103 protein-coding genes (1 of these 103 only partly in view) are annotated in these 114171 nt (G+C 64.4%); 59 read left to right on the top strand and 44 right to left on the bottom strand.

What is annotated here, in order from left to right:
- The 5 genes from OX459_RS13895 to bla all read left to right on the top strand — a co-directional run.
- Positions 1 to 391, top strand: partial view of a DUF3422 domain-containing protein gene (locus OX459_RS13895; RefSeq protein ID WP_289905460.1) — the 3' end only. Its footprint begins 956 nt before the window's first position; only the last 391 of its 1347 coding nucleotides appear in the window; the start codon falls outside the window, past its left edge; it ends in the stop codon at positions 389 to 391.
- Positions 392 to 495: 104 nt separating this feature from the next.
- The gene (locus OX459_RS13890) at positions 496 to 1995 is read left to right on the top strand and encodes a hypothetical protein (RefSeq protein WP_289905459.1); all 1500 of its coding nucleotides are present in this window, start codon (positions 496 to 498) and stop codon (positions 1993 to 1995) included.
- A gap of 63 nt (positions 1996 to 2058) precedes the next feature.
- On the top strand, positions 2059 to 2451 hold the full coding sequence (locus OX459_RS13885; RefSeq protein ID WP_099664459.1) for a BlaI/MecI/CopY family transcriptional regulator: 393 nt from the start codon (positions 2059 to 2061) through the stop codon (positions 2449 to 2451).
- Entirely contained in the window at positions 2448 to 4211 is a 1764-nt protein-coding gene (locus tag OX459_RS13880; protein ID WP_289905458.1) for a M56 family metallopeptidase, read from the top strand. Before OX459_RS13885 ends, OX459_RS13880 begins: the two co-directional genes overlap by 4 nt.
- Before the next feature lie 57 nt (positions 4212 to 4268).
- Positions 4269 to 5231 (top strand): subclass B3 metallo-beta-lactamase, encoded by a 963-nt coding sequence (gene bla / locus OX459_RS13875; RefSeq protein WP_289905457.1) that lies wholly within the window; start codon positions 4269 to 4271, stop codon positions 5229 to 5231.
- Positions 5232 to 5238: 7 nt separating this feature from the next.
- Here the strand turns inward: bla and OX459_RS13870 are convergent, their stop codons facing one another.
- Positions 5239 to 5559: a hypothetical protein gene (locus OX459_RS13870; protein WP_289905456.1), complete on the bottom strand. Its 321-nt coding sequence runs from the start codon at positions 5557 to 5559 to the stop codon at positions 5239 to 5241.
- Between the two features lie 185 nt (positions 5560 to 5744).
- Between OX459_RS13870 and OX459_RS13865 the strand changes: the two genes are divergently transcribed.
- From OX459_RS13865 to OX459_RS13825, 9 genes are all read left to right on the top strand, one after another.
- The gene (locus tag OX459_RS13865) at positions 5745 to 6605 is read left to right on the top strand and encodes an AraC family transcriptional regulator (RefSeq protein ID WP_289905455.1); all 861 of its coding nucleotides are present in this window, start codon (positions 5745 to 5747) and stop codon (positions 6603 to 6605) included.
- Positions 6606 to 6724: 119 nt separating this feature from the next.
- Positions 6725 to 8884, top strand: a complete 2160-nt coding sequence (locus OX459_RS13860; protein WP_289905454.1) for a TonB-dependent siderophore receptor — start codon at positions 6725 to 6727, stop codon at positions 8882 to 8884.
- Positions 8885 to 8888: 4 nt separating this feature from the next.
- Complete coding sequence (locus OX459_RS13855; RefSeq protein WP_289905453.1) at positions 8889 to 10013, top strand: ABC transporter substrate-binding protein; 1125 nt, start codon at positions 8889 to 8891, stop codon at positions 10011 to 10013.
- A 74-nt stretch (positions 10014 to 10087) separates the two neighbouring features.
- Positions 10088 to 11080, top strand: a complete 993-nt coding sequence (locus OX459_RS13850; protein ID WP_289905600.1) for an iron ABC transporter permease — start codon at positions 10088 to 10090, stop codon at positions 11078 to 11080.
- Positions 11077 to 11862, top strand: coding sequence for an ABC transporter ATP-binding protein (locus tag OX459_RS13845; protein WP_289905452.1), 786 nt, complete (start codon positions 11077 to 11079; stop codon positions 11860 to 11862). The genes OX459_RS13850 and OX459_RS13845 overlap by 4 nt, the downstream gene beginning before the upstream one ends.
- Complete coding sequence (locus OX459_RS13840; protein ID WP_289905451.1) at positions 11859 to 13595, top strand: ABC transporter ATP-binding protein; 1737 nt, start codon at positions 11859 to 11861, stop codon at positions 13593 to 13595. The genes OX459_RS13845 and OX459_RS13840 overlap by 4 nt, the downstream gene beginning before the upstream one ends.
- Entirely contained in the window at positions 13592 to 15334 is a 1743-nt protein-coding gene (locus tag OX459_RS13835) for an ABC transporter ATP-binding protein (RefSeq protein ID WP_289905450.1), read from the top strand. The genes OX459_RS13840 and OX459_RS13835 overlap by 4 nt, the downstream gene beginning before the upstream one ends.
- A 70-nt stretch (positions 15335 to 15404) precedes the next feature.
- Positions 15405 to 17492, top strand: coding sequence for a TonB-dependent siderophore receptor (locus OX459_RS13830; protein WP_289905449.1), 2088 nt, complete (start codon positions 15405 to 15407; stop codon positions 17490 to 17492).
- 9 nt (positions 17493 to 17501) lie between these two features.
- The gene (locus OX459_RS13825) at positions 17502 to 18659 is read left to right on the top strand and encodes a heparan-alpha-glucosaminide N-acetyltransferase domain-containing protein (RefSeq protein WP_289905448.1); all 1158 of its coding nucleotides are present in this window, start codon (positions 17502 to 17504) and stop codon (positions 18657 to 18659) included.
- A gap of 7 nt (positions 18660 to 18666) precedes the next feature.
- On the opposite strand, the gene OX459_RS13820 is transcribed toward OX459_RS13825, so the two are convergent.
- The 3 genes from OX459_RS13820 to OX459_RS13810 all read right to left on the bottom strand — a co-directional run bounded on the left by OX459_RS13820 (position 18667) and on the right by OX459_RS13810 (position 22138).
- The gene (locus tag OX459_RS13820) at positions 18667 to 20538 is read right to left on the bottom strand and encodes a hypothetical protein (protein ID WP_289905447.1); all 1872 of its coding nucleotides are present in this window, start codon (positions 20536 to 20538) and stop codon (positions 18667 to 18669) included.
- 107 nt (positions 20539 to 20645) lie between these two features.
- Positions 20646 to 21176, bottom strand: a complete 531-nt coding sequence (locus OX459_RS13815) for an isochorismatase family protein (RefSeq protein ID WP_289905446.1) — start codon at positions 21174 to 21176, stop codon at positions 20646 to 20648.
- A gap of 44 nt (positions 21177 to 21220) precedes the next feature.
- Entirely contained in the window at positions 21221 to 22138 is a 918-nt protein-coding gene (locus OX459_RS13810; protein WP_289905445.1) for a LysR family transcriptional regulator, read from the bottom strand.
- Between the two features lie 121 nt (positions 22139 to 22259).
- Between OX459_RS13810 and OX459_RS13805 the strand changes: the two genes are divergently transcribed.
- The 3 genes from OX459_RS13805 to mmsB all read left to right on the top strand — a co-directional run bounded on the left by OX459_RS13805 (position 22260) and on the right by mmsB (position 26051).
- Positions 22260 to 23477, top strand: a complete 1218-nt coding sequence (locus OX459_RS13805) for an ABC transporter substrate-binding protein (protein ID WP_152252355.1) — start codon at positions 22260 to 22262, stop codon at positions 23475 to 23477.
- A gap of 143 nt (positions 23478 to 23620) precedes the next feature.
- Positions 23621 to 25135 (top strand): CoA-acylating methylmalonate-semialdehyde dehydrogenase, encoded by a 1515-nt coding sequence (locus OX459_RS13800; protein WP_289905444.1) that lies wholly within the window; start codon positions 23621 to 23623, stop codon positions 25133 to 25135.
- A 10-nt stretch (positions 25136 to 25145) separates the two neighbouring features.
- A complete protein-coding gene (gene mmsB / locus OX459_RS13795; protein WP_289905443.1) occupies positions 25146 to 26051 on the top strand; it encodes a 3-hydroxyisobutyrate dehydrogenase in 906 nt (301 codons plus the stop codon).
- Here mmsB and OX459_RS13790 read toward each other — a convergent pair.
- Positions 26048 to 26437: a DUF1090 family protein gene (locus OX459_RS13790; protein WP_180278561.1), complete on the bottom strand. Its 390-nt coding sequence runs from the start codon at positions 26435 to 26437 to the stop codon at positions 26048 to 26050. The two genes, mmsB and OX459_RS13790, sit on opposite strands and share 4 nt — an antisense overlap.
- A 134-nt stretch (positions 26438 to 26571) precedes the next feature.
- On the opposite strand from OX459_RS13790, the gene OX459_RS13785 reads away from it, so the two are divergent.
- The 4 genes from OX459_RS13785 (at position 26572) to OX459_RS13770 (ending at position 30624) form a co-directional block, all read left to right on the top strand.
- Complete coding sequence (locus tag OX459_RS13785) at positions 26572 to 27414, top strand: tetratricopeptide repeat protein (RefSeq protein ID WP_289905442.1); 843 nt, start codon at positions 26572 to 26574, stop codon at positions 27412 to 27414.
- A complete protein-coding gene (locus OX459_RS13780; RefSeq protein WP_289905441.1) occupies positions 27411 to 28412 on the top strand; it encodes a tetratricopeptide repeat protein in 1002 nt (333 codons plus the stop codon). Before OX459_RS13785 ends, OX459_RS13780 begins: the two co-directional genes overlap by 4 nt.
- 68 nt (positions 28413 to 28480) lie before the next feature.
- Positions 28481 to 29695: an AGE family epimerase/isomerase gene (locus OX459_RS13775; RefSeq protein WP_289905440.1), complete on the top strand. Its 1215-nt coding sequence runs from the start codon at positions 28481 to 28483 to the stop codon at positions 29693 to 29695.
- Positions 29692 to 30624, top strand: coding sequence for a carbohydrate kinase (locus tag OX459_RS13770; protein ID WP_289905439.1), 933 nt, complete (start codon positions 29692 to 29694; stop codon positions 30622 to 30624). Before OX459_RS13775 ends, OX459_RS13770 begins: the two co-directional genes overlap by 4 nt.
- A gap of 28 nt (positions 30625 to 30652) precedes the next feature.
- Here the strand turns inward: OX459_RS13770 and OX459_RS13765 are convergent, their stop codons facing one another.
- Together OX459_RS13765 and OX459_RS13760 are read right to left on the bottom strand one after the other, a co-directional pair.
- On the bottom strand, positions 30653 to 31747 hold the full coding sequence (locus OX459_RS13765; protein ID WP_289905438.1) for a LacI family DNA-binding transcriptional regulator: 1095 nt from the start codon (positions 31745 to 31747) through the stop codon (positions 30653 to 30655).
- Entirely contained in the window at positions 31731 to 33644 is a 1914-nt protein-coding gene (locus OX459_RS13760) for a glucokinase (protein ID WP_289905437.1), read from the bottom strand. Before OX459_RS13760 ends, OX459_RS13765 begins: the two co-directional genes overlap by 17 nt.
- A 346-nt stretch (positions 33645 to 33990) precedes the next feature.
- On the opposite strand from OX459_RS13760, the gene OX459_RS13755 reads away from it, so the two are divergent.
- The 5 genes from OX459_RS13755 to ugpC all read left to right on the top strand — a co-directional run bounded on the left by OX459_RS13755 (position 33991) and on the right by ugpC (position 39900).
- Complete coding sequence (locus OX459_RS13755; RefSeq protein ID WP_289905436.1) at positions 33991 to 35304, top strand: carbohydrate porin; 1314 nt, start codon at positions 33991 to 33993, stop codon at positions 35302 to 35304.
- Between the two features lie 357 nt (positions 35305 to 35661).
- Positions 35662 to 36915: an ABC transporter substrate-binding protein gene (locus OX459_RS13750; RefSeq protein ID WP_099664439.1), complete on the top strand. Its 1254-nt coding sequence runs from the start codon at positions 35662 to 35664 to the stop codon at positions 36913 to 36915.
- Positions 36916 to 37030: 115 nt separating this feature from the next.
- Positions 37031 to 37915, top strand: coding sequence for a sugar ABC transporter permease (locus OX459_RS13745; protein WP_010397323.1), 885 nt, complete (start codon positions 37031 to 37033; stop codon positions 37913 to 37915).
- Positions 37912 to 38781: a carbohydrate ABC transporter permease gene (locus tag OX459_RS13740; RefSeq protein WP_034777933.1), complete on the top strand. Its 870-nt coding sequence runs from the start codon at positions 37912 to 37914 to the stop codon at positions 38779 to 38781. The genes OX459_RS13745 and OX459_RS13740 overlap by 4 nt, the downstream gene beginning before the upstream one ends.
- A 9-nt stretch (positions 38782 to 38790) precedes the next feature.
- A complete protein-coding gene (ugpC, locus tag OX459_RS13735) occupies positions 38791 to 39900 on the top strand; it encodes a sn-glycerol-3-phosphate ABC transporter ATP-binding protein UgpC (RefSeq protein ID WP_099380230.1) in 1110 nt (369 codons plus the stop codon).
- Between the two features lie 70 nt (positions 39901 to 39970).
- On the opposite strand, the gene OX459_RS13730 is transcribed toward ugpC, so the two are convergent.
- The 3 genes from OX459_RS13730 to OX459_RS13720 all read right to left on the bottom strand — a co-directional run bounded on the left by OX459_RS13730 (position 39971) and on the right by OX459_RS13720 (position 43378).
- Entirely contained in the window at positions 39971 to 41626 is a 1656-nt protein-coding gene (locus OX459_RS13730; RefSeq protein WP_289905435.1) for a ParB-like protein, read from the bottom strand.
- A gap of 77 nt (positions 41627 to 41703) precedes the next feature.
- Positions 41704 to 42744, bottom strand: a complete 1041-nt coding sequence (locus OX459_RS13725; protein WP_289905434.1) for a ParB/Srx family N-terminal domain-containing protein — start codon at positions 42742 to 42744, stop codon at positions 41704 to 41706.
- An 88-nt stretch (positions 42745 to 42832) separates the two neighbouring features.
- On the bottom strand, positions 42833 to 43378 hold the full coding sequence (locus OX459_RS13720) for a TetR/AcrR family transcriptional regulator (protein WP_289905598.1): 546 nt from the start codon (positions 43376 to 43378) through the stop codon (positions 42833 to 42835).
- Between the two features lie 229 nt (positions 43379 to 43607).
- Between OX459_RS13720 and OX459_RS13715 the strand changes: the two genes are divergently transcribed.
- Complete coding sequence (locus tag OX459_RS13715) at positions 43608 to 44987, top strand: MFS transporter (protein WP_289905597.1); 1380 nt, start codon at positions 43608 to 43610, stop codon at positions 44985 to 44987.
- A gap of 3 nt (positions 44988 to 44990) precedes the next feature.
- Here OX459_RS13715 and OX459_RS13710 read toward each other — a convergent pair whose 3' ends face one another.
- Positions 44991 to 46208 carry a hypothetical protein gene (locus OX459_RS13710; protein ID WP_289905433.1) on the bottom strand — a complete coding sequence of 406 codons (1218 nt, stop codon included), beginning with the start codon at positions 46206 to 46208 and terminating at the stop codon, positions 44991 to 44993.
- Positions 46209 to 46448: 240 nt separating this feature from the next.
- Here OX459_RS13710 and OX459_RS13705 point away from each other — a divergent pair, with 240 nt between their 5' ends.
- Positions 46449 to 46823, top strand: a complete 375-nt coding sequence (locus tag OX459_RS13705; RefSeq protein ID WP_289905596.1) for a type II toxin-antitoxin system RelE/ParE family toxin — start codon at positions 46449 to 46451, stop codon at positions 46821 to 46823.
- On the top strand, positions 46792 to 47127 hold the full coding sequence (locus OX459_RS13700) for an addiction module antidote protein (RefSeq protein WP_092610759.1): 336 nt from the start codon (positions 46792 to 46794) through the stop codon (positions 47125 to 47127). Before OX459_RS13705 ends, OX459_RS13700 begins: the two co-directional genes overlap by 32 nt.
- A gap of 13 nt (positions 47128 to 47140) precedes the next feature.
- Here OX459_RS13700 and OX459_RS13695 read toward each other — a convergent pair whose 3' ends face one another.
- Genes OX459_RS13695 through OX459_RS13685 form a run of 3 tightly spaced genes read right to left on the bottom strand, consistent with a single transcriptional unit; the run spans position 47141 to position 50037 of the window.
- A complete protein-coding gene (locus OX459_RS13695; protein ID WP_289905432.1) occupies positions 47141 to 48163 on the bottom strand; it encodes a Gfo/Idh/MocA family oxidoreductase in 1023 nt (340 codons plus the stop codon).
- A 28-nt stretch (positions 48164 to 48191) separates the two neighbouring features.
- Positions 48192 to 49178, bottom strand: coding sequence for an inositol 2-dehydrogenase (gene iolG / locus OX459_RS13690; protein WP_289905595.1), 987 nt, complete (start codon positions 49176 to 49178; stop codon positions 48192 to 48194).
- Complete coding sequence (locus tag OX459_RS13685; protein ID WP_034757651.1) at positions 49171 to 50037, bottom strand: MurR/RpiR family transcriptional regulator; 867 nt, start codon at positions 50035 to 50037, stop codon at positions 49171 to 49173. The genes iolG and OX459_RS13685 overlap by 8 nt, the downstream gene beginning before the upstream one ends.
- 251 nt (positions 50038 to 50288) lie before the next feature.
- On the opposite strand from OX459_RS13685, the gene OX459_RS13680 reads away from it, so the two are divergent.
- From OX459_RS13680 to cobA, 11 genes are all read left to right on the top strand, one after another.
- Complete coding sequence (locus OX459_RS13680) at positions 50289 to 51335, top strand: sugar ABC transporter substrate-binding protein (protein WP_251351991.1); 1047 nt, start codon at positions 50289 to 50291, stop codon at positions 51333 to 51335.
- 171 nt (positions 51336 to 51506) lie between these two features.
- Positions 51507 to 52628 carry an ABC transporter permease gene (locus OX459_RS13675; RefSeq protein WP_289905594.1) on the top strand — a complete coding sequence of 374 codons (1122 nt, stop codon included), beginning with the start codon at positions 51507 to 51509 and terminating at the stop codon, positions 52626 to 52628.
- A 3-nt stretch (positions 52629 to 52631) separates the two neighbouring features.
- Positions 52632 to 53417, top strand: a complete 786-nt coding sequence (locus OX459_RS13670; protein ID WP_251351989.1) for an ATP-binding cassette domain-containing protein — start codon at positions 52632 to 52634, stop codon at positions 53415 to 53417.
- A gap of 8 nt (positions 53418 to 53425) precedes the next feature.
- Positions 53426 to 55372: a 5-dehydro-2-deoxygluconokinase gene (gene iolC, locus OX459_RS13665; protein WP_289905431.1), complete on the top strand. Its 1947-nt coding sequence runs from the start codon at positions 53426 to 53428 to the stop codon at positions 55370 to 55372.
- Positions 55369 to 57222, top strand: coding sequence for a 3D-(3,5/4)-trihydroxycyclohexane-1,2-dione acylhydrolase (decyclizing) (iolD, locus tag OX459_RS13660; protein WP_289905430.1), 1854 nt, complete (start codon positions 55369 to 55371; stop codon positions 57220 to 57222). The genes iolC and iolD overlap by 4 nt, the downstream gene beginning before the upstream one ends.
- Positions 57219 to 58133 (top strand): myo-inosose-2 dehydratase, encoded by a 915-nt coding sequence (iolE, locus tag OX459_RS13655; protein WP_289905429.1) that lies wholly within the window; start codon positions 57219 to 57221, stop codon positions 58131 to 58133. The genes iolD and iolE overlap by 4 nt, the downstream gene beginning before the upstream one ends.
- Entirely contained in the window at positions 58130 to 58924 is a 795-nt protein-coding gene (gene iolB / locus OX459_RS13650; protein ID WP_289905428.1) for a 5-deoxy-glucuronate isomerase, read from the top strand. Before iolE ends, iolB begins: the two co-directional genes overlap by 4 nt.
- 14 nt (positions 58925 to 58938) lie before the next feature.
- Complete coding sequence (locus OX459_RS13645) at positions 58939 to 60438, top strand: CoA-acylating methylmalonate-semialdehyde dehydrogenase (RefSeq protein WP_289905427.1); 1500 nt, start codon at positions 58939 to 58941, stop codon at positions 60436 to 60438.
- 64 nt (positions 60439 to 60502) lie between these two features.
- Positions 60503 to 61141: an ANTAR domain-containing protein gene (locus tag OX459_RS13640; protein WP_289905426.1), complete on the top strand. Its 639-nt coding sequence runs from the start codon at positions 60503 to 60505 to the stop codon at positions 61139 to 61141.
- A gap of 157 nt (positions 61142 to 61298) precedes the next feature.
- Positions 61299 to 62477, top strand: coding sequence for a CmpA/NrtA family ABC transporter substrate-binding protein (locus OX459_RS13635; protein WP_289905425.1), 1179 nt, complete (start codon positions 61299 to 61301; stop codon positions 62475 to 62477).
- A 14-nt stretch (positions 62478 to 62491) separates the two neighbouring features.
- Positions 62492 to 63256: a uroporphyrinogen-III C-methyltransferase gene (gene cobA / locus OX459_RS13630; RefSeq protein WP_289905424.1), complete on the top strand. Its 765-nt coding sequence runs from the start codon at positions 62492 to 62494 to the stop codon at positions 63254 to 63256.
- A 1-nt stretch (position 63257) separates the two neighbouring features.
- Here cobA and OX459_RS13625 read toward each other — a convergent pair whose 3' ends face one another.
- Entirely contained in the window at positions 63258 to 64250 is a 993-nt protein-coding gene (locus OX459_RS13625) for a cyclase family protein (RefSeq protein ID WP_289905423.1), read from the bottom strand.
- 108 nt (positions 64251 to 64358) lie between these two features.
- Here OX459_RS13625 and OX459_RS13620 point away from each other — a divergent pair, with 108 nt between their 5' ends.
- The 6 genes from OX459_RS13620 (at position 64359) to OX459_RS13595 (ending at position 79633) form a co-directional block, all read left to right on the top strand.
- A complete protein-coding gene (locus tag OX459_RS13620; protein WP_251349192.1) occupies positions 64359 to 65249 on the top strand; it encodes a LysR family transcriptional regulator in 891 nt (296 codons plus the stop codon).
- A gap of 143 nt (positions 65250 to 65392) precedes the next feature.
- Positions 65393 to 68440, top strand: coding sequence for a CHASE domain-containing protein (locus OX459_RS13615; RefSeq protein WP_289905421.1), 3048 nt, complete (start codon positions 65393 to 65395; stop codon positions 68438 to 68440).
- A 75-nt stretch (positions 68441 to 68515) separates the two neighbouring features.
- Entirely contained in the window at positions 68516 to 71935 is a 3420-nt protein-coding gene (gene recC, locus OX459_RS13610; RefSeq protein WP_289905419.1) for an exodeoxyribonuclease V subunit gamma, read from the top strand.
- The gene (gene recB, locus OX459_RS13605) at positions 71932 to 75603 is read left to right on the top strand and encodes an exodeoxyribonuclease V subunit beta (protein WP_289905418.1); all 3672 of its coding nucleotides are present in this window, start codon (positions 71932 to 71934) and stop codon (positions 75601 to 75603) included. The genes recC and recB overlap by 4 nt, the downstream gene beginning before the upstream one ends.
- A complete protein-coding gene (gene recD / locus OX459_RS13600; protein ID WP_289905417.1) occupies positions 75593 to 77551 on the top strand; it encodes an exodeoxyribonuclease V subunit alpha in 1959 nt (652 codons plus the stop codon). Before recB ends, recD begins: the two co-directional genes overlap by 11 nt.
- A gap of 159 nt (positions 77552 to 77710) precedes the next feature.
- Positions 77711 to 79633: a methyl-accepting chemotaxis protein gene (locus OX459_RS13595; RefSeq protein ID WP_289905416.1), complete on the top strand. Its 1923-nt coding sequence runs from the start codon at positions 77711 to 77713 to the stop codon at positions 79631 to 79633.
- A gap of 7 nt (positions 79634 to 79640) precedes the next feature.
- On the opposite strand, the gene OX459_RS13590 is transcribed toward OX459_RS13595, so the two are convergent.
- Complete coding sequence (locus OX459_RS13590) at positions 79641 to 80540, bottom strand: LysR substrate-binding domain-containing protein (protein WP_289905415.1); 900 nt, start codon at positions 80538 to 80540, stop codon at positions 79641 to 79643.
- A gap of 109 nt (positions 80541 to 80649) precedes the next feature.
- Here OX459_RS13590 and OX459_RS13585 point away from each other — a divergent pair, with 109 nt between their 5' ends.
- The gene (locus tag OX459_RS13585) at positions 80650 to 81582 is read left to right on the top strand and encodes a DMT family transporter (RefSeq protein WP_289905414.1); all 933 of its coding nucleotides are present in this window, start codon (positions 80650 to 80652) and stop codon (positions 81580 to 81582) included.
- A 119-nt stretch (positions 81583 to 81701) separates the two neighbouring features.
- Here the strand turns inward: OX459_RS13585 and OX459_RS13580 are convergent, their stop codons facing one another.
- Positions 81702 to 82580 (bottom strand): serine hydrolase, encoded by an 879-nt coding sequence (locus OX459_RS13580; protein WP_152255233.1) that lies wholly within the window; start codon positions 82578 to 82580, stop codon positions 81702 to 81704.
- 416 nt (positions 82581 to 82996) lie between these two features.
- Here OX459_RS13580 and OX459_RS13575 point away from each other — a divergent pair, with 416 nt between their 5' ends.
- From OX459_RS13575 to OX459_RS13565, 3 genes are read left to right on the top strand one after another with little or no spacing between them, the layout of a single operon-like run.
- Positions 82997 to 84238 (top strand): histidine kinase, encoded by a 1242-nt coding sequence (locus OX459_RS13575; RefSeq protein WP_289905413.1) that lies wholly within the window; start codon positions 82997 to 82999, stop codon positions 84236 to 84238.
- Positions 84235 to 84984 (top strand): LytTR family DNA-binding domain-containing protein, encoded by a 750-nt coding sequence (locus OX459_RS13570; RefSeq protein WP_289905412.1) that lies wholly within the window; start codon positions 84235 to 84237, stop codon positions 84982 to 84984. Before OX459_RS13575 ends, OX459_RS13570 begins: the two co-directional genes overlap by 4 nt.
- A gap of 42 nt (positions 84985 to 85026) precedes the next feature.
- Positions 85027 to 85455 carry a DsrE family protein gene (locus OX459_RS13565; RefSeq protein WP_289905411.1) on the top strand — a complete coding sequence of 143 codons (429 nt, stop codon included), beginning with the start codon at positions 85027 to 85029 and terminating at the stop codon, positions 85453 to 85455.
- A 51-nt stretch (positions 85456 to 85506) separates the two neighbouring features.
- Here the strand turns inward: OX459_RS13565 and OX459_RS13560 are convergent, their stop codons facing one another.
- The gene (locus tag OX459_RS13560; protein WP_034757699.1) at positions 85507 to 85725 is read right to left on the bottom strand and encodes a TOBE domain-containing protein; all 219 of its coding nucleotides are present in this window, start codon (positions 85723 to 85725) and stop codon (positions 85507 to 85509) included.
- 175 nt (positions 85726 to 85900) lie between these two features.
- Here OX459_RS13560 and OX459_RS13555 point away from each other — a divergent pair, with 175 nt between their 5' ends.
- The gene (locus OX459_RS13555) at positions 85901 to 86401 is read left to right on the top strand and encodes a hypothetical protein (protein WP_289905410.1); all 501 of its coding nucleotides are present in this window, start codon (positions 85901 to 85903) and stop codon (positions 86399 to 86401) included.
- Positions 86402 to 86463: 62 nt separating this feature from the next.
- Here OX459_RS13555 and OX459_RS13550 read toward each other — a convergent pair whose 3' ends face one another.
- Complete coding sequence (locus tag OX459_RS13550; RefSeq protein ID WP_099664405.1) at positions 86464 to 87519, bottom strand: sulfate ABC transporter substrate-binding protein; 1056 nt, start codon at positions 87517 to 87519, stop codon at positions 86464 to 86466.
- A gap of 301 nt (positions 87520 to 87820) precedes the next feature.
- Here OX459_RS13550 and OX459_RS13545 point away from each other — a divergent pair, with 301 nt between their 5' ends.
- Complete coding sequence (locus OX459_RS13545) at positions 87821 to 88351, top strand: GNAT family N-acetyltransferase (RefSeq protein WP_099402317.1); 531 nt, start codon at positions 87821 to 87823, stop codon at positions 88349 to 88351.
- A 66-nt stretch (positions 88352 to 88417) separates the two neighbouring features.
- Here OX459_RS13545 and OX459_RS13540 read toward each other — a convergent pair whose 3' ends face one another.
- Positions 88418 to 89230: a class II glutamine amidotransferase gene (locus OX459_RS13540; RefSeq protein ID WP_289898380.1), complete on the bottom strand. Its 813-nt coding sequence runs from the start codon at positions 89228 to 89230 to the stop codon at positions 88418 to 88420.
- Between the two features lie 234 nt (positions 89231 to 89464).
- Between OX459_RS13540 and OX459_RS13535 the strand changes: the two genes are divergently transcribed.
- Positions 89465 to 90298: an EAL domain-containing protein gene (locus OX459_RS13535; RefSeq protein WP_077403090.1), complete on the top strand. Its 834-nt coding sequence runs from the start codon at positions 89465 to 89467 to the stop codon at positions 90296 to 90298.
- A gap of 158 nt (positions 90299 to 90456) precedes the next feature.
- Positions 90457 to 91173 (top strand): DUF882 domain-containing protein, encoded by a 717-nt coding sequence (locus OX459_RS13530; RefSeq protein WP_251349232.1) that lies wholly within the window; start codon positions 90457 to 90459, stop codon positions 91171 to 91173.
- A gap of 176 nt (positions 91174 to 91349) precedes the next feature.
- On the opposite strand, the gene OX459_RS13525 is transcribed toward OX459_RS13530, so the two are convergent.
- Entirely contained in the window at positions 91350 to 91553 is a 204-nt protein-coding gene (locus OX459_RS13525; RefSeq protein WP_289905409.1) for a DUF3460 family protein, read from the bottom strand.
- A 74-nt stretch (positions 91554 to 91627) separates the two neighbouring features.
- Between OX459_RS13525 and OX459_RS13520 the strand changes: the two genes are divergently transcribed.
- Positions 91628 to 92509 carry a LysR family transcriptional regulator gene (locus OX459_RS13520; protein ID WP_099664400.1) on the top strand — a complete coding sequence of 294 codons (882 nt, stop codon included), beginning with the start codon at positions 91628 to 91630 and terminating at the stop codon, positions 92507 to 92509.
- On the opposite strand, the gene OX459_RS13515 is transcribed toward OX459_RS13520, so the two are convergent.
- Positions 92485 to 92952, bottom strand: coding sequence for a PACE efflux transporter (locus tag OX459_RS13515; RefSeq protein ID WP_099664399.1), 468 nt, complete (start codon positions 92950 to 92952; stop codon positions 92485 to 92487). The genes OX459_RS13520 and OX459_RS13515 overlap by 25 nt on opposite strands.
- Before the next feature lie 182 nt (positions 92953 to 93134).
- On the opposite strand from OX459_RS13515, the gene OX459_RS13510 reads away from it, so the two are divergent.
- From OX459_RS13510 to OX459_RS13500, 3 genes are all read left to right on the top strand, one after another.
- Positions 93135 to 93590: a hypothetical protein gene (locus OX459_RS13510; protein ID WP_289905408.1), complete on the top strand. Its 456-nt coding sequence runs from the start codon at positions 93135 to 93137 to the stop codon at positions 93588 to 93590.
- A 151-nt stretch (positions 93591 to 93741) separates the two neighbouring features.
- Complete coding sequence (locus OX459_RS13505; protein ID WP_289905407.1) at positions 93742 to 94587, top strand: DUF5672 family protein; 846 nt, start codon at positions 93742 to 93744, stop codon at positions 94585 to 94587.
- Between the two features lie 118 nt (positions 94588 to 94705).
- The gene (locus OX459_RS13500; protein ID WP_289905406.1) at positions 94706 to 96871 is read left to right on the top strand and encodes an EAL domain-containing protein; all 2166 of its coding nucleotides are present in this window, start codon (positions 94706 to 94708) and stop codon (positions 96869 to 96871) included.
- On the opposite strand, the gene OX459_RS13495 is transcribed toward OX459_RS13500, so the two are convergent.
- The 12 genes from OX459_RS13495 to flgB all read right to left on the bottom strand — a co-directional run bounded on the left by OX459_RS13495 (position 96868) and on the right by flgB (position 106724).
- A complete protein-coding gene (locus tag OX459_RS13495) occupies positions 96868 to 97911 on the bottom strand; it encodes a hypothetical protein (RefSeq protein WP_289905405.1) in 1044 nt (347 codons plus the stop codon). The two genes, OX459_RS13500 and OX459_RS13495, sit on opposite strands and share 4 nt — an antisense overlap.
- A 5-nt stretch (positions 97912 to 97916) precedes the next feature.
- Positions 97917 to 98828 carry a flagellar hook-associated protein FlgL gene (gene flgL / locus OX459_RS13490; protein WP_289905404.1) on the bottom strand — a complete coding sequence of 304 codons (912 nt, stop codon included), beginning with the start codon at positions 98826 to 98828 and terminating at the stop codon, positions 97917 to 97919.
- Between the two features lie 10 nt (positions 98829 to 98838).
- Complete coding sequence (gene flgK, locus OX459_RS13485; protein ID WP_289905403.1) at positions 98839 to 100200, bottom strand: flagellar hook-associated protein FlgK; 1362 nt, start codon at positions 100198 to 100200, stop codon at positions 98839 to 98841.
- Positions 100201 to 100281: 81 nt separating this feature from the next.
- The gene (locus tag OX459_RS13480; RefSeq protein WP_251349231.1) at positions 100282 to 100671 is read right to left on the bottom strand and encodes a rod-binding protein; all 390 of its coding nucleotides are present in this window, start codon (positions 100669 to 100671) and stop codon (positions 100282 to 100284) included.
- Positions 100671 to 101783: a flagellar basal body P-ring protein FlgI gene (locus tag OX459_RS13475; RefSeq protein WP_070219890.1), complete on the bottom strand. Its 1113-nt coding sequence runs from the start codon at positions 101781 to 101783 to the stop codon at positions 100671 to 100673. The genes OX459_RS13480 and OX459_RS13475 overlap by 1 nt, the downstream gene beginning before the upstream one ends.
- 9 nt (positions 101784 to 101792) lie before the next feature.
- Positions 101793 to 102455: a flagellar basal body L-ring protein FlgH gene (gene flgH, locus OX459_RS13470; protein WP_180278556.1), complete on the bottom strand. Its 663-nt coding sequence runs from the start codon at positions 102453 to 102455 to the stop codon at positions 101793 to 101795.
- A gap of 11 nt (positions 102456 to 102466) precedes the next feature.
- Entirely contained in the window at positions 102467 to 103255 is a 789-nt protein-coding gene (flgG, locus tag OX459_RS13465) for a flagellar basal-body rod protein FlgG (protein ID WP_171985002.1), read from the bottom strand.
- A 32-nt stretch (positions 103256 to 103287) separates the two neighbouring features.
- Entirely contained in the window at positions 103288 to 104016 is a 729-nt protein-coding gene (locus OX459_RS13460; RefSeq protein ID WP_289905402.1) for a flagellar basal body rod protein FlgF, read from the bottom strand.
- A gap of 26 nt (positions 104017 to 104042) precedes the next feature.
- The gene (locus OX459_RS13455) at positions 104043 to 105221 is read right to left on the bottom strand and encodes a flagellar hook-basal body complex protein (RefSeq protein ID WP_289905401.1); all 1179 of its coding nucleotides are present in this window, start codon (positions 105219 to 105221) and stop codon (positions 104043 to 104045) included.
- Positions 105222 to 105279: 58 nt separating this feature from the next.
- Positions 105280 to 105933, bottom strand: coding sequence for a flagellar hook capping FlgD N-terminal domain-containing protein (locus tag OX459_RS13450; RefSeq protein ID WP_289905400.1), 654 nt, complete (start codon positions 105931 to 105933; stop codon positions 105280 to 105282).
- Positions 105934 to 105936: 3 nt separating this feature from the next.
- Positions 105937 to 106353, bottom strand: a complete 417-nt coding sequence (flgC, locus tag OX459_RS13445) for a flagellar basal body rod protein FlgC (RefSeq protein ID WP_034757795.1) — start codon at positions 106351 to 106353, stop codon at positions 105937 to 105939.
- A gap of 8 nt (positions 106354 to 106361) precedes the next feature.
- Positions 106362 to 106724 (bottom strand): flagellar basal body rod protein FlgB, encoded by a 363-nt coding sequence (gene flgB, locus OX459_RS13440; RefSeq protein ID WP_034758109.1) that lies wholly within the window; start codon positions 106722 to 106724, stop codon positions 106362 to 106364.
- A gap of 254 nt (positions 106725 to 106978) precedes the next feature.
- Between flgB and flgA the strand changes: the two genes are divergently transcribed.
- Complete coding sequence (gene flgA / locus OX459_RS13435; RefSeq protein ID WP_289905399.1) at positions 106979 to 107626, top strand: flagellar basal body P-ring formation chaperone FlgA; 648 nt, start codon at positions 106979 to 106981, stop codon at positions 107624 to 107626.
- A gap of 5 nt (positions 107627 to 107631) precedes the next feature.
- Here the strand turns inward: flgA and OX459_RS13430 are convergent, their stop codons facing one another.
- From OX459_RS13430 to fliS, 10 genes are all read right to left on the bottom strand, one after another.
- Entirely contained in the window at positions 107632 to 108384 is a 753-nt protein-coding gene (locus tag OX459_RS13430) for a glucosaminidase domain-containing protein (RefSeq protein ID WP_289905398.1), read from the bottom strand.
- A complete protein-coding gene (gene flgN, locus OX459_RS13425; RefSeq protein WP_289905397.1) occupies positions 108371 to 108811 on the bottom strand; it encodes a flagellar export chaperone FlgN in 441 nt (146 codons plus the stop codon). Before flgN ends, OX459_RS13430 begins: the two co-directional genes overlap by 14 nt.
- The gene (gene flgM, locus OX459_RS13420; RefSeq protein WP_034757812.1) at positions 108808 to 109098 is read right to left on the bottom strand and encodes a flagellar biosynthesis anti-sigma factor FlgM; all 291 of its coding nucleotides are present in this window, start codon (positions 109096 to 109098) and stop codon (positions 108808 to 108810) included. The genes flgN and flgM overlap by 4 nt, the downstream gene beginning before the upstream one ends.
- Positions 109099 to 109114: 16 nt before the next feature.
- Complete coding sequence (locus tag OX459_RS13415; protein ID WP_099664387.1) at positions 109115 to 110176, bottom strand: flagellar motor protein MotB; 1062 nt, start codon at positions 110174 to 110176, stop codon at positions 109115 to 109117.
- On the bottom strand, positions 110103 to 111017 hold the full coding sequence (motA, locus tag OX459_RS13410) for a flagellar motor stator protein MotA (RefSeq protein WP_034757817.1): 915 nt from the start codon (positions 111015 to 111017) through the stop codon (positions 110103 to 110105). The genes OX459_RS13415 and motA overlap by 74 nt, the downstream gene beginning before the upstream one ends.
- 56 nt (positions 111018 to 111073) lie before the next feature.
- Complete coding sequence (locus OX459_RS13405) at positions 111074 to 111817, bottom strand: FliA/WhiG family RNA polymerase sigma factor (protein ID WP_077403148.1); 744 nt, start codon at positions 111815 to 111817, stop codon at positions 111074 to 111076.
- A 33-nt stretch (positions 111818 to 111850) separates the two neighbouring features.
- A complete protein-coding gene (locus tag OX459_RS13400; protein ID WP_306558280.1) occupies positions 111851 to 112312 on the bottom strand; it encodes a flagellar basal body-associated FliL family protein in 462 nt (153 codons plus the stop codon).
- 11 nt (positions 112313 to 112323) lie between these two features.
- Positions 112324 to 113469: a flagellar hook-length control protein FliK gene (locus OX459_RS13395; RefSeq protein WP_289905396.1), complete on the bottom strand. Its 1146-nt coding sequence runs from the start codon at positions 113467 to 113469 to the stop codon at positions 112324 to 112326.
- The gene (locus OX459_RS13390) at positions 113466 to 113708 is read right to left on the bottom strand and encodes a hypothetical protein (RefSeq protein WP_289905395.1); all 243 of its coding nucleotides are present in this window, start codon (positions 113706 to 113708) and stop codon (positions 113466 to 113468) included. Before OX459_RS13390 ends, OX459_RS13395 begins: the two co-directional genes overlap by 4 nt.
- 67 nt (positions 113709 to 113775) lie before the next feature.
- Positions 113776 to 114165: a flagellar export chaperone FliS gene (gene fliS / locus OX459_RS13385; RefSeq protein ID WP_034757830.1), complete on the bottom strand. Its 390-nt coding sequence runs from the start codon at positions 114163 to 114165 to the stop codon at positions 113776 to 113778.
- Between the last annotated feature and the right edge of the window lie 6 nt (positions 114166 to 114171).

The following is a 114171-nucleotide window of genomic DNA, read 5'->3' as shown; positions in this document are numbered from 1 at the left end:
GGAATTCATGGACCGCCGTTTGACGCCCGCCATGAATACGTGCGCAGCGATGGCCAGCCGCCAGGAAGCGATGGCGCAGCGCATTGCCAACACGAATGACTTGCTGCGCACGCGCGTGGGCATCGTGCAGGAATTGCAGAACCGGCAAATCCTGCAATCGATGAACGCCCGCGCGGCGCAGCAGCTGCGCCTGCAGCAAGCGGTGGAAGGCTTGTCCGTGGCCGCCATTTCGTATTACGTGATTGGCCTGTTCAGCTACACGGGCAAGGCGGCCAAGGTGCTGGGCTTGCCCGTGAATCCGGAAATCCTCGTCGGCGCCCTGGTGCCGTTCGTGGCGGCCGCCGTGTGGCTGGGACTGCGCCGCATGCACCACAAGCTGCACGCGGACTGAACAGGACGACACCGCGCTGTCATTTTTGCTATCTTTCAACATTCGACCGTCAGGTGTTTTGAAAAGGAAGTTGCGTGCTAGCGAATGTTGGAGATGTTTACAGTGTGTTTTCGCCCGAGCTGCAGCAGTATGTGGCTTGCCAGGTCACCCGCATCAAGGATGCATCTTCGTCCAGGCCGGTAGCTGCCGTGCTGGAGCTGGACTGGACCGGCGACGCCTTGCCCGATGCGGCAGCCGTGCAAGCCATGCGGCCGCTGCTGTGCGATTATTTCTTCTGGAACAATCGCCACGATCACTGCTATGCCACGGCGAACGTGCCGCCTGGCTATACGCTCGTTGGCAATGTCGCGCCGCTGGTGGATGTGGAAGTGAACAGCTACCGCAGCGCCTGGTACGTGGGCGACAGCGTGCTGCGCCAGCGCAACTGGGAGCGCATCGATCCGCTGCGGCGCCAGCAGTTCAAGGCCGCGTCGGACAAGCGTGAAGTGACCTTGGGCGGCCAGGTCTTCCGGCAAGACGCGACGAAAATCAATGACAGCGTCTTGCTGGCGCTGGGCGACGTGTCCGAGCTGGAGCAACTGCCTTGCCTGATGTCGATCGAGACGGGCAACGGCACGCAAGCCTTGATGGAGTTTATCCAGGGCAATCCCTTCATCAATGAGCTGGACTGGCAATCATCGACGGTGCATGCGCTCGATTTCAGCGGCAGCGGCCTGGAACGCCTGATCCTGCAGCCCGATGGCGTCACCAGCCTCGTCTTGAACGAAGGCTTGAACCTTCTCGCGCTGGACAGCGCGCCATCGCCGGCGCTGCGCATCGAAGATGGCGCAGATGGCCGCCACCTGACACTGCAGTGCAAGCACGCGCTGCCGCCGTTCCACGGTCTCGGCCAGCTGGGCGGCCTGTCGCTGATCGGCATGAAGGAGGTTGATCTGGCGCAAGTGGCGCGGCGTTTTCCCCATCTGACATCCTTGCGCATCTGGGGTAAACCGGGAATGGCGTCGCAGATGGCCAGCCTTGCGCAGCTGACCCGGCTGCGGACGTTCACCGCCTATGACCTGTTCGGATTCACGGCGGAGGAGTTTCCATCGGCCGCGCAATTGCCGCAGCTGTCGGCCTTGTGGCTGACCAGCTTACCAGCCGATGTCGCCAAGGCCATCAAGGCCGGCTACAAGAAAGCGGCGGCGCAGGGACTGGACCTATCGGTCACCAAGGCGCGCAAGCCGGAATGGCTGGCTGAAAACCTGCTCAACCCGTTCCGCGACTGGGATGGCCGCGAGCAAATTTCCCCTGCGTATGCGAAAAAGGCGGCGCTGGCCTACAAGAACATGCTGGCCGTGACGCGCAGCCTCGATGCGGCCATGGCGGCGACGGCCGCAGCCGCCGCGCTGGAAGCGATGGTCGCCGCCTATGTGGAGGTATTCAACAAGATCGAGCGGCGCGCCAGCATCATCGAGACGGTCGAGCGCGAGGAAATCTACACGGTGCTGGCGGAGCTGCTGGCCCAGCTGCGGCAGCAATTGCAGCAAGCGGGCGGGCAGGGGTCCGCGCTCGTCGACGAGGCGGCCTTGCTGGAGCTGTTCGACCGCTTGCGCGAATTCTAGGCTTGCCGGCAATCTAGAAAAAAAGTTCTAGACAAGACGTTCTAGACTGGGTATTCTAGCGTCATGCTAAAAAATACCTCCACTCCCCATCCCACGGCCGCCGAACTGGACCTGCTGCGCATCCTGTGGCAGCGCGGTCCGTCCGACGCCCGCGCCGTGTATGACGCCCTGGCCGCGGAGCGTGCCGACGCCAGTTACGCCACCGTGCTGCGCCAGTTGCAATTGATGCATGGCAAGGGTTTGCTGAGCCGCGACGAAAGCCAGCGGCCGCAGCTGTATGCCGCCGTTGAAGCGCAGGAAAAGTTGCAAACGAGTTTGCTCAAGGACTTGATCGGCAAGGTGTTTTCCGGTTCCGGCAAGGCGCTCGTGCTGACGGCACTGCGCGAGCACGTGAGCGACGCGGAGCGCCTGGAAATTGAAAAAATTCTGAGCAGCAAGGATGGCAAGGCGCCATGAACGTGGACATGCACCTCGGCATCGATGTGGGCAACCTTGTCCCCGCGCTGGGCTGGGTCTTGCTGTATTTCGTTTGGCAGGGCTTGATCGTCGGCGCCGTATCTGCCGTAGTGCTCCGGCTGTTGCGCCACGCCAGCGCGCGCTGGCGCTATGCCGTCTGCGCGCTGGCCTTGCTGCTGTGCCTGTGTATTCCCCTCGTGCACCTGCTGTCTCTGCTGTCGGGCGTCTCGCCGGCCCGGCTGCCGGTGGATGCGCCGCCCGCCTGGCGCGCCGCGCTGCAAGCCTGGATGCCGGCCCTGGTGCTGGCCTGGAGCGCGGGTGTTGGCCTGATGAGCTTGCGCCTGTGCCTGGGCCTGGCCTGGGTCGGCAAGCTGCGCCGCCAGGCGGTGGCTGCGCCGGCCATCTGGCAGGGCCGCCTCGATGCGCTGGCGCAGCGCATGGGTTTGCACCGTAGTGGCCAGATTCCGCTGAAGCTGCATGCGGGCCTGGCCAGCCCCGTCACCGTGGGCTTCTGGCGCCCCGTCATTCTGCTGCCGGCCGCCTTGCTGAGCGGCATGCCCGTCGCCTTGCTGGAAGCGCTGCTGGCGCATGAACTGGCCCACGTGCGGCGCTGGGATTACCTGGTCAACCTGTTGCAAAGCGTGGCCGAGGCACTGCTGTTTTTTCACCCCGTCGTCTGGTGGCTGTCGGCACGTATGCGGGCCGAACGGGAGCAGGTGGCCGACGCCCTGGCGGCGCAAGCGCTGCAAGACCCGCAGCAGCTGGCCACGGCGCTGCATGCGCTATCCCTGCACGCTGCCGTGCCGCAGCATTCCGGCTTGCTGATGTCGGCACGGGGCGGAGCCTTGCTGACGCGCATAGAACGCCTGATGGCGCCCGGTCCCGACACGGCCGGCTGGAAACTGGCCGTGCCCGCTGTGTTGCTGGCTTGCGCCACCCTGCTGCTGCAGGTGCAGGGCAAGCCCGCCGTCAACGGGGCGACCCTGGCCGAGGCCGCCTCCGGCATGCTGGCCTTGCCCGTCAGCGCGAAACACATGCTGGTGTTCGATGACGCCAGCGGCAAGGTGCTGATGGCGAAGGATGCGGACACCGTCGTGCCCATCGCCTCGATCACCAAGCTGATGACGGCCATGGTGGTGCTGGATGCTGGCCTCGACCCGGAGGAACAGTTGCGCATCGTGCGCGCCGATGGCGATTCCTCGATGCAGCGCCACAGCCTGCTGGCCGAGGGCGTGGCCGTGTCGCGCGGCGCGCTGTTGCAACTGGCGCTGCTGCCATCCGAAAACCGCGCCGCCGCCGCGCTGGCGCGCACTTATCCCGGTGGCAGCGCGGCGTTTCATCAAGCCTTGCAGGCGAAGATCCGCCAGCTGGGCTTGCGCCGCACCACCTTGACGGACCCGGTCGGCAGTTCGCCGGCGAATACGTCCACGGCCAGCGAAGTGGCGAAGATCGTCGCGGCGGCCGCGCGCTATCCGGACATCGCGCGCATCACCAGCCACCCGCAGGCGAGCGTGGCCGTCAATGGCAGGACGCGCACCTTGCACAACACGAATCCGCTGGTGGGCGGCAAGGGCTGGGACATCTTGCTGTCCAAGACGGGCAGCAGCAACGCGGCGGGCAGCTGCCTGACGATGCGCATGCGCAGCGGCGGCAAGCACGTCACCGTGGTGCTGCTGGACGCCGCCGGCGCGCAGCGTCGCTCGCTCGACGCCGGACACATCCGCGACACCCTGGCCGACAGGACCGGCCGCATGCATTGATACCCCCCCGGGCGCGCCGGTGCGGGCGCCCTTCTTTTTGACACTCTGGAGATGAAGATGACACTATTGGCGAAGTTGATGCTGGCTACGGTTGCGACCATGGCGGCTGGCGCGGTGCAGGCGAAGACGCCCGCACCGGTGCAGGACAAACCTGTTAATTGTGATAGTTGCAAGGAATGGAACGCGCCCGTCAAGCCGTTCAATGTCTTTGGCAATACCTGGTATGTGGGCACGGCCGGCCTGTCCGCCGTGCTGGTGACGAGTCCGCAGGGCCATATCCTGCTCGACGGAGCGCTGCCGCAATCGGCACCCCTGATCATTGCGAATATCCAGGCGCTGGGCTTTCGCATCGAGGACGTGAAAGTCATCCTCAATTCGCACGCCCATTGGGACCATGCGGGTGGCATTGCCGCGTTGCAAAGGGCCAGCGGCGCCACCGTGATGGCCAGCGCCTCGGGCGCCCTTGGCCTGCAAAGCGGCACGAATGGCAAGGACGATCCGCAGTACCAGGCCAATCCCGTCGTACACGTCGCCAAGGTGCGCAAGGTCAGCCTGGTGGGCGAGGGCGATACCGTCAAGGTCGGACCGTTGACCTTGACGGCCCACATGACGCCGGGCCACACGCCAGGCGGCACGACGTGGACGTGGACCTCGTGCGAAGGCGACCGCTGCCTGGACGTCGTGTATGCGGACAGCCTGAATCCGTATGCGAGCGGCGATTTCCGTTATACGGGCAAGGGCGCGGGCAAGGGTGGCACGCCTGACATCTCAGCCTCGTTCGAAGCGAGCATCGCCAAGGTGGCGGCCTTGCCATGCGACATCATCATCCCCGTGCATCCGGGTACGACGGACGTGCTGGGCAAGGCCGCCAGACGCAGCGGCACGGACAATCCCCTGATCGACGCCAGCGCCTGCCGCGCCTATGCGGCCGAAGCGGGCGGCTTGCTGGCCAAGCGCCTGGCGAAGGAGCGGGGCGAGGCGCTGCCTCTTGACGCGAAGGGCGCGGCGCACGCGCACTAAGCCGTTTTTACTGTGCCGCCTGCTGTTTTTGCAGGCGTTTCAGGAACACCGTCATTTCCTTGACGGCTTGCAAGTCGCCTTGCTGCTGGGCCACCGTCATGCCGGTGGTCCAGGCGGCTTGCGCGTCATCCAGCCGGCCCAGCTGCTGCAAGGCCTTGCCCAGCAGTTTCCAGGCGGCGGAATAGCCCGGTTGCTGCACGGTGGCTTGCGCCAGGTGCAGGGCCGCTTGCTGTGCGTCATCGTCTTTCAGGCAGGCGTCGCCCAAGCCAAAGCGCAGCAGCGCGTTGTCGCGCCCCTGCGCCAGCAGTTTTTCCAGTTTTTCACGCATGCCCGGCCTCATCTTGATATGCAAGTATATTCTTGCATATTAACGCTTCCACCTGCCGGTAACAAGCCGGCGTTCGACCGTGCAAGCGTTCGTGGATTTTCTGGCGCAGATCTTCCATGGCCGGCACGCATCCGAGACTTCGCTGTGTTACCATAAATGAGAATTATTCTCATATGGAGTAGGGCGTGGTATCGACTGTGTGGACGCGGCAACTGTCTTCCGAACTGACCTTGTCGGCCGGTTCCGTGCTGTCACCCACTCCCATCACCGTCAATACGCCCGTGTTCGAGGGTTTGCAAGTCATCGTCTCGCTGAACGGCAAGTTGAGCGGCAGCGTGGATGGCCGCGCGCCGTTCGCCATTACCGATGCGGGCGTCTACCTGGTGCTGGCGCGGGGCCGCCACGAAGGCTGCGACCGCTTTGAAGCGAATACCTTGCAGCGCTACGTGAAAGTGGGACTCGACGCCGGCCATGCGCAGCGCAGCGGTTTCGACCTGGAACGCCTGGCCGTCACGGGCGGCCAGCAGCTGCACCGTGATGGCGTGCTGGTGATGCGCCAGGTGTTGACGCCGGCCCTGCGGGCCATCGCCACGCAGATCCTGATGTGCCCCTTCGACGGCGCCGTGCGCGACATGTATATGGCGGGCAAGGCGCTGGAGATGGCGGCCGTGGCCAGCGACCGGGTACTGGGACGGTCGCGGGGCGGCGCTGGCGGCACGGATTTGAGCGCCTTCGAGATTGAGCGCCTGCAGCAGGCGCGCGAGCTGGCCGAGCAGCATTTCCAGCAACCGCTGGGTTTGCCTGAAATAGCCAGATTGAGCGGCTTGAACGTGAAGAAGCTGACGGCCGGCTTTCGTCAGCTGTTTGGCGTCAGCGTGTTCGAGCATGTGCAGGATTACCGTTTGCAGGAAGCCTATCGCATGCTCAGCGCGGGCGGCTATACGGTGACGCAGGTGGCGTGCTTTGTCGGCTATGCCATTCCGCATTTTTCCACCTTGTTTCGCAAGCGTTTCGGCATGCCGCCCAGCCAGCTGGCGCGCGCATAGCCGGCTGCATCTTTTCCGTTTTTCGTAAGCCGAAGGCCCGATAACGAAAGCAGCCGGTGCTTCCAGATTTTATGATGAATGATATTCATTCTCATTTAAAGCCTGGAAGGACACACCGTATGTCACGCTCGCAGTCCCACCGTTTGCCGCGCCTTGTGCGCGCCGTTCCCATTCCTCTCGTGCTGGTCCTGGCTTGCCGCGCCGCCTATGCCGCCGCAGCGCCGGAGTCGCCGCAAGCCATGCAAGGCGTGACGATCGAAGCGCAGCGCTTGAAAATCGCCACGCAAAGCACGACATCGAGCAAGACGGATACGGCGCTGATCGAAACGCCCGCTTCCGTTTCCGTCATCACGCGCGACCAGATGGATGCCCAGGGCATCCAGTCTGTCGGCGAGGCGCTGCGTTATTCGGCCGGCGTGCTGGCCAGTCCGTCGATGGCTGCGTCGCAGCGCTATGATCGTTTCGATAACGTCAAGATCCGCGGCTTCGACGTGGGCAGCAACGGCATGCTGCGCGACGGCTTGCGCGGCACCACAGTGCAAGCCTGGCCCAAGGTCGAGCCGTATGGCCTGGAAGCGGTGGAAGTGTTGCGGGGACCAAGTTCAGTGCTGTATGGCCAGAATTCGCCGGGCGGCATCGTCAACCAGATCAGCAAACAGCCGCTGTTTCAGCCATACCGGGAGCTGCAATTGCAGACGGGCAACTTCCACCGCAAGCAGGTGCAGGGCGATGTGAGCGGCCCCGTGGGCGAGGGCGGCGACTGGGCTTACCGCATGACGGGCTTGCTGCGCGATAGCGATTCCCAATTCACAGGCGTACCGGACGACAAGGTATATTTCGCGCCCGCCCTTGCCTGGCGCCCCAGCGCGGCCACCAGCCTGACCTTGCTGGCCGATTACACGCGCGACAAGTTCGGTCCGCCCGCCGTGGTGGCGCCCATCCAGGGCACCCTGTTGCCAAACCGCCATGGCCGCCTTCCCTACAACCAGATGCTCAACGAAAAGGGCCTGGACAATCACCGCGTGCAATATTCGCTGGCCTATCTGCTCGAGCACCGCATCGACGACGTGTGGAGCGTGCATTCCAAGGCCCGCTACGGGCGGGTCAACCTGATCACGGAAACCATCCAGGGCCGCCTGCTGGCCGACCAGCGCACCTTGCGCCGCACGCCATATTTCTTCGATATCGATGGCGAGAGCTGGTCGCTGGATAACAATGCCAAGGCCAGCTGGCGCAGCGGCGGCGCCGAATTCGAAACCCTGGTGGGCCTCGACTACCGTCACACGAAAGAGGATTATGTGCTCAATGGCGGCCCGGCCGGCGCCGAGATTGATATATATCAGCCTGTCTACCTGGGCCATATGCTGCCCACGCCGGAGCGCTATGCCAGCACCGTGCAAAGCTCGGACCAGTACGGCCTGTACGCGCAGCAACAGATCAAGCTGGCGCGGCAATGGGTGCTCAGCGCGGGACTGCGCAAGGATTGGTCGGACACGTCCACGCGCGACCGCCTGGACGGCGTCACGCCGCCGTCGCAAAAGGATGACGCGCTGACGTGGAAGGCGGGCGCCGTCTATCTGGCCGAGAACGGCCTGGCACCTTACGTCAGCCTGATGACCTCGTTCAATCCCGTGCTGGGCAACGATTTCTATGGCAAATCCTACGACCCCACCAAGGGCAAGCAGGCGGAAGTGGGCGTGAAATACCAGCCGCCCGGTTTCGACGGTTTTTTCACGGCATCCGTGTTTGATTTGCGTCAGGAAAACGTGCAGACCCTGGACCCGAACAATTCGCTGAACCGTTTGCAGACGGGCGAAATCAAATCGCATGGCGTGGAACTGGATGCGCTGGCCAATCTCACGCGCAATTTCAACGTGGCGGCCAACGTCACGTGGAACCGCCTGGAAGTGAGTAAAAGCAATAACGTCAATGAAGTGGGCAAGCGTCCCGTCGGCATGCCGGAGACCATGGCCAGCGTATGGGGCAAGTACAAACTGGTGCAAGGCCCGCTGGCGGGACTGGGCATAGGCCTGGGCTTGCGCTACACGGGCGCCACCAAGGCCGACTCCGCCAACCGTATCGACGTGCCGTCCTACCTGCTGACGGACCTGGCGCTGGACCTGGATCTGCTGCGGCTGTCGCCGTCCCTGCGGGGCACGCAGCTGGCGTTGAACGTGACGAATCTGAGCAACAAGCATTATTACGACAGTTGTTCATCGAGCAATTGCAGCACGGGCGATGCGCGCCGCTTGCTGCTGACCGTCAAGCATGCGTGGTGATGCCATGAGAAAAATCGTATCCATGCTGGCTGCCGCGTTGCTGTCCTGCATCAGTTTGTCGGTTGAAGCCGTCACCGTCACCGACCTGGCGGGACGCACGGTGAACGTACCCGACAAGGTGCAACGCGTCGTGCTGGGTGAGGGCCGCCTGATCTACACCTTGTCCATCTTGGAAGGAAAAAATCCCTTTGCCCGCCTGGCGGGCTGGCAGGGCGATTTCCGCCACCTGGATGTGCAGGGCTACGCGGCCTATCGCAAGGTCTTTCCGCAAGCGGAGCAGGTGCCCCTGGTGGGCGCCACGTCGGCCGACAGTTTTAGCGTGGAAAAAGCGCTGTCCTTGCGGCCCGACCTGGCCATCCTGGCCCTGTCGGGCGGCCACGGCCCCGCGCCGGGCAGCGACGCCGTGCGCCAGCTGGAAGCGGCCGGCGTGCCCGTGATCTTTGTCGACTTCAGCAACCATCCGCTGGCAAATACCGTGCCCAGCATGCGCCTGATGGGCAAGGCGCTGGACCGCCAGGCGCAGGCCGCCGCCTTCATCGCCTTTTACGAGGAGCAGGTGGGTCAAGTGGCGCGCGCCGTGCAAGCGGCGCAGGCCAGGCCGGGCTTTCGCCGTCCCGGCATCTTTGTCGACATGCTGGCGGGCTTGCAGGGCTGTTGCGGCTCTCCCGGCACGGGCAATTTCGGCGAGATGATCGCCCTGGCCGGTGGCGAGAATATCGGCGCCGGCAAGATCCCCGGTCCCATCGGTACCTTGAACCCGGAATACATCCTGTCGCGCGATCCCGACGTGTATGTGGCGACGGGCGTGTTCGCCAGCGGGCAGGGCGGCGTGACCCTCGGTTACCAGGCCACCTTGCCGCAGGCGCGCAGCAGCCTGCGCGCCGTGGCCTCGCGCACGGAAACGGCCCAACTGAGCGCCGTGCGCGAAAAAAATGGCAGGCGCTCGCACGGCCTGTGGCATGTGTTCTACGACTCGCCCGAACACCTGGTGGCGGTGCAGGCGCTGGCCAAGTGGCTGCATCCTGAGCTGTTTGCGGACCTGGACCCGGCCCGCACGCGCCTTGAAATGTATCGCCGCTTCATGCCGATTCCCGCCACGGGCGTGCTGTTCGTGGACATGCAGCCGTGAGCGCCGTGCTGACACAAGCGCTGCCTGCCATGGCGGCGGGCGTGGCGTACCGCCAGCGCCATGTGCGCCGCGTCATGCTGGTGGGCGCGCTGCTGTGCGCGCTGGCCGTCTCGCTGGCGCTGGACATCGCCACGGGACCGTCCGGCATGGGCATGTCCCGCCTGTTCCAGGTGCTGCTGCAGCCCGATGGCGTACCGCGCATGGAGCAGGTCATCGTGTGGGATGTGCGCCTGCCATATGCGCTGATGGCCGTACTGGTGGGCGCCGCGCTGGCGCTGGCGGGCGCCGAGATGCAGACCATCCTTGTCAATCCGCTGGCCAGCCCGTTCACCCTGGGCGTGTCGGCCGCCGCCTCGTTCGGCGCCGCGCTGGCCATCGTCCTGAACTGGAGCTTGCCCGGGGTGCCGCCCCAGTACGTGGTGTCGGCGAATGCCTTCCTGTTCGCCTTTGCGTCGGTCGGCCTGCTGCACCTGCTGACGCGCTGGCGGGGCTTCGGCGTGGAAAGCCTGGTGCTGTTCGGCATTGCACTGGTGTTTGCCTTTAATGCGCTGGTGGCCCTGCTGCAGTTTGTCGCCAGCCAGGACAGCTTGCAGCAACTGGTGTTCTGGACCATGGGCAGCCTGTCGCGCTCTTCCTGGGACAAGATCGCCATCCTGGCCGCGGCGCTTGCCGTGATCGCGCCCTGGGCCGTGCGCGACAGCTGGGCCATGACGGCGCTGACCATGGGCGAGGACCGCGCGCGCAGCTTCGGCGTCGATGTGGGCCGCTTGCGCATGCTGTCCCTGCTGCGTATCAGCCTGCTGTCGGCGCTGGCCGTGTCCTTTGTCGGCACCATCGGTTTCGTCGGCCTGGTGGCGCCGCATATCGCGCGCCTGCTGGTGGGCGAGGACCACCGCCTGCTGTTGCCCGCGTCCGCGCTGGCCGGCGCGCTGATCCTGTCGCTGGCCTCGATTTGCAGCAAGACGCTGATCGACGGCGTGCTGATCCCCGTCGGCATCGTCACGGCGCTGGTCGGCATCCCGTTTTTCATGGCCATCGTCATGCGCCAGCGGGGAGGTGCGGCATGAGTGGCTTGCTGGTGCGCAATGCCTGCGTGGCGTATGGACGGCGCGACGTGCTGCTTGGCGTCAGCCTGCCGCCCTTGTTGCCGGGCAGCGTGACTGCCCTGATCGGCCCGAACGGGGCCGGAAAATCGACCCTGTTGCGCGGCATCGCCGGCTTGCAGGCGATGCAGGGCGCCGTGCTGCTCGATGGCGTGGACCTGGCCTGCGGGCCGCAAGCCCGGCGCGCGCAAAGCATGGTGTACCTGCCGCAAAGCCTGCCCTCGCGCACGCGGCTGGGCGTGTTCGAGGCTGTGCTCAGCGCCGCGATGGCGGGGCGCAGCGAAGGCTGGCTGGGGGCGAAGGTCGATGCGGGCGCCGTGGCCAGGGTGGAGGCCGTGCTGGCGCGCCTCGACTTGCTGCCCCTGGCCAGCCGCCAGGTCGAGGCGCTGTCGGGCGGCCAGCGCCAACTGGTGGGCCTGGCCCAGGCATTGGTGCGCCAGCCCAAGGTGCTGCTGCTGGACGAGCCCACCAGCGCGCTGGACCTGTATCACCAGTTCCAGGTGATCGAGGCGATAGGGCGCGCCACGCGCGAACATGGTTTGATTACCGTCATCGTCCTGCACGACATCAACCTGGCGCTGGGTTGCGCCGACCAGGTGATGGTGCTGCACGATGGCGTGCTGGCGGCGTCCGGCGCGCCGCATGCCGTGATTGACGCCGCCCTGATCGCTCGCGTCTACCGGGTACGAGCCAGGGTACGCCAGCTCGACGCGGGTGCCGTCGTCTGCGTGGAGGGGACACTGTGAGCGACTGGCGCGAATTATCGGCCTTGCTGGCGCCCGTGCGGGGCCGCTTGCTGGGCGCTGGCGCGCTGCAGGCGCTGGCCGCCCTGTGCGGCGTACTGCCGTATGTGGCCATGGCGCAATTGGGCGCCTTGCTACTGGCATCGGATGTCGATGCCGGCCGCGCCTGGAATATGCTGTGGCTGGCACTGGCGGCGCTGTGCCTGCGTCAGCTGACGACGGCGCTGGGCCTGCACTTGACGCACCTGGTCGATGCGGACTTGCAGTGCCAGTTGCGCCTGCGGCTGGCGCGGCAGTTGTCCAGGGTGCCGCTGGGCTGGTACGCGGGCAGCAATGCGGCCAGGGTCAACGAAATCGTGCACGCTGACGTGGCTGCGCTGCACCGCCTGGTGGCGCATGCGCCGTCCGACCTGGCCGCCGTGGTCGTCGCTCCCGTGGCATGCCTGGCCTGGCTGCTGCATGCGGACTGGCGCATGACGGCCATCACTCTGGTCGCGCCAGCCCTGGCCTGGTGGCGCTATCGGGGCATGGCCGCGCCAGCCTTCCGCGAGGGGCTGGCGCAGTTGCAGCGCACGGGCGGCGAACTGGCGGCGGCGATGGTGGAGCTGGTGCAGGGCATGGCCGTCTTCAAGACGTATGCGCAGCAGACATTGCCGCAAGCACGCTTTGATGCGGTGGCGGGACGCCATGCGCGGCAGTTTCTGGCCTGGGTGCGGCGCTGGGGCGGCATGGGCGCGCTGGTCGATGTGCTGCTGTCGCCGCCCGTCGTGCTGGCTTTTGTCGTGAGCGGCGCCTGGCTGGGTGCGCAAACCTGGGCGATGGCGCCCGCGCAGATGCTGCCGTTTGCCTTGCTGGGCATGGCCTTGTGCGCGCCCGTGGCCGCGCTGGGACACGGCGCCGATGGCTTGAAGGGCGGTTTGGCGGCGGCGCGCAGGATAGGCGCCTTGCTGGCCGAGGCGCCCATGCCGCAGGCGCAGACGCCGTTGCTGCCCGCCGGCGACGATGTGTGTTTTGAACAGCTGCGTTTTGCCTATCCGGGCGGTACCGATGTGTTGCACGGCATCGATTTATGCCTGCCTGCGGGCAGCGTGACAGCCCTGGTGGGGCCGTCGGGCGGCGGCAAGTCGACCCTGGCCATGCTGTTGCCGCGCCTGTGGGACGCGACGGCCGGCGCCGTGCGCGTCGGCGGCGTCGATGTGCGCCAGATCGAGTCCACTGTGTTGTATGCGCGTGTGGGGTTTGTCTTGCAGCACGCGCAAGTGCTGCGCCTGTCCGCGCGCGACAACATCCGCCTGGGCCGGCCGGAGGCGAGCGACGCCCAGGTGGAAGCGGCGGCGCGCGCTGCGCACATCCATGCCCGCATCACGGCCTTGCCGCAAGGGTATGACACCTTGCTGGGCGAATGCCTGGCGCTGTCGGGTGGCGAGGCGCAGCGCCTGGCGATCGCCCGCACCCTGCTGGCCGATCCCCGTATCGTCGTGCTGGACGAGGCGATGGCAGCCCTCGACCCCGAGTCGGAAGCGCAGGTGCAGGCTGGCCTGTCGGCCTTGCTGGCGGGACGCACGGTGCTGGTGGTGGCGCACCGGCTGCAGACCATCGTGCAGGCCGACCAGATCGCATTGCTCGACGGCGGCCGCCTGTGTGAGCTGGGCACGCATGCGCAGCTGCTGGCCGCGCGGGGCGCGTATGCGGCCCTGTGGGAGGCGCAAAGCCTGGTTGACGAGGTGGCGGCATGATCGCCGCCGTGCGTTTGCTGTTGCGCCTGCTTGATGGCGCGGCCGCCGGCAAGTTGCGCCTTGCGCTGGCGCTGATGGGGGCCAACAGTATCCTGAGTGCGCTGGCCCTGTGCATGCTGCTGCCGCTGCTGCGCGCCTGGCTGGCGCCGCAGCCGGGGCAGGCGCAAGGTGCATGGCTGGTCCTTTTTCTGCTGTTGGCAGCGGCCAGCGCCGCGCTGCGCCATGTCACGCGCTTGAAAGGCTATGCGGCCGGCGCCCACTGCGCGCATGCGCTGCACCGGCGCCTGGCCGATAAAATCGTGCGCCTGCCGCTGGCCTGGTGCACGCCGCGCCGCGCCGGCGATATGCGCCAGCTGGCCTCTGGCGGCGTGATGACCGTGATGGGCGCGCCCGCGCATTTGCTGCAGCCCCTGTTCGATGCCGTGCTGGCGCCGCTGGTGGTCGGCTTGCTCTGGCTGGCCGTCGACTGGCGCCTGGGTGCGGTGCTGCTGCTGGCCATGCCGCCCTTGCTGTTCGTGTATCGATGGGCGCTGGCCTGCGGCAGCCGGGCCGAGACGGCGCTGGCGGCCAGCAGCGCCGAGGCGAACGGCCGCGTGCTGGAATATATCGCGGCGCAACCCGTGCTGCGCGCCACGGGCCGGTCCGGGCTGGGCAGCGCCATGCTGGAACAGTCGCTCATGGCGCAGCGCCAGGCGGAACGGCGTTCCCAGCATTTGCTGTTCCCCGCCGCCCTCGGGTTTACCGTGGCGGCGCAGCTGGCGTATGCGCTGTTGCTGGCCATCGGCTTGCGCCAGGTGTTGGCCGGCGCCCTCGATGTGCCGGCGCTGCTGGCGACATTGATCGTCGCTACCGTGCTGGCCGAGGCGATGGCCGCCGTCGTGCACACGGGCGCTGCCCTGCAACAGGTGGCCCACGCCCTGCGCCAGTTCGATGGCGTGCTGGCGGAGCGGGAATTGCCCGTGCTGGCGTTGCCCGGCGGCGCGCCGGAACAGGGCGCTCCAGCCGCCGAGGCGCGCCATGTCTGCGTGCGGCGCGATGGACGCCCCATCGTCGATGAAGTCTCGCTGGAGATTGCTCCGCGTTCCCTGACGGTGCTGGCGGGCGCTTCCGGTTCAGGCAAGACGACCTTGCTGCAATTGCTGTGCCGCCAGCTGGATCCCGATGGCGGCGTGCTGCTGGCCGGCGGCGTCGATATGCGGACCAAGGACGACGCCGCGCTGGCCAAACTGGCGACACCGATGTTCCAGCATGCCTGGCTGCTGCCGGCCAGCTTGCGCGACAATCTGAGCCTGGGCCGGCAGATCGCGGCGCAGGATCTGCTGGCGGCGCTGTCGGCGGCCGGCCTGGCATCGCTGGCGCAGTCCTTGCCTCAGGGCCTGGACACGGTGGTAGGCGAGGGCGGCTGGACCTTGTCTGGCGGGGAGCGCCAGCGGCTGGCGTTCGCCCGCGCCTTGTTGAAACCCGCACCGCTGATGCTGTTCGACGAACCGCTGTCGGCGCTTGACGCCATCAGCGAACGGCGCGCCATCGCCACCTTGGCCGGCTTGGCGCGTACCCATGCCGTGGTGGTCGCCACGCACCGGCTGGCGATTGCCGCGCAGGCGGACCAGATCCTGGTGATGCAGGCGGGGCGCATTGTCGAGCGGGGCACGCATGCGCAATTGCTGCGGCAGGGCGGCGTGTACAGCGGCATGCTTCGCCAGGCGGGCCAGGCACGGGGCTGGCATCTGGGAGTCTAGGTCTTTATTGAGAGTTAATTATCATTTATAATGCAATTCATTTGCATGTAATTTTCTTTCAGGAATCCCCATGTGCCTCTTTTTACAGCGTCCGATGGCGCTGCTGCTGGCCGCTGCCAGTCCGCTGGCCCTGGCGGACGGACCCGCTGGGCAGGATGTCGTCACCGTCAGCGCGGAGCGCCAGCATTATCGCAGCCTGTCGGCCACGGGCGCCACCAAGACGGATGCCTTGCTGATGGATTTGCCGCAAAGCGTGCGCGTGCTCACCGGCGACTTGCTGCGCGACGCGGGCGTGACGACCCTGGCTGGCGCGCTGGACCTGGCCAGCGGCATTGCGAAGCAAAGCCCGCTGGGCGGCCTGTGGGACAGCTATGCCATGCGCGGTTTCACGGGCGACCCGAATTTCGGTTCCGACTACATGGTCAACGGTTTCAGTTCCAGCCGCGGCTACAACGGCATGCGCGACGGCGGCAATACGCAGGCCATCGAAGTGCTGAAAGGCCCCGCTTCGGCCCTGTACGGCCGGGGCGAGCCGGGCGGCACGGTGAACATCACGACGAAAAAACCGAAGTTCGCGCCCGAATATGGCGCGGATTTTTCACTCGGCAGTTTCCAGACGCGCCGCGCCGCCGTGGACTTGACGGGACCCGTAAGCGGCACCGTCGCCTACCGCCTGAACGCGGCGCATGAAGCTGGGCACAGCTTTCGCGATACCGTGAAGGTCGAACGCAGCCTGTTTTCGCCTTCGTTTCTCTGGCTGGCGGGCGAGCACACGACCGTGTCGTATGAAATCGAAGCGGTGCGGCAGCGCGCGCCGTTCGACCGGGGCGTGGTGGCCGTCAATGGCCAGCTGGGTCTTGTCCCCGTCTCGCGCTTCCTGGGCGAACCGGGCGACGGCCCCATGACGGTCAAGTCGCTGGGACAGCAACTGTTCCTCCACCACGCGCTGTCCGACGACTGGACGGTGCAGGCGGGCGTTTCTTACCGCGACAGCGAATTGACCGGCTATTCGACCGAGGCGAACAAGCTGCTGGCCGATGGCCGCACCTTGAACCGCCAGCGCCGCCACCGCGATTTTTCGGCCACCGACGCGTCGGCCCGCGTCGAGTTGCTGGGCAAGTTCAGGACGGGGGCCCTGGCGCACGAGGTGCTGGCGGGTGTCGACGCCTATCATTTCGACGACCACCGGGTGCAGCTGCGGCGCAATCCCTCGGCAGCAAATGCCTTTGCCATCGATATCTTCAATCCTGCGTATGGCGGTAGGGCCGATCCGCTGGCCCTGTCCATCGATACGCAGGAGGGGCAACGGGCGCGCGGTCTGTATGCGCAGGATCAGGTCGACCTGGGCGCGCAGTGGAAGGCGCTGGTCGGCGTGCGCCACGATACGTACACGCAGGACGTGACGAACAGGCGCCTGAATGTCAGCAACCGCCAGTCGCTGTCGGCCACCAGCCCCCGCGCGGGCCTCGTGTACCAGCCATCGAAGGCATGGTCGCTGTACGCGAGCGCGGCGAAGGGCTTCCGGCCCAACAGCGGCATCAGCATCGCCAACCAGGCTTTCCCGGCCGAGCGCAGCCGCTCGTATGAACTGGGCGCGAAGCTGGAAACGGGCAAGCTGACGGGCACCGTGGCCGTGTACGACATCCGGAAGCGCAATGTGCTGACGACGAATCCCGCCAACACGGACTTCGCCATCGCGGCGGGCGAGGTGGGCAGCCGTGGCGTGGAGCTCGACGTGTCGGGCGAAGTGGCGCGCGGCTTGCGTGTCTCGGGCGCCTATGCTTATACGGACGCCAGCGTCACGCGCGGCGACAATACGATCGTGACGGGCAGCCGCTTCGCCAACGTGCCGCGCCACAGCGCCAATGTACTCGCCACGCAGCAGTTCGCGCTGGGTACGGGCATGGCCAGCGTGGGCGGCGGCGTGCAGTACGTGGGCGAGCGCCTGGGCGACGTCGCCGTCAGCAGCAGTTTTACCTTGCCGGCCTACACGACGGCCAAATTGCTGGCCTCATATTCGCCCAACGCCAAACTGCGCCTGGCCTTGAACGTGGAAAACCTGTTCAACCGCAGCTACTATGCGAGTTCCTATAGTCAGCTGTGGGTGGCGCCGGGGGCCGAGCGCACGCTCACCCTGAATGCGCATTACCGTTTTTAAGCTATCACCATGACATCGACTTCTTCTGCTACCCTGCGCGCCCGCATCGCCGTCATCGACGTATTGCGCGGCCTCGTCATGCTGATCATGCTGTTCGACCATGTGCGTGAAACGGTCTTCCTGCACCACCAGGTGAGCGACCCGATGGAGGCGGCCAGCGTCGATCCGGCCCTGTTCTTCACGCGCCTGGCGGCCCACGTGTGCGCGCCCATGTTCGTCTTTTTGACGGGCTTGTCCGTCTGGCTGTACGCGCATCCGGCGGCCGGACCCCGCAGCGCCAGCGGTTTCCTGTTCAAGCGGGGCTTGCTGCTGGTGCTGCTGGAACTGGTGTTCGTCAACTTCGCCTGGAGCGGGGCGTTTCCGCCGGCCGTGCTTTATTTGCAGGTGATCTGGGTCATCGGCCTGGCCATGATGGCGCTGGCCGTGCTGCACCAGCTGCCATTGAAAGTGCTGGCGCTGCTGGGCGTGGCGATCATCGCGGGACAGCATCTGTTCACCGGCTTGCGCGCGGAAGAGGGCAGCTTTGCCTATTACGCGCTGACAGTGCTGCTGCAACGGGGTTACCTGGTGGCGGACGGCGCCATGAAGATCAAGGTCAGCTATCCGCTGCTGCCATGGATAGGCGTGATCGTGCTCGGCTATGCGGCCGGGCCCCTGTATGCGCGCGGCCGGTCCGCCGAAGGACGCCGCCGCCTGTTGCTGGCGCTGGGCGGAGGCAGTTTGCTGCTGCTGGCCATGCTGCGCGGTTTCAATCTCTATGGTGAAACCTTGCCGTGGGGGGCGGGCGACACGCCCTTGCGGACGGCCATGAACGTGCTGAACTTCACCAAGTATCCGCCGTCGCTGGATTTCCTGCTGTTCACCCTGGGCCTGGGCTTGCTGGGCCTGGCCTGGCTGGAAAGCGTCGACAACTGGTTCACGCGGGCGTGCGCCACCTTTGGCGGCGCGCCCATGTTTTACTATCTGCTGCATTTATACCTGCTGCTGGCCATCGGCCTCGCCTTGACGGCCGTGCTGGGCGCCAACCACGGTGCCCGGTACGGCGTCGAGCATGTCTGGCAAGTGTGGCTGATCGCGCTGGCCCTGATGCCCGTGCTGTACTTTCCCTGCCGCGCGTTCGCCAACTACAAGCGCACCTCGCAACGGGCGTGGGTGCGCTATTTCTGAAGCATGCCTACTTGCAGTACAGCCTGTCGATGCTGTGGCTGGACGCCAGGTAATGCCGCGTCTGCCACGAAATCGCCACGCGGTAGGCGCAAGGCGGATCGAGCGCCACGTTGACGGGGAAGCCGCCATTGTTGCCCGATAAATGCGGCCCGCCCGCGCCGCCGCGGAACAGATAGTTGCTCGGTGGCGGCGGTGGGGTAAAGCTGGCGGCCGGCAGCGGTGGCGGCGGATGCTGGATGCCGTTGTTGTTGGATATCGTGATATTGAAAAAGCGCAAATGCGGATGGTCGATCGTGTACAGGATATGCACGAGGCCGCCCGCGATGGGATTGCAGGCATTGCTGCGCAGCTCTTCCAGATCCAGCGCCACGATGACGGGCGAATTGTCGAAGACGATGGAGTCGAGCCCGTCCGTCGCCACCTGCGCCAGGCTGATGCCGTCGCGCACTTCGAAGCCCAGGCGGTAGCGGCGTATCGGTTCGCTTTCGGCCGCCGTCAGGCTGCGGCCCGCGTCGAGGATGGGCAAGCCGCCAGGCAGCTTGGCCGGATGCAGGCTGGTGATGGCGGGCGTATTCACCGTCAGTAAATCAAACGTGCGCAGGAAGATGTTGGGCGCCACGTTGACGACGGCCGTCGTGCCGTCGCGCATGTCCACCGTGACGGGCTTGCCGTCCACCCGTATCCAGCCGCCCGCTTGCAGATCGCCCGCATCGATGATAACGGGCGCCGAATCGGCGAGGCCCAGGCCATTCGTATAAAACACATAGCCGACATGCGTGCCCAGCACTTGCGTCAACGGCGCCAGGCTGGCCGGCGCCACCGTGGGCAGCGCCGTGGGATCGTCCGTGCCGCCGGGCCAGGACCATTCGCCGATCAGGAAACGGTATTCGAGCGGGTTGGCGGGGATGGCGCTGTTGCGCAGCGGGCAATTGCCTTTCAGGGTGACGCCGCCGGCGAAGACATACGAGGCGCCCGCGCCGCCCGCATAGCCTTGCGGGGAAAAGCCCGCCAGCGAGGGAAACGGGTGGATGTCGAAGATTTCCACCTGTTGCCAGTGCGGCACGCCTTCCACGTCGGGTGGCAAGACTTCTTTCGAGCACAATTCCACGCAGAAACAGTGGCCCACGTTTTCCCGGCCCGGCTGGCGGCCGTTGGCCTGCGTTTCAGACAGGATGGTCACGCTGCCCAGCTGCGCCGTGAAATACACGTCGGGCCCGCTGGCGAACTCCACGTTGATGAATGGGGAGAAGGGCGTCAAGGTGAAGTCGGATGTCAGGTAATCGATGCGGAAGCGTCCACTGGCATCGGTGATCGCCTGGCCCAGCGCGTCGTCCTGCAGCCAGTCGGCGTCGAACGCCCGCACGGTGGCGCCGGCGATCGGCGCATGCGGCGCATCGCAGGTGCGCAGCCGGCCGCAGATGGTCCAGGCGCCGAAGCGGGCGCGCACCAGGCACCAGAAGCGTTGCGGCAGGCAATAGTCCCAGACGGCGAGGAAATCGTTGTCGGCCTGGCGCCAGCGCGGCTGGAGCGTGGTGATGGAAAATTGCAGCGGCACGGGGTCTTTCGGCCCCGGTTTCAGATGCGGCACGGTAGGGCACAGGATATCGACTTCCACAGCCTCGCCATGATAATCGCCTGCCAGGGTAAAACTGTAGTTGCCATCGTCGTCCGTGCGCGTTTCGGCCAGCAGGAAGGGGGCTTTGGCTTGCACCTCTTCGTCGGTGAGGATGGCGAAGGTTTCCTTGGCGCTGGCCACGGCCAGGGCCGTGACGTTTTGCGACGCGCGCGGCCGGTACAGGCGCACGATGACGTGGGATAAGGCTTCAGGACACTCGGCGCAGATCAAGCCGCACAGCTTGCCTCGCAGGATATAGGCCATGATGGTTCCCTTGCTGAGATGGACGGCGCGCCGCTCGCAATGGCGGCGCTGTTACCAAGCTAGCAAATGGGCCGCCGAAGGGCTTGATCTGGCTTAAACCTCGCGTATTATTTAATTAACGCCAGCACTTCGCGGAAACGCGGATGCTTGCAGTCGCGCAACCACTCGAAGGCCAGCATCTCGACCGTCACCAGGTGGGCGCCCAGCTTGTCCAGGCGGGCCAGCGCCGCGTCGCGGCTGGCGGCCTGGCGCGAACCGACGGCGTCGATGGCGATGCTCACGTCATAGCCGCGTTCCAGCAGGCCGATGGCCGTCTGCAGCATGCACACATGGGCTTCGCAACCGGTGACGACGATCTGTCTGCGCCCGGCGGGTAGCATGTCCTGCAAGCCATCAGAACAGGCGCCGAAATGCGTCTTGTGCAAGGTCCGTTCGCACAGGGCGGCGATCTCTTCCACGTTCGGTCCCAGCCCCTGGCGATTTTGCTCCGTGCCCAGCACGGGCACGTCGAGCAGGCGGGCGATCTTGGCCAGGCGCAAGTTTTGTGCCAGCACCAGGCCGGCGTCGTGAATGGCCGGCATCAAGCGGCCTTGCAGGTCGACAATGACCAAAACGGCCTGGTTTGCATCCATCAGCATCGCATCCTCCTTTAATTAGTCTGTGGCGACAGTGTAGCGCGCAGTCAGCTTGGCCAGCTGGGCGTGGCCGTTTCGCCCATCAGGTAGGCGTGATTGAGGTCGATGGCGGTGCGCAAGTAGTTCCACAGGGCACTGACCCGGGCGATATTGCGCCGCTCGCTCGGCGAGATCATCCAGAAGGCGCGCAGCAGGTCGATCTCGCCATCGAGCACGGGCATCAGTTCGTTCGATTGCTGCGCCACGAAGCAGGGCAGGATCGCCAGCGCCTGTCCTGCGCGCGCCGCGTGGTACTGGGCGATGACGCTGGTGCTGCGAAACGCGCGCAGGGAATCGGGCGCGACATTGTCCATGTAGCGCAGCTCCGCGCTGAAGACCAGGTCGTCCACGTAGCCGATGATCGGGTGCAGCGCCAGCTGCGCCACGCTGGTGATCGGTGCGTGGCGCGCCAGGTAGCCTGGCGTGGCGTACAGTTTCAGGCGGTAGTCGGACAGCTTCGTCACGACATACGGCCCGGACAGGGGGCGCTCGATGGAGATGGCCACGTCCGCTTCGCGCTTGGACAGGCTGACGAAACGGGGCACGGCGATCAGGTCCACGCTGATGTGCGGGTACCTGCCGCAAAACTGCGCCAGGTGGGGCGCCAGCACGATGGCGCCGAAGCCCTCGGTAGCGCCCAGGCGCACCTGGCCCGACAGCAGGCGATTGTGTTCGCCCAGTTCCTCGGTGGCGGCAAACACCGTGCTTTCCATGGTTTCCGCATATTCCATCAGGCGGTGGCCCTCGGGCGTCAGTTGGTAGCCCACGTAGTTGCGGTCGAACAGTTGCGTGCCCACTTGCTCCTCGAACTTGCGCATGCGTCGCGACACGGTGGAATGGTCGATGCCCAGCTTTTTCGCCGCATCGACGAGGCCAGCGCTGCGCGTCAGTTCCAGGAAGACCCGTACATTGTCCCAATCGAGCATGGCAAACCCTCTCTGTGCATTTTTGCAAAGGAATTATGCATTAATTTCACTTGAGCGCATATTTTTACACATGCAGAATGCATCTATACATATAAGAAAACCCATCCACCTGGAGACACGCATGAAAAAAACCGTTCTGGCCATGGGCGCGCTGGCGCTCACCCTTTCCTTTGGCGGCGCGCACGCGCAAATTTCCGATGGCGTCGTCAAGGTGGGCATCCTGACCGACATGTCCGGGCCGTATTCGGCCATGGGCGGGCGCGGCTCCGTCGTCGCCAGCCAGATGGCCGTCGAGGATTGCCTGAAGGCCGAATGCAAGGGCATGAAGATCGAGATCCTCTCGGCCGACCATTTGAACAAGGCCGACATCGCCGCCTCCAAGGCGCGCGAATGGATAGACCGCGATAAGGTCGACGCCATCGCCGACCTGACCAACTCCTCGGTGGCCCTGTCCGTGCAAAAGCTCATGAAAGAAAAGGGCGGCATCGCCATGTTCAGCGGCCCTGCCACGGGACGCCTGACGAACGAGGATTGCTCGCCGAACGGTTTCCACTGGATGTTCGACACGTATTCGCAGGCGGCCGGCACGGCGGCGGCATTGACCAAGCTGGGGCAAAAATCCTGGTACTTCGTCACCGTCGATTACGCGTTCGGCCACTCGCTGGAAAAGGATGCCAGCGAAGTCGTCAAGCGCAACGGCGGCACGGTGCTGGGCGCCGTGCGCCATCCGCTGAACGCGTCCGACTTTTCGTCCTTCCTGGTGCAGGCGCAAGGGTCAAAAGCGCAGGTGATCGGCCTGGCCAACGGCGGCGCCGACACGGTATCGGCCATCAAGCAGGCGCGCGAATTCCGCATCGGCAGCGGCAAGGACCAGCGCCTGGCCGCCTTGCTGGTGTTCCTCTCCGACGTGCACGCGCTGGGGCTGGAAACGGCCCAGGGCCTCGTCTATGCGGACGGCTTTTACTGGGATTTCGATGACCGCAGCCGCGCGTTTGCCAAGCGTTTCGAGGCGCTCAACAAGGGCGCCAAGCCGACCATGGTGCAGGCGGGCGTGTATTCCAGCGTCTACCACTACCTGAAATCGGTGGCGGCCGCCAAGAGCGACGACTCGAAGGTCGTCGCCCAGAAGATGCGCGAGCTGCCCATCAAGGATGCCGTCATGAACAACGCTTCCATCCGCCCCGACGGCCGGGTGATCCACGACATGTACCTGGTGCAGGTCAAAACCCCGGCCGAATCGAAGGGCGCGTGGGATTACCTGAAGGTGCTGTCTACCATCCCCGCCGACCAGGCCTTCAAGCCGATGGATGCGGCGGCGTGCAACCTGGTCAAGAAATAATTTTCGGCGGATCAGCAGAGTGCCGGGGTCAGACCCGCCGGGGGGATTTTCCCTAGTGGGGAAAATCCCGGTTCCGAAGGAACTGACCCCAGATTTCCGCTGCTGTGACGCCACTTTCGCGTATCGAATTAATGGAGCCTCACATGAACCAAGCCCTCACCTCAGTCCCCGCCGTCCCCCTGCACATCGGCGGCAAGCACCACGCCTCGACCAGCACGGAATGGCGCGACGTCGTCAACCCGGCTACGCAGGAAATCGTCGCCAAGGTGCCGTTTTCCACGCCCGACGAAGTCAATCTGGCCGTCGCCACGGCCAAGGAAGCCTTTAAAACCTGGCGTAATACCCCGCTGGCGGCGCGCATGCGCATCATGCTCAAGTACCAGCACCTGATCCGCGAAAACATAGTCGCCCTGGCCGAACTGATCACGCGCGAACATGGCAAGACCTTGCCCGACGCGGAAGGGGAGGTCATGCGCGGCCTGGAAGTGGTGGAACACGCGTGCTCGATCGCCACCCTGCAGCTGGGCGAAATCGCGGAAAACGCGGCCAATGGCGTCGACGTGTATAACATCTACCAGCCGCTGGGTGTGGGCGCCGGTATCACGGCCTTCAACTTCCCCGTCATGCTGCCGTGCTTCATGTTCCCGATTGCCATCGCCTGCGGCAATACGTTTGTCCTCAAACCGTCGGAGCAAGACCCGTCCTCGACCATGTACCTGGTTGAACTGATGTACCAGGCTGGCTTGCCGGCCGGCGTGCTGAACGTCGTGCATGGCGGCGCCGACGTCGTCAACATGCTGTGCGACCATCCCGACATCAAGGCCGTCTCCTTCATCGGCTCCACCCACGTGGGCACGCATGTGTACCGCCGCGCCAGCGAATCGGGCAAGCGCGCGCAATCGATGATGGGCGCGAAAAACCATTGCGTCGTGCTGGCTGACGCCAACAAGGAACAGGCGATCAATAATCTGATCGGCGCCGCCTTCGGCGCGGCCGGCCAGCGCTGCATGGCCAATTCCGTCGTCGTGCTGGTGGGCGAGGCGCGCTCCTGGCTGCCGGAAATCGTCGCCCGCTCGCAGGCCCTGAAAGTGGGGCCGGGCAGCGACCGCGATGCCGACCTGGGGCCGATGGTGTCGAAAGCGGCCATGCAGCGGGCGGAAAAGCTGATCCAGGCAGGCGTGGATGAAGGCGCGCAGCTGCTGCTCGACGGCCGCGGCCACAAGGTGGCCGGCTACGAGGGCGGCAATTTCATGGGACCGACGATTTTCTCGAAGGTGGCAGCGTCGAATTCCGTCTACACGCAGGAAATCTTCGGTCCCGCCATGTGCGTGGTGGAGACGGACACCCTGGACCAGGCCATCGCCTTCATCAACGCCAACCCGAACGGCAACGGTACCTCGATCTTCACGTCGTCCGGCTGGGCGGGGCGCAAGTTCCAGAACGAGATCGATGTGGGACAGGTGGGCATCAACGTGGCCATTCCCGTGCCCGTCGCCTACTTCAGCTTCACGGGGTCGCGCGCGTCGAAACTGGGCGATCTGGGCCCGAACGGCAAGCAAGCCTTGTACTTCTGGACGCAGACCAAGACCGTCACGGCGCGCTGGTTCGCTCCGGACGACGGCGGCAGCGGCGTCAATACCACCATCTCGATGAAGTAAGGAGGCCGCCATGGGCACCAATATCGTTTTCATCGGCCTGGGCAACATGGGCTTGCCCATGGCGCAGAACCTGGTGCGGGCCGGCCATGCGGTGACGGGTTTCGATTTGCTGCCGGCCAGCGTGAAGCAGCTTGCCGACGGCGGCGGGTTGGTGTCCGATGACCAGGCGGCGGCGGTAGGTCAGGCCGACATCGTCATCACGATGCTGCCGGCCAGCCGCCACGTGCTGGGTGCTTATTTGGGTAACCCTTTGGGGGACTCTGGCATCCTGGCGCAGGCGCGGCCCGGCACCCTGCTGATCGACTGCTCGACGATTTCCACCGAAGCGGCGCGCCAGGTGGGCCGCGCGGCGCAGGACAAGGGCATGCCGATGCTGGACGCGCCCGTGTCGGGCGGCACGGCGGGCGCCACCAACGGCACCTTGACCTTCATGGTGGGCGGCGAAGAATCCGCGCTGGCGGCGGCGCGGCCCTACCTGGACGTCATGGGCAAGGCCATCTTCCACGCGGGCGGCTCGGGCTGCGGCCAGACGGTCAAGATCTGTAACAACATGCTGCTGGGGATACTCATGATCGGCACCAGCGAAGCGATACGCCTGGGCGTGGCCAATGGCCTGGACCCGAAGGTGGTGTCGGACGTGATGGCGAAAAGCTCGGGCCGCAACTGGACCCTGGACGTGTACAACCCGTGCCCGGGCGTGGCCGAGAACGTGCCCGCGTCGCGCGGCTACACGGGCGGCTTTGGCGTCGATTTGATGCTGAAAGACCTGGGGCTGGCCGTGGAAAGCGCGCTGGCCAGCGGAGCGAGCGTGCCGCTGGGCGCCTTGTCGCGCAACCTATATAGCTTGCACAGCAAGGCAGGGGCGGGCGCGCTGGATTTTTCCAGCATTTATCAACTGCTGGGCGAGAAGGCTTAAGGCTGTTGCGCCTGCAGGGCCGCCAACTCGGCCCTGGCTTTTTCCAGCTTGCCTTCCAGCTTGGCGATCTTCTTCGGCTCCTTGTTCGCTTCCTGGGCCAGGCGCAGCGAACGCTCCGTCTGGTTCACCTTGGCTTGCGCCTTGACGATTTTCTTGTTGTGGCGCTCGATCAGGGTACTGTCGCGGCAGTGGGCGTTGACTTCGTCGAGCGCGCGCGTCAGGCCCGCGACCTTGTCGGACAGGCCCTGTTCCTGCGCCTGGTGCAATTCGCTGCGGATGCTTTCGCGCTTGGCGGCGCAGCCGGCCAGCTGGGTGTCGGCGGCGCTGGCGCCCACGGAGGCTGCGGCGAGCAGCAGGGTCAAGGCGGTTGTGGCGAGGCGGTTCATGGCATTCCTGTGTAAGTGGTGGGCTCGTGCAATGTAAGCCTGCCGGCTTGCCCTGTCAAACTTCTTGTGCAGTGCGCGCCTGTCTGGCATGGCATCGGCTACCATGCGTGTTTTCTTCTTCCCGATACCGTCGCATGCCCAAGAAACTCCTCTTGCTGATTCCTTTCCTGCTGCCGTTGCCGCTCCTGGCCCAGACCCCGCCCACCTTGCTCGACCTGCAGCTGCTCGCCATCAAGGTCAGGGCGGATGCGGCTAGTCATAGCCCGGAAAGCATCGCCGAATTTGAGCAGGCACGGCGCGTGGCGGAAACGGGCGACGTGGAGGCGCAGCTGGACCTGGCGCGCATGCTGCAGCTGGGCGTCGGCACGCCGCAAGATACGGCGCAGTCGATGGCCTGGATACGCAAGTCGGCCGAAGGCGGCTATGCGCCGGCGCAAGCGGCCATGGGGGTAGCCTACACCTTGGGCGGCAAGGTGCCCATCGACCGCGCGCAGGGCGAATACTGGCTGCGCAAGGGCGTGGCGCAGGGCGATGCAGAGGCGCAAACCATCCTGGCGATGGAATTCATCGATGGCGACAGCAGTGCCGAAGAGCAGGCGCTGGCCATCACCTGGCTGAAGGCGGCGGCGAACGAGCAGCACTTTGTGCCCGCCTACAATGCGCTGGGCGAGCACCTGATGCGCGCAGCCGTCGATGAACAGGATCGCGGCGAGGCTTTCCACTGGTATTACAGATCGGCGCGTGAAAAGGAGCCGGCTGGCATGCGCAACCTGGCCCGCGCACATGAACTGGGCCTGGGCGTGGCGCAGTCGGACAAGTGGGCCCTGGTCTGGTACGAGCGGGCGGGATGGAGCGGCGACGTGCCCGCCATGCGGCGCATGATCGAGGTGTATGTCAAAGGCGAACTGGGAGAGCAGGCGAATGCCGAAGACGCGGCCGAATGGCACGCCAAGCTGGCAGAGAAGGAAAACAAATGAAGACCATCCTGTTGGTGTTGAGCGTGGCCCTGGCGCAGAGCGTGCTGGCGCAGCCAGCCGCCGAACCGGCGCCGCGGCAGCATCCGGCGCTGGTCGAATTCGATATGTCCGGCCTCGACGACATGCGCGCAAGGGTGCGGGCCGTGGTCGACCGTCCTGCCGACCTGTCGCCGGACAAGGTCGCCGCCTTCGGGAAGGCGCGCCTGGCCGCGGAAGGGGGAGATACGGCGGCCCAGTTGGAGCTGGCGCAGATGCTGCACGGCGGCGAAGGCACGCCGCGCGACGTCGACGCCGGCCTGGCGTGGATGCGGAAATCGGCCGCAGGCGGCTATGGCCTGGCGCAGGCTTTCCTGGGCGTGGCCTACACGCTGGGGCAGGGCATGGCCATCGACCGCAAGCTGGGCGAATACTGGTCGCGCAAGGGCGCCGCGCAAGGCGTGGAGCTGGCCAACTTCACGGTGGCCATGCACTATGAAAATATCCGCAGCAGCCCGGAAGAACAGGCGCACGCGCTGCACTGGCTGAAGTTCTATGCTGAAAACGGCTTCATCCCCGCCTACAATGAAATCGGCTACCGCCTGATGATGACGGCGCAGGACGAGGCGCAGCGCAAGCAAGCATTCACCTGGTACATGCGGGCGGCCAAGGCGCTCGATCCCTCCGGCTTGAACAATGTGGCGTACTCGTATGAAGTGGGGCAGGGCGCGCCGCAGAGCGACGAGGCGGCCCTGGGTTGGTATGAAATGGCCGCCATCGCCAAAAGTCCGCCGGGGCAGACGGGTTTTGCGCGGCTGCTGGAACAGGGCCGTGGCGGCCCCACCCGGCAAGGGCCGGCGCCCAAGCCTTTCGCGCTGTACCTGCTGGCGGCGAAGCAGGGCGAGCTGGAAGCCATCGAACGGCTGGTCAAGGTGTACGATAGGGGCGAGCTGGAACAGGCGGCCGACCCCGCGCAGGCGACCCTGTGGCGCGAAAAGCTCAGGCTGGCCAAGACTCCCTGAGCGGGCATGACGGCGCGGGGACGGCATGCTATCATCATTGTTATCGATAACAATATCATGAGAGACCCATGAATCCCGATTTCCGCTCCAGGGACATGCTCGAAAAGCATATCCAGCACACGATGAATTTTTATCACCCGCGCGCGATTGATCCCAGCGGCGGCTTTTATCACTTTTTCCTCGATGACGGCACGGTGTACGACGCCAGCACGCGTCACCTGGTCAGCAGCACGCGCTTCATCTTCAATTACGCCATGGCGTACCGCCACTTCGGCGATGAAGGTTACCAGGCGGCCCTGCGCCACGGCATGGCCTTCCTGCGCGACGTGCACCGCGACCCAGCCACGGGCGGCTATGCCTGGCAACTGTCTTGGAAAGACGGCGTCAAAACGGTGGAAGACGGCGCCAACCACTGCTACGGCCTGGCCTTCGTGCTGCTGGCCTATGCGCACGCCTTGCAAGCTGGCGTGACGGAAGCGCGCGCGTATCTGGACGAGACCTTCGAATTGATGGAGCAGCGCTTCTGGCTGCCCGAACAAGGCCTGTATGCGGACGTGGCCAGCGCCGACTGGTCCACCCTGGACGGCTACCGGGGCCAGAACGCCAATATGCACGCCTGCGAAGCCATGCTGGCAGCGTTCGAGGCGACGGGCGAAGCGAGATATCTGCACCGCGCCGAAACCCTGGCGCACAACATCACGGTGCGTCAGGCGGGCCTGGCGAACGGCATGATCTGGGAGCACTACAAGCCCGATTGGTCGATCGACTGGGACTACAACCTGCACGACAAGAGCAATATCTTCCGTCCGTGGGGCTACCAGCCTGGCCATTTCACGGAATGGGCCAAGCTGCTGCTGATCATGGAGCGCCATAGCCGGTTCATGGCCGGCCCGTCGGACTGGCTGCTGCCGCGCGCGCGCGCCCTGTACGACACGGCGTTGGCCAAGGCCTGGGATGGCGCGCATGGGGGCATCCACTACGGTTTCGGTCCGCAGGATGAGATCTGCGACGGCGACAAATACTTCTGGGTGCAGGCGGAAAGCTTCGCGGCGGCCGCCGTGCTGGCCGCGCGCACGGGCGACGAGGCTTACTGGCATAGCTACGACAAGATCTGGGACTACAGTTGGACGCACTTCGTCGACCATGAACACGGCGCCTGGTACCGCATCCTGACGCCTGAAAATCAAAAAATCAGCAACGAGAAAAGCCCGGCCGGCAAGACCGATTACCACACCATGGGCGCCTGCTATGAAGTGCTGAACGTGATTGGCGGTGCGGCATGAACGCCGCCGCTTTTCCCGCTTTCCCACGCTTTGTGTCGGCCGGAGAAGCGCTGACGGACATGCTGCGCACGGGGCCGGATTCCTGGAACAGCCAGGTGGGCGGCTCGACCTGGAACGTGGCGCGCGTAATGGCGCGCCTGGGCGTGCCCAGCGCCTTTGCGGGCGGCGTCAGCCTCGACGTCTTCGGCGACGCGCTGGCCGCTGCCACCGAGGCGGCGGGCCTGGACATGCGCTTCCTGCAGCGCCATGCGAAGTCGCCGCTGCTGGCCATCGTGCATGAATTGCATCCGCCTACGTATTACTTCATCGGCGACGACAGCGCCGACCTGCATTTCGACGCGTCGCTCTTGCCGGCCGGCTGGATGCAGGGGGCGCAGTGGGTGCATTTCGGCGGCATCAGCCTGGCGCGCGAACCGCTGGCGGGCAAGCTGGTGGCGCTGGCGCAGGAGCTCAAGGCGGCTGGCGTGAAGATCAGCTACGACCCGAATTTCCGCATCATGATGGATGAACGCTACGACGCCACCTTGCGCCGCATGACGCAGCTGGCCGACGTGATCAAGGTGTCGGACGAAGACCTGGCGGGCCTGTTCCGCCATGATGACATCGATGGCGCGTTTGCCACCCTGCGCAGCTGGAATCCGCAAGCAACGTATTTGTATACGCGCGGCGCGCAAGGCGCGGCGCTGTACCGGGGCGAGCAGACATGGCAGGCGGCGCCGCCCGTCATCGAGGTGGTCGATTCGGTGGGGGCGGGCGACGCCAGCATTGGCGGCTTGCTGTACAGCCTGATGTACCGGCCCGAGGCCGATGGCGGCCAGCATTTGCGCTTTGCCGTCGCGGCGGGTGCGGGCGCCTGCCTGGCGGCCGGTGGCGCCCCCCCTTCGGTGGAGCTGGTGGAGTCGCTGGTGCAGCGCACGGTGGTGCGCTAAGGGGCGCTCGACGGGTTGGTGGGGGCAGTCACTTTGCGACCGGAATGTGCCCTACTGGAGCACATTCCCCCGTCGACGCCCGCGCCATCAAGGTGAACGCCATCAAATGATGCGTGGCGGACGCCGTTTCTCCGGCGCGGCGCTGGCGGATTTCGTCGATGACGAGATTGACGGCGGCGCGCGCCATGTCGGCGATGGGCTGGTGGATGGTGGTCAGCTCGGGCCAGACGGTGGTGGCGACGGGCGTGTCGTCGAAGCCGCACACGCTCAATTGCGTCGGTACCTGCAAGCCCATGCCGTGCGCCACGGCCAGGGTGGCGGCGGCCATGTCGTCGTTGCTGGCGAAGATGGCGCTGGGATGCGGTGCTTGCGCCAGCAGTTGGCGCGCCGCGTCGAGACCCGAACGATACGTAAAGTAACCTTGCGCCACCCTGTGCGGCGCTACCCGCAAACCCGCTTCCCGCATGGCGTCCTCGAAAGCCTGGCGGCGCAGCAGGGCGGGCGTGTGCGCCGGATCGCCCTCGATGAAGCCGATGTCGCGGTGGCCCAGCGCGAGCAAATGGCGCGTCATGGCCAGCGCGCCCTCGTAATCGTCGATGCGTACGGCCGAAACGCCGGGCGAGGGGCGCGCCGTGGCCACGGCGATGGCGGGGATGCCCATCCGGTTCAACTGCGCCAGCACTTCCGGCGAATCGCACAGGGGCGGCGGCACGAGGATGCCGTCCACGCCGGCCGCCACCAGGCAATCGATGCCGGCGCGCTGGCTGTCCAGGTCTTCGCAGCGTTCCAGCAGCAGCTGGCCGCCGCCCTGGCGGCATTGATCCATGGCGCCAACTAAAAATTCGCTGAGGAAGGCCGCGCTCGGATTGCTGTACAACAGGCCGATGCGCAGGGTGCCCGTGCGGGCCGCCCTGGCCGCCAGATTGGGCTGGTAGTGTAGGCTGGCGATCGCCGCCTCGACCTTGTCGCGCGTGGCCGCGCTGACGCTGGCGCGCCCGTTGATCACGCGTGACACCGTCATGGCCGACACGCCGGCCACGCGCGCCACGTCGTGCACGGTGGCGCCGCTGGCGGCGTCGGAGGAGGTGGGGGCGGCGTGCGCCGCCTTATTCGAGGTGGCCACCGAATTTCAGCTTGCCGCTGATGCGCATGCCGTGCAATTGGCCTTCTTCCAGTTCAGCGGCGCTGGTGCGCTGCGCCGTGTCGCGCCGCGCCAGGCCCACCGACAGGATATCGAGCATCATCAGCTGCAGCAGGCGCACGATCATGGGCACGAAATTGAGGTTGCCTTCCGGGTGGTTCAAGGTCAGCAGCACGTCGGCCAGCTTGGCCAGCGGCGAACCGCTGGCCGTGATCGCCAGCACGCGCGCGCCGCAGCCCTGCGCCACCTTGACGGTGCGCAGCAGGTCGGGCAGGGCGCCGGAACGGGAAATGACCAGCGCCACGTCGCCTGGTTTCAGCATGGCGGCGCTCATTTCCTGCGCCTGCGGGTCGGCAAAGAAGCTGCTGACGATGCCCAGGTTGAGCAATTTGTGCTGCATGTCGTCGGCCACCACGCGGGCGCTGCCCACGGCCAGCAATTCCACGCGCTGCGCGCCGCGCAGCAGTTCGATGGCGGCCGTCAGCGCTTTGACGTCGAGCATGTCGCGCAGGGCCAGCGCGGCCGAGGCGTTATTGCCCAGTACCTTGCGCGCCAGCTCGGCGTCGGAATCCGATATCTCCACGTGGCAGTGGGCCACCGTGATGGCGCCGCCCGTCAGTCCGGACGCAAGCTTCAGCTTGAAATCGGCCAGGCCCTGCACGCCGATCGAGCGGCAAAAGCGCATCACGGTAGGCTGGCTCACGCCGACGCGCTGGGCGATTTCGGCGATCGGCAGGGTCAGCATGGCGTTCGGCTCCTTCAAGACCCAGTCGGCCACCTTGCATTCCGAGGGGCTCATCCTGCCGCGCGCCTGGCGCACGGATTCGAGCACGGGCGCGCCGGAATGGGCGCGCTTGAGCTTTTGCGCCAGGATGGCGGCGATGCCGAGGAAAGTCGGCAGTTCGGCCGTGATCAGAAAGGTGGGAATTTGCGCCAGGTACTCGTTCAGGCGGCCTTTTTGCTCGAAGCGGGCGCGGAACTGCGACTGTTCGAACAGGGGCCCCAGGCGCGGCACGATGCCCCCGCCTATATAGATGCCGCCCAGCGCGCCCAGGGTCATGGCCACGTTGCCGGCGATGGAGCCGAGGATGGCGCAGAAGCAGTCCACCGCTTCGAGGCACACGTCGCATTCATTGTTCAGGGCGCGGCTGGTGATTTCGGCTGCCAGCAGCGGCAGCGCATCGGGCTTGCCGGCGCGCTCGGACAGGGCGCGGTAGATCAGTTCCAGGCCGCGCCCGGAAGCGAGGCGTTCGGCCGAGACGTGCGACAGCTCGCGCCAGGCGAAGGACAGCACGTCCATCTCGCGCTGGTCGCACGGGGCGAAGCTGACGTGGCCCCCTTCGCTGCCCAGCGCGATCCAGCGGTCTTCGGCGGGGATCATGCCCGACACGCCCAGGCCCGTGCCCGAACCGAGCAGGCCGATGACGCTGTCGGCGCGCGCCATGCCGCCGCCGATCTGCAGGCGCTGGTCGGGCCGCAGATAGGGCAGGGCCATGGCCAGCGCCGTGAAGTCATTCACCACCAGCAGGGTGTCGAGGCCCATCGTGGCGCGCATGGCCTCGATCGAGAAGAACCAGTGATGGTTCATCATGCGGATATTGTCGTCGTCGATGGGATTGGCGATGGCGATGGCCGCATGGCGCACGCGCGCCGAACCGGCGGCGCGCGCTTCGCTGCTATCCATATAGGCGGTGATGGCGTCGAGCAGCGAGGCGTAGTCGTCGCACGGCAGCACGGCGACCGCTTCCAGGTGGCCCTGGCGCGTTTCAAGCACGAAGCGGGCGTTGGTGCCGCCGATGTCGGCCAGCAAGCGTGGCCCTTCACTGAAACGCTCCGCCGGATCGCTGCCTGCTACTTCCATTTTTTCATCTATTTTCATGGCGGTGCCTAGTCTCGTCTGCGTGCGCTGTCTTGGCGGCGCACTGTCGTTATGGCAAAAACCAAGGATTTTAATTCGTATACGTGCCGCGTGCCGAAAAATGCGGGACGCCTGCGTAAATGCTTGTCCGCAGTGCCGGAAACGGACGGCGCCGGCGGAAAAAACAGGGCAGTCAACGCGCCTGTCGGTACGCAAATAAAGTGTCGCAGAGTAGTCGTAGGATTACAACATAATATGTTGATATTTGTTCGTAGTATAGTTACTATGTCCCTGCTGGAAAGAATTCTGGCCAGTACATTCGGCCACGAATGACTAGATAAAAAATAAATTACTGAGGAGACTTACCATGCTGCATCGCACCATGTTGAAGGCCGTGTTGAAAACGCTGCCAGCTGCCATCGTCTTAGCCATCGCCAGCGGTTCCGCTGCCGCCGACCCGATGTACCCATCCGATTCCGAAGGCTTCCACGGCTACCTGCGCGCCGGCGCCGGCAGCAATACGTCGGGCGACGGCGGTTCGCAAGGCTGCTTCGGCCTGGGTGGCAATACCATGAAATACCGTCTGGGCAATGAGTGCGACGCCTACACGGAATTCGGCTACACCAAGTCCGTCGCCAAGTCCGGCGGCGTGAACTACCTGGCCACCATCTGGGTCAACGCCTACGCGCCAAACTCGGATTTCGGCGACAACAAGCTGGGCATCGTCAAGGCCTACGTCGAAGCGCAGGGACTCGATTTCCTGAACGGCGGCACGGCCTGGATCGGTAAACGCTTCTACTACCGTCCTGACATCCACATGTTGGACTTGCAATACATCAATATGAACGGCACGGGCGCCGGCCTGGACCGCATTCCTGCTGGTCCTGGTAAATTCTCGTATGCCTTCTTCAAGGACAACGACTTCAACAAGTTCGATGACAGCCTCGGCACGATCAGCGGTAAGCCGGGCGCCTTGCTCGGCACCCGTTCGGCCGTGCGCCAGAACTTCATCTACGGCGAGATTCCCGTCAATGAAAACGGCACGCTGGACCTGGCCGCGACCTACATCATCGGTGAAGGCAAGGACAACGACTTGTACGGCAAGAAACACAATGGCTGGCAGCTGTCGGCCTTCCACCGTCAAGGTAAAGTGTTTGGCGGTGGCAACACCTTCGGCGTGCAGTACGGCGTCGGTCCCGGCACGGGCAAGGGCGCGCAGTTCGGCGCTTCGGGCGACACCAGTTTCGGTTCGGACGTGAAACGCACGCGTATCTTCAATGACATGGCGATCCAGCCGATGGCCAACTTCGGCATGGAATTCGTCGCCCTGTGGCAAAAAGACGAGTCGAACGCCAACGGTTCCTCGACCTGGACCTCGGTTGGCGTGCGCCCTGTGTACGCATTCACCGACAACTTCAAGCTGGTGGGCGAACTGGGCACGGACCGCGTGACGCAAGCGGGCGGCCTGCCGGCCAAGCGCCTGACCAAGCTGACCATCGCCCCGACGATCTCGGCCGGTCCTGGCCTGTGGTCGCGTCCTGAGCTGCGCGCTTTCGTGACCTACGGCAAATGGAACGATGCGGCCACCGCCTCGGTCAACGCGTCGAACAACGGCGGCCCGATCTACAACAACAATACCAGCGGCACCTCTTATGGTTTCCAGGTAGAAACTTGGTTCTAAACACCGAACCAAACCTGCTGCGCGGCGCGCTTTGCGGCCTGCGATGCTCACCGTGCTCTAGCACGGTTGCGCTTCTTAGCCACAAATCACTGCCGCTCGCGACGGTTTTGTTCAGTGTTGATGTTTGTAATGCAGATCAACCTGGCGCATCCTTCGCGGATGCGTTTTTGGCGCCGTCCCGTGATATAAATGCAATGTAGTCGTTTCATGGATCACGGCGCCGTCTTTTCACTGAAGATGATGCCCGTTTGCAAGCGGGTCTGAGCACAAGAGCGCCGGTACAGGCGCAGATTTCACCTTTTTCGGCCCCCGTATGCCGAAGCCCCCTAAAAGCTTGATCAAAAAAGGAATGTGGAGATGAAACTGAAATTCAAGATTACCCAACTGGCCGCGTTGACCACCCTGGCATTTGCCGGCAGCGCCTTTGCGACCGACGTGGAAGTGTTGCACTACTGGACCTCCGGCGGCGAAGCGAAGTCCGTGGGCCAGTTGCAGCAAATCGTGAAGGAAAGCGGCTTCGGCTGGAAAGACTTCGCCGTGGCCGGTGGCGCTGGCGAAAACGCCGCGACCGCGCTGAAAACCCGCGTCATTTCCGGCAATCCGCCAACGGCCGCCCAGATCAAGGGCCCGTCGATCCAGGAGTGGGGCGCGGAAGGCGTGCTGGCCAATATCGATGATGCCGCCATTCCAGGCAAATGGGATGCCGTGCTGCCGAAAGTCGTCGCCGATATCATGAAATACAAGGGCCACTACGTTGCCGCCCCTGTCAACGTCCACCGCGTCAACTGGATGTGGGTCAACCCGGAAGTGCTGAAAAAAGCCGGCGTGGCCACCACCCCGACCACCTGGGATGCGTTCTTCGACGCGGCCGAGAAAATCAAGAAATCGGGCGGCATCGCGATCGCCCACGGCGGCCAGCCTTGGCAGGACGCCACCGTGTTCGAATCCGTCGCGCTGGGCGTGGGCGGCACGGAATTCTACAAGAAGGCCATCCTCAAGCTGGACCAGAAGGAATTGACCGGTCCGACCATGCTCAAGGTGTTCGACACCCTGGGCAAGGTGAAGACCTATATCGACAAGGATGCGGCAGGCCGCGACTGGAACCTGGCCACCGCCATGGTCATCAACAACAAGGCCGGCTTCCAGTTCATGGGCGACTGGGCCAAGGGCGAGTTCACGGCAGCCGGCAAGGTGCCGGGCAAGGACTACCTGTGCGTGGCCGCTCCTGGCACGGACAAGGCCTACACCTTCAACATCGATTCGTTTGCCATGTTCACGCAAAAGGATGCGAATGCGAAGAAAGGGCAGATCGCCCTGGCCAACGCCATCATGAATCCGAAGTTCCAGTCGATCTTCAACCTGAACAAGGGTTCCATCCCCGTGCGTTCCGGCGTTTCCAAGGACAAGTTTGACGCTTGCGCCCTGAAATCGATGGAAGACATGGACGCCACCAACAAGAACGGCGGCCTGGTGCCATCGTTCGCCCACGGCATGGCGCTGGCTTCGGCCACGCAAGGCGCCGTGACCGACGTCATCGCCAAGTTCATGAACACCAACATGAGCTCGAAAGACGCGGTTGCTGCATTGGCCAAAGCGGCAAAAGTGAAGTAATCACGACGGCGCCGGCACTCCCGCCGGCGCCCTCTGCATCGCATGCATCGCAGGCGTCCGCCCTGGCATTCGTCCAGGCCGGCGCCACACGCAGTTCTACTTCTACGGCTGTCCTATGTCCATACGCAAGCAATTCGACCGATGGATACCGCAGATGGTGCTGGGCCCCACGCTCATCGCCAGCTTGGTATTCGTCTATGGTTTTATCTTTTTGACCGGTTGGCTGTCGCTGACCGAATCGCGGCTGATGCCGAACTACGAGTTCGCCGGCCTGGTGCAATACGTCGAGCTGTTCGACAACGAGCGCTGGTGGACCTCGCTCAAGAACCTCGGCATCTTCGGTGTCCTGTTCATCGGTTGCAGCATCGCCATCGGCCTGTTCCTGGCCATCCTGCTGGACCAGAAAATCCGCGCCGAAGGCGCGCTGCGCGCCATCTACCTGTATCCGATGGCGCTGTCCTTCATCGTCACCGGCACGGCGTGGAAATGGATGCTCAATCCCAGCCTGGGCCTGGAAAAGGTCATGCACGACTGGGGCTGGACCTCGTTTACCTTCGACTGGCTGGTCAATTCCGACATGGCCATCTACACGGTGGTGATCGCCGGCGTGTGGCAATCGTCGGGCTTCGTCATGGCCCTGTTCCTGGCGGGCCTGCGCGGCATCGATGATGAAATCATCAAGGCGGCGCAAGTCGATGGCGCATCCCTGCCGACGATCTACTGGCGCATCGTGATTCCCGCCATGCGTCCAGTGTTCTTCAGCGTGCTGCTGATCCTCGCGCATATCGCCATCAAGAGCTTCGACCTGGTCATCGCACTGACGGCTGGCGGACCTGGCAATTCGTCGTCCGTGCCGGCCATCTTCATGTACCAGTTTTCCTTCACCCGCGGCCAGCTGGGCCTGGGCTCGGCATCGGCAATGATGATGCTGGCCACCATCGTGGCAGTGCTCGTGCCGCTGATGTACCTGGAAACGCGCAGCGCAAAGGCGATGAGATGACACCTACACGCAATAATCGCCTCACCCTCGGACGGGTGGTTGTATATCTGCTGCTGATCCTGTTTGCGGTGTACTACATCGTGCCCCTGTACGTGACCCTGTCGACGTCGTTCAAGTCGCTCGACGAGATCCGCAGCGGCAACCTGCTGGCACTGCCGCACGTGTGGCAGTTCGATTCCTGGTCCAAGGCCTGGTCCTCGGCCTGCACGGGTGTCACCTGCGACGGCATGCAGCCGTTCTTCTGGAACTCGATCAAGATGGTGATTCCCGCCGTGCTGATCTCGACCTTCCTGGGTGCCTTCAACGGCTACGTGTTCGCGCACTGGCGCTTCCGCGGTTCGGAAATCCTGTTTGCCGCCTTGCTGGTGGGCTGCTTCATTCCGTTCCAGGTGGTGATCCTGCCGATGGCGCGCCTGCTGGGCGAATTCGGCCTGGCAAACACCACTACCGGCCTGGTCTTCGTCCACGTGGTGTATGGCACGGCGTTCACGACCCTGTTCTTCCGTAACTACTATATCGGCGTGCCGGAAGAATTGATCAAGGCGGCCCGCATCGACGGCGCCGGCTTCTTCTTGATCTTCCGCAAGATCGTGCTGCCGATTTCGGGTCCGATTTTCGTCGTCTGCATCATCTGGCAATTCACGCAGATCTGGAACGACTTCCTGTTCGGCATCGTGTTCGCCAGCGGCGATTCGCAGCCGATCACGGTGGGCTTGAACAACCTGGTCAACACGTCCACGGGCGTGAAGGAATACAACGTCAACATGGCTGCCGCGGTGATTGCCGCGCTGCCGACCCTGCTGGTCTATCTGGTCGCAGGCCGTTATTTTGTGCGCGGTCTGACCGCAGGCGCAGTCAAAGGTTAAGGAAAGAATATGTCCAGTTTATCGATACGCAGCATCCGCAAGGTGTACACGAATGGCGTCGAAGTCCTCAAGGGCATCGACATCGAGATCAAGGATGGCCAGTTCCTGATCCTCGTCGGCGGCTCCGGCTCCGGCAAGTCGACCTTGCTCAACATGGTGGCCGGCCTGGAAAGCGTCACTTCCGGCGAAATCCTCATCGACGGCAAGGTGGTCAACGACCTGCCGCCGAAGGACCGCGACATCGCCATGGTGTTCCAGTCGTATGCGCTGTACCCGTCGATGACGGTGCGCGAAAACATCGCGTTCGGCTTGAACGTGAAAAAAGTGCCGAAGGCGGAGCAGGAAGAAATCGTCGCCCGCGTCGCCGAAACCCTGCAGATCACGCATTTGCTGGACCGCCGCCCGGCGCAGCTGTCGGGCGGCCAGCGCCAACGGGTCGCCATGGGCCGCGCCATTTCGCGCAAGCCGTCGCTGTTCCTGTTCGACGAACCGCTGTCGAACCTGGACGCCAAGCTGCGCGTGGAAATGCGCGCCGAGATCAAGCTGCTGCACCAGCGCCTGAAGGCCACCATCGTCTACGTCACGCATGACCAGATCGAGGCGATGACCATGGGCGATTTGATCGCCGTCATGAAGGATGGGGTGGTGCAGCAACTGGGCACGCCGCAGGAAATCTACGACAATCCGGCGAATCTGTTCGTGGCCGGCTTTATCGGCTCGCCATCGATGAACTTCATCACCGTCAAGCCTGTCATCGAAGGCAACGAGGTGTTTGTCGCCATCGAGAACGCAGGCAAGAGCATGCGCCTGGCCTTGCCGTTCGCCACCGACAAGCTGCGCAGCTATGCGGGCCGCGACGTGATCCTGGGCGTGCGCCCGGAGCAGATCACGGACATGAGCAGCGCGCACGGCGACGTGGGCCAGGAATTGGGTTGCCTGATCGACCTGGTCGAGCCGACCGGCCCGGATACCCTGCTGACGACGCGCCTGAACGGCGCCGCCGTGACTTGCCGCACGCATCCGCGCGAAGCCGTGCTGCCAGGGCAGACCATGCAGCTGTCGTTCAACCTGTCGAAAGCGGCCCTGTTCGATCCGGAGAATGGTGAACGCATCGCGTAAGCGACGTTACCCATAAAAACGGCCCGCCTGTCAGCTGACAGGCGGGCCGTTGTCGTTTGCGCCGCCGAGATTATTTCGGCAGCGCTTTCTTGTAGGCGATGGAGTAGCTCAGCTTGCCCGTCGGCGTGACCAGGTCGTCCAGCGCGGCCTGGCTGAAGACGCCCGTCCAGCCCAGGGTTTGCGCCATCACGCCGCGGCTGACGATATCGTTCGCCTTCAGGCCCGCCATCGCCGTCGATGCGCTCTTGATGGTGGCCATGTAGCTGGCAACGTCGCGCGTGTCCGTCTTGGCCAGGTCGATGCCGGGCTGCGTGCGCAGCCAGTCGGCCCAGTAGAATTCGAGGAATTCCGTGGCCGTTGACGGCACCACGTAGCCGGCGTCGCGCGTGAAGTAGACGAGCGAGCGGTACGGGTCGTTGCCCAGCGACTTCAAACCGATGGACGCGGGCAGCTGGCTGGTGGCGATGGCCTTGTTGCCGCCATCCTTCAGCCAGACCTTGTTGACCTTCTTCATCTGCGCCCAGAAATCGTATTCACTGAGCTTGCTGAAATTGTCCGTCACCTTGACCCACACTTTCAACTGCAGGTTCTGGCCATTGTCGGCATCCCGGAAGGCGCTGAACGTGTGGTGGCCGTCCGTCAGGTACAGGGTGCCGTTCGGGCCGATGACGACCGTCTTCATGTCGCCCGGCTTGGTGCCCACTGCGGACTTGCACTGGAAGGTGGCCGGTGGATTGCTCAGGGTGGCGCCGGCCACGTTGGCCGTCTTGCTCACCACGTCGTCCTGGCCGTTGGCTTCGCACAGTTCGGCGAATTTCTTCGGCTTGTTGGTCTTGGCCATGACCAGGTCTTCCGCGCCGTAGCGGCCCAGCTTGTAGTAGATCTGGTCGTAGCCGACGGCTGGCTGCGTGGGATGCAGTTCGTCGAGCGACACTTGCAGGAAGACGGGCGCCGCATCGGTGCCGGCAGCCGTGGCGGCCAGGACTTGCTGGCGCGCGCTGAGCACGGGCGGCGTTTCCAGCACGCTCTTGCCGGTGGCCATAGGCGCGCCGCCATCGATGATTTGCGCGACGATGCTGCCGCTGGCATTGACGATGTCGATATCCGTGCCGCTCTGTTTTACCTGCAGGTTGTCGAGCAGGACGTCGGCCGGATCCTTGCTGTTTGGCGTCAGGGCGCCATTGACGAAGTCGTAGTTGGCCGCCATGCCCAGGGTTTGCAGGGGCGCCGCCAGGGCCGTGCCCAGCTGCGTCTGCGCCGTTTGCAGTCTGACCGCATCGATGGCGGCCAGGCTGGCGGGAGACGCGCTCGAGGGGATGCTGCCCAGCAGCTGCATGGCGATGACGGAGGTGAGCGGCGTCAGGTTGACGGCGCTTTCCTTCAGCGACAGCGCGTACAGGGTGGTGCCGCCTGCCGGCGTGACGGAGACGAGGAAGGGCGCCTTCGCCGCGGCAGCCAGGGTGATGGCCACTTTGCCTGTCGCGTCCGTGGTGCCGCTGCCGACGACATTCTTGCCCGCGTCGAGCACGGAGACGGAAGCATTCGCCACGGCCTTGCCGGTGGCCGCTACCACGTTCAGGATGCGTGCCGGGGTGACGGGGGCCACCGGGGCGACGGGCGCCGTGGTGTCGCGATAGTCTGTGCCGCCACAGGCGGCCAGGCTGGCGCCCAGTGCGAGGGCGATGGCAATCGATAAGGTGCTGCGGCGGATGCTGTGCTTGTACATGGTGTCCCGTGATGTCGGCCTGAAAAGTGCCGACATGCTAGCGGGCGCAGATGTCAGGATGATGACACGCCTGGATGTTACTGACGCAGCAGCGACTTGCGGTAGTCGATGGCGTAGCCCAGCTTGCCCTTGTCTTCGGTCAGCTCGTCGAACGCTGCGTGGTCGATTTCGCGCAGGGCGCCAAGGTCCGCCGCGCGCTTGCCGCCGCTGACGAGCTCCGCCGGTTGCAGCGCCACCATCGCCTGCGCCGCCAGCAGGATGGTGCTGGCATACGCGGCGGGATCGAGCAGGTCGACACGCGCCAGATCCAGCGCCGGTTTGCGGCGCAGCCAGTCGGCCCAGTAGAATTCGAGAAATTCCGTAGCCTGGTCGGGCGGCTTGTAGCCGATCCCGCGCGTAAAGTACACGAGCGAGCGGTAGGGATCGTCGCCCAGGGATGCGAGGCCGATGGCGGATGGCAGTTGCTGCGGCGTGATGGCTTGGTTCTGGCCGTTTTTCAGCCATACCTTGTTTTCCTCGCGCATGCGGACCCAGAAGGCCGCTTCGCCCAGCGCGCTGAAATTGTCGCTGACCTTGACCCACACCTTGAGTTGGTGGTTGCGCCCGCCATCGGCATCCCAGAAAGTGGAAAACGTGTGGTGGCCATCGGTGAGGTATACCGTGCCGCGCGGCCCGATGACGACAGTCTTCATGTCGTCGGGACGGCTGCCCACGGCCGCCTTGCAGCGGTAGCCGGGCGGCGGCGTGGCCAGGGTGGCGCCGGCGACATTGGCCGTGCCGGGCAAGACGTCGCCCTGGCCATTGGCTTCGCACAGGTCGGCGAATTTCTTTGGCTTGGCGATGTCGGCGATATGTTTTTCTTCGGCCGCATAGCGTCCCAGCTTGTAGTACACCTGGTCGTAGCCGATGGCCGGCTGGGTGGGATGCAGTTCATCGAGGCGCACCTGCAGAATGCGCGGATGGGCGGCGCTGCCTACGACGGTCGCCCTCAGCGCCTGCTGGCGCGCACTGAGGGCGGGCGCGACGGCGGCATCGCGGGCCAGTGCCGGCGGCAGGAAGGCTGCAAGGCAGGCCAGGGCCAGCAACAGGGCGGGGATGCGGGAAAGAATCCGGTTCATTGCCTGTGTCTCCAATCGATACAGTATGGATGACGTCAGGCGCCGTGCCTTGATGCCGCGCAGGAGTGGCTCACATCGCTGCGCGCCGTCAGCGGCCCAGCATGCGCAGGCAGGCGTCGGCCACGTCGGCGGCGAAGGCGCTGCTGTCCTGTAACTGCGCGGCGATGGCGTCGTCCGTCACGCCATGCACGGCCGAGTAAATCATCAGGGCCGCCAGGCGCGGCTGCGGCAAAGGCCAGGTGCCGGCCGCCGCGCCGCCCGCCAGGATGGCGCCCAACTGGGCCAGGATGGCATTCTTGTCGGGATTGTCCGCAGAATCGATGCCGATGCTGCGCCGGTGGCTCGTGTAGACGATGTCGTGTAATTGCCAAGTGCGCAGGTAAGTGGCCACATTCGCCTGCACCCACGCGCGCAGCCGGCCTTCCCAGTCGCCGGGCATGCACAGGTCGACGGCCGTTTCCAGGCCGGCCAGGAAGTGCTGCGTATAGCGTCCGGCCAGCGCCGCCAGCATCTCGTGCTTGGACGGAAAATAGTGATAGAACGTGCCTTTCGCCACGCCGGCCAGGGTGGTGATGTCGCTGACGGTGGTCGCTTCCACGCCCTTGTCGAGAAACAGGCGCTCGGCGGCGGCCATCAATTCATCGAGGCGCACTTCGGCAGGCTTGGTGCGCGGGCGAACGGGGGCCGGCGCAGCGGCGGCATCGGGCAGGGCGGGGTTGGCGTGTCGTGTCGTGGTCATGCGCCCAGTATAAGTGAAGCGCGGGCGCCGCCCAAGCGCCCGCCATGCAAGGCTGTTGTTTTTAATTGACCGACGGTCAGTCGATAGTTATGATGAAGGCGAACTCATGAATTGGAGACACGCCATGCAGCGCTATCGCCGCGCGGCCCTGGTGGCCGCCGCCTACCTGGGCACCTTTCTCGCCTCGCTCGATATCAGCATCGTCAACGTGGCTTTGCCCACCTTGCAAACGGCGCTGGCGACGGATATGGCGGGCTTGCAGTGGGTGGTCAACGCGTATGCGCTGTGCCTGTCGGCCTGCATGCTGTCGGCCGGACCGCTGGGCGACCGGCATGGGCACAAGCGCATCTGGCTGCTGGGCGTGGCCCTGTTTACGGCCGGTTCGCTGCTGTGCGCGCTGGCCGCCAGCCTGCCGCTATTGCTGACGGGCCGTGCCGTGCAGGGCGTCGCGGGCGCCTTGCTGATTCCGGGCGCGATGCCGATATTGAGCCACGCGTTTCCCGACCCGCGCGAGCGGGCGCACGTGATCGGCGGCTGGTCGGCCTTCAGCGCGCTGGCGCTGATCCTGGGGCCGCTGCTGGGCGGCATGCTGCTGGAGGCCACGGGCTGGCAAAGCATCTTCCTGATCAACCTGCCGCTGGGCGTGCTGGCCGTGCTGCTGGGCGCCTGGGGCATGACGGAACGCCATTACCGGGAACAGGCGGCGCTGGACCGGACGGGGCAGGTGCTCAGCATCGTCTGGCTCGGTGCGCTCACCTACGGCTTGATCGCGCTGGGCGAGGTGGACGGACCGGGCGGCATGGCTGCCTGGCCATCGCTGGGCGTGGCGCTGCTGGCCTTCCTCGCCTTCCTGGCTGTCGAAGCGCGCGCGCCACGTCCCCTGTTGCCGTTGCGGCTGTTTTGCGACCGGACCTTTGCGTTGATCAACCTGGCGTCGCTGGTACTGGGGTTTGCCTGCTACAGCAGCCTGTTCTTTTTCTCGCTGTATCTGCAGCAAATCCAGGGCTGGCCGGCGGGCGCCAGCGGCTGGCGCATGTTGCCGCAGTTCGCGGCCATGGGCGTCGTTTCCCTGTGTTTCGGCCGCCTCAGCCGCCATTTGTCGCTGCGGCGAATGATGCTGGCTGGCTATGTGCTGGCGGGTCTGGTGCTGCTGGCGACGGCGACCTTGGCGCCGCGGACGCCCTACGCCATCGTCGGCAGCCTGTTCGGCCTGCTGGGCCTGGCGATGGGTTTGGCCGTGCCGGCCACCGGTTTGCTGGTGATGGCATCCGTGCGCGGCGAGCAAGCCGCCATGGCTTCGGCCATCATGAATGCCTTGCGCCAGGCGGGCATGACCCTGGGCGTGGCCGTGCTGGGCAGCGTGATGAGCTTGCGCGCCGCCGCCCTGCTGGAGCGGGCGGGGCAGGTTGCCGCCCTGGCCGCCGGTTTTCAGCTGGCCATGCTGCTGGCGGGGCTGGCATGCCTGGCCGTGGCCTTGCCGCTGTACTGGCTGCCGCCGAAGTAAGGCTTATGCCTGCAAATGGCTGGGCACGCGCGGCGACGACATCAGGTCGCGGAAGGCGGCCCAGTGCTCGGCGCGCGTCGCGCCCTGGCGTTCCACATACGCTTTCGCCATGTCCTGGCCCAGGTTGTAATTGATGACGTACGCACCCATGGCATCGTAGAACTGCAGGCGCTGCGCGGATTTTTCGGCCGGGTACAGGCGCACGTTGACCAGCCATTCCAGCGCTTCTTCGCGGGTCAAGTTGCCTTCGAGATACTGGCGCGCGATGTCGTTGTCGGCGTAGCCTAGCTTGGCCAGCAACTGGTTCAGCTGTGCGTAGCGGGGCGCCAGCGCCGGATCGAGGCCGGCCAGCGGGTACAGCACCTGCTGTTCGAATGCCAGCCGTTCTGCATCGGTAAAACTCAGTTCGATGCCGTAATTGGCCGTGCCTTCGGCGATCAACGATTGCGGCGAGTACAGCGGATAGATGCAGTATTCCATCCAGCCCTTGCCGCGCACCAGGTCGCGCTCGAGCAGCACGTTGTACACGTGGTGACCGGGATACGCTTCGTGGCAGCCGAGGTCGACCGCGCGGTCGATATACACGGGCAAGTCGGTATTGATCTGGATCACGCTCTGGTAGTTGCCCTTGTACCAGTTGTAGCCGCTCCACGGTTTGTCGGTGACGAATTCCAGCACGAAATCCTCGCCTTCGGGCAGGCCGATGTATTGCAAGGTGCGTTCGCGACCCGCGCGGATGGCCGCATCCATGACGGCGCGCAGCTTGTCGGCGGGAATGACGAGTTGCGCGCGCAAGGCGTTGACCCGGTCGCTGACCGTGCCGTCGCCCGGCAGCAGGGCGTCGATCTGCGCCACCAGCTCAGCGTAATATGCGCGGCTGTGGTGGGGCGAGACGGCGTCGTACAGGCGCGCGCTTTCCGTGTCGAAATCCAGGCGTGTCCCTTGCAGCATGTCCGCCTTGGCCAGCACGGCTTGCAACTGCTTGCGCAGGTTGAGGGCGCGCAGGCAGGAGGCGTCAGCCAGCAGGGCCAGCGCCGCGTTTGCGCCATCTTTGATATCGCTCAAACTCTGCGGCTGTTTGACCGCTGCGGCCTGCCACGCGGGCGGGCCGTAATACGCGTCGACATACGAGGCGTCGTGCTGGCCCATGGCCAGGACCAGCTTGACGTAGCGTTCGGCCACGTCGGCGAGGGAAGGGGAGTTGCTGTCGTTGTTGCTCATGGAGGCAGGGTTCTTCACGGTTGGACAGCGCTTATTGTATAGCGCAATCAGCCAGACGTGAGGCACGGTCGGGCGACATCATTTCCCTATAACAATGAGCGAAAGGCATCTTGATGTAGCTCAGTGAACCCGGTATTTGCGGCCTGTGTGAGCGGGTTTGGTAGCAAGATTGCGTGGTCTTCTTTTTTACATGTGCACGTGATTTTCTCCTTGATCTTTCTTCGTTTATGGACGAATATGATGTATGAGATCCGGCACTATCTGACATCATCGGGCAGGGATTTATATACGGAATGGCTGAAGCGCCAGCGCGACAACACGGCCAGGGTGGCCATCGTGCGACGCGTGCTGCGTATGGTTCCTGGCAATTTTGGCGACCACAAGTTTTGCCACGACGGCGTGTGGGAGTTGCGCATCGATGTGGGGGCCGGCTACCGTATCTACTATGCCATTGCCGGCGAACAGATCATTTTATTGCTGTGCGGTGGCGACAAGCGCACGCAACCGAAAGATATCGAGTACGCCTGTGCCTGCTGGTACGACTGGAAGGAGAGGGAAGATGAAAGAGGATGTGAAAGAGGTCATGAGCAAACCACCAAGAGACCGCTCGCATGACGAGGCGATGGCCGAACTGTACCGCGACGATCCCGCTTTCGCCCTTGCATTGATCAACGAGATCCTCGTCGATGGCGACCACGGCGAACTGCTGGCCGTGCTGCGCCAGCTGACGCGCGCCTTTGGCGGCGTGCCCGCCGTGGCGCAGGCGGCCAAGCTCAATCCTACCCAGCTGTACCGAACCTTGTCGCCCGATGGCAATCCCTCCTTGAGCACCTTGACGGCCATCCTCGATGCCATGGGCTTGCGCCTGGCCGTGGAACCCAGGCAGCCCGAGCGTCCATTTCCCGCGCCGGCTGCCTGAATCCCCTGGCGGCTTAAAACTCCACGGGCCGTGCCTCGCGCATCGCTTGCGTCATGGCCAGGCCGATGCGCGTCGCTTCCGTCGCGTCGTGCAAGGTCAGCGACAAGGTGCGCCGGCCCAGTGCCGCATCCGTAAACTCCTGTGCCTCGATCAGAAAGGCGTCGGCGAAGCGGGCATAGAAGTCCGGTGTGCATTCATTGCGCACGCCATGCGTATCCGAAATTTCCACCCGGTTCAGGCGTGGATTGCTGCCCACGGCCAGGCGGCCGCCCGTGCCGAACACTTCCGTCAGGGTTTCGTGGCCGTGCGCCATGGTGCGTGAAGCCATGAAGCTGGCCATGCTGCCATCGGAAAATTCGACCGTCGCCAGGCCGTTGTCGACGTCGCCGAACGCCTGCAAGCCCGTGTGGATGGCGTTGGTGCCGCTCGCATACACGCGTTTGGGCACGGGATTGCCCAGCAGCCAGCGCGCCAGGTCGATATCGTGCACGCTGCAATCGAGGAAGATGCCGCCGCTGGTGGGGGCGAAGCGCATGAAGGCGCCGCTGGGGTCGTTCTGGTCGCAGGTTTGCGAACGCACCAGATACGGCTTGCCAATGACACCTTGGGCGATCTTTTGCTGCGCGTCATGGTAGCTGGCATCGAAGCGGCGCACGAAGCCGATCATGATGGTCAGCTGCGGGTGGCGCGCCGCTTCCGCTTCCACCTTCAGGCAGTCGGCCAGGTCCAGCGACAGCGGTTTTTCGCAAAACACGTGTTTGCCGGCGCGCAGGGCGGCGATGATCTGATCCGCATGCAGCGAGGTGGGCGTGACGAGGAAGACGGCGTCCAGGCCCGGATGGGCCAGCAGCGCGTCGTAGTCGGCATAACCGGTGGTGATGCCGAGCGTGCTGGCTGCCCAGTCCAGTTCGGCTGGTATGGGGCTGCAGGCGGCCACGACTTCGGCATTCGGCACGCGCTGCGCCAGGTTGATGGCGTGGCGCTGGCCCAGCCGGCCCAGGCCGACGATGCCGACTTTTAATGTTGGGGATGACATGGTGTCTCCAGGTATTTTTATTATTGGTTTATAAAGTGACCACGCGCTGTTCGCGCCACGACAAGGTGGCCGCCTCGGCCAGTTCCAGTGCCTTCAAGCCATCGTGAACGGTGGTGCGCAGCGGCGTGCCGTGGGTGAGGGCGTCAAAGAAATGCGCCATTTCCTGCGCGTAGGCCACGCGATAACGTTCCAGGAAGAAGTCTTCCGGCTTGTCCACGCTGACATTCAGCGAACCATAGGCCGTCACTTCCGTCGGCTTGTGGTTGCCCGCTTGCAGCATGCCGGCGCTGCCCAGCACTTCGAAGCGCTGGTCGTAGCCGTAGGCGGCGCGGCGCGAGGCATTGATCTGGCACAAGCGTCCCTTGGCCGTGCGGATGGTGACGACGGCCGTGTCCAGGTCGCCCGCCTCGCCGATGGCGGGATCGACGAGGCAGCTGCCCGTGGCGTGCACGCTGACGGCTTCATCGTCGAGTATCCAGCGGAAGATGTCGAAATCGTGGATCAGCATATCCTTGAAGATGCCGCCCGACACCTTGATGTAGCTGACGGGCGGAGGACCAGGATCGCGGCTGGTGACGACCAGCAATTCGGGCGTGCCGATTTCGCCCGCTTCGATGCGTGTCTTGACGGCATTGAAAGTGGGGTCGTAGCGGCGCTGGAAGCCCAGCATGCACAGTACCTTGGCTTCCTTGACGGCGGCGGCGCAGGCGCGCGCACGGTCGATGGTCAGGTCGACGGGTTTTTCGCAAAAAATGGCCTTGCCGGCGGCGGCCGAACGCAGGATCAGGTCCGCATGCGTGTCCGTGCTGGAAGCGATGACGACTGCCTTGATGGCGGGGTCGGCCAGCGCCGTTTCCACCGAGGCACTGCTGCCGCCATGCAGGCCGGCCAGCGCGGCGGCCGCTTCCTGGTTGACGTCGACCACGTACTTGAACTGCACGCCGGGTTGGGCAGCCAGGTTGGCCGCGTGGATTTTGCCGATGCGTCCGGCGCCGAACAACGCTACTTCAATCATCATGTTCTCCTGGGGTGTGGATTTCTTCGATGTCGAGCTCTAATTTGTATGCCAGCGCGATGAACAGCGCCTGGCACAGGCAGATGGTGCTGGTCAGCGAACGGAAGGCGAAGGCGCTGCCCTCGGTGACGGTGAGCAGCGCGTCGGCGGCCCGCGCGAGCGGTGCCAGTTTGCTGTCGGTAATCACGAGGACCTTGGCGCCCTTGTCTTGCGCCGCCTTGATGCACTGCTGGGTTTCCTTGCCGTAAGGCGAGAAACTGATGGCGATCGCCACATCGCGTTCGCGCACGCTGCGCATCTGTTCGCGGTGCATGCCGCCCAGTCCGCTAATCAGGTGCACGCGCTTGTCCGTGTGTTCCAGCGCGTAGGCGATGTAGGAGGCGATCGGAAAGGACCGGCGCACGCCGATCACATAGATATTTTCCGCTTTCAGCAGCAGGTTGACGGCCGCTTCCAGCTGCGCGTCGTCGAGGCCGGCCGCCAGGTCGTCGAGGCCGGCGCGGCTGGCGCCGACGAATTCGCGCGTCAGGTCGCCTGCGCTGAGGGCGGCATCGCGCGTGGAAATGAGCTTGCGGATGCGCTGCTGATAGTCGGGCGTGGCGCCGGCCTGGTCCGTGTAAGCCTGGCGGAACACATCCTGCATTTCGGAAAAGCCCGTATAGCCGAAGCGCTGCGCGAAACGCACGATGGCGGATGGCTGCACGTCGCAGGCGGCAGCGATGTCGCTGATGCGCTCGAGCATCAGGCTGGCCCGGTGCTTTTCAATGTATTGGGCGATGACTTTCAGCTGGCGCGACAGGTTGTCGTACTCGGCGGCAATGTGCTGCATCAACTGTTCGATGGGGGCGGTGGCTGCCATGGTGTTTTCCTCGGTTGCTTGCTGGGCCGCGCAACATGACTGCGACGGCTGGTTCTGGCGAGAATTATAGGAGTGAATCCGGAAAATAGAAATGATTTTCTATTTATATTTATTTTGAAAATTTTATTGCATTTGTCTTTTTTGTGGCCTAAGCTGTGCGCAGTGCATCGGGTCTTGCCGGTTTTCCGGCTCCCCGCTGACACGCGACAAAAGCTGGCAACTATAAAAATTAATCCTTCAAGGAGACATTCATGCAAAGCAATAAGCGTAAGGGATTTCTGAAGCACCTGGCCGTGCTGGGCCTTGGTCTGGGACTGGGTCTGGGCATGAGCGCCAGCCACGCGGCAGGCGAGAAATTCGTGCTGATCAGCCATGCGCCCGATTCCGATTCCTGGTGGAATACGATTAAAAATTCCGTCAAGCAAGCAGGCGAAGACTTCAATGTCACCGTCGACTACCGCAATCCACCGAACGGCGACCTGGCCGACATGGCGCGCCTGGTCGAGCAATCGGCTGCCCGCAACTACGACGGCGTGATCGTCAGCATCGCCGACTTCAGCGTGCTGCAAAAACCGCTGGGCCTTGTTGCTGCCAAGAAGATTCCGTTTGTCACGATCAATTCGGGCACCCTGACGCAAAGCGAGCAGCTGGGCGCCGTGATGCACGTGGGCCAGCCTGAATACGAGGCAGGCAAGGGCGCTGGCGAAAAAGCCAAGGCGGCCGGCATCAAGTCCTTCGTTTGCGTCAACCACTACGCGACGAATCCGTCGTCATTCGAGCGCTGCCGCGGCTTTGCCGAAGCCATCGGCGTCGATTTCAAGGCTGCCACCCTGGATGCGGGCGAAGATCCGACCACCATCGAAAGCAAGTTGAGCGCCTACCTGCGCAACAATCCGAAAACCCAGGCCGTGCTGGCGCTGGGCCCCACCTCGGCCCACGCTTCGCTGAAGGCCCTGGAAAAAATGGGTTTGAAGGGCAAGATGTGGTTCGCCACGTTCGACCTGTCCGATGAAATCTCGAAGGGCATCAAGGATGGCAGCATCCAGTTCGCCATCGACCAGCAACCTTACCTGCAAGGCTATATCCCCGTTGCCGTGCTGGCCATCATGAAGCAGGACAAGACCACGGACCTGGCCAAGGTACGCGAAAAGCTGATCAATAACGCCAAATTCAAGGCGCGCCTGGCCGAGTACGGCCTGGCACCATCGTATGGCCCGCGCCATATCGGTTCCGGTCCTGGTTATGTCACCAAGGACAATATCGGCAAGGTAGAGAAATACGCCGGCCAGTTCCGTTAAGCACCCGCTTTTCAGTTCAATCAAGACCTTAGTCGTTGTCCCCGCGCGCAGGCCATGCTTGCCGGCGCGCGGGTCCTGCCGCCCTGGAATTGCTGTCGAGGCTGGTAGGTTGCTATAAAACAAGGGAGACATAGCATGAGTACCGTGAAATTAAGCGTGGAGCAGGGTGGCATGGCCGCCTCGGGCACGCCGCCGCAAAAGCAGGGCGTTGATGAGCGCGTGGGGAAGGTCAGCTGGCTCAAGCGGCTGTTCAGCCGCCCGGAATTCGCCTCGATCTCGGGCGCCATCCTGGTGTTCGCCTTCTTTATCCTGACGGCCGGCGACTCCGGCATGTTCAACCTCGATGGCGTGATCAACTGGGCGCAAGTGGCCGCCTACCTGGGCATCATCGCCATCGGCGCCTGCGTATTGATGATCGCCGGCGAATTCGACCTGTCGATCGGCTCCATGATCGGCTTTGCCGGCATGATGATGGCCATCCCTTCCGTCTACTTCCACTGGCCCGTGTGGGCCGCCATCCTGTTCGCCTTTGCCGGTTCGATGGCGCTGGGCTGGCTCAATGGCTACCTGGTCATCAAGACGCGCTTGCCTTCGTTTATCGTCACCCTGGCCTTCCTGTTCATCCTGCGCGGCCTGACCCTGGCTCTGTCCATCATGTTTGCCAACCGCACCATCGTCAGCGGCATCGGCGCGCTGGCCGCCGACGACTGGCTGGCCATGACCCTGTTCCATGGCGAAGTGGGCACGTCGCTGTTCGCCTGGATGGCCAAGGCGGGCTGGATCACGGCGCTCGACAATGGCGCGCCGCTGGTCAAGGGCATCCCCAAGGTCATCGTCTGGTGGGCCGGCCTGGCGCTGGTGTCCGGCTTCGTCCTGGCCCGCACCCGCATCGGCAACTGGATCTTCGCCGTCGGCGGCGACGCCAACGCGGCCAAGAACGTGGGCGTGCCCGTGAAAACCATCAAGGTATCGCTGTTTGTCTTCACGGCGTTCTGCGCTTGCCTGTTTGCCACGCTGCAAGTATTTGACGTGGGTTCGGCCGCCGCCGACCGCGGCATGCAAAAGGAATTCGAAGCCATCATCGCGGCCGTCATCGGTGGCGCCTTGCTGACGGGCGGCTACGGTTCCGTCGTCGGCGCCTGCTTCGGCGCGCTGATCTTCGGCGTGGTGCAGATCGGCATTACTTATACCAATATCAATTCGGACTGGTTCCGCGTCTTCCTCGGCGTCATGCTGTTGATCGCGGTACTGTTCAACAACTTTGTCCGTGCCCGTGTCACGGAAGCGAGATAAGCCATGAGCGAATACATCCTTGCGCTGGAAAACATCAGCAAACGTTTCGGCTCCGTCATCGCCCTGCAAAACGTCACCCTGCGCCTGAAACCGGGCGAAGTGCATTGCCTGCTCGGTGACAATGGCGCCGGCAAGTCGACCCTGATCAAGACCTTGGCCGGCGTGCACCGGCCCACCAGCGGCGAGTATCTGGTTGACGGCAAGCCCGTCAGCTTCAATTCGCCGAAGGAAGCGCTCGACCTGGGCGTGGCCACCGTCTACCAGGACCTGGCGCTGGTGCCATTGCTGTCCGTGGCGCGCAATTTCTTCATGGGCCGCGAACCGATCCGTAAAATGTTTGGCGTGCTGCCCGTGATGGATATGGAATACGCAGCCACCACGGCGCGCGACAAGCTGGCCGAAATGGGCATCATGGTGCGCGACCCGCACCAGGCCGTGGGCACCATGTCGGGCGGCGAGCGGCAATGCCTGGCCATTGCCCGCGCCATCCACTTCGGCGCGCGCGTGCTGATCCTCGATGAGCCGACGGCGGCCTTGGGCGTGAAACAGTCGTTCAATGTGTTGAAACTGATCTACAAAGCGCGTGAACGGGGCTTGTCCGTGATCTTTATTACCCACAATGTGCACCATGCCTACCCCGTGGGCGACTCGTTCACCCTCTTGAACCGGGGCAAATCGCTGGGCACTTACACCAAGGAAACTGTTTCCAAGGATGAAGTACTCGACATGATGGCGGGCGGTGCGGAAATGCAAACGCTGATGAGTGAACTCGACGGTGTCACGATTTAAGGATAACCATGAATAACCCGACACAATTTGCCCAGGGCCGCGCGCTGGACGTCATCTGCCTGGGCCGCCTGGCGGTGGACCTGTACGCGCAGCAGATCGGCAGCACCCTGGAAGACGCGACCAGTTTCGCCAAGTACCTGGGCGGCTCGTCGGCGAATATCGCCTTCGGCACGGCCCGCCTGGGCCTCAAGTCCGCCATGCTGTCGAAAGTGGGCGACGACCACATGGGCCGTTTCTTGACGGACACGTTATCGAAAGAGGGTTGCGACGTCAGCCATGTCGGCATCGACGGCGACCGCCTCACGGCCCTCGTCATGCTGGGCATCAAGGATAAAAACACCTTTCCCCTGATTTTCTACCGTGAAAATTGCGCCGACATGGCCATCGAGCCATCCGCCGTCGACGCCGCCTTTATCGCTTCCAGCAAGGCGCTGTTGATCACCGGCACGCATTTTTCCACGTCTACCATGCACGCCGTCAGCACGCAGGCCCTGAAATTGGCGCGCGCCAATAACGTGCGCACCGTGCTCGACATCGATTACCGGCCCGTGCTGTGGGGACTTTCCGGCAAGGCGGATGGCGAAACGCGCTTCGTTTCCAACGACGGAGTGACGCGCCACCTGCAGGCGATCCTGCCGCAATTTGATTTGATCGTCGGCACGGAAGAGGAATTCATGATCGCCGGCGGCGGCGCCGATATCATGGCCAGCTTGCGCGCCGTGCGGGCCGTTACCCTGGCCACCCTCGTCGTCAAGCGGGGCCCGCTGGGCAGCGCCGTCATCGACAGCGTGGTGCCGCACAGCCTGGACGACGCCTATAACTACCGCGGCGTGCGCGTGGAAGTGCTGAATGTGCTGGGCGCGGGCGACGCATTTCTCTCGGGCTTTTTGAAAGGCTGGCTGCGCGGCGAGGATTACGAGGCGTGCTGCCGTTACGCGAATGGCTGCGGCGCCCTCGTCGTGTCGCGCCACGGCTGCGCACCGGCCATGCCGTCGCCCGTGGAACTCGACTATTTCCTCGCCAATGCGGCGAAACTGACGCAACCGGACCAGGACGCCACCTTGTCGCGCCTGCATCGCACGACGGTGGCGCGCCCGCAATGGGACGAGCTGTGCGTGTTTGCGTTTGATCACCGCACGCAATTTTTTGAGCTGGCGCAACAGACAGGTGCGCCAGAATCGGCTATTTGCGCCCTGAAGCAATTGATGGTGCAAGCCGTGGCGCAGACGGAAACGGCCTTGCAACTGGCTGGCAAGACGGGCGTGCTGATCGATGGACGCTATGGCGTCGACGCGCTCAACGATGCGACGGGGCGCGGTTGGTGGATCGGCCGTCCCGTGGAATTGCCCGGTTCCAATCCGCTGCAATTCGACTGGGGCCGCTCCATCGGTTCGCACCTGCTCAGCTGGCCGAAGGAACACGTGATCAAGTGCCTGGTGCAGTTGCATCCGGACGATACCGTGGAAAACCGATTGGAGCAGGAAGCGCAGATCAAGGCCCTGTATGACGCGGCGCAAGTGAGCGGTCACGAACTGTTGCTCGAAGTCATACCGTCGGACTCCTTGCCGCAGCACGACGACACGGTCTTGCGCGCCGTCAAACGCCTGTACAACCTGGGCATTTACCCGGAATGGTGGAAGCTGGAAAGCATGTCAGCCCAGCAATGGCAAGCCATCGATGCCCTCGTGCACGAGCGCGATCCGTATTGCCGTGGCGTGGTATTACTTGGCTTGAACGCGCCGATTGCCGCCCTGGCCGCCAGTTTTGAACAGGCCAGTGCGAGCACGACGTGCCGCGGCTTCATGGTGGGACGCACCATCTTCCAGGAGCCGAGCCGCCGCTGGCTGGCGGGCGAACTCGACGATGCGGGCCTGATCGCCGCCGTGCGCGCCAACTTCGAGCAGCTCATTGCCCTGTGGCAGCGCACGCGCAACCGCCTGGAGCGTGCAGCATGAGCGCCACCCTACACAACACCATCCGCTTGACCATGGCGCAGGCTTTAGTCCGCTACCTGGCCGCCTTGCGCACGGAAGAGGGCGATGGTTCCTTGATCCCCCTGTTCGGCGGCGCCTTCGCCATCTTTGGCCACGGCAATGTGGCGGGCCTGGGCGAGGCGCTGTACCAATATCGGGACAGTTTCCCCACGTACCGCGCCCACAACGAGCAGGCGATGGCGCACTCTGCCATTGCCTATGCGAAAGCCCACATGCGCCGGCGCATGCTGGCCGTCACCAGTTCCATCGGCCCCGGCGCCACCAATTTGCTGACGGCCGCCGCGCTGGCCCACGTGAATCGCTTGCCGGTCTTGCTGTTGCCCGGCGACGTGTTCGTCTCGCGCGCGCCGGACCCCGTATTGCAGCAGCTGGAAGACGCCACGGATGGCAGCGTGTCGGTGAATGATGCCTTTAAACCTTTATCACGCTATTTCGACCGCATCGTGTATCCGGAGCAATTGCTGACGGCTTTGCCGCGCGCCATCGCCGCCTTGACGGACCCGGCCGCCTGCGGTCCCGTCACGTTATCTCTGCCGCAAGACGTGCAGACGATGGCGTATGACTATCCGGAAGAATTCTTTACGCCACGCACCGTGCGTTTCCGCGCCGTGCCGCCCGTGGAGCAGGAACTGGAAGAAGCGGCAGCCTTGCTGAAACATGCGAAACAACCGCTGATCGTGGCCGGCGGCGGCGTGCTGTACGGCAAGGCCAGCGCCGCCCTGCAGGCGTTTGCCGAGCGTCACGGCATCCCCGTGGCGGAAACCCAGGCCGGCAAGAGCGCCTTGCCGTGGGATCATCCGCTGCAGCTGGGTGCCATCGGCGTCACCGGTTCGCCCGCCGCGAACGCGCAGGCGGCGCAGGCGGACGTGGTGCTGGCCGTGGGCACGCGCTTGCAGGATTTCACGACGGGCTCGAATTCGTTGTTTGCGCAAGCGCAATTGGTCAGCCTGAACGTCAACGCTTTCGATGCGCTGAAACGCCGTGGCCTGGGCGTGCAGGCGGACGCGACACTTGGCTTGCAGGGCTTGTCGCGGTACTTGCCTAATTGGAACAGCGCGGGCCAATGGCTGGACTGCGCGCATCAGGCGGGCCAGGCCTGGCGCGCGACGGTAGCCACGATTACGGGTCTGCGCGACGTGGCCGGCTTGCCGTATGACGGCGAAGTCATCGGCGCCGTGCAGCGCTCTTCACCGGACTCGACCAGCAACGACATCGTCGTTTGCGCGGCAGGCACCTTGCCGGCCGAACTGCACAAACTGTGGCGCACGTCGACAGCCGGCGGCTACCACATGGAATACGGCTATTCGTGCATGGGCTATGAAATCGCCGGCGGCCTCGGCGTCAAGATGGCGAAACCGGATGCCGAGGTCATCGTCATGGTGGGCGACGGCAGTTATCTGATGATGAATTCGGAAATCGCCACCTCCGTCATGCTGGATAAAAAACTCATCATCGTCGTGCTCGACAACCGGGGCTATGGCTGCATCAACCGCCTGCAGCAGGCGTGCGGCAACGCGTCATTCAACAATATGTTGCCCGACAGCGCACCCGCCATCGACTTTGCCCTGCACGCCAGGTCGCTGGGAGCGCTGTCCGAACACGTGGCCAACATTGCCGAACTGGAACAGGCGATGCTGCGCGCCCGCGCCGCCAGCCGCACCTACTTGATCTGCATCAATACGGACGCTACGCGCACGACCGCGGAGGGCGGTTGCTGGTGGGAAGTGGCCGTACCCGAAGTCTCGACACAAGCCGGCGTGCAAGCTGCGCGCGCCCGTTATGAACTTGACCGCCAAGGACAACAAAAATGACTACATGGAATGTGAAGATCGGCATCAACCCGATCTCGTGGATGAACGACGATTTACCCAGCCTGGGCGGCGAAACGCTGCTGGAAACAGCCCTCAAGGAAGGTGCCGAGATCGGCTACGTGGGCTTTGAACTGGGCAACAAGTTTCCCAAGGATGCCCCGGCCCTGAACGCCGTGCTGGGGAAGTACCATCTCGCCTGCGTGTCCGGCTGGTATTCGGGACGGCTGGCGCACCGGTCCGTGGAAGAGGAAATTGTCGCCGTCGGGCCGCACCTGCGCTTGCTGGCCGACAGCGGCGCCACCGTCATGGTCTACGGCGAAGTGGCAGACGCGATCCAGGGCGAAGCCCGCCCGTTGTATAAACGTCCGCGTTTCCAGTCGCCGCAGCAATGGCAGGCGTACGCCGACAAATTGACGGCGTTTGCGAAACACTTGCTCGACCACGGCGTGCGCCTCGCCTACCACCACCACATGGGCGCCTACGTGGAAACGCCCGCCGACGTGGACCAGTTGATGGCCTTGACGGGGCCGCAAGTCGGCTTGCTGTTCGACACGGGCCACATCACCTTTGCCGGCGGCGACGCGCTGGCGGTCTTGAACAAGCACATCGATCGCATCTGCCACGTGCATTGCAAGGATGTGCGCCCCAATGTGGTGAAACTGGCGAGAAATGGCCACTGGAGTTTCCTGCAAGCCGTGATCAATGGCGCCTTCAGCGTGCCCGGCGACGGCAGCATCGATTTTCCGGCCATCCTCACGCGCCTGTATCTGCACGGCTACGAAGGCTGGCTGGTGGTGGAGGCGGAGCAAGATCCGGCCGTGGCCCCCAGCTATCAGTACGCCAAGATGGGCCACGATTACCTGGCGCGCCTGGTCGACGCGATTCCGCGATTGAAACGGGAGGCGGCATGAGCCCGCTGCTGGTCAAGGCTAGGGCCGGTTCGGTCATCGTCGAAGTGACGCCGGAATCGGCCGGCTGGACGCACGTGGGCTTTGCTGCGCACCGGCTGGCGGCAGGCGAACAGCTCACTTTGGAGACTGGCAGCCGCGAACTGTGCCTCGTCGTGCTGACGGGCACGGTGACGGTGCAGGCGGGCGGGCAGACCTGGGAAGCCATCGGCAATCGCCAGAGCGTGTTTGAAGATGTCTCGCCGTATGCCGTGTATGTGCCATTGGAAACCACGGTCGGCATCACGGCCGTGAGCGACGCGGAAGTGGCGCTGTGCAGCGCACCGGCCACAACCCATCGCCCGGCACGCTTGATCGACCCGCAGTCGATGACGCGTTCCGTGCGCGGCAAGGGCGCCAATACCCGCTATGTGTGCGACATCCTGCCGCAGACGGCCGAGGCCGATGGCTTGCTGGTGGTCGAGGTGGTCACGCCGTCCGGCCATTCGTCCAGCTATCCGCCGCACAAGCATGACAGCGACAATATCCCGCTGGAAAGTTCGCTGGAAGAAACGTACTACCACCGCTTGAATCCCGAGCAGGGCTTTGCGTACCAACGCGTCTACACGGACGACCGCAGCATCGATGAAGCCATGGCCGTGGAAAACCACGACGTGGTGATGGTGCCCAGGGGTTACCACCCCGTCACCGTGCCGTATGGCTACGATGGCTATTACCTGAACGTGATGGCCGGCCCGAAACGCGTGTGGCACTTTAAAAACGACCCGGCCCATGACTGGCTGATGACGAAATAACCAAGGACAAGACAATGACTACCCCGATGATCGGCCACTTTATTGGTGGCAACCCCATGGCGTCGCGCTCCGAGCGCACCAGCGACGTTTTTAACCCTGCCACGGGCGCCGTCACGGCGAAAGTATCGCTGGCGACTGCCGCCGAGCTGAACGCGGCCGTGGCTGCCGCCTATGCGGCCTTTCCCGCCTGGTCGCAAACCTCGCCCCTGCGCCGCGCCAGGGTCATGTTCAAGTTCAAGGAATTGCTGGAAGAACATGCGGATCAATTGGCGGCCCTGATCACGGCCGAGCACGGCAAGGTGTTCACGGATGCGAAAGGGGAAGTGACGCGCGGCATCGAAGTGGTGGAATTTGCCTGCGGCATCCCGCAAATGATGAAGGGAGAATATTCGGAGCAGGTGGCCGGCGGCATCGACGCCTGGTCGATCCGCCAGGCATTGGGCGTGTGCGTCGGCATCACGCCGTTCAATTTCCCCGTGATGGTGCCGATGTGGATGTTTCCGATGGCGATTGCCTGCGGCAATACCTTCGTCTTGAAACCGTCCGAGCGCGACCCGTCGGCCAGCCTGCTGCTGGCGCAGCTGTTGACGGACGCCGGTTTGCCGGACGGCGTCTTCAACGTGGTGCAGGGAGACAAGGAAGCCGTGGATGGCTTGCTGCACCACCCGGACGTGCGCGCCGTCAGTTTCGTCGGTTCCACGCCGATTGCCGAGTACATCTACGCCACGGGCTGCGCGCAGGGCAAGCGCGTGCAAGCGCTGGGCGGCGCGAAAAACCACATGGTCGTCATGCCGGACGCGGACATTCCGCAGACGGTCGACGCCCTGATGGGCGCCGCCTTCGGTTCGGCGGGCGAGCGCTGCATGGCCATTTCCGTCGTCGTGGCGGTCGGCAATGTGGCCGATCAACTGGTCGAGGCGCTGGTGCCCCGCATCGCGGCCCTGAAAATCACGCAAGGCATGGATTTAACAGCGGAAATGGGCCCGGTGGTGACGCAAGTGCACAAGGAGAAGATCGCCGGCTACATCGCCACGGGCGTCAAGGAAGGCGCCAAGCTGGTCAGTGACGGGCGCGGCTTCGTCTTGCCCGGCCACGAAAAGGGCTTTTTCCTCGGCGGCAGCCTGTTCGACCATGTGACGCCGGAAATGACGATCTATAAGGAGGAAATCTTCGGCCCCGTGCTGTGCATCGTGCGCGTGCCCGATTTCGCCACGGCGCTGGACCTGGTCAATGCGCATGAGTACGGCAACGGCACGGCCATTTATACGCGCGACGGCAATACGGCGCGCGAATACACGCACCGCGTGCAAGTCGGCATGGTGGGCGTCAACGTGCCGATCCCCGTGCCGATGGCCTTCCACAGCTTCGGCGGCTGGAAGCGCAGCCTGTTCGGCGACCACCACGCGCACGGCCCGGAATCGGTGCGTTTCTACACGAAACAGAAGGCTGTCACGCAGCGCTGGCCGGCATCGACGGCGGCAGGGGCGGAATTCGCCATGCCGACCTTGAAGTAAAAACATCTGGTTCGCTTCTTGCTTACTGCAATGGCTAATTGTTTAGCCATTGCAGATCGCTCCCATGACGTCCAGCCGTACCCAGCCTTTGCGCATCGTTGTCGTCAACACCATTGTCGAGCACGGCGTGCACGAGAATGCGGCTTTGGCCGCCCAGGTGCAGCGCGGCAATGCGCTGCGCATCGGCTTGCTGGAATCGGGCTTCGACATCGTCGCCTCCCTGCCTGCCGACCTTTACCTTCCCGAGCGTATCGCGCAACTGCAGCCTGACCTCATCATCATCGACGCCGAATCGGATGCGCGCGACGTGCTCGAGCACATCGTCATCGCCACGCGCGACGAGCGCCGCCCCATCGTGCTGTTTACGGAAGACGGCGCCACGGCCAGCATCGACGCGGCCATGGCGGCCGGCGTGTCCGCCTATATCGTGGCCGGCTTGCATGCCGAGCGCATCTTGCCCGTGCTGAACGTGGCGTTGGCGCGCTTTCGAAAGGAAGAAAAATTGCGCGCCGAATTGCTCGACACGCGGCACAAGTTGTTTGAGCGCAAGGTGATCGAACGGGCCAAGGGCCTGTTGATGACGCATCACGGCTTGACGGAAGACCAGGCTTACCAGCGCTTGCGCAGCATGGCCATGAACAAGAAACTCAAGCTGGCGGACATTGCCCAGCGCATCCTCGACGTGGAGGACTTGCTGGGATGAATCGTCCATTTCCTGACACATGCTGGTGCAGTGCACCATTCCGGTGCGCTTCCAGCTGCCTGGGACAGGGCATGCACAGGCACGGTCCTTGCTGCTGGATGGGCATGACCTTGCCCATGTCGGCACGGCAAAACAGTATTTATCAGCAAGGAATGGTATGACACAGCAAGCGGGCGCCAATGCCCACCCGACGCGCCCACTGCAGCCGGAAAAACAGACGATACGCATCGGCTACCTGCCGCTGACCGATTGCGCCTCGCTGGTGATGGCTTCAAAGCTGGGCCTGGATGAAAAATATGGCATCAAGATCGAACTGAGCCGGGAGATGTCGTGGGCCGGCGTGCGCGACAAATTGAATAGCGGCGAACTCGACGCTGCTCACGTGTTGTACGGTCTCGTGTATGGCGTGCAGATGGGCATTGGCGGGCAGCGGCACGACATGGCCGTATTGATGAATCTCAATCACAGCGGCCAGGCCGTCACCCTGTCGGCGGCGCTGGCGCGCGAGGGCGCCCACGATGGCCCCACATTGGCGCGGCACATGCGCGCCGCGGCGCGGCCCTTTGCGTTTGCGCATACTTTCCCGACCGGCAACCACGCGATGCTGTTGCAATACTGGCTGGCCGCGCAGGGCATCGATCCGCTGCGCGACGCGCGCGTGATGACGGTGCCGCCGTCGCAGATGGTGGCCGCCTTGCGCGCGGGGCAGATGGATGGCTTTTGCGCGGGCGAACCATGGGGTTACAAGGCCATCGTCGATGGCGTGGGGGTGACGGCAACTACCAGCGGCGCCATCTGGCCCGACCATCCGGGCAAGGTGCTGGGCACCAGCGCCGCGTTTGCCCACCAGCATCCGAACAGTTGCCGCGCCCTGATCGCCGCCGTGCTCGAGGCGGGGCGTTGGATCGACGCCAGCGACGCCAACCGGCTGGCCATGGCGGCTACCCTGGCCGAGCCTGCTTATCTGAATACGCCGCAGGAAACGCTGGCGCCGCGCATCCTCGGCCATTATCAGGACGGCCTGGGCAAGACGTGGGACGAGGCGCACGGTTTGAAGTTTTATGGCGCCGGCGCCGTCAATTTCCCCTACTTGTCGGACGGCATGTGGTTCATGACCCAGCACCGGCGCTGGGGCTTGCTGCGCGACGAACCCGATTACCTGGCGGTGGCAAGGCAAGTCAACCGCATCGACCTGTACCGTCAGGCGGCGGAAATGACGGCCACGCCCTTGCCGTCGTCACCGCTGCGCAGCTCGACCCTGTGCGACGGCGTTGTGTGGGACGGCAGCGCGCCGGAAGCGTACGCGGCATCGTTTGCCATCGGCCATTTTTTCTGATTGGAGAGTTCATCATGGCGCAACTTGGAAGCGTGACCCTGGTCGGCGCCGGTCCCGGCGATCCGGACTTGCTGACCATCAAGGCCGTGAAGGCCATCGCGCGGGCCGACGTGGTGCTGATCGACGATCTCGTCAATCCGGCCATCCTCGCGCATGCGGCGCCCGGCGTGCGCGTGGTCGAGGTGGGCAAGCGGGGCGGCTGTGCTTCCACGCCGCAAGCCTTCATCGAGCGCCTGATGCTGGCCGAAGCGCGCGCCGGCTTGCACGTGGTAAGGCTGAAAGGGGGCGACCCCTATCTGTTCGGGCGCGGCGGCGAAGAACGTGTCTACCTGCGCAGCCACGGCGTGGCCGTCGAGGTGATCCCTGGCATCAGCAGCGGCCTGGCTGCACCGTCCAGCATCGGCGTGCCGCTGACGCACCGCGGCTGGAGCCAGGGCGCCATTTTTGTCACGGGTCACGGCAAGGATAGCGCGTCCGAACCGAATTGGCTTGCGCTGGCGCAAAGCGGCCTGACGCTCGTCATCTACATGGGCGTGGCCAGGGTGGCGGCCATCCAGGCCGGCTTGCTCGCTGGCGGCATGGCGCCCGGCACAGCCGTGGCCGTGGTGCAATCGGCCAGCTTGCCGGCGCAACGCCAGCTGCTGAGCACCTTGCAGCGCTTGCCGGACGATTTGCTGGCCAGCGGCCTGGGCAGCCCCAGCATCATCGTCGTGGGCGAGGTGGTGCGCTGCGCCGATGCCTGGGACGACCATGGCGCCTTGCTGGCCGCGACCGTGTGATTTAGCGGATCGGCAGGGCCACGGGACGGATGGGCGCCGCGTCGCCGCCGCGGAATTTCAGGGAGGCGCCGATGAAGGCGAACTGGTAGACCTTGTCACGCGACAAGCCTTCCAGGTCGACCAGTTCCAGGATGGGCGTGCCCTGCTGCGCCAGCAGGTAGGTGTGCACGGGCAGGTAATTGCCCGCCACTTCGGAGGGAAATGCCTCGAAACTGAGGTTGTCCGCGCCCACCACCATGGCGCCGCCATCTTCCACGAGGAATTTCGCCGCGTCCAGCGACAGGCCGGGCGGGTTCGCCATATAGGCTTGCGCCTGCTCATAGTGCTGCATGCGGCCCGTGCGTATCAGCACCACGTCGCCTTTTTCCAGCGTCACCTTCTGTTGTGCCAGCGCCGCGCGCAAATCCTGCCGCGTCACGCGGTAATTATCGGGCAGTTGCTGTAATCCCTTGGCTACGGCCACGTCGATCAGCACGCCGCGCGCGACGATGGGCGGCAGTTTTTCCGCGCCCGTCACGGTCCAGCCCCGGTCGCCCAGGTATTTCTCTTCCGTAAAACCGTTCCAGATCTTGCCGTTCAAGCCAAAGTGGTTGAGCGCGTCGATATGCGTGCCCATGTGCGCATACATGGAGACGGCCGAGCCCGTGTAACTGACGTGGCGGTTCATCTGTTCGCCCACGTGCATCGAGTCGGCCACCACGTTGCCCTTCGGCGTGTGCGTCATCCACATCTGGTAGGGCGGGTCGCCTGCCGCCTGCCAGCTGGGCATGCCGACATAGAAATCGACGGCCAGGTCGTAGCTCTTGCCGCCGTCGATGCGGGCCAGGATGGCGGCGCGCGAGGCGGCCGTCATCAGGTTCAGGCGGCCGATCTCGTCTTTCGGGCCCCAGGGGCTGATGCCCACTTCGGGCAGGGCGGTGGCCGGGGCTGCTTGCACTGCGCCGGCCAGCAGGGCCAGCAGCAGGGTGGCCAGGGTGGCGGATGGTTTGAACATGGGGTACTCCTTGCGTGACATGAATGAAGAAGCCGCCATCATATTATTTTCAATTCCAATGATAATCAGCGATAAAATAATAAGATATTCAACTGCAAGGAAAGAATCATGGATGTCCTGGCGCACATGCGCGTGTTTCGCAAGGTGGTCGAGCGCGACAGCTTCAGCAAGGCGGCGCTGGACCTGAACCAGTCGGCGGCAGCCATCAGCAAGCAGGTGCGCCAGCTGGAGGCGCATCTGGGCACGGTACTGCTGGTGCGCACGACGCGGCGCATGAGTTTGTCGGACGGCGGGCGCGCCTATTATCTGGAATGCTGCCGCCTGCTCGATGAAATCGACGCGCTGGAACTGGCCACGCGCGGCTGCACCGGCAAGGTGGCGGGGCGCTTGCGCGTGAATGCGCCGCTGTCGTTTGGCTTGAAGGTGCTGTCGCCGCTGCTGCCGGTGTTCATGGCGCGCCATCCGGAAGTGAGAATCGAGATGACGCTGGACGACCGCCTGCGCGACGTGGTGGGCGAGGGCTATGACGTGTCGCTGCGCATCCGCGCCGCGCTGGCCGATTCGTCTCTGGTGGCGCGCCGCCTGGGCGATGTCGAACAAATGATTTGCGCATCGCCCGCCTATCTGGCGCGGCGCGGCACGCCCCGGCTGGCGCAGGACTTGCACGGCCACGATTGCCTGGCTTATCGGCTGGCCGACAGCCCCGGCGTCTGGCAGCTGGACGGCCCGGAAGGGAACAGCAGCATCGTCCTGCCCGTGCGCTTTTCCGCCGACAGCAGCCTGCTGCTGGCCGACATGCTGGCGGCGGGCATCGGCGTGGGCGCGCTGCCGTCGTTTGTCGCCGCGCCGCTGCTGGCCAGCGGCGCCCTGGTGCGCGTGCTGCCGTCGCACGGCATGGCCAGGCGCGGCGTGTATGCCTTGACGCCCGACGGACGCCACGTGCAGGAAAAGGTGCGCGCCTTTTGCGACTTCCTGGCCGGGGCGCTGCGGGGTGCCTAGGCGCCAGGTGTTTTCCAGGGCAACCATCGAACGTGCTTTTTTTCATGTACAGGTGCGTCGCGCAGGGGCTTTGATAGTATCCTCGTACTTGCTGGGCGGCCGGGGCGCCGCACATTCAAGGAAACCGGAATAAGCGATCGACAATGCACACTTTGAGCAAGCGCGGGGCGGGATCAGGCATCAGGATATGGGCGGGGGGCTTGCTGCTGGCGTTGGCGGTGGGCGGCGCCCTGTATGCGGGCGCGGCGCGCACGGTCGATGACGATGCCGAACAGCGTTTCGACAACCTCACGCATGGCGCCCAGCATAGCCTGATCACGCGCGTAAAAAGCTATTCCGACCTGTTGCGCGGCCTCGAAGCCCTGTTTCGCACCAGCGAGCAGCTGACGCGCCGGCAGTTTCACGATTACGTGGCCGGCCTCGATATCGCGCGCCAGTTCCCGGCCATCGAATCGGTCAACTACGCGGTGGCCGTGCCGTCGGCGCAGCGCGCGGCCTTCATCGAGGCCGTGCGCCGCGACACCAGCCTGGCGCCGCGCGGCTATCCCGCTTTCACCATCCGTCCCGCGGGGGAGCGGCCGGAATACGCGGTGCTCACCTATCTGGAACCCGATTCCCTGCTGGCTGAACGCATGGGCGTCGATATCGGCGCCAACCCTCTGGTGGCGCAGGCCCTGGCGCAGGCGCGCGACAGCGGCGAAGTCAGCGCGTCTGGCCAGGTGATCATGATCAAGGGGCCGCCCGCGCACGTGGGCCTGGGCATGCGCCTGCCCGTGTACCGCAACGGCATGCCGCAAGGCAGTGTGGCCGAGCGCCGCGCCGCCTACCAGGGTTCCGTCGGCATCGGCTTTGGCGTGGCGCAGCTGGTGCACAGTGCGCTCGAACGCAGCGCGCTGGAGCCGCTGCACCTGACCCTGTACAGCGCCGCCGAAGCGACGCCCGCCGATGGCGCCCTGCGCATTACGCCGCAGGACCGCCTGCTGTTCAACGATGACGGCGACCTGGCGGCGACGCCGCCGCAACCGGGCAGCGATGCCGATTATTTCGACCAGGTGCTGCCCGTGGCGTACCAGGGCGGCCTGTGGAAAGCCCATTTCCGCGTGCGCAAGGCGGAGTTGTACAGCCCCTTCGACCGCTATTTCCCGTGGCTGGCGCTGGCCGTCGGCGTGGCCGGCACCCTGCTCATTTATGGCTATATCTTTACCCTGTACCGTTCGCGCCGCAACGCGGTGGAGCAGCGCACCCTGCTCGATACGGTGCTCGACAGCGTCGACGCCTACGTCTACATGAAGGACGCCGACCTGCGCTACCGCTACGTGAATGCGCGCACGGCGAAGATACTGGGCCGTTCGGTGGAGCAGCTGATCGGCCGCCAGGATGGCGACTTGATGCTCGGCGATGCGGCGGCGTCCGTGCAGCGCACGGAGCGCCAGGTGTTCGACAGCGGCGCCAAGTTCGTCGGCGAGGAGCGCTTCGTCGATGCGCAGGGCCAGGTGCATCACCTGTGGAGCGTGAAGGTGCCGCTGGGCTTGCCCGGTCCCGTTACGGGACTGATCGGCCTGTCCACCGACGTGACGGAATTGCACCGGCTGAAGGAACAGGCCGACGCGGCCAGCCAGGCCAAGAGCGACTTCCTGTCGAACATGAGCCATGAAATCCGCACGCCGATGAACAGCATCATCGGCATGGCGCACCTGGCGCTGAAATCCGTGGCCGACGCGCGCCAGCGCGACTATCTGCAGAAAATCTTCCATTCGGGCCAGCACTTGCTGGGCCTGATCAACGATATCCTCGACTTTTCCAAGATCGAGGCGGGCAAGCTGGAACTGGAAGTGCTGGACTTCCGTCTCGATACCCTGCTGGCGAACATCGCCAGCCAGCTCGGCGACGCGGCCGCCGTCAAGGGCCTGGCGCTGCAGTTCGATATCGCGCCGGAACTGCCGCAGCGCTGGCGCGGCGACCCGCTGCGCCTGGAGCAGGTCTTGCTGAACCTGACCAGCAACGCCATCAAGTTTTCCGACAATGGCAGCATCTTCGTGCGCGTGCGCCAGTCCGAGGAGCGGGGCAGCCACGGCATGCTGCGCTTCGAAGTGCAGGACCGCGGCATCGGCATGAATCAGGAAGAGGTGGCGCAGCTGTTCCGCTCCTTCCACCAGGCCGACCCGTCGACCACGCGCAAGTATGGCGGCAGCGGCCTGGGGCTGGTGATCAGCAAGCAGCTGGTGGAGCTCATGGGCGGTAAGGTGGGCGTGTACAGCCAGCCTGGCCTGGGCAGCACCTTCTGGTTCACGGCGCGCCTGGAGAAAAGCGCGCAGGCCAGCGACGAGCGCATCGCCGAAGTGGAACCGGAAGTGCTGGGGGTGATCCGCGGCGCATCCATCCTGCTGGTGGAAGATAACGTCTTCAGCCAGCAGGTGGGCTGCGAATTGCTGGAAGACGCAGGCGCCACCGTCTGCGTCGCCTGCAATGGCCGCGAAGCGCTGGAATTGCTGGCCCACCGGCGCTACGACTGCGTGCTGATGGACGTGCAGATGCCGGAGATGGATGGCTTCGAGGCGACGCGGCGCATCCGTGCCGACCCGCAGCTTGCCGGCCTGCTGGTGATCGCCATGACGGCCAATGCGGGCAGCGAAGACCGCGCCCGCTGCCTGGCGGCCGGCATGGACGAATTTTTGACCAAGCCGATCGCCCCGAATCTGCTGTTCCACCTGCTGGCGAAATGGTTTCGCCTGCGTGGCGGGATTGGCGGCATCGGCGGCATCGGCCATGCGCGCGCGGGCGACAGGCTGGTGGCGGTGCCGAAAGCGTCGCCATCGGCCGCCTCGCCGGACTTGCGCGATACGGCGATTCTCGACCTGGCCACCCTGGCGCTCACGTTCAGCAATGACCCCGTGAAGATGCGCAAATACACCCAGCTGTTTCTCGACACGGCGCGCGACGGCATTGCCGAAATGGAGCAAGCCATGGCGCTGGAAGACCTGGGGCGCCTGGCCGACCTGGGACACCGCAGCAAATCGTCGGCGCTGGCCGTCGGCGCCCATGCCTTTGCCGGCCTGTGCGCGTCGATCGAAGGCTTGCGCCTTGGCGGCGACCTGCAGCAGGCGCGCGCCCTGCTGACGGCCCTGGGGCCGGCCCTGGCGCAGGTGGCGGAACAAATTTCCGTGGAATTTGCCGCCAGCGACGCCCCCTGACGCAGGCAGCGGCGATAATACGCGTTTGACGTCTCCGGTCACCCGGCCGGAGACGCGGCAACCCATCGGATCAGCATGCATACTCCCGTCACGCCCGGCCTCCTCATCCTGCATGGCAACCAGCTGGAACAGCTGCGCGCCGCCGTCTTCCAGTGGCTGCGCCAGCATCCGCTGGCCCCCCTGGAAACGGATATCTTCCTGGTGCAGTCGAACGGCGTGGCCGAATGGCTGAAGATCGCCCTGGCCGAGGAGATGGGGGTGTGCGCCGCCACGCGCATCGCGCTGCCGGCGCGTCTGCTATGGGAAAGCTACCGGGGCATGCTGGGGCGCGAGCGCGTGCCGCGCGTGTCGCCGTTCGATAAATCCCCGCTGACCTGGCGTTTGATGCGCCTGTTGCCGTCTTTGCTGGCCGACCCGGTCTTCGCGCCGCTGCGCTACTTCCTTGCCGATGGCGACAGCGAGCGCCGGCTGCAGCTGGCCGAGCGCCTGGCCGACTTGTTCGACCAGTACCAGGTCTACCGCGCCGACTGGCTGGCCGACTGGGCGGCGGGGCGCGACCAGCTGCGCACGGCCCGTAACGAAGCTATCGCACTGAAGGACGACCAGCGCTGGCAGGCGCAGTTGTGGCGCGCCGTGGCTGCCGACGTCGAGGCGTTCGAGCGCGACACGGGCCGCGCCGACATCCACGACGCCTTCCTGGCGGCGATCGCCGCCGGCGATGCGCCTGCCGGCAAGCTGCCGCGCCGCGTCGTGCTGTTCGGCGTGTCGGCCTTGCCGTACCAGACCTTGCAGGCGCTGGCCGCGCTGGCGCGCCACACGCAGGTGGTGCTGGCCGTGCCGAATCCGTGCCAGTTCTACTGGGGCGACATCATCGACGGGCGCGACTTGCTGCGCGCGGAAAACAAGCGCCAGCGCCAGCGCAACGGCACCGATCTGGCGCAAATCCCGCTCGAAGCGCTGCATGCGCACAGCCATCCGCTGCTGGCCAGCTGGGGCAGGCAAGGGCGCGATTTCATCCGCATGCTCGACGAATTCGACGAACACACGCAAGCCGAGGGGCGTGACGACAGCCTGCGCATCGACCTGTTTGGCGAGGAAACGGGCGAGACCCTGCTGCAGCAGGTGCAGGTGGCCATCCGCGAACTGCGCCCGCTGGCCGAGCATGAGCAGGTGCCGCCCGAGCCAGGCGACCGCTCGATCGAATTCCACGTGGCGCACAGCGTGCAGCGCGAAGTGGAAGTGCTGCATGACCAGCTGCTGGCCATGTTCGCGCACAGCGCCCAGACGGGCCTGCGTCCGCGCGACGTGGTGGTGATGGTGCCCGACATCGACACTTTTACGGCTGCCATCCACGCCGTCTTCGGCCAGTACCGGCGCAATGACGAGCGTTTCATCCCGTTCGAGATCGGTGACGTGAAGGACCGCAGCGTCAACCCGCTGCTCGTCGCGCTCGAGTGGCTGCTGCAGCTGCCGCAGCAGCGCTGCCGCCAGAGCGAGGTGCGCGACTTGCTCGACGTGCCGGCGCTGGCGGCACGTTTCGGCCTGCAGCCGGACGACCTGGCCACGCTGGGCGCCTGGATCGAAGGGGCGGGCGTGCGCTGGGGCCTGGACCAGGAACACCGCGCCGGTCTGGGGCTGGGTGCGGCCGGGGAACAGAATGCGTGGATCTTCGGCGTGCGGCGCATGCTGCTCGGCTATGCCAGCGGCAGTGGCGCCAGCTTTGGCGGCATCGAACCGTATGCGGAAGTGGGCGGCCTCGATGCGGCGCTGGCGGGCTCGCTGGCGCAACTGGTCGAGGCGCTGCTGCACTGGCGCACGGTGCTGGCTGGCGCGCGCACGCCAGCCGAGTGGGGCGTGCAGGCGCGCGCGCTGCTGGCCGCTTTTTTCGACGCCGACGACGAGGGCGACCGTTTGACCCTGGCGCAGCTGGAAGGCGCCTTGCAGGGCTGGCTGGAAACCTGCGAACACGCGGGCTTCGTCGAGCCGGTGCCGCTATCCGTGCTGCGCGTGGCGTGGCTGGGCGCGCTGGACGAGCCCACCCTGAACCATCAATTCGTCTCCGGCGGCGTGACTTTCTGCACCCTGATGCCGATGCGCGCCGTGCCGTTCCGCGTCGTGTGCCTGCTGGGCATGAACGATGGCGATTTCCCGCGCCGCGCGCAAAAGGCCGATTTCGACTTGCTGGCGCTGCCCGACATGGCGCGCCCGGGCGACCGTTCGCGCCGCGACGACGACCGTTACCTGATGCTCGAAGCCTTGCTGGCCGCGCGCGATAAATTGTACGTGAGCTGGGTGGGGCGCAATGTGCGCGACAATTCCGAGCAGCCGCCGTCCGTGCTGGTATCGCAGCTGCGCGATTACCTGGCCGCCGGCTGGTCGCTGGACCGGCACCTGGTATCGCTGACCACCGAGCATGCGCTGCAGCCGTTCAGCCGCCGCTATTTCGAGGCCGATGGCTTGCTGACCTATGCGCGCGAATGGCGTGTCGCGCATGCCGATGCGGATGCGCAGGCTGCCGTGCTGCCGCTGGGTCCTTACGAGCTCGATCCCGGCACGCGGCTGAAGCTGGGCGAGCTGGCCAGCTTTTTGCGCCAGCCCGTCAAGTACTTTTTCCGCCGCCGCTTGAGCGTGTATTTCGCCGATGCGGCCATGCTGGGCGAGGATGAAGAGCCGTTCGGCCTGAATGCGCTCGAGCGCTATTTGCTGGAAGACACCATGCTGGATGACGGCGGCGCCGTCGAAGCGCTCGATGACGTGCGCGCCAGCCTGGAAGCGCGCGCAGCGAAGCTGGCGCGCGAAGGCGTGCTGCCCATCGGCTTGATCGGCCAGCAAGTGCAGGCGCAATTGGTCGAGGCGCTGGTGCCCGTGCGCAGCGCGTGGCTGTCCTTGCGCGCCTCGTTCCCGCTGGCTGCCGACAAGCGCGCCATCAACTTGCCGTTTGGCGAAGTGCAGATCGACGACTGGCTCGACAAATTGTGCAGCAACGGGCGGGAAACGGCCTGGCTGATGCAGATTTCCTCGAAGGTGACGGACAAGGCGGGCCAGGCGCGCGGCGACAAGCTGATGCTGATGTGGCTGCGCCAGCTGGCCGCCGCCGCCCTTGGCTTTCCCGTCACCGGCTATCTGGTGGCGCGCGACGCCATCGTCAGCATGGCGCCGCTCGACCCGGCCGCTTCGCGCGTCGCGCTGGCCACCTTGCTGGCGCTGTGGCGAGAAGGCATGAACCATCCGCTGCCCACGGCGTGCAAGACGGGCCTGGCGCTGGTGCAGCAGGGCGACCCGCGCGCCGTCTACGATGGCGGTTTCGATATCTCGGGCGAGCGCGATGAACTGTGCCTGGCGCGCCTGTGGCCCGAGTTTTCCGCGCTGGCCGCCGAGGAAGCGTGGCAGGACTGCACGCGGGAGCTGTATGGCCCGCTGGCCGACTGGCTGCAAGAACACATCACCATCGACCCGATCAGCGCGCCCGATGACGGCGCGGGAGAAGAACAATGACGAGCCATCTGCTCAACCCCCTGGCGTTCCCCCTGCATGGCTCGCGCCTGATCGAAGCCTCGGCCGGCACGGGCAAGACCTGGACCATCGCCGCGCTGTACGTGCGGCTCGTGCTGGGGCATGGCGACGACGACAGCCGTTTCACGCGTCCCCTGCTGCCGGCCGACATCCTCGTGATGACATTTACCCGCGCCGCCACGCGCGAATTGTCGAACCGCGTGCGCGAGCGCTTGATCGAGGCGGCTGCCTATTTTCGCCATGAATTTGGCATTGAATCCGGCGGCAGCGACCCGTTTCTCGACGCCTTGCTGGAGTCCTATCCGGATGAAAGCGAACGGCAAAAGGCTGCGCACCGGCTGATGCTGGGCGCCGAGACGATGGATGAAGCGGCCATTTTCACCATCGACGCCTGGTGCCAGCGCATGCTGCGCGAGCACGCGTTCGACAGCGGCAGCCTGTTCGACGAAGAACTGGTCAGCGACGAGCAGGCCCTGTTCGAGGATGCTGCCCACGATTACTGGCGCCAGCAAGTCTATCCCTTGCCGCCGCAGGCGCTCGACGTGCTGCTGGCCTGCTGGCCCGACGTGGGGGCGCTGAAGAAGGGCGCGCGCGAGCTGGCGCGCCGCGCGGACATCATGGGCATGGCCGGCGAAGAACCGCTATCTGCCCTGATCGCGCGCGAACAGCGGGCGCTTGCCGCGCAGCTGGCCACCCTGAAGGCGGGCTGGGTCGAGCGCGTCGACCAGATGGCGGCCTGGATCAACGACCACCGCGCCGCCAATCCCAAGTGTTTCAACGGCGTCAAGATGAAGCCGGAGAACCTGGCGAAGTGGTTCGACGGCTTGCGCAAGTGGGCGCAAGACCCGCTGTTGCTACTGCCGGCCATCACGGCCAAGGCGTGGGAACGCTTGACGCCGTTCGGCATCGAGGATGCGTTTGCCAAGAGTTTCACGGCGCAGGTGCCCGAGTGCTTCGCGCATACGGAGGCGCTGGGAATCGCCCTGGCGGCATTGACGCCGCTGGCGCACAAGCTGCACCTGCATGCGGCGGCGGCCATCGCGCGGCGCATGGATCAGTTGAAGCGCCAGTCGCGCCAGTTCGGCTTTGCCGACATGCTGCAGCGCCTGCACGACGCGCTGGCCGGCGAGAATGGCGCGGCCCTGCGCCAGCGCATCATCGACCAGTATCCGCTGGCCATGGTCGATGAATTCCAGGATACAGCGCCGGCTCAGTACCAGATTTTCAACCTGCTGTACCGCATCGCCGACAACGACCCGGCGCTGGGCCTGTTTTTGATCGGCGACCCGAAACAGTCGATCTACGGCTTTCGCGGCGCCGACATCCAGAGCTACCTGGCGGCGCGGCGCGCGACGACCGGGCGCCACTACCAGCTGGGCACCAACTACCGCTCGACGGCGCCGCTGGTGGCGGCCGTCAACCAGCTGTTCCTGCACGCCGAACGCGACGAAGTACCGCTTGGTGCCTTCCGCTATCGCAAAGGTGATGACAATCCGCTGCCGTTCGAGGCCGTCGATGCCAAGGGCCGCGCCGAGCACCTGGTGAGCGCCGGCGGCCCGCTGCCGGCCCTGCTGGCCGCTTGCGCCAGCGATGAAGGGCTGCGCGGCGACAGCTACCGCGAGTATTTCGCGCAGCACTGCGCCGAGCACATCGTCGCCATGCTGGGCGACCCGCAAGCCGGTTTCGATGGCCCCGACGGTTTTACGCGCCTGCAGCCAGCCGACGTCGCCATCCTCGTGCGCGACCGCAAGGAAGCGGCGGCCGTCCGCCGCGCGCTGGCGCGCCGCCGGGTCGCCAGCGTCTACCTGTCCGACAAGGATTCCGTCGTCGACAGCGAGGAGGCGGCCGACGTGCTGCGCTGGCTGGCGGCGCTGGCCAACCCGCTCGACGGGGGACTGGCGCGCGCCGCCTTTGCCACGCGCACCATCGGCCTGTCGCTGGGCGAGCTGGCGCGCCTGTCGAGCGACGAACTGGAATGGGAGCGCCGGGTCGAGCAGTTGAAGGCCTTGCACCTGATCTGGCAGCGCCAGGGCGTGCTGGCCATGCTGCGCCGCTTCATCCATGAATTGCAGCTGCCCGCCATGCTGCTGCAGCAGACGGGCGGCGAGCGGCGCTTGACGAATCTGCTGCACCTGGCCGAACTGCTGCAATCGGCCAGCCGCCAGCTCGATGGCGAACAGGCGCTGATACGCTGGCTGGCCGAGCAGATTGCCGGCGAAGGCGAGGGCGGCGACGAGCGCGTGCTGCGCCTGGAAAGCGATGCGGAGCTGGTGAAAGTCATCACCGTGCACAAATCCAAGGGCCTCGAATACCCGCTCGTGTATCTGCCGTTTGCCGTCACGGCGCGCAAGGTGGATAAGCGCAACCGCAGTTTCTTCGACTATGCGGATGACAAAGGCGAACGCCGCCTCGACTTGTCCCTGTCCGACGAAGCCATGGCGGCGGTCGAGGAAGCGCGCATCGAGGAAGACTTGCGCCTGCTGTACGTGGCCCTGACGCGCGCGCGCCACTTCCTGTGGCTGGGCGTGGCCGCCCAGGCGGCGCGCAAGGCGGGCGAGAACACCTTGCACGAATCGGCGCTCGGCTACCTGCTGACGGGCGGCGACAAGCTGCCGGCGGAGCAATTGCTGTTGCGCTGGCAGCAGGTGGCGGGCGACTGCGACGCCATCTACGTGGCTTCCCTGGCGCAGCCCGACGCCTGCTCGGTGCTGGACCGGGTCGAGCGGCGTCCTGAATTGCGTCCCGCGCCCGTGTTCGCGGGCGAATTCGAACGCGACTGGTCGGTGGGCAGCTTCACGTCGCTGACGCGCCAGATCGGCGCCGTGGCGGCCGCGCACGTGCCGCAGCGGGCGCTGGAAGAAACCCTGCTGGAAGATGGCACGGGCGTGCCCGCCGCGTCGCCACTGCAGACGGGCGACGCGCCATGGCACCGCTTCCCGCGCGGTTCCGTGCCCGGCAATTTCCTGCACGAGCAGCTCGAATGGATAGGCAGCGAAGGTTTTGACAGCGTCCACGAGGCGCACTTCGACACGCGTCTGGCCGCGCGCTGCGAGCGGGCGGGCTGGGGACACCGCCAGGAAGACGCCATCGCCTGGCTCAGGGAAATCGCCCTCACGCCGCTGCCGCTGCTCGATGCGTCGCTGTCGCAGCTCGATAGCACCCTGTCCGAGATGGAGTTCTGGTTCCCCAGCGAGCATCTGTCCACGGGGGCGCTCGACCAGCTGTGCACGCGCCTGCTGCTCGAGGGCGCGCCGCGTCCCGTGCTGCCGCGGCGCCAGCTGCACGGCATGCTGAAAGGCTTTGCCGACCTGGTCATCGAACAGGATGGCCGCTACTGGGTGCTCGACTACAAGTCGAATGCGCTGGGCGCCAACGACGCGGCCTATCACACGGCCGCGCTGGCGGCGGGCATGGCGCAGCACCGCTACGATATCCAGGGTGCCATCTACATGCTGGCCCTGCACCGGCTGCTGAAAAGCCGCCTCGGCGACGCGTACGACCCGGCCGAACACCTGGGCGGCGCCATTTTCCTGTTCCTGCGCGGTATCGCGAATGCGGACACGCATGGCTGCTACTGGCTGGCGCCGCAGCTGGAACTGCTGGACGGCCTCGATCAACTGTTAGAAGAAACGGAACACCATGCAGCATGACGCACAGATGAACGCCTTGTTTGCCCATGTCGACGGCGTCGCCGAGGATGGCCATCTGCGCCGCCTGAGCGCCGCCTTTGCCCGCTTCATCGCCAGCCTGGACGAGCAGGCGCCGGATGCGCCCGCCGTGGCCGTGGCGTGCGTGGTGCTGTCCGAGCTGGAAGGGCGGGGCCACAGCTGTTTGATGCTGGCTGACCTGGCCGGCGAACCGTCGCAGCTGCTGGGCTGGAGCGAGGAGCTGTGGCATGGCGTGCTGGCCGTTTCCGGCCCGCTGCCCGACAGCGCCGCAGGCTGGCGCGCGCTGCTGGCCCGCGCGCCGCAGGTGTGGCTGGTGGGCGCCGCCGACGTGCGCCAGCCGCTGGTGCTCGATGGCGACCGCCTGTACCTGCGCCGCTACTGGCGCGACGAGACCCTGGTGGGCGAAAAAATCGCCTTGCGCGCGCAGGATTTGAACACGCCGCCGCTGGCGCAGGTGCGGCAATGGCTCGACATCCTGTTCGACCAGCCGACCCGGGACGGTGGCCCGGACTGGCAAAAGGTGGCGTGCGCCGTCGCCCTGCGCGGCAAGGTGGCGATCATCACGGGCGGTCCCGGCACGGGCAAGACGTACACGGTAGCCAGCCTTTTGACCCTGCTGTTTGCCGTCTCGCCGCAGCCGGAGCAGCTGCGCATCGCGCTGGCCGCGCCCACGGGCAAGGCGGCCGCGCGGCTGAAGCAGTCGATCGACAAGGCGCTGGAAGGGCTGGCGGCCAAGGCGGGCGATGCCTTGCCCCTGCTGGAACTGGCGCGGCGCATGGGCGCGGCGCGTACCCTGCATAGCCTGCTGGGCGCGCGGCCCGATACGCGCGCCTTTGCCCACCACGCGGGCAATCCGCTCGAGGTCGACGTGCTGATCGTCGATGAAGCGTCGATGGTGCACCTGGAGATGATGGCGTCCGTGCTCGACGCCTTGCCGCCCACGGCGATCCTGATCCTGCTGGGCGACAAGGACCAACTGGCGTCCGTGGAAGCGGGCGCCGTGCTGGGCGACTTGTGCCACGACGCGCAGGCGGGCGGCTATACGGCCGACACCATCGCGTATGCGCAGGCGGCCAGCGGCGTGGCCATTCCACCTGCCTTTGCGGGAGCGGCGGGCGCGCTGGCGCAGCAAACGGTGATGCTGCGTCACAGCCACCGTTTCAGCGGTCCCATTGGCGAACTGGCCTTGGCCGTGAATGGCGGCAGGCCGGACCTGGCCAAGGCCTGCTTCGCCGGCGACAGCGGCGGCCAGCTGGCGTGGAGCGTGACCGCGCAGCCGGACGAGGTGCTGCGCCTGGCCCTGCGCGGCAGGAGCGACGCGCCGGGCGGCTACCAGCCTTACCTGGAACTGGTGAATGCGGGCGAAGAGGGCTATGCGCAGCACGACGACTGGGTGCGCGCCGTGCTGCACGCTTTTGAAGCGTTCCGCATCCTGTGCGCCGTGCGCGAGGGCGAATGGGGCGTGGCGGGCCTGAATACGGCCATCGAGCTGCGGCTGGAAAAGGAAGGGCTGATACGCCGCAGCGAATGGTATGTGGGCCGTCCCGTGATGGTCACGCGCAACGACTACGGCACGGGCGTGTTCAATGGCGACATCGGGCTGACCCTGCGCGACCCTGCGCGGCCCGGCTCCCTGCGCGTGTATTTCCTGGAAGGCGAAAACGTGCGCAGCGTGCTGGCCACGCGCTTGCGCCACGTGGAGACGGCGTTCGCCATGACGGTGCACAAGTCGCAAGGCTCGGAATTCCGCCATACTGTGCTGGTGCTGCCGCAGGAAGGCGGCGCCATGCTGGCGCGCGAACTGGTCTACACGGGCATCACGCGCGCGCGCGACTTTTTCACCCTCGTCTCGCCCACGCAGGCCGTGCTGTTCGACGCCATCCTGCGCCGCACGCAGCGGGCCAGCGGCCTAAGGGGGTTGATCGGCTGATGGCTTGACCGGGTTCGACAGGTTTCCATGTGGAAATATATGTGTTGTATTCCGAATATTGATGGAAATAGTTCCGATTTTTGTGTGAGAATGCTTTCGTAGAGAAAGTAGTGCAAAAGCACTGTTTCACGCCAATAAAATCGAAACGAGGAGTCCATCATGTTGTCTTCCCTTCGCACGCGGCTGGTACTCATTTGCGTGGCCATCGTCGTGCTGTCCATGCTGGCCTTGTCGGTCGCCAATTACGTCACCACGCGCAGCAGCATGCTGGCGTCGTCGGACCAGCAGATGCAGCAACTGCTGCAAAGCCAGTCGGCCGTGCTGGCGCAATGGGTCGATGGCAAGAAAAAGGTCATGGCGTCCATCGTCATGTCGGCCGAGACGCCCGATCCGCTGCGCGCCTTCCAGATCGCGGAAAAGGCCGGCGATTTTGCGGAAGTGTTCATCGGCTACGCGGACAAGCGCTCCGTGTTTACCCATCCGGGCCGCCCGGCCGATTTCGATCCCACGGCGCGCGCCTGGTACACGGACACCGTCAAGGCGGGCGTGCCGATGCTCACGCCGCCGTATGTGGACGCGGCCAGCCACAAGCTGGTGGTGTCGTTCACGGCACCGGTCGGGCCGAAAGAGGCGCCGAGCGGGGTGGCCGGCGCGGACGTGCTGCTCGATACGGTGATCGCCAACGTGGTGGCGATCAAGCCGACGCCTCACAGCTTTGCCTTCCTCGTCGACCAGAGCGGCACCATCATCGCCCATGCGAACAAGGACTTGAGCCTGCAGCCGCTGGCGAAACTCGATGCCGCGCTGTCGGCCGCGCAGGTCAATCGCCTGGAAAGCACGCGCACGAGCGATGCCGTGCGCTTGAACGAGCGTGACGGCAAGCTGTATGTCACGCGCGTGGCGGGCACCGACTGGCTGCTGGCCGTGGTGCTGGACCAGCAGGAAGCCATGCAAGCGTTGCAGACGATGCTGACGACGGCCACCGTCACGGCCGCGCTGCTGACGGGGCTGGCGGCGCTGCTGCTGTCGCTGCTGGTGTTCAAAATGCTCAAGCGCCTGGAACTGGTGCGCGATGCGCTCGATGATATCGCCTCGGGCGAAGGCGACCTGACGCGCCGCCTCGACGCTTCCGGTGTGGATGAACTGGCGCAGATCGCCGGCGCCTTCAACCGCTTCATCGACAAGATCGCCGCCGTTCTCGTGAAAATCCGCACGGCCAGCGAATCGGTGAAGGTGTCATCCTCGGAAATCGCCGCCGGCAACCAGGACCTGTCGTCGCGCACGGAACAGCAAGCGAGTTCGCTGGAAGAGACGGCCGCCTCGATGGAAGAGCTGACCAGCACCGTGAAACAGAACGCGGACAACGCGCGCCAGGCCAACCAGATGGCGCAATCGGCGTCCGGCGTGGCCAGCAAGGGCGGGCAAGTGGTGGCGCAGGTGGTCGATACCATGGCCTCGATCAACGATTCGTCGAAGAAGATCGTCGACATCATCAGCGTCATCGACGGCATCGCCTTCCAGACGAATATCCTGGCCTTGAATGCGGCCGTGGAAGCGGCGCGCGCGGGCGAGCAGGGACGGGGCTTTGCCGTGGTGGCCACGGAAGTGCGCAGCCTGGCGCAACGCTCCGCCGGCGCGGCCAAGGAAATCAAGCTGCTGATCGACGATTCGGTGGGCAAGGTGGATTCGGGCGCGCGCCTGGTCGACGAGGCTGGCGCGACGATGCAGGAAATCGTCGACAGCGTGCGCCGCGTGACGGACATCATGGGCGAGATTACGGCCGCCAGCGCCGAGCAAAGTTCCGGCATCGAACAGGTGAACCAGGCGATCGCGCAAATGGACCAGGTGACGCAGCAGAATGCGGCCCTGGTGGAAGAGGCGGCCGCCGCCGCGGAAAGCCTGCAGGATCAGGCCAGCACCCTGGCGCAGGTGGTGGGCGTGTTCAAGCTCGATGACGGACAGGCGCCGGCGCCTGTCAAACCGGTGGCGCGCCCACCTGTCGTGCAGCGCATCGCCAGCCGTCCTGCCGCCAAGGCGGCCGCCCGCAAGACGGAACAGTCCGAGGAGTGGGAGACTTTTTAAGTCGTGTTTAGACCCGCCGGGGCGCCAGGGTCGGCGCCATCTGCCTGGCCACGTCGAAAAAGGCGTTGGTGGCGGGCGTGTTCTGGCGCCGGTCGCGCACGGCCAGGCCCACCTTGCGGCTGACGGGCGGATTGAGCGGCAGGGCGACCAGCTCCGGATACTGCTCGCGCAGGCGCTGCGGCAGGGCCAGTTCGGCGACGATGGACAGGCCGTCGCCGCGGCTGACCATGTCGAGGATGGTGATCACCTGGCTGATGCGGTAGGGCACATGCGGCTGCAAGCCCGCGTTGGCGAACAGCGGCTCGATCAGGCAGGCGCAGCCCGCTTCGGACATGATGAACGGCCCTTCGCACAATTGCGCCAGGGTGATGGCGGTTTCGCTGGCCAGCGCATGGCTGCGCGGCACCAGCGCCATCATCTGGTCTTCCACCAGCGGCGCCGTATCGAAACGCTCGTCGGGCAGCACGACGAAGCCGACATCGACCCGGCGCTCGCGTATCCACTGCACCACTTCATGGTCGGCGCCTTCGTCGATGCGCAGGTCGATGCCCGGATAGCGCAGGCGAAATTGCGCCGTGATGGCCGGCAGCAGATTCAAGGAAGACGTCGGGCCGAAGGAGCCGATGCGCAGGCTGCCCTGGCGCTGGCCCAGCACGTCGGCCGCTTCCTGGCGCATGGCTTCCGACAGGCCGAGGATTTCGCGCGCGCGCACGAGCAGCTGGCGGCCCACGTCCGTCAGCTCGGCCGAGGCCTGGTGGCGCACGATCAGGTCCACGCCCATCTCCTTTTCCAGCGCTTTTAATGAATGCGAGACGGCCGACTGGCTGATGCCCAGCTGCGCGGCGGCGGCGGAAAAGCCGTGCAGTTCGGCCACCAGGGTAAAAATTTCCAGTTGCGTGAAGGTCATGGTGTGGTTTTGTTGAGTTATGAGTATTTGCTCATTATTTCATGAGTTGATATTAGTATTAATATATACGCACACCACTCGCCGCACAAGCGGCTTTACAGGATATCCCATGTCTTCTTCCACCGTACCCCAGGCTCCGCTGCTCGCCGCGCAGTCGCCGCTCGTCTACATCAAACTGATCTTCGTCGCCCTGTTCTGGGGCGGTACTTTTATTGCCGGGCGCGTGCTGGCGCAGCAGATGCCGCCCATGACGGCCGCCAGCGGCCGCTTCGGCGTGGCCGTGCTGTTGCTGCTCGTGCTGGCGTGGAAGCTGGAAGGGGGCTTGCCGCGCCTGGACCGCAAGCAGCTGGCAACGACGGCGGCCCTGGGCTTGACGGGCATCTTTTTATATAACCTGTGCTTCCTGGCGGCCCTGTCGCGCATGCCGGCCGGGCGGACGGCCCTGTTCGTAGCCCTGAATCCCATCGTCACGGCGTTGGCCTCGGCCATGCTGTTCCGCGAACGGCTCGGTTCCTTCAAGTGGCTGGGCATCATGCTGGCGTTTTGCGGCACGGCCATTGTCATCACGCGCGGCGATCTGGCCGGCGTGCTGCACGGCACGGGCGGCGGCATCGGCATGGGCGAAGTATTCATGTTTTGCGGCATTTCCAGCTGGGCCGCCTACACCCTGATCGGCCGGGTCGCGCTGAAGGGCTTGTCGCCGATTGCCGCCACCACGTATGCGTCGATGTGGGGCCTGGCCTTTTTGCTGGTGGGGGCGGCCGTGGAATTTCCCACGGTGCCGTGGCACAGTTTTGGCTGGCAAGTGTGGGCCGCCATCGGCTACCTGGGCGTGTTCGGCACGGTGATCGGCTTTGTCTGGTATTACGAAGGCGTGAAAGCGCTGGGCCCGTCGCGCACGGCCGTGTTCAACAACCTCGTGCCCGTGTTCGGCATCGTGCTGGCGGCGGGGCTGCTGGGCGAACCTGTGCTCGCCTCGATGCTGGTGGGCGGGGCGGTGACGATTGCCGGCGTGGTGATGACCAACCGGCAAGCGAAATAAGTAGCTTTCCGGTATGAAAGCACGCCTGAAAAACGTTCAGGGCAAGGCACAGTGCCGCAGGCAGTACGTTAGTACGGCCAGGCACTGCAACGCCGCCATGGGCGTTTTCTCAGCCGTGCTTATTTTGCGCGGCGGCGTTTGGAGGGCTTCGCCGGCGCCTTCTTGTGCCGGCTGACGGAGGCGCGCATCACTTTCGGTTCTTCGATGCCGTTCTCGGCCGCCAGCATGCGGCGGATGTTGACGGCGTCCATGGCGCGCACGGAATTGGCGCGCGCGTTGAGCAATATCATGGTGGCGAACTTGCCGGCCGACTTGATGCGCATGATCAGGCAGCGGCCTGCTTCATTCGTGTAGCCCGTCTTCGACAGGCCGATATCCCAGCCCTTGGCGCCCACCAGGCGGTTCGTGTTGTGGTATTCCACGTCGCGCCCCTTGATCTGGATCACGTCCTTCGAATCGGTGGTGATGCGGCTGATTTCCGGGTAGCGTGAGGCGGCCACGGCCATCTTGACGAGGTCCGCCGCCGTCGACTGGTTGTTCGGCGACAAGCCCGTCGGTTCCTCGATCACGGTCTGGTGCATGCCCAGGGCCTTGATCTTGGCGTTGACGGCTACGGCAAAGGCGGTGGGGCCGCCGGGGAAGGTGCGCGCCAGCGAGGCGGCGGCGCGGTTGTCGGACGACATCAGCGCCAGCTGCAGCACGTCGTGGCGGCTCAGCGTGGCGCCCACGGGCACGCGCGACGTGCTGTGCTTCAATGTATCGACATCCTCGCGGTCGATGCTGATCTCTTCCTGCATGTTCGCCTTGGAGTCGAGCACGACCATGGCCGTCATGAGTTTGGTCAGCGAGGCGATGGGCACCACCACGTTGGAATTTTTTTCAAGCAAGACTTTGCCTGTGCCATCTTCGACCACCAGGATCGACTGGGAACCGAAGGGCACGGCGATGGCCGCTGTCGAAAGCGTCATCAGCACCGCGGCGAACATTTTTTTGAGCATGGGATTGTATGTGGAAAAGCAGTTTTGGGGCGCCATCGTGGGCGCTGCGCGCAAATCCGGAAGCGGGCCGCGCGAGGACGCGGCGTGTATCTCGGAGGCAATATTTGCCAAGCTTAAACAATACCATTAAAGATCAAGCGATGTCTACGGTACAAGCCCGCGACAGGCTGCGTTGCGGCCAATTTGGCAAATAAATGGGGCGAATCTTGCCGTAGTGAAAATTGTTGCACGATTATTGATTTCGTCTTGGAAACTTCGTATTATTTCAGCAATATTGGCAGCCATGGTCCGGCAGGCGCCGCGCGCTTCGTCGTTGATGCCTGCCGCTTCGTGCTTCGTCGCCCCGCGCTATGCCCTGCAACGGGGGCGCCGTAGACTGCGTTCATGCCTGATTGACACGACAAGGAGAACGCAGCATGTGGAAAAAATTTGCCGGATGGTATCGTTGTTACGACGATGAAACCCTCACGGTGCTTGCGCATCCGGACACGGCCGCCCAGTTGCCGCCTGGCTGGCGGCGCTGGGTGGCGTTGCGGCTCATCACCCTGACGCCGATCGAGCGCCAGCAATTCCACGCCTTCATGCTCAAGTACCGGGGCGTCGGCTTTTACCTGGCGGCGGCCAGGCTGATGCTGTTGTTCAGCTGCATCGGCGTCGTGCTGCATTTGCTGCTGCCCGACAAGGTCGGCTGGGCCAAGGCCGTGGTGTTCAGCAATGTCCTGGGCCTGGCGATGGCCTGGGGCGTGCTGGGGGTCTGGTTCAATTACCGCAAGCTGGCGCAGCGCAAGCTCAAGGTGCTGTTGCTGCTGCTGGTGCCGGCCCTGGCCGGTGTGGCGATCGGCGTGCTGCGCGCGATGCTGGAAGGCCATGCTTCCATCGGCGCGGCGCTGGAGCGGGGCGTGCGCGTGGGCGGCTGGGCCGCGCTGACGGCCGGGCTGGTATATATGGTGCCGATGACTATCGTCGTGCTCTGGCGCAACCGCCAGTACGAGGCGCTGGCCCTGCAATTGCAGCAGGATGCCGAACGCGACCGGCTGGCGCGCGAACTGAGCGAATCGCAGCTGCGCCTGCTGCGCGCGCAGATCGAGCCGCATTTCCTGTTCAATACCCTGGGAGCCGTGCAGCAGCTGGCCGAGCAGGGCGCCCACGGGGCGGCGCAGGCGGCCGCGCTGACGGCCAACCTGATCGCCTTCCTGCGCGCCAGCCTGGCCGAGATGCGCGCCGACCAGGTGCCCCTGCAAACGGAATTCGACGTGGTGCAAGCCTATCTGCAAGTGATGCAGGTACGCCTGGGCGCGCGCCTGTCTTTCCGCCTCGACTTGCCGCCCGGCCTGGCGCAGATACAAGTGCCCAGCATGATCTTGCTGACCCTGGTGGAAAACGCCATCAAGCATGGCATCGAGCCATCGCTGCGGGGCGGCGAGATCGTCGTCTCGGCCGTGCTGGACGGGGATGGCGCGATGCGCTTGCGCGTGCAGGATAGCGGCGTGGGCCTGGGCGCCGCGAGTGCACCCGGAGGCGGCCTGGGCCTGGAAAATGTGCGCCGCCGGCTGCAGCTGGCCGCGGCCGCTGCCAGCGTGCACGTGCAAAATGGCGAGGATGCGGGCGTGCTCGCCGAAATCGTGTTGCCGATGAATCTGAAGGAGCCCGCCGCATGAACCCCACCATCCTGATCGCCGAAGACGAACCCCTGATGCGCGAACGCCTGCAAACGATGCTGGCGCTGGCCTGGCCCGAGGCGCGCATCGTGCTGGTGGCGGAAAACGGCAACGATGCCTGGGACGGTTTCCTCGAACATGAGCCGGACGTGGTCTTCCTCGACATCCGCATGCCGGGCCTGTCGGGCCTGGAAGTGGCCGAGCGTATCGGCACGCGGGCGCACGTGGTATTTGTCACCGCGTATGACCAGTATGCCGTCGACGCCTTCGACGCGGGCGCCGTCGATTATCTGTTGAAACCCGTGCAGGCCGAGCGGCTGCAGCGGGCGCTGGCCCGGCTGCGCGACAAGCTGGGTGCCCAGCCGGCCGACATGGCCCACTTGCTGCAGTCGCTGCGCGCGGCGCTGCCGGCGGCGCCGCGCGAAAAACTGAAATGGATCAAGGCCAGCGTGGGCAAGCAGATCCGCCTGATCGACATCGACGACGTGCTGTTCTTCCAGGCGGACACCAAGTACACGCGCGTGGTGCTGGCCGGCTCGGAAGCGCTGGTGCGCACGCCGCTGAAGGATTTGCTGGGCGGCCTCGATCCGGAACAGTTCTGGCAAATCCACCGCGGCACCATGGTCAACGTGAAAGCCATCGAGGCGGCCGAGCGCATCGACGCCGAGCGCATGCAGGTGCTGCTGCGCGGCAGCGCGGAAAAGCTGCCCGTCAGCCGCACGTTTACCTATTTGTTCAGGGATTGATATGATGGCAATGTTTTTAATCTGCCACCATATGGACTTCTCATGACAATTCTACGTCGCTGGTTCGCCGCCATCCTTCTTTCCTTGCTCTCCTGTACTGCCGCCCACGGGGCGCAGAAAGAGGAAAAGGTCGTGTATCACGTCAATGACGCCAGCAATGCCACGGCTGCGCTGAGGAATATCCGCAACCACCTCGATGCCAGCCCGCAGGCGACCATCGTGCTGGTCGCCCACGGTCCCGGCATCGACTTCCTGCTCGACGGCGCCATCGACAAGCAGGGCACTCCGTATGACGTCGTGGTGCGCGAGCTGGTCAAGCGGGGCGTGAGCTTTCGCGTCTGCAATAACACCTTGCAAGGACGCAATATCGACCGCCAGCGCGTGCTGCCCGAAGCCGTCATCGTGCCGTCGGGCGTGGCCGAACTGAGCCGCCTGCAGGCGCAGGAAGGTTATGTGTATATCAAGCCCTGACGCACGCGCCGTTGCCAGATGGCAAGGGCGCGGCGCATGGACAGGCGATGCTTACTGGATCTTGGCGATCGACACTTCCGTCGATTTCACCAGCGCGATGACTTCGCTGCCCACTTTCAGGTCCAGGTCCTTGATCGAGCGCGAGGTGATCACCGACGTGACGATGCCGTGCGGCGTTTCCACGTCCACTTCCGACACCACGGGGCCAAAGATGATTTCCTTGATCTTGCCGCGAAACTGGTTGCGTACATTTACTTCCGAGATAGCCATGATATTTCCTTTGTACCCGTAATACGCCGTGCGGCGCGACATGGCCAGAGTACGGCGTGCGCGCGCTTTTGACCACGAATCGATGCGCATATCGATATGCGGAAATGGTGCGCGGATGCCGCCGCAAGCATATTATTCGCCTATACTCGTCCGTATATCCACGCGGAGGTTTGCCATGCGTCCATGCTTGCTGTCGTTCCTGTCGTTGCCCCTGCTGTTGCCCACCTCTGCCGCGCTGGCGCAACCGGCCGCTGCTCTGCAGCCGATGGCTTTCCTGGCCGGGCATTGCTGGAAGGGAGAGTTTCCTGGTGGTAAGCAGACGGATGAGCACTGTTTCCAGTGGCTGTATGGCGGCCGGATGCTGCGCGACGTGCACACGGTGCGCAGTCCCGGCAAGCCCGATTACGTGGGCGAAACCACGTATTACCACGACGCCGCCGAAGGCAAGGTGGCCTTTCTGTATGTGGAAAACAGCGGCGGCTACAGCCGCGGCACGATGCGTCCGGCGGACGGCGGCCTCGATTTTCCTGCCACGCAATACGTGGGCGCCAGCGGCAAGGCGCTGACGTACCGCGTGCGCTGGACGCCGTCGGGCGATGCCTATGAGGCGGCCAGCGAGATGCTGGTGGACGGGCGCTGGCTGCCGCAATTCAAGCTGCTGCTGAAAAGGCAGTGACGCGGCGGCGGCCATAAAAAAACCGGGACTCGTCCCGGTTTTTTTATTGATGTGGCGCAAGCTTACTTCTGATAAATCTTGTCGAACTCGCCGCCATCGTCAAAATGTTTCTTTTGCGCTTGTTTCCAGCCGCCAAAGACGTCATCGATGGTGAACAGGGTGATCGGCTTGAAGCTGGCCGCGTATTTCTTCGCCACTGCCGCCGAGCGGGGGCGCAGATAGTGCTTGGCGACCAGTTCCTGGCCCGGTTCCGAGTACAGGTATTGCAGGTAGGCCGTGGCTTCCTTGCGGATGCCGCGACGGTCGACGACCTTGTCGACCACGGCCACCGGCGACTCGGCCAGGATGGAGATGCTTGGATACACGACTTCGAAGTTGTCGCCGAATTCGGCGCGCACCAGTTGCACTTCGTTTTCAAACGTCACCAGCACGTCGCCGATTTCACGCTGGGTAAATGTGGTGGTGGCGCCGCGGCCGCCGCCGTCCAGCACGGGCACGTTCTTGAACAGCTTGGTAACGAGCTCGCGCGCCTGCGCTTCGCTGCCGCCTTTTTTCACGGCATAGCCCCACGCCGCCAGGTAGGTGTAGCGGCCATTGCCCGAGGTTTTCGGGTTCGGCACGATGACCTTGATGCCGGGCTTGGCCAGGTCGTCCCAATCCTTGATGTGTTTCGGGTTGCCTTTGCGCACCAGGTACACCATGGTGGAATAGAACGGCGCCGCATTGTTCGGGAATTTCTTGGCCCAGTCGGCCACCACGAGGCCGCGGTCGACGAGGATGTCGATGTCATTGGCCTGGTTCATGGTCACGACGGACGCTTCCAGGCCATCGGCGACGGAGCGCGCCTGCTTGCTGGATCCGCCGTGCGATTGCTTGATGGTGATGGTTTCGCCCGTTTTGGCTTTCCAATCAGCAATAAATGCGGGATTCACGTCCTTGAACAGTTCGCGCATCACGTCGTAGGACGCGTTCAGCAAGACCACCGGTTCGGCGGCGCTGGCGGCCATCGGCAGGCTCATGGCGGCAGCGGAAGCGGCCAGGGCACTGGCCAGGAACCAGCGGCGCGAGCGTTGGGTGAGCGTAGCTGCGGCAGTCGATACGGCGTTGGAATGGGTCATGTTGAACTCTTGTTGTGAGAATAGATAGACATAGTCTAAAATTCCGGCCGGAAAAGAAACGAATTTTTCGTAATATGCTTAGATTCGATTCCCGTTTGCGCTAAAAAACATATATCGATTTCTGGAAACATTCGTGGGCAAGATGCGCATCAGCACTTAGTCTGCACGCATGGCGCCATAGGCAAAACCGGTCCGTGGCGTGCGGCAAAAAACCCGAAAGCGCCGCTTGGTGTATAGTCGAATCGCACGATACAGGGGTAAAACCGCCTGCATCGGCAACTGGAATATTTTGTGAGCGTACATGAGTCTTGAAATTCGTATTGCAACATCGACCGACGCTTTCGAGGCGTGCAACGTATTACGACGCTCCATCGTCGAATGCTGCAGCCTCGATCATCGGGACGATCCGGCCATCCTGGAAGCCTGGCTGGGTAATAAAACACCGCAGATGGTGGCGTGCTGGTTCGCGTCGCCCACCAATTTTTCGCTGGTCGCAGTCGAAGCGGGCGCCGTCGTCGGCGTCGGCTTGCTGACGCGCGCCGGCAAGCTGGCCCTGTGCTACCTGCTGCCCGAGGCGCAAGGCCGCGGCGCCGGCAAGGCGCTGGTGGAGCAACTGGAAGCGCAGGCGCGCGAGTGGGGCATCAAGGCTTTGCAACTGCACAGCACGGCCAGCAGCCAGGCCTTTTTCGTCAAGCAGGGGTATGTCGAGGCGGGCAATGTCCGCTCGCCGTATGGCGTGGAAACGATTTTTTGCTGGAAACAGATTGACCCCGCAGGCATCGCCAGCGGCGACCCCAAGCGCAAGCGCTTTTGCAACTGCAATTCGGCCTGACGCCGGTCTTGCACCTCAGCCCGCCCATCCGGCGGCGGGCCATTTCCTCCCTTTGAATATTTCCCTTTAGTAACTGATCTGGATATACACGCCTTGTTGCGCGCTATCGTTTGCCGGCAGCAAGGTGCCGCCGGCAAACAGTTTCAGTTCGCCAGGGGCGAACGCCAGCCAATCCTCGTTTTGCGTCAATGGATGCGTGGCGATGACGGCGATGCGGTCGTCCAGGTGATTATGCTGGCGAAAGTCGATGCTGCGCTCGCAGTCGATCAGTTGCGCCACGGAAAACGGGTATTCGCGTATCACGTAGTGCAAATGCGTGGAACAGTGGGCAAACAGCAGTTCGCCGTCCGACAGGATGAAATTGAAGGTGCCGTGCGCGGCAATCTCGCGCGCCACTTCGCCGATGGCGGCGCGCAAGTCGGCGCGCGCGGGTTCGCCCAGGGGAAACTGCGTGCGCAAGCGGGCCAGCAAGTGGCAGAACGCCTGTTCGCTGTCCGTGTCGCCGCTGGCGTGGTAGTGCGCATTGGCGGGTGCGCGCCAGGTTTTCAAGTCGCCATTGTGGGCGAAGGACCAGGTCTTGCCCCACAGGTCGCGGGCGAACGGGTGCGTGTTTTCCGGCGCGATGCGGCCTTGCGTGGCCTTGCGGATGTGCGCGACGATGTTTTTCGCTTTCACGGGATGCTGCTGCACCCGGGCCGCCAGCGGCGAATCGATGGCCGCCAGGTGATCCGTCAGCAAGGTGCAGCCGCTACTGGAATGATAGGCGATGCCCCAGCCGTCGCGGTGCTCGTCCGTGCGTCCGCCCCGTTCGGCAAAGCCGGCAAAGGAAAATCCCAGCGCCGCTGGCTTGCTGCTGTTCATTGCGAGTAACTGGCACATGGCGGCCCTTCCTGATGGTATCGGTACACGCCCACAGTAAAGGCCGGGGCAGGTCGCCGGAACGAATGTTTCCGACTATCGTTATGCGCTGTCCGTAGTTGCGGCCATATATGCTGGGCGCATATCAAATGGCGAAACCATTCGTTCTCCTTTGGTTGGCGCTGCCTTACTCTGCACACTTTGGCGCCGCCTTCCCCATCAGGGCAGCTGGCGCAGCCCGATGAAGGAGCACGTATGCCATTTCCCGTCCTGAAAAACTACCTGGCCCGTTTGTCGCACCAAACCCAGGCCGGCACCAGCGTCTGGCTCGACGGGGAGGGCAGGGCGCTGGGGCGCTTTTTCAATTGCACCATGACCAGCGCCTTCCAGCCGCTGCGCGAACTCGAAAGCGGCAAGCTGGTGGCGTTCGAGGGCCTGGCGCGCAGCGTGTCGAAGGCGGACGAGGGCTTGTCGCTGTGGCGTTTGCTCGACCATGCGGCCAGCGACGATGAATCCGTGGAGCTGGACCGGTTGTGCCGCATGTTGCACGCCATTAATTTTTTCCGGCAGGCGGAAGCGGAGCAGGCCGACCTGTACCTGAACGTGCATGACCGCCTGTTGAGCGCCGTCAGCAGCAATCACGGCCACGCCTTCCAGCGCATCCTCGACGCGCTGGGCTTGCCCATCGAACGCATCGTGCTGCAATTGCCGACGGTGACGCCAAACCAGGGTTGGCTGCTCAACTACGTGGCCGACAATTACCGGCGCAACGGTTTCCGTCTGGCCATCAACGTGGCCAGCGTGCATGAAGCCACGGGCATGCTGGAGCGCCTGCACCCGCATGCGTTCAAGCTCGACGCGGGCAACCTCAGCGACGAGCAGGCCGTCGCCAGCTTCGTCACCCTGTGCCATGCGGCGAAAATCCGCGTCGTCTTCAAGCGCCTCGACACGCCGGCCGCGCTGGCCGCGCTGCAGCGCGTCGCCGCCATCACGGGCTTGCCCATCGTGGCCCAGGGTTATCTGCTCGACAAGCCATTGACGGCGCTGGCGCAGGCAAAGCAGGACGCGGCCGCCAGCGCCGCCGCGTGAGCGGTTTCCCGCTTAAGCAGGCTCAGCGGAAAATACGTGAGAAACAGGCAGAGACGATAGAAAATGAGGGTTTTTCTTCGCAGCACAATACGCTATAGTATTCCCATCGTTATATTGGACTGACTATGGCATCGCGCAGAAACTTTCTACACCATGGTATGGGCCTGGCCGCGTTGGGCCTGGTTGCCACCCCTCTCATCGGCTGCGCCTCGCGCACGGCCGCTCCCGCCTCCGCTTCGGCCAGCGCCAAGCCGCGCGCGCCGCGCACGGGCGTACCGCCCCAGCCGACGCAACTGGCCAGCATAGACCGCTCGATCACCTCGCAGCAGCGCCCGGCCATCACCGAGATGGAACCGCCTCCCGACATCTTCGATGCGCAGGCGCTGGACCTGGAATTCTGGCTCAAGCCCCGCACCCTGGAAGTGGTGCGCCCGGCCAGCAATGAAAAAGCCAGGCTGCTGTACTGGAAAGATGGCGAAGTCATCGATTCGGCCTACCAGGAACTGTGCCACTTGCTGCGCGACGTGAACGGCAAGAAAACGGCGCCCATCGACCCGAAATTGCTGGAAACCCTGTGGGGCACCCAGGCGTTCGTGGCCCGCTACGGCATCGAGCAGCCGCTGGAAATCTTGTCGGGCTACCGCACGGCCGAGTCGAACAGCCGCCTGCGCGAAGCGGGCGTGCCGGCCGCGCGCCAGTCGCTGCACATCTCGGGCCGCGCCGCCGACATCCGCGTGGCGAATTTGAACGCTGAAGTGCTCGGTTCGCTCGTGCGCAGCTTCAAGCAGGGCGGCGTGGGCTTCTATTACCGCTCCGGCCCCCGTGGCGGCTGGATCCATGCGGATACGGGCCTGCAGCGCACCTGGAAGGGTTAAGCGTTAGTACTGAGCGCTAAGTAATCCCCAATAAATTATTGTGATTTCTGACTTCCATAACCTGCGCTCTGCGGCGTTGCTCGCTGCTAGCAGTGCTCACACTGCGTCGCAGTGAGCGCCTTGCATAGCATCCGGTTCTGTTTGTCATAAATTCACACTAATTTCCCGAGGATTACTTAGTCATAGTGATACGGCGGTTCCGGCACGCTGTCGTTGCCGGCGCGTCGCCATGCGTCGAAATTCACGGGGCGTTCCCAGTAAATGCGCCAGCCCAGGCGCTGGCTCGTTTGCGCCTCGGGATGCGCTTGCAGGTAAGCGTCGATGAAGCGCGTGAATTCCGAGACATAGCCGCCGCGGCGGTAGGGAAGTGGACGAGTCATGGCTCCTCCTGCTGTTGACATTTCTTTCATTCTATCGCCAGCGGCGGAAAAGTGCCGCCCGTTTCCAGCTTCCCATGAAACTCTCCAGCCATAACATCGAACTGTTCCTGGCCGTCGTCGACGGCGGCTCGTTCTCGGCCGCCGCCCGCGCCTTGCGGCGGGCGCCGTCGGCCGTCAGCATGGCGATGGCCAACATCGAGGCGGAACTGGGCATCACCCTGTTCGACCGGGGCGCGCGCGAAGCCGTGCCCACGCCGGCCGCGCTGGCCCTGCTTCCCCACGCGCGCCTGATCGCCGAGCAGTTGAAACAGTTGCACCTGCACGTACAGGAATTGTCGCAAGGGCTGGAAAGCCGCATTTCGCTGGGCATCGCGGCCGAGCTCGACCATACGCCTTTCCTGGCCGCCGTGCGCGCGCTGTCGCAGCGCCATCCGCTGCTCGACATCGAAGTGCTGACGGCGCCGCAGGACGATGTGCTCGACATGCTGCACCGGGGCCGCATCAGCGCCTGCATGGCTTTCGCAGGCGGGCGCATCAATCACGAGGAACAGTTCCAGCTGGTGGGCAGCGATGCCTTGCTGGCGATTATTTCCACCCAGCATCCGCCCAGCGCGGCGGGTCAGCCCCTGTATATCGAGGAATTGGTGAATTTGCGCCAGATCATCGTCGCCAGCCGCGAACTCGACCTGGCCGATGCGCGCCCCGTGGTGGGGCTGTCCTATTGGCGCACGGACAGCTTGCCGATGGCGCTGGCCATGGTGGAAGCGGGCTTGGGATGGGGCAACTTTGCCGCCTCGGCCATCCAGCATTCTCTGGCGGCGGGGCGGGTGCGTTGCGTGGCGTTCAAGAATACGGGCAATGGCCTGGTCGTGCCCATCCACCTGGTGTGGATGAAGGACCGGCCGCTGGGCATGGCGGCGCGGTCCTTTCTTCAGTTGCTCAGCGAAGCAGCCTGAACGTCAGTGGCTTCTTCCTTCGGCTGCTGCGCCGACAGGGGTACGCCGAACAGGCCGTCGAAGAAGTAATTGAAAATGAAGCTGTAGCACGGGATGATCAGCATCAGCGCGAAGTCCAGCACGAACGCTTGCCACAGGCTGATATCGAGCCACCAGGCGATCAGCGGGATCAGGTAGATGACCAGGGTGATCTGGAAGCCGATCGCGTGCAGGATGCGGCGCCAGACGGTGCGCGTGCGCGACACCTGGCGGATTTCCCAGTATTCGAAGGCCGTGTTGTAGAGCAGGTTCCAGATCACGGCGATGGTGGTGATCATGATCGCCAGCGGCCCCGTGCTGGTGGGCGACTCGCCCGAAAGCAGGGTCAGCCAGGCCGTGGAAATGGCCATGCCGATGATTTCAAAGGCGGTGACGTAGACGATTTTGCGTTTGATGCCTTGCATGTAAAGCCTGTAAAGAAGAGATGGTGCGTATTTTAAGTCAGGTGTGCTGATGTTTGAAGTCGATAGCTGTCAGTTTTTCTGATGGATTCGCTGTGGGAATACCGTGCGTGCCGCGAACGGTGGATAATGGCGGCTGGCAGGCAACCGGTCCCGCCGCATCACCGCAGAAAAGGTCAACGAGCATGCAAGGCGCAGCAGACAGCAACATCCCCGACACCCCCGCCGATACCCCCGCCGGCGCGGACGAACGTCCCCGTTTCCGCCCCCGTCCGTGGGAGCACCTGGAAACGCCGTACGACGTGGAAGTGTGGATCGAAGAACATAACCGCAGCATGCAGGACAATATCCGCGCCACGGAAACGGGTGTGGGCATCTGCTTTACCCTGGCCGAAGGGGGCGATATCTATATGCAGACGAGCGCCGACGGCGCCGTCGTGATCGACGTGACGCCGGACGCGGCCTGGGTCTCTCCCCTGATCAGCGCGGCCACGGGCTGCGAGACGCCGGATGGGGCGCTGTGGATCTTGCCTGACGATAAGTTGATCCAGCTGATCGTGGGGCTATCGAGCCTGGTGGCCAGCACCTTGCTGGTGGTGGGGCATGATTTCGGCTTGCGCCGGCGCGGCATGGGCCGCTGAGCCGTTCGCGCGCCGCCGGGGCCGGGCGGCCATGCCCCATGTTCCATGCCTCTTGTCCCGCTCCCGTTTGCGCTGTATCATGCGGGCGTTGCAAAATATGCCATGCCCGCGCCTGGCATGCCTTCCGCCTACATTCGATGAAAAGCCTGTAATGCATAAAGATAAGCTGGACCTCCGCGACATCAGCCTGGTGTGCGTGGAAACGCGTTATCCCGAACTGGCCAGCTTTGCCATCGAGCGCTGCCTGGCCGGCGCCGATTTCAAGGAATGCCTGCTGTTCACTTCCCGCCTGCATGATTTGCCCCCGCACATACGCCAGGTGCTGATCGCCCCCATCGAGAGCGTGGAAGCGTATTCGGCATTCATGGTGCATGAGCTGGGCGCCCATTTCAGCGGCACGCATGCGCTCGTCATGCAGTGGGACAGTTTCATCGTTGATGCGCGTCAATGGCAGAGCGCTTTCCTCGACTGCGATTATATCGGCGCACCGTGGTCGCATCGCCCGGTGGCCGTCGGCAATGGCGGCTTCTCGCTGCGTTCGCGGCGCCTGTATGACATCTTGCCGCAGCTGGCCATCACGCAACCCCATCCGGAGGATTATGCGATCTGCGAATTGCATGGCGACCGGCTGCGCGAGGAGTTCGGCGTGCGTTTCGCCGATGCGGGCCTGGCCTCCAGCTTTGCCTTCGAAGGCATCATGCCGGCCGGTCCCACGTTCGGTTTCCATGGTTTTTTCAACTTTGGCGAAGTGCTGGACGACACGGAACTGACCGATTACCTGCGCAAATGCGACGATGCCATAATGCATGCGCCAACCGCGCGCGGGCTGATCAAGCAGCTGTACCGCTCCGGCCGCTACCGGATGGCGGCACGGATATTGCGGCGGCGCATCAACGGCGGCGCGGCGCTATTCGGCGATGCCTGCCTGCTTGCCCTGCGTACAGGCATGCATGCGCTCAGGCACGGCCGCTCGCGCCCAGCGTCGCCGCGCGCATAGCCGTCCTGGCGGCTGCCGCACCGGCTGCCGCCATGCATCGCTCGACACTGAGCCTTGCGCATGCTAGTCTCGGGACAGCATCCGCCTGATCGCCTGGGCGGTGGTGCAAAGGATAGCCATGGACAATACACCGCATGCGGTCTCAGCTCCTGATTCCTCCCTGCATGGCCAGGACCCCGTGCCGTGGCCGGCCACTCCCTTGCTTGACGATGGCGTCTTCAGCCCTGAACGGGTGAAGGCCGAGCGCGAGCAAGCCTATTTCAACGATTTATACCTGCTGGCGCCCGTCGCCTATTTCGTGCTCGGTCTCGATGGCGTGATCGTGCAAGTCAACCTGGTGGCGGCCGAATTGTTCGGCCTGGTGCGCGAGCGCCTTGGCCACGTGCTTTTCCGTTCGTATGTGCACGAGGCGTTCCGCCACGATTTCGAGCAATTCGTGCAGCGCGTGCTCAATAGCAGCGAGCCCGAGCGCATCCAGTTGCAGGTGCGGCGGCGTCCCGGCGCGCGCGAGGCCGGCTTGCCCGTCAGCCTGCTGGGCAGCGCCGATCCGAACGGCCAGGCGCTGCGCCTGGTGCTGGAGCAGGCCGAAGGCAAGCTGGCCGCGCTGGAACGCAGCGAAGAGCGTTTCCGGCGCATCGTGCACAGCGCAGAGGAGGGCATCTGGGAAATCGATGCGCAGGCGCTGACCAGCTTTGTCAATCCGAAGATGGCGCAGATGCTCGGTTGCCAGATCGAGGATATGCTGGGCCAGCCGCTGGCCGCCTTCATGGATGACGAGGGGCGCGCCATTCTGGAGCGTAACATTGCGCGGCGCCAGGATGGCATCGTCGAGCGCCACGAATTCAAGTTCCTGCGGCGTGACGGCAGCACCTTGTGGGCCACCCTGGCCACCAATCCCATCTTCGACTCCGGCGGCGCCTACCTGGGGGCGCTGGCGCTGGTCAGCGATATCACGCTGCAGCGCACGGCGTCCGAGCGCCTCTGGCGGCAAGCCAATTTCGACCCCTTGACTGGCTTGCCGAACCGCCACCTGTTACTCGACCGCTTGCAGCACGAGGTGCGCCACGCCAGCCGCGAAGGCGGTTGCCTGGCCTTGCTGTTCATCGACCTCGACCATTTCAAGCTGGTGAATGACCGCCTGGGCCAGGAGAAGGGCGACATGCTGCTGCGCCAGGCGGCGCTGCGCATCTGCGAGCGGGTGCGCGCCAGCGATACGGTCGCGCGCCTGGGCGGCGACGAGTTCGCCGTCATCCTGGCCGGCGTGCGGCAGCTGGGCGGCATCGAGCGCGTGCTGCAGGAGCTGACGACGGCGCTGGCCCTGCCTTTTGTGCTCGACGGCGACACGGCGCACGTGTCGGCCAGCGTGGGTGTGGCGCTGTATCCGGCCGACGCGGAGGCCACGGACAGCTTGCTGCGGCATGCCGACCAGGCCATGTATGCGGCCAAGAGCGCGGGGCGCAACGGCTACAGCTATTTCACGCCGGCCTTGCAGCAGGCGGCCGACCTGCGCCGCGCGACGGTGCGCGAGATGCGCCTGGCGCTGGCGCAGGACCAGTTCGAAGTGCATTACCAGCCCATCATCCGCCTGTGCGATGGCAGCATCGAGCGGGCCGAGGCGCTGCTGCGCTGGCGCCATCCGCTGCGCGGCTTGCTGCTGCCCGCTGATTTCATCGCCTTTGCCGAGGCCAACGGCCTGATCATCGATATCGGCGAGTGGGTCTTCCGCCAGGCCGTAAGCCAGGCGCGGCAGTGGCAAGCAGCGCATGGCGCCGTGTTTCAGATCTGTATCAACAAGTCGGCCGTGGAATTTCGCTGCGATGCCGCGCTCTACCAGGACTGGGGCAATGCGCTGGCGCGGGCGGGCCTGGCGCCGGGCGCCATTATCATTGAGGCAACGGAAGCCGTGCTGCTCGACGAGGCGCGCCCGGTGGCCGACCGTCTGCGCCAGTTCCGCGCCATGGGCCTGGCGTTGGCGCTCGACGACTTTGGCGCCGGTAACACTTCGCTGGCTTGCCTGAAGCGGGGCGATCTCGAGGTACTCAAGCTCGACCCATCGCTGGTGCGGGAACTGGGGGCGGGAGGCGCGGCGCTGGCCGTCTGCTCGGCCATCATCAGCCTGGCGCAGGGGCTGGGCCTGAAAGTGGTGGCGGAAGGGGTGGAAACGGCCGCGCAGCGTGACTTGCTGCGGGCCGCCGGTTGCGATTATGCGCAGGGTTATGTATTTTCAGGCGCGGTGCCTGTGGAGCAGCTCAGTGCAATGCTGGCCGCGGGCCGGCGTTTTTAATCCAGGCCCAGCAGCGCGACGACGCGTTCGCGGCTGATGCCGACCAGCGCGGAGCTGATCGCCAGCAGCGATTCATAGCCGGGCTGGCGGGCCTTTTCCATGAAGTTTTCCGCCAAGGTATCCATGCTGACGTGCACTTGCACCGGTTGCGCGCGGGCCACCCGTCCCGTGGCTTGCGCCAGGGCGAGGCTGACGGAGCTGCGCGCCGCCTGCAACTGGGCCAGCGCCTGCACCACTTGCTGCAAGGTGGCGCGCAGGGCTTCCGTGTCGCCGGTATTCCATTCTTCCGGGGCGATGGCGGCCGGTTCCGCATCCGTGCGCACGCGGCTCATCTGGCCGGTCGGGTAGCGGATGCCGCTGCCGCGCACGGACAGGCTGTCGCGCACGTTGGCCCAGGCCGCTTCCGAGGTGCTGAACACCAGTTCGCCATTCTGGCCCAGCTTGACGCCGATGCCGGACGGCATCAGTGCGCGGTCGAAGCGGGAAACGATTTCGCTCTGGCTCAAGCCAGGTTCGATGTTGACCGAGCGCAAGGCCTGGTTCGCGCCGCCGACGGAAAAGGCCAGCACTTCCTGCGGGCCTTCCTGCAGGCTGGCCATGGTCAGGCCGCGGATGCTGAAGTTCTGCTGCGCCGCCTGCGGGCTGGTATAGCTGAGTTGCGCGTCGAGCGTGCCGCCCGAGGCGCTGGCGCGCTGGCGCCAGGTATTGCTGAACTGGCGTACCCTGGCCTCGACTTGCCCTTCGCGGCCCTGGCGCGCGGCCAGCTTGGCCGCCAGTTCGCTCTTCAGCGCTTGCAGCTGGCTGCTGCTGCGGTCCAGGTAGTCAAGGGTTTGTTGCGCGTTAGAAATTTCTCCCTGCAGCTGGTGATCCCAGTTGCTCAGGCCACGCTGCAGGCTCGCCGTCGAACTCCTCGCCGCCGGCGCGTCGCTGCGCGCGCTGGTGCCGCCTTTGACCGCGGCGGACGCGTCATCGACGACGCGGGCTGTGCCGGCGCCTTTGGCATTGACGCCGGACGAGGAGGAAGTCTGAACGATTTGCATGATGGTCAGAGAAGATCAAACAGGGAAATGGTGCCAACCTTGGCGTAGGCTTTATAGGTTGCCTGCAGGGCCGTCTGGTAGCCGGTCAGTTCAATCGCTGCTGCACCCATGTCGGTCTTTTTCAAGTCCAGCAGAGCCGAATTGTTCGACAGCGACACATTGGCCAGGTTGCCGGACAGCGTGGTGAGGATGTTTTGCGCGCCGCCGAAGATGGCGATCTTGCCGGAGAGCAAATCCATGCCATCATCGGTGCCGCCGAGGCCATCGTTGACGATGGCGCGCACGGCCGGATCGTTGGGGTTGACGCCCGGCGCGCCGAGGGTAGTGACGACCTGGTCGATCTTGTTGAGCCACACTTCCAGGTTCTTCACGTCGACGTTGGCCGCCTGTGTCACGCCATTGCCGACCACGACAGTCTGCGTATCGGTATTGCCGATGTAGCTGTAGCGTGAGCCGACGGCTGCCGTCGGGTCGTACTTGATCGCGGGCTGATCGGTAGCGGTGCCGGAAAACATGTAGCGGCCTTCCTGGTCCTTCAGGTTGGCCGTGTACAGCACGCTGTCGCGCATGGCCGTCAGCGATTGCGTCATCGCATTCAGGTCGCCAGGCGTATTGCTGCCGTCGGCGGCCCACACCAGCAGGTCGCGCGCCTGGCCCATGTCGGTGACCATGCTCGACAGGTAGTTTTCATTCTTCAGCAGGCGCACCTTCACGGTGGCGATATTGTCCTGGTATTGCGTGACCATGGCTTGCTCGCGCGTCAGGCGCGAAATGCGCACGTTGCCGATCGGATCGTCCGATGGCAGCTGGATGCGCAAACCCGAAGACATCTGCTGGGTCAGGTAATTGATGCGTTCCTGGTTTTGCTGAAGCGAAATATTGATCAGCGATTGGTACTGGCTACTGGCGACACGCATGATCTTCTCCTTAACCCATCATTTGCAAAGTGGCGTCAAACAAGCTATTCGCCACGGAAATGACTTTCATGTTTGCTTGATACATATTCTGGAATTCGACCAGGCTCATCGCTTCCTCGTCCTTGTTCACGCCACTGGTGGACTTCCAGTCATCGATGGCTTGTGCGCGCACCGTGTTGGCCGTCTTCAGCAAGGCCTGGTTCTGCTGGCTGTAGATGCCCAGCTTGCCGACCAGTTGCGTGTCCGCATCGCTCATCAGCACGGAACCGACCCAGCTGACGGTGATCGGCTGATTCTTGATCTCGATCAATTTCTGCAAGTTGCCGCTGTCGCCAGCCGCACCCGTCAGCGACAGGGCCAGATCCTTGGCGTTGAAGCCGGGAGTAATGCTCAGTTTGCCATTCGCGTAGGCCAGCAGGGGGCCGCCGGATGTGCCGGTCATGGTCTTGCCCAGGGCCAGCTGTGCGTTGACCTTGTTGGTCAGCTGCGTGGCCAGGTCTTGCAGCGACTGTTGCAGCGGCTTCAAGGTATTTTTTTCGAACTCGCCCAGGCCGCCCATCTGGCCGCCGATGGCTGACAGGTCGAGGTTGTACGAGGACTTGGCGAAATCGAGTGTCAGGGTTTGGTCGCCCGTGTTCGTCATGTTGCTGGTCAGGGTACCGGCAATGCTGCCGATGACCAGCGGCTGGCCCGACTTCAGCGCGACATTGCGCGAGCCGTCCGGCTGGTCGAGCACGTCGATGCCCATTTGCGCGGCCAGGCCATCGATCAGCTGGTCGCGCGCATCCATCAGCGACGACACGTTCGTGCCCGCGGCCGTGGAGGTGCTGATGCGCTGGTTCAGCGCGGCGATGTTGGCCAGCGTGGTATTGGCTTGCGGCACGATCGCTGCGCGTTGCTGCTGCACCGACAGCAACTGGTTGGCCATGACGGTGCTGATGCTGTTGAAGCGCTGCGCCATGGCGTCGGCCGAGGTGACGATCTGCTGGCGCAGCGGCGTCGACGTCGGGTCGACGGCCGAGGCGTTGAGGGCGGCGAAAAAGCCGTCGATGCCGTTGCTGATGCTGGACGCATCGTCGCCCATCACGCGCTCGAGCTGGGTCAGGTAAGGCTGTGTCTGCGAACGGGCGCCCTGGTCGGACGCGGCGCGCCACATTTGCTGGCTTTTATAGGCATCGGCAAAGCGCAGCAAGGCGGACACTTCCACGCCATTGCCGGCCGAGCGTACGCCCACGCCGGCGCCAAGCGAGGACAACAGCACGCCCTGGCGCGTGTAGCCCGCCGTTTGCAGGTTGGCGATGTTCTGGCTGGCCGCATTGAGTGCGGCCTGGGCGGCGATGCTGCCTGACAATGCATTGCTGATGATGCTCATTGGGCAAGTTTCTTTCGTGAAGAGTGTGGCGCGTGCGGGTGGGCAAGCATTGAATCGTTGTTACCTTGTACAGGCGACGCTTCAGACGGATTTATTAAGCGGTGCCGCAATATTGTCGGTATTGACAGTGCTTTTGGCGGCCACGGGGGCGCCGGCCGCCGGCAGCAGCTGGCGCAGGATGGCGTCGGCGATGCCGAAGGCGCGCTGGCCGGCCATCTTGTCGGCCACCAGGTTGTCTGCCATTTCCAGCATGTCGCTGTTGATGGGGTCCTTGAAGACGCTGTCTTCGCCCGCCATCTCGCGCGTGCCCGAACGCATCTGGCGCAGCATGTGCGAGATGAAGAACGCCTCGAACTTGACGGCCGCCTCGGTGGCCTTGGCCGCATAGCGCGGGTCGGCCGGCGTGGCGGCCGCAGGGGAGCGGTCGTCGAGCGCCGAGGGCAGGGCGCTGCTGCTGTCGTTGATATTCATCATATGACCACCAGTTCGCCTTCGATGGCTCCCGCCTGGTCGAGGGCTTGTAAAATTGCCATGATGTCATCGGGCGACGCACCCAGGCTGTTGACCACGTCGATGATCGATTGCAGCTTGGCGCCGGCCGGCCATTTGAACATATTGCCGTTGCCCTGGTCGACGGACACTTTCGATTGCGGCGTGACGGTGGTCTGGCCGCGGCCGAACGGTGCCGGCTGGCTGACGGCCGAGCTTTCGGAAATGACGACCTTGAGCGAGCCGTGCGTGACGGCGGCCGCCTTCACGCGCAAGCCTTCAGCGATGACGACGGTGCCCGTGCGCGAATTGAAGACCACTTTCGGCGTATCGACGCCGACGTCGACGCTCAAGGCTTCCAGCTTGGCCATGAAGGCCACGCGCTGGGTCGGGTTTTCCGGCGCCAGCACTTCCACGCTGGTGGCGTCGCGCGTGGTGGCGACGGCGCCAAAGCGGCGGTTGACGGCTTCGACGATATTGATGGCCGTCTCGAAATGCGGGTGGCGCAAGTTCAGGGTGACGGTCGGCTTGGTCGAGAAATCGCTGAGAATCTCGCGCTCGATGTTGGCGCCATTGGGAATGCGGCCCGAGGTGGGCGTATTGACGGTGACGGACGAGCCGCTCTTGCCGGTGGCGTTCAGGCCGCCGACGACGACGTTGCCTTGCGCCAGCGCATACGTTTCATTGTCGGCCGCGCGCAATTGCGTCAGCAGCAGGGTGCCGCCGCGCAAGCTTTTCGCATCGCCCAGGGACGACACGGTGACGTCGATGGCCTGGCCACGGCGGTATCCTGGTGGAAACACGGCACTGACCATGACGGTGGCGACGTTCTTGCTTTTCGCTTCGGCGCCGTCCGGCATCTTCACGCCGAACTGCTTGAGCATGTTGACCACGGACTGGCTGGAAAACTTCACCTGGGTGGTGTCGCCGCTGCCGTTCAGGCCCACGACGAGGCCGTAGCCGACCAGCGGGTTGTCGCGCACGCCCTCGATACTGACCAGGTTGCGCAGCACTTGCGCGGCGCTGGCGGGCAGGGCAAAGCCGGAGAGCGCGGCCAGCATGGCTGCCAGGGGCAGGGCGGAACGAAATTTCATGAGGTCACCTTAAAACGGCATCCATGGGCCGACGAAGAAGCGCGTCAGCCAGCCTGGTGTATTGGCTTCGGCCAGGGTGCCCTGGCCGGAATAGGCGATCTGTGCATTGGCAATGCGCAAGGACGAGACCTGGTTGCTGGAATCGATGTCGGCCGCGCGCAGGTAGCCGCGCAGGCGCACGAATTCCTCGCCCTGGTTCAGGGTCAGGGTTTTTTCGCCCTGTACGCGCAGCAAGCCATTCGGCAGGACTTCCTGCACGATCACGGTGATGGCGCCGGACAGCGCATTTTGCTGCGTGCTGGTCGAGTCGCCGGCGAAGTTGCGGTCGGCCGACAGGTCGACGCCCGTCTTGGGGAGGGTCTTGCCGAGGATATTGGCCGCCTTCACGCCGACGGACGAGCCCTTGTTGAACGAGGTGCCCGCCTTCTTGCTGGCCTGCGTGGTTTCCTGCAGCGCCACCGTGACGACGTCGCCGACGCGGAAGGCGCGACTGTCCGAGATCAGATCCAGGCTTGCGTCGGGATTAAACACGCCGCCGGCCACGCCGCCGCGCGCAGCGCTGCGCGGCGCCACGGGCAGCGGCGTATCGGAAAAGCTCGGTGCCACCGGCGCGGCCGGCTGGCTGGCGCAGCCGGCCATCAATACCAGCAGCATGGCTGCCGTGGCTTTCATGGCGACTGTCATCAGCGTGCCGCTTGCGCCAGGTATTGCAGCATATTGTCGGCGGCCGACAGCACCTTGGTGTTCATTTCATAGGTGCGCTGGGCAGCGATCATGTCGACCATCTCCTCGACCACCTGCACGTTCGAGCCTTCCAGCGCGAACTGCTTCAGCTTGCCCAGGGCGCCTTCGCCGGGACGGCCTTCCGTCGGCGTGCCGCTCGATGCCGTTTCCTGGAACAGGTTTTCACCGAGTGCCAGGAGGCCCGTCGGGTTGACGAAGCTGGAGAGGTTCAGCTGGCCCAGCTGGGTGCCGTTGACATTGCCCGGCACGGTGGCCGTGACCATGCCGTTTTCGCCAATGGTGATCGCCGTGGCGTTGTTCGGCACGGTGATCTGCGGCACCAGGGGCAAGCCCTGGGCGTTGACCATCACACCGTTTTCATTGATGCCCAGCTGGCCGGCGCGCGTGTAGGCCGCTTCGCCGTTCGGGCGCAGCACCTGCAGGAAGCCGTTGCCGGTGATGGCGACGTCGAATTCGCGGCTCGTCGTTTGCAGGCTGCCGGTGGTAAACACCTTTTGCGTGCCGACCATGTGCGTGCCGTTACCCAGCTGTACGCCCGAAGGCGAGAGGGTGTTGTCGGCGCGCTGCGTGCCCGGCTGCTGCTCGACCTGGTAAAACAGGTCTTCGAAGACGACGCGGTCGCGCTTGAAACCGACGGTGTTGACGTTGGCCAGGTTATTCGCGATGGCTTGCAGTTTGGCATCTTGTGCCTGCACGCCCGTCTTGCTGATCCACATTGCTGGATTCATGTGTTGCTCCTAGTAATAGATTGGCGTGGGGCTCAAGCGCCCAGCAGGCGGTTGCCCGATTCCGTCATGGAATCGCTGGCCTTGAAGATTTTCATCTGCATCTCGAAACTGCGGTTCAGGCTCATGGTGGCAACCATTTCCTCGACGGCCGAGACGTTGCTGCCTTCCAGGTGGCGGTCGCGGATGCGTACCGCCGGATCGGCCTGCAAGTCTTCGCCGCCGCGCGCCACGATCAGGCCCGCCTCGTTCTTGGTCAGCTCGCCCGCTTCGGCGTTGACCAGCTTGAGCTTGTCGACCGTCTGCATTTGCGCGGTGCCCGGCACCTGGATGGAAATCGTGCCATCGCTGCCGATCGACAGGCTAGTGTGCTCGGGAATCGTGATCGGACCGCCTTCGCCCAGCACGGGCCGGCCATTGATGGTCAGCGCGCCCGTTTCATCGAGGTCCATGGCGCCGGCGCGCGTGTAGGCTTCGCCGTTTTGCCACTGCACCGCAAGAAAGCCGGGGCCCGTGACGGCCACGTCGAGTTCGCGTCCCGTTTCCTTGATGGCGCCCGTGCGCGTGCCGACGGCGCTCGACTGCGTCTGCGTCATGTGGCGGTCGTCGTAGCCATAGCCGTTTTGCAACGGCTGGGCAGTGGACACTTCCAGGTTGGCGCGAAAGCCGCCCGTTTCGATGTTGGCCAGGTTGTTGGCGTGTACCTGCTGTGCCCGCAGGGCACGGTCGGCCCCGCTCATGGCGGTATAAATCAGCGCATCCATTGCTCTTTACCTTTGCGTATCGTGGATTACAGCGCTTGCATCAGCGATTGCAGCATGGCGTTCTCGGTCGAGATGACCTTCGAGTTCGCCTGGTAGTTACGCTGCGACGTCATCAGGCCCACCAGTTCGGAGGTGATGTCGACGTTCGACTGTTCCAGCGAGCTCGTCACCAGTTTGCCGGCCATGCCGACGCCTGGACGGTCATACATGGCGGTGCCGGACGTGGTCGAGGCGACCCAGCTGGTATCGTTGACGGCCGTCAACGCACCTTCGTCGGGGAAGGTGGCCAGGGCGATCACGCCGATGCTTTGCTTCTGGCCGTTCGTGTATTTCGCCACGACGGAGCCGTCGTTGGCCAGTTCCACGCCCGTGTAGGTGCCCGAGGCATAGCCGTCGGCGCGGTCGGTCGAGGTGTTCGCTTCGCCGGCGAACTGGGTGGTGCCCGTGTAGTCGATGGCGATCGACAGCGGCGCGGCGCCTGTCGGCGTGCCCAGCGTCAGCGGGACCGGCGCGGTCATGTTCAGCTTGCCGGAGGTGTCGAAGGTCATGCTCGTCACCGGCCCCACAGTGACGTTGTCGAGGGTGTAGTGGACGTCCACGCCCGCTGCTGTCTTGACGAAGTACTGGCCCAGCGCGTGTTTGGCGCCCAGCGAATCGTAGATGATCGACGACTTGGCGCTGTTGTAGGTCAGTTCGTTGGTCTTGTCGAAGGGACCAGCCTTGATGGGCCATTCGGACGACATGTTGGCGGCGTATGCCAGCTTGGTCGACGCCACGGCGGGAATCTGGCCCGTCGGAATGTTCATGTCGCCCATGGTGCCCAGGGTGGTGCTGCCCTTGACGGCGGCGTAGCCCTGCACCAGGCGGCCGTTCGAGTCGATCAGCTTGCCTTCATTGCTGGCCGAGAAGATGCCGACGCGGCTGTAGCTCATGGTGTTCTGCGCATCGCGCGCGACGAAATAGCCGCGGCCATCGATGGCCGCGTCGAGCGCGCGGCCCGTGTTCAGCACGCCGCCATTGAGCGACATGCTTTGCGTGATCGAGCCGATTTCCGTACCCGTGGCGCGCGAACCGGCGTACATGGCCGAAAAGTTGGCGCGGCTGCTCTTGAAACCGTAGGTGCCGGCATTGGCGATATTGTTACTGGTGCTGTTCAACTGTTGGTTGATGGACTGGATACCGGACAGGGCGATGTCGAAACTCATGTTGACTTCCTTTAGTGAAGGACGAGATTAGTGTGCAGGGAACGAAGGGGCGAGCGGATCAGGCCGTCTTGCCGTTAAAGCCGGTGATCGCGCCAGGGTTGACTTCGCCCAGGTTCGACACGCTCAAAATCATGCTGCCGCCGGATGACAGGCGCACACTGTTGAGCTTGCCTGCGATGTCGACCGTTGGTTTTTCAGCGCCGCTGGTGGTGACCGCCATGCTATAGGTGCCGGCAGGCAAGCCCAAAGCCACGGGATCGATGGTGAAGGGAACGGTACCGGCCGACTTGGCGCCCAGTTCGATCTTGTATTCCTTGTCGTCCAGGCCTTTCAGGGTCACTGTGGTCTTGGTGGTGCTGGCGGCCAGCGCGATGCTGCCGCTGACCTTGCTCTTGTCGAGCTGCACCGTTTCACTGTTGACCATGACTTCCGAGCCCACTTGCGCGCCCAGGGCCAGCACTTGCATCGATTGCAGCACGCTGGCATTGGCGCTGGTCAGCGCCGACAGATTCTGCATCGCTTCCGTCTGCGCCTGCTGCGTTAATTGATTGACGAACTGGCTCGGATCGGTCGGCGCGAGGGGATCCTGGTTCTTGATCTGCGCGACCAGCAACTTGGTGAACATATCCTGGGTGGCATTGCTTTGCGACTTGACGGCATTGCTGTTGCTGTTGCTGCCGCTGGTGTTGTTTGTAAAGAGGTTGGTTTCCATGGATTATGCTTCACCTAATTTGAGGAGCGATTGCTGCATCGACTTGATGCGGCCCAGAACTTCGACATTTGTTTCAAACGCGCGCGACGCCGACATCATGTCGGTCATCTCGGCAACCTGATTGACGTTGGGATAGAACACCATGCCATCGGCATTGGCCATCGGGTGGCCCGGTTCATAGACCTTGCGCAGCGGCTCATCGCTTTGCACCACGTCGAGGACCTGTACTCTTCCACCGGCGCCGCTGGCGCCCGGGCCGTCCATCACGGCCGCAAACACGGGCTTGCGCGCGCGGTAGGTTTCGCCTTCGGAACCGGCAACGGAATCGGCATTGGCCAGGTTGCTGGCGATGGTATTGAGGCGCACAGTTTGCGCCGCCATCGCCGAACCGGCGATCTTGGAAATGTCCTGGAAGCTCATGCTGATCCTTATTGTCCGGAAATGGCCTTGGACAGACCCTTCAGTTTCATGTTGACGAAAGTGAGGCTGGTCTGGAAGTCGGTGGCATTCTGCGAGAACGCCGCCTGCTCGACACCGATTTCGACGGTGTTGCCGTCGCGGCTGGGGTGGTAGGGGACGCGGTACAGGGCGCTGGCATCGTCATCGGTCGACAGCAGGCCCGCCTCGTTGTCCTGCAACTGCTGCAGGGCGCTGCCGAAATCCATGTCCATGGCCTGGAAGCCGGGCGTGTTTTCATTGGCGATGTTGGCGGCCAGTACGCGTGTACGGTCGGCACGCAGCGCGAGTGCATCGGCGTGCACGCCCAGCGCATCCTTGAAATTAATCCCCATGGTCATCCTTTGTGTTGAATTCGATCGTGCTTTTTGCGGTTCGGGCCAGAAAATAGGTGGTGCAGAGGTAAAATCCCAGCCTGGTCATGTTGACGCATGGTAAGGTCATGCCGCTTCAGTATCTTTGATTAAGGTTAGCAATGATTTACTTTGAGAACTATTCCGTGATGTGGAACAAGGCGCAATGTCGTCACATACTGCTTCCGGGCCTCTTTTTACTGACCAGCCTATATAGTAGTGCAGGATGCGCAGAATTGCCAGCCGACAATATATTTTCGCGTGTGGAACAATTGGCGCGCGAGCAATTGGTGCAGCAAGCAACCTCGGCGGGACTGCTGGAACCGCAGTTTCAAGTGGCCGTGGTAAAAAGCACGCGCCCCGTGCCGGCGTGCGCGGCGCCCGTCGCGCTGGAAACGGCGGACAGCCGTTCGGCGCAGCGCATGCGCTTCGTGGCAGTGTGTCCTGGAAGCAACGGTTGGCGCTATGAAATGCTGGCGCGCGGCAGCATCACGGCCCAGGTCGCGGTGACGAGCGCCCCCGTGACGGCAAATACGCCGTTGCAGGCGGGCGACGTGACCCTGGCGCGGCGCGACGTGACGATGGTGCCGGACAGTATTTCCTCCTTGCCCGGCGCCGTTGGCCTGTCGAGCCGGCGCAGCTTGCGTGCCGGCGAAGTGCTGCGGCAAGGGCAACTGGCGTCGCCCGTGTTGATCAAGCGGGGCAGTGCGGTGAATATCGTGGCCCGCAAGGAGCAGGTGGAGGTGAGCATGGCCGGCGAAGCGCTGGATCCGGGCGCGCTGGGCGAGGTGATTCGCGTGCGCAACGCCACCAGCGGCACGGTGATACGTGCCAGGGTGGTCGATGCGGGCGTGGTGGAACCGGCCGAACTTCCCGGCCGTTAAGGAAACTACTCGGCGGCGGCCGTGCGCTGCAAACGCGTCGCCAGCTGGGTCAGCTTGGCGGCGTAGTTGGGGTCGGTGGCATAGCCGCCGCGCGCCAGGCCTTGCGCGAAAGCGCCCGCGTCGGCACCCGTGTTCAGGGCGGCGCGGTAGCGGGGATTGTCGAGCAATACTTGCGCATAGTCGCGGAAGGCGCTGGCCTGGTCCGGATAACTGCGGAAACGTTCCGTTTTCTTCAGGGCCGTGCCGCTGCCCGCCTCGTATTCGGTAGTGACATTGCTGGCCACGTCGCCTTGCCATTTGCCGCCGGCCTTGATGCCGAATAGATTATTCGTGTCCGCGCCCGTGCCCTGGCGCAGCGGACGCTGGCCCCAGCCCGATTCCAGCGCCGCGTGGGCGGCGACGATTTCCGGCGCCACGCCCAGGCGCGCGCCCGTTTCCTGCGTCCATGGCTTGATCGAGGCGAGGAATTGCTGCTGCGTTTCGCCGATCTCGCCGCCCTGGTTGATGCTGCCCAGCACATTGACGGGCTGGCTCTGTTCCAGGTAGGCGCGGCCTTGCGGGTTCAGGCTGGTGGCGTTCCCGCCGCCCTGTTCGATGAAGCGGGCCACTTCGCCCTGTACTTGCCGGAACACGCTGCTGAAACTGCCGGCGCCTGCCGTGGCAGGGGTGGCGTGCATATTGCTTTGCACGGCATTCGTCGCCATCGTCGACGGCGTCGCCGCCATGGCGCGCATCTGTGAAAAATCAGCCTGGCGCATACGTATCTTCCTCGCCATGCAGCACGCGCTGCATGATGCTGTACTGCTCTGTTAACAAATCGCTGTTGCGGGCATTCAGGCGCTTGCATTCGAGCACCATCTGCTCGAGCGCAGCCCAGTCGCGCTCGGCCGTGGCGCGCGCGTCTTCTTGCAACAACGCAAACAATTGCGGCATATCGCCTTGCGGGCCCAGCAGGGCAGTGACGAGGCTGACCCGCTGGCGGCGGCGCGCATCGAGGGGCTCGACGGCGGCGATGACCTGATCGGCCAGTGCCGTCAATTGCGCGCTCTGATGGTGCAAGGTGGCCTGGAATTGCTCTTCCAGCACGGTTTGCAGGGCGGCATAGCCGATGCTGTCGTCTTTCATGCCTTGCAGTACGCGGCGCACGGCTTCCTGACGCGTGATGCCCTTGCGCGGCGCGGTCACGATTCGCCGCCGTGGAAACGCTGGATCAAGCCTGCCAGTTTCGACGGATCGAACGGCAATTCGCCCTTGGCCAGTGCATCGCGCAGCATGGCCACGCGCTCATGGTCGATTTCGGGCATGGCGCGCAGGGCGGCCATGGCCGGTTGCAGCACGGCCGATTGCAGTTCCGCCCCGGCCGACGAGCCGCCCATGGCGCCGGCGGCGCCCGCGTTCTCGGCGATCGCCTCGGCCGGCGCGACGGCGCTGCTGCGTACGGCAGCACCGGTATTGCCGGAGGAGATTTTCATACGTTGTCCCTTGCCCTTAATTTGCATGCTCATCCCGCTCCTTCTTTGCGGGCAAGCCCAGTTTCTCGCGCAGGCGCTGCAAGGTGCCCGAGTCCGGTTCGCCCACTTGCAATTCTTCGCCCTGCGGCTTTTGTCCGGCCATGCCGAACATGGCGGCGATGCTGTCAGCCTGGCCACGCGTCAATATTAACAGTTCGATGCGGCGGTTGATGCCGGCGCTGGCGTTTTTTACGTCCAGCGGCGCGCGGTCGGCCATGCCGACCACTTGCAGCACGCTGTCCGGACTCATGCTGCCGATCAACAATTGCGCGCGCGCCGACATGGCGCGGTTGGCCGACAGGGTCCAGTTCGAAAAACCTTCATAGCCGGTATTGGCGTATTGCATCGAATCGGTGTGGCCGACGATCAGCATCTGGTTATCCATTTGCGCAAACACAGGGCCCATCTGGCGCAGCAGCTTGCGGAAACGGTCGGTCGGCACGGCGCTGCCGCGCACGAACATGCCTTGCTTGTCCGTGTCGTGCAGCATGACGCGCAAGCCGTACGGCGTGATCACGGATTGCAAATTGCTCTTCAATCCCGCTTCATCGCTGAGCTTATCGAGCGCGCGCGACAGGCTCAGCAAGTCTTCCGGCGACTGGTAGCTGACCTTGGTCTGGTTTTGCGGCGCGGCGCCAGCCTTGCCGTCCTGCATCTGCTTGCCTTCCGTGCGCGTGTCGCCCGTGCCCTTGCGTGGCATGGGGAAGCGCTCGATCAGGCTGCCGCGCGGGCCACCTTTCTGTTCCGGCATGACGCCCTGGCCTTCGCCCTGGCGGCTGCCTGCCGACGCATCCATCATGATTTCCTTCATCGCCTGCTGCTCGCGCGCAGCCATCAGCCACAGCACGAGGAAGAGCGACAGCAGGGCCAGGCAAAAGTCGGCGAACGCTACTTTCCAGGCGCCGCCATGGCCATCGTCGTCGTGCTTGCGACCGGCACGCTTGATGATGGCCTGTTCATGTTTCTCATGCGGCTTTAGCACGGCGGCCTCCCCGGCCTTGGCCTTGCTCTTGTTCGGCGCCGCCATCTTCCAGCGCATTGATCCAGCTCTCCAGCTGGGCGAAGCTAGGCTTGATGTTCAGCTGCACAAGGCGGCGGCCCGCATCGATGGCCAGCAGGGGCGGTTTGCCCGCCACGTGCGTGACCAGCACGACCTTCACGCATTCCATGGTCGAGCCTTCCTCGCCCACCAGCTGTTTCATCATGTTGCACATCGGATCGAGCACGCCGTAGCAGAAGAAGATGCCGATGAAGGTACCGACCATGGCGGCGCCCACTTTTTCCGAGATTTCCGCCGCATCGGCGCCGTCGGCCACGGAATTCATGGCCATCACGATACCCAGAACGGCGGCCAGGATACCGAAACCAGGCATGGCTTCGGCGATCTTGTGCAAGGATTTCGACGGTTGCAGCAATTCGTCGTGGATGGCTTCCAGTTCCTGCTCCAGCACGCCTTCCAGCTCATGCGCGTTGATCTTGCCCATCGCCATCAAACGGAAGTTGTCGACGATGAAGGCCAGCAGCTTCGGCTCTTCCAGCACCAGCGGATAGCGCTGGAACAGGGCGCTTTCGCGCGGCGCCTCGACGTGGGCGTCCAGTGCCTTCAGGCCGCCGGCGGCCGTTTGCAGCAGTTCGTACATCAGCAGCAGCAACTGGCGCTGGAATTCCGAGCCTTGCTTCTTGTGCGTGACGATCTTGCGCATCTGGTGCAGCATTTCACCGAGTACATGCTTGGGGTTGCCCAGCACCAGGGCGCCGACGGCGGCGCCGATGATGATGATCAACTCGACCGGTTGCCAGATCGCGTGGACGGTGCCGCCCATCAGGGCGAAGCCTCCGAATACACACCCCATCACGATTAAGATACCGATAATTACCATGTCAACTGCCTTTCTGCGTCATTGTGCTGCGTCAATTTGATGGATAGTGCTGAAACTTATGCGTCTTGCAGCATGGTTTTCATCTTGCCCAGCGCCGTCTTGTTCAACTGGCAGACGCGGGCGTCGCTCAGGTCTAGCACGGCGGCAATTTCTTTATAGCTCAGTTCGAATTCGTAATACATCTGGATCACGCGCTGTTCCCGTTCGTCCAGCGTGCGCAGCGCCTGTTCCAGGCTGCGCCGCACCATCAATTGCTCTTCCGGGCTCGGTGCGCTGTCGGCTTGCCCCAGGCTTTCCTGCAGCACTTCATCAAAACTGGCGATCAGCTCGGCGTTTTCCGCCAGCTGGTACTCCTGGAAGGCTTCCGGCGTCAGCTTCAGGGCCGCCATGATTTCCGCTTCCAGCGGCTCGCGCCCCAGGCGCCGGGTGAGGGCGCGCACGCTGTCGCGCAGGCGGTGGCTTTCCTGGCGCACGGCGCGCGGACGCCAGTCCTGGCGCCGCAATTCATCGAGGATGGCGCCGCGGATGCGCAGACTGGCATAGCTGCCGAACGACTGGTCCGGCACGCCGTAGCGGCGCAAGGCTTCGAGCAAGCCCATCAGGCCGATCTGTTCCATGTCGTCGCGGTCGATGGCGCCCGACACCTGCGAATTGAGCTGGCGCACGATGCGTTTCACCAACGGGGAGTACGCCACCAGATGTTGTTGTTCTTCGGCAACACTGAGCACTGCCGCGCAAGCGCTGGCGGCGGCATATTCGCCGGCGCCATACGCTTCCTGGTATTGCTCTACATAGGCCAAGGGATCTCCCACTAGGTCGGCTGGCGTGTTGGCTTATTCAATGATCAGCTTGCCGACCATGACTTCGGTGAACGGTTTTTCCATCTGTTCGCGTTCATAGCTGACATTGAAGGCCTTGTTGATCTGTTCGGCAAATTGCTCCACCGTCATCGTCTGTGCCTTGTCCATCGGGAAACTCGACAGGGTGCTGACGGCGATCGAACGCATCAGCGGCAAGTGATCCTTGGTCAGCTTTTCCTTTTCCTCGGTGGTGGCGATCACCAGGTCGGCCGACAGGTAATGCGTTTCGCCTTCGCCGGGGCCGCGGCGCAGCATCACGATGACCTTGTCCAGCGTGAGGAACTTGCGCGCCTTCTTGCCCGTGGCCGGCGGCGGGGTCTTGGCTTCGGCCACCTCGGCATGGCCGGCAACCGGCTTGGCCAGGTACCACATGGCGCCGCCAGCGGCGCCGGCGGCCAGCACGGCCACGGCGACAAAGCCGCCTATCAGTTTCATTTTCATATTCATCAGGCAGTCTCTCGATCATGCATGGCGTAAGTGGTACCGGCAGGGCTGCCGTCGGACAGGGCGCGTCCCGGTTCCGCGTCGTCGTTCTGGCGGCCCGGCTGACGCTGGCCGCGCGCATCGCCTTCGGCAAATGCCTGGGCGGCGGGGCTGCGCGGGGTGGCGCTGATATTCACGGCCACCTCGGTGTACTGGCGCTGCGCCAGGTCGCTGCGCATGTTTTCGCCGATACCTTGCAACTGGCGCAACACTTCCGAGTTCGACGCCGTGACGTTCACCTGCAGCGCGCCAGCCGTGTGGCGGATGGAAATTTCAATGCGTCCCAGCATGGGCGGGTCGAGGCGGATCGTCGCGTGTTCGCTGTTGCGGCCGATCTGCGTCTGCAGGCGTTCGCCGAGCGCTTCGCGCAGCGGTTCCTGCCATTGCTGGGCAGGGCCGTTGAGCTTGATGGTGTCGCCGGACGGGGCCGCCGTGGCCGTATTGCCGACCGCGCCCGTCAAGCCCAGGTTGGGCGTGGCGGGGGCCGGCGTCGCGGCGCCGCGTTCGCCTTCGCGCGCGGCAGGGGCGGCGGCGGCCGTCACGGGAGCGCCCTGTTGCAGCAGCGCTTCGAACGGCTGTGCCGGCGCGCTGCCCTTGGCGGCGGTCGCCGGGTTGGCGGCGGCCAGCGGTTCGCGCGTGTCGCGCCCTGGCGCTGGCGCCATTGCCGGCGCGGAGAGGGTGACGGCAGCGGGATGCAGGCTGATGTTGAGTGCCGGGTTGGCTTGCGCCGCATTCGCCTGCACCGGTGTTTGTGCCTGGGCTGCGGCGCGCGCCTCGGCTGCGGCCGCGTCCGTTGGCGGCAGCATCGTCACCGGCAGGCCGATGACGGGGGCGGCCATGGCCGGCAGGCTGCTGTCGGCCTGGCTGTCGCTGTCGCTGTCGCTGTCCTTGGCGGGAGCAGGCGCGGGTGCGCCGGCGTCGGCCGTTTCCACGGCTGTCACATCGAGCACCTGCGCAAACAGGGGCAGGGCGGAGGGCGTTGTCCCGCTGCTGCCATAGCCTGGCGTGCCGGGCAAGGCAGCGGCCTGTGCCGGCGCTGGCGCCGGTGCGGATGCAGCGGAGGCTGCCGGTGCCGGAGCGGCCGGCGCCGTGTTGAAGTTCATGATCATGCTTGATTCCCGTCCGAGTCGTATTCGCCGAGTGCGGCGTAGGCGACCCAACCTTCCTTATTTGCCTGTAATGCACCCAGGTGTAACCCCAGGCGTTCTTTTTCCGCAGAGCAAATTTTAACCGCTTGCGCGTGAATTTTGCGCAATTGCAACAATTCTGTTTGTTCCAGCGCATTCCATGCGCCACGTTCGGCCAGCAGCGGAATGTTTTTCGCCAGGCTGGCCGAGAGTTTTTCCATCGCCTCCCAGTCCGCCTGGGCGACAGCCGCGCTCAAATGCCGGCTCAGCTGCTGCAGCGCAGCGCGCCTAGGCATTGTTGGCCTGGACGCCCACCCAGCCACGCTTGATGGTGGTCATCAAGGTCGTCACTTCATCGATCAGCGTCGGGTCGAGCTTGATGCCGGCCGTGTACAGGCGCGCCACGCAATAGTCGTACAGGCGCGCCAGGTTGACCACCACTTCGCCGCCATTGTCGAAATCGAGCGAGCTCGATAGACCGTTGATGATCTGCGTGCATTTATCCAGGCTGATGGCCTTTTGCTCGTAGCGCTTGCCCACGATGTGCCCGCGCGCGCGCGCCAGTTCTTCCAGCAGGCCGTCCGTCAGCACCAGTACCAGTTCGACCGGTGTGGCGCGGGCGGTCTGGGAATCCAGGTTGACGGCATGGTAGCTGCCGTAAGCTTCATTGTTCAACATTATTCT

Source organism: Janthinobacterium sp. SUN026 (assembly GCF_030397625.1).
Lineage (GTDB): Bacteria > Pseudomonadota > Gammaproteobacteria > Burkholderiales > Burkholderiaceae_D > Janthinobacterium > Janthinobacterium kumbetense.
This window is presented reverse-complemented; position numbering and strand designations above follow the sequence as displayed.

Coding starts and splice junctions, on each gene's coding strand:
- OX459_RS13885 (WP_099664459.1), top strand. CDS start 2,059: ATGCTAAAAAATACCTCCACTCCCCATCCCACGGCCGCCGAACTGGAC.
- OX459_RS13880 (WP_289905458.1), top strand. CDS start 2,448: ATGAACGTGGACATGCACCTCGGCATCGATGTGGGCAACCTTGTCCCC.
- bla (WP_289905457.1), top strand. CDS start 4,269: ATGACACTATTGGCGAAGTTGATGCTGGCTACGGTTGCGACCATGGCG.
- OX459_RS13870 (WP_289905456.1), bottom strand. CDS start 5,559: ATGCGTGAAAAACTGGAAAAACTGCTGGCGCAGGGGCGCGACAACGCG.
- OX459_RS13860 (WP_289905454.1), top strand. CDS start 6,725: ATGTCACGCTCGCAGTCCCACCGTTTGCCGCGCCTTGTGCGCGCCGTT.
- OX459_RS13855 (WP_289905453.1), top strand. CDS start 8,889: ATGAGAAAAATCGTATCCATGCTGGCTGCCGCGTTGCTGTCCTGCATC.
- OX459_RS13850 (WP_289905600.1), top strand. CDS start 10,088: ATGCTGGTGGGCGCGCTGCTGTGCGCGCTGGCCGTCTCGCTGGCGCTG.
- OX459_RS13845 (WP_289905452.1), top strand. CDS start 11,077: ATGAGTGGCTTGCTGGTGCGCAATGCCTGCGTGGCGTATGGACGGCGC.
- OX459_RS13835 (WP_289905450.1), top strand. CDS start 13,592: ATGATCGCCGCCGTGCGTTTGCTGTTGCGCCTGCTTGATGGCGCGGCC.
- OX459_RS13830 (WP_289905449.1), top strand. CDS start 15,405: ATGTGCCTCTTTTTACAGCGTCCGATGGCGCTGCTGCTGGCCGCTGCC.
- OX459_RS13825 (WP_289905448.1), top strand. CDS start 17,502: ATGACATCGACTTCTTCTGCTACCCTGCGCGCCCGCATCGCCGTCATC.
- OX459_RS13820 (WP_289905447.1), bottom strand. CDS start 20,538: ATGGCCTATATCCTGCGAGGCAAGCTGTGCGGCTTGATCTGCGCCGAG.
- OX459_RS13815 (WP_289905446.1), bottom strand. CDS start 21,176: ATGCTGATGGATGCAAACCAGGCCGTTTTGGTCATTGTCGACCTGCAA.
- OX459_RS13810 (WP_289905445.1), bottom strand. CDS start 22,138: ATGCTCGATTGGGACAATGTACGGGTCTTCCTGGAACTGACGCGCAGC.
- OX459_RS13805 (WP_152252355.1), top strand. CDS start 22,260: ATGAAAAAAACCGTTCTGGCCATGGGCGCGCTGGCGCTCACCCTTTCC.
- OX459_RS13800 (WP_289905444.1), top strand. CDS start 23,621: ATGAACCAAGCCCTCACCTCAGTCCCCGCCGTCCCCCTGCACATCGGC.
- mmsB (WP_289905443.1), top strand. CDS start 25,146: ATGGGCACCAATATCGTTTTCATCGGCCTGGGCAACATGGGCTTGCCC.
- OX459_RS13790 (WP_180278561.1), bottom strand. CDS start 26,437: ATGAACCGCCTCGCCACAACCGCCTTGACCCTGCTGCTCGCCGCAGCC.
- OX459_RS13785 (WP_289905442.1), top strand. CDS start 26,572: ATGCCCAAGAAACTCCTCTTGCTGATTCCTTTCCTGCTGCCGTTGCCG.
- OX459_RS13780 (WP_289905441.1), top strand. CDS start 27,411: ATGAAGACCATCCTGTTGGTGTTGAGCGTGGCCCTGGCGCAGAGCGTG.
- OX459_RS13775 (WP_289905440.1), top strand. CDS start 28,481: ATGAATCCCGATTTCCGCTCCAGGGACATGCTCGAAAAGCATATCCAG.
- OX459_RS13770 (WP_289905439.1), top strand. CDS start 29,692: ATGAACGCCGCCGCTTTTCCCGCTTTCCCACGCTTTGTGTCGGCCGGA.
- OX459_RS13760 (WP_289905437.1), bottom strand. CDS start 33,644: ATGAAAATAGATGAAAAAATGGAAGTAGCAGGCAGCGATCCGGCGGAG.
- OX459_RS13755 (WP_289905436.1), top strand. CDS start 33,991: ATGCTGCATCGCACCATGTTGAAGGCCGTGTTGAAAACGCTGCCAGCT.
- OX459_RS13750 (WP_099664439.1), top strand. CDS start 35,662: ATGAAACTGAAATTCAAGATTACCCAACTGGCCGCGTTGACCACCCTG.
- OX459_RS13745 (WP_010397323.1), top strand. CDS start 37,031: ATGTCCATACGCAAGCAATTCGACCGATGGATACCGCAGATGGTGCTG.
- OX459_RS13740 (WP_034777933.1), top strand. CDS start 37,912: ATGACACCTACACGCAATAATCGCCTCACCCTCGGACGGGTGGTTGTA.
- ugpC (WP_099380230.1), top strand. CDS start 38,791: ATGTCCAGTTTATCGATACGCAGCATCCGCAAGGTGTACACGAATGGC.
- OX459_RS13730 (WP_289905435.1), bottom strand. CDS start 41,626: ATGTACAAGCACAGCATCCGCCGCAGCACCTTATCGATTGCCATCGCC.
- OX459_RS13725 (WP_289905434.1), bottom strand. CDS start 42,744: ATGAACCGGATTCTTTCCCGCATCCCCGCCCTGTTGCTGGCCCTGGCC.
- OX459_RS13720 (WP_289905598.1), bottom strand. CDS start 43,378: ATGGCCGCCGCCGAGCGCCTGTTTCTCGACAAGGGCGTGGAAGCGACC.
- OX459_RS13715 (WP_289905597.1), top strand. CDS start 43,608: ATGCAGCGCTATCGCCGCGCGGCCCTGGTGGCCGCCGCCTACCTGGGC.
- OX459_RS13710 (WP_289905433.1), bottom strand. CDS start 46,208: ATGAGCAACAACGACAGCAACTCCCCTTCCCTCGCCGACGTGGCCGAA.
- OX459_RS13705 (WP_289905596.1), top strand. CDS start 46,449: ATGTATGAGATCCGGCACTATCTGACATCATCGGGCAGGGATTTATAT.
- OX459_RS13700 (WP_092610759.1), top strand. CDS start 46,792: ATGAGCAAACCACCAAGAGACCGCTCGCATGACGAGGCGATGGCCGAA.
- OX459_RS13695 (WP_289905432.1), bottom strand. CDS start 48,163: ATGTCATCCCCAACATTAAAAGTCGGCATCGTCGGCCTGGGCCGGCTG.
- iolG (WP_289905595.1), bottom strand. CDS start 49,178: ATGATTGAAGTAGCGTTGTTCGGCGCCGGACGCATCGGCAAAATCCAC.
- OX459_RS13685 (WP_034757651.1), bottom strand. CDS start 50,037: ATGGCAGCCACCGCCCCCATCGAACAGTTGATGCAGCACATTGCCGCC.
- OX459_RS13680 (WP_251351991.1), top strand. CDS start 50,289: ATGCAAAGCAATAAGCGTAAGGGATTTCTGAAGCACCTGGCCGTGCTG.
- OX459_RS13675 (WP_289905594.1), top strand. CDS start 51,507: ATGGCCGCCTCGGGCACGCCGCCGCAAAAGCAGGGCGTTGATGAGCGC.
- OX459_RS13670 (WP_251351989.1), top strand. CDS start 52,632: ATGAGCGAATACATCCTTGCGCTGGAAAACATCAGCAAACGTTTCGGC.
- iolC (WP_289905431.1), top strand. CDS start 53,426: ATGAATAACCCGACACAATTTGCCCAGGGCCGCGCGCTGGACGTCATC.
- iolD (WP_289905430.1), top strand. CDS start 55,369: ATGAGCGCCACCCTACACAACACCATCCGCTTGACCATGGCGCAGGCT.
- iolE (WP_289905429.1), top strand. CDS start 57,219: ATGACTACATGGAATGTGAAGATCGGCATCAACCCGATCTCGTGGATG.
- iolB (WP_289905428.1), top strand. CDS start 58,130: ATGAGCCCGCTGCTGGTCAAGGCTAGGGCCGGTTCGGTCATCGTCGAA.
- OX459_RS13645 (WP_289905427.1), top strand. CDS start 58,939: ATGACTACCCCGATGATCGGCCACTTTATTGGTGGCAACCCCATGGCG.
- OX459_RS13640 (WP_289905426.1), top strand. CDS start 60,503: ATGACGTCCAGCCGTACCCAGCCTTTGCGCATCGTTGTCGTCAACACC.
- OX459_RS13635 (WP_289905425.1), top strand. CDS start 61,299: ATGACACAGCAAGCGGGCGCCAATGCCCACCCGACGCGCCCACTGCAG.
- cobA (WP_289905424.1), top strand. CDS start 62,492: ATGGCGCAACTTGGAAGCGTGACCCTGGTCGGCGCCGGTCCCGGCGAT.
- OX459_RS13625 (WP_289905423.1), bottom strand. CDS start 64,250: ATGTTCAAACCATCCGCCACCCTGGCCACCCTGCTGCTGGCCCTGCTG.
- OX459_RS13620 (WP_251349192.1), top strand. CDS start 64,359: ATGGATGTCCTGGCGCACATGCGCGTGTTTCGCAAGGTGGTCGAGCGC.
- OX459_RS13615 (WP_289905421.1), top strand. CDS start 65,393: ATGCACACTTTGAGCAAGCGCGGGGCGGGATCAGGCATCAGGATATGG.
- recC (WP_289905419.1), top strand. CDS start 68,516: ATGCATACTCCCGTCACGCCCGGCCTCCTCATCCTGCATGGCAACCAG.
- recB (WP_289905418.1), top strand. CDS start 71,932: ATGACGAGCCATCTGCTCAACCCCCTGGCGTTCCCCCTGCATGGCTCG.
- recD (WP_289905417.1), top strand. CDS start 75,593: ATGCAGCATGACGCACAGATGAACGCCTTGTTTGCCCATGTCGACGGC.
- OX459_RS13595 (WP_289905416.1), top strand. CDS start 77,711: ATGTTGTCTTCCCTTCGCACGCGGCTGGTACTCATTTGCGTGGCCATC.
- OX459_RS13590 (WP_289905415.1), bottom strand. CDS start 80,540: ATGACCTTCACGCAACTGGAAATTTTTACCCTGGTGGCCGAACTGCAC.
- OX459_RS13585 (WP_289905414.1), top strand. CDS start 80,650: ATGTCTTCTTCCACCGTACCCCAGGCTCCGCTGCTCGCCGCGCAGTCG.
- OX459_RS13580 (WP_152255233.1), bottom strand. CDS start 82,580: ATGCTCAAAAAAATGTTCGCCGCGGTGCTGATGACGCTTTCGACAGCG.
- OX459_RS13575 (WP_289905413.1), top strand. CDS start 82,997: ATGTGGAAAAAATTTGCCGGATGGTATCGTTGTTACGACGATGAAACC.
- OX459_RS13570 (WP_289905412.1), top strand. CDS start 84,235: ATGAACCCCACCATCCTGATCGCCGAAGACGAACCCCTGATGCGCGAA.
- OX459_RS13565 (WP_289905411.1), top strand. CDS start 85,027: ATGACAATTCTACGTCGCTGGTTCGCCGCCATCCTTCTTTCCTTGCTC.
- OX459_RS13560 (WP_034757699.1), bottom strand. CDS start 85,725: ATGGCTATCTCGGAAGTAAATGTACGCAACCAGTTTCGCGGCAAGATC.
- OX459_RS13555 (WP_289905410.1), top strand. CDS start 85,901: ATGCGTCCATGCTTGCTGTCGTTCCTGTCGTTGCCCCTGCTGTTGCCC.
- OX459_RS13550 (WP_099664405.1), bottom strand. CDS start 87,519: ATGACCCATTCCAACGCCGTATCGACTGCCGCAGCTACGCTCACCCAA.
- OX459_RS13545 (WP_099402317.1), top strand. CDS start 87,821: ATGAGTCTTGAAATTCGTATTGCAACATCGACCGACGCTTTCGAGGCG.
- OX459_RS13540 (WP_289898380.1), bottom strand. CDS start 89,230: ATGTGCCAGTTACTCGCAATGAACAGCAGCAAGCCAGCGGCGCTGGGA.
- OX459_RS13535 (WP_077403090.1), top strand. CDS start 89,465: ATGCCATTTCCCGTCCTGAAAAACTACCTGGCCCGTTTGTCGCACCAA.
- OX459_RS13530 (WP_251349232.1), top strand. CDS start 90,457: ATGGGCCTGGCCGCGTTGGGCCTGGTTGCCACCCCTCTCATCGGCTGC.
- OX459_RS13525 (WP_289905409.1), bottom strand. CDS start 91,553: ATGACTCGTCCACTTCCCTACCGCCGCGGCGGCTATGTCTCGGAATTC.
- OX459_RS13520 (WP_099664400.1), top strand. CDS start 91,628: ATGAAACTCTCCAGCCATAACATCGAACTGTTCCTGGCCGTCGTCGAC.
- OX459_RS13515 (WP_099664399.1), bottom strand. CDS start 92,952: ATGCAAGGCATCAAACGCAAAATCGTCTACGTCACCGCCTTTGAAATC.
- OX459_RS13510 (WP_289905408.1), top strand. CDS start 93,135: ATGCAAGGCGCAGCAGACAGCAACATCCCCGACACCCCCGCCGATACC.
- OX459_RS13505 (WP_289905407.1), top strand. CDS start 93,742: ATGCATAAAGATAAGCTGGACCTCCGCGACATCAGCCTGGTGTGCGTG.
- OX459_RS13500 (WP_289905406.1), top strand. CDS start 94,706: ATGGACAATACACCGCATGCGGTCTCAGCTCCTGATTCCTCCCTGCAT.
- OX459_RS13495 (WP_289905405.1), bottom strand. CDS start 97,911: ATGCAAATCGTTCAGACTTCCTCCTCGTCCGGCGTCAATGCCAAAGGC.
- flgL (WP_289905404.1), bottom strand. CDS start 98,828: ATGCGTGTCGCCAGTAGCCAGTACCAATCGCTGATCAATATTTCGCTT.
- flgK (WP_289905403.1), bottom strand. CDS start 100,200: ATGAGCATCATCAGCAATGCATTGTCAGGCAGCATCGCCGCCCAGGCC.
- OX459_RS13480 (WP_251349231.1), bottom strand. CDS start 100,671: ATGAATATCAACGACAGCAGCAGCGCCCTGCCCTCGGCGCTCGACGAC.
- OX459_RS13475 (WP_070219890.1), bottom strand. CDS start 101,783: ATGAAATTTCGTTCCGCCCTGCCCCTGGCAGCCATGCTGGCCGCGCTC.
- flgH (WP_180278556.1), bottom strand. CDS start 102,455: ATGAAAGCCACGGCAGCCATGCTGCTGGTATTGATGGCCGGCTGCGCC.
- flgG (WP_171985002.1), bottom strand. CDS start 103,255: ATGAATCCAGCAATGTGGATCAGCAAGACGGGCGTGCAGGCACAAGAT.
- OX459_RS13460 (WP_289905402.1), bottom strand. CDS start 104,016: ATGGATGCGCTGATTTATACCGCCATGAGCGGGGCCGACCGTGCCCTG.
- OX459_RS13455 (WP_289905401.1), bottom strand. CDS start 105,221: ATGAGTTTCGACATCGCCCTGTCCGGTATCCAGTCCATCAACCAACAG.
- OX459_RS13450 (WP_289905400.1), bottom strand. CDS start 105,933: ATGGAAACCAACCTCTTTACAAACAACACCAGCGGCAGCAACAGCAAC.
- flgC (WP_034757795.1), bottom strand. CDS start 106,353: ATGAGCTTCCAGGACATTTCCAAGATCGCCGGTTCGGCGATGGCGGCG.
- flgB (WP_034758109.1), bottom strand. CDS start 106,724: ATGGGGATTAATTTCAAGGATGCGCTGGGCGTGCACGCCGATGCACTC.
- OX459_RS13430 (WP_289905398.1), bottom strand. CDS start 108,384: ATGCGCCAGGCTGATTTTTCACAGATGCGCGCCATGGCGGCGACGCCG.
- flgM (WP_034757812.1), bottom strand. CDS start 109,098: ATGAAAATCTCCTCCGGCAATACCGGTGCTGCCGTACGCAGCAGCGCC.
- OX459_RS13415 (WP_099664387.1), bottom strand. CDS start 110,176: ATGCGCTGGAAGATGGCGGCGCCGAACAAGAGCAAGGCCAAGGCCGGG.
- motA (WP_034757817.1), bottom strand. CDS start 111,017: ATGGTAATTATCGGTATCTTAATCGTGATGGGGTGTGTATTCGGAGGC.
- OX459_RS13400 (WP_306558280.1), bottom strand. CDS start 112,312: ATGAAACTGATAGGCGGCTTTGTCGCCGTGGCCGTGCTGGCCGCCGGC.
- OX459_RS13395 (WP_289905396.1), bottom strand. CDS start 113,469: ATGATCATGAACTTCAACACGGCGCCGGCCGCTCCGGCACCGGCAGCC.
- OX459_RS13390 (WP_289905395.1), bottom strand. CDS start 113,708: ATGGAAAAACTCTCGGCCAGCCTGGCGAAAAACATTCCGCTGCTGGCC.
- fliS (WP_034757830.1), bottom strand. CDS start 114,165: ATGTTGAACAATGAAGCTTACGGCAGCTACCATGCCGTCAACCTGGAT.